Raw genomic sequence first — 115,343 nt, 5'->3', positions numbered from 1 at the left:
TCGAGGACACCTACCTGAACCTGATCGGAGCGACCCGATGATCGCCATGAGCCTGAGCCGCGGCCACGTGGAGTTGCTCCAGTTCCTGCGGGACCGCACGGCGGTGATCTTCACCTTCTTCTTCCCGGCGCTGCTCCTGCTGCTGTTCGGCACCATCTTCGGCAGCGAGTCGACCGAGTCCGGGGTGGCGGTCAGCCGGATCTTCACGGCCAGCATGATCGCCTACGGCATCCTGAACACGGCGTTCGTGACGATGGGGTCCGGGCTCGCGATGGATCGTGAGGACGGGACGCTCAAACGCCTCCGCGGCACACCGATGCCGGCTACCGCGTACCTGATCGGAAAGGGTCTTCTGGTTTTCGCTCTGAGCGTGGCCGAGGTCGCCTTCCTGATCCTGATGGGCGTCGTGGTGTTCGACATGCCGTTGCCGCCGGCCGATCACTGGCTGACGTTCGCGTGGATCTTCGTGCTCTCGGTGGTCGGCTGTTCGCTGCTCGGCATCGCGGTCAGCGGCCTGGTCAAGAACGCCCGCAACGCCGGCGCCATCCTGAACGTGCCGGTGGTGGCGCTGCAATTCGTCTCCGGTGTCTTCATCCACCCGATGAGCCAGCTCCCGGACTGGCTGGAGAAGGTCGCGTCGATCTTCCCGGTCCGCTGGATGGCGCAGGGCTTCCGTTACGTCTTCCTGCCCGACGAGGCGAAGGCCCAGGAGATCGGTGGCGAGTGGAACCTCGGCACGGTGGCCGTGGTGCTCGGTGTGTGGTGTGTGGTCGGATTGATCCTGTGCCTGGTGACGTTCCGGTGGAGCGGTCGCGACAAGTGAGCGAGTCGCAGTCCTCCTACTGGCTGTGGGAGTTGTTCTTCGGGGTCACCGTGGTGGCGGTCGGCGCCGCGGTGGTCATCGTGGACGGTTTCGAGCCCTGGCGGCGAGCGGTTGCGCTCGCCGCCATCGGCGCGATGCTCCTGCTGCATCTGCTCGTGGGCCGGCCGCTGATCGCCCGGGAGGCGGAGAACACGGCGGCGCTGCTGACCCTGCTCACCCAGCTGGTCCTCTTCGGGGTCGCGGTCTGGGCCGTGCCACTGTCCACCTGGCTGATGTTCGCGGTCATCCCGGTGATCTTCCAGATGGTGACGGTGCGGCTCGCGATCGCCCTGGTGGTGGTGGCCAACCTGATCCCGGTCGGGGTGGAGGCCTGGTACGACCCGGCGGACATCGGCATGGAGATCGTCATCGCGGCGATCTCCACCGGCGCCGGCATCTGCATCGGCCTCTGGATCCTCAAGACGCTGGAGGAGAGCGAGCAGCGGGCGACGCTCATCACCGATCTGGAGGCGAGCCGCGCCGAGGTGGCCCGGCTCTCCCACGAGGCGGGCGTCGCGGCCGAGCGGACCCGCCTGGCCGGCGAGATCCACGACACCCTCGCCCAGGGGTTCACCAGCATCATCACCCTGGTCCAGGCGGCCGACCCGGCGCTGCGTGACGAGCGGCTGGCACTTGCCGTGCGTACCGCACGGGAGAATCTCGCGGAATCCCGGGCCCTGGTCGCGGCCCTCTCACCGACCGCGTTGGCGTCCGCTTCCTTACCCGAGGCGGTACGCCGTAGCGCCGCCCGTTTCAGCGAGGAGGCGGGTGTGGCCGCATCCGTCCGTATCACCGGTGACGTCTACGATCTGCCGACTCGCACGGAGGTGGTGCTGCTGCGGGCGGCGCAGGAGGCCCTCACCAATGTGCGGCGGCACGCTCAGGCGCACGAGGCGGCGGTTCTGCTCGCCTACTCGCCGGCGGTGGTGCGGCTGGTGATCCGCGACGACGGATGTGGGATCAAGTCCGATATCTCTGAGGGTTTCGGGCTCTCCGGAATGCGGGCGCGCGCCGGCCAGGTCGACGGCACCCTGACCATCCGCAGCGACGCCGACACCGGCACCACTGTCGAACTGGAGATTCCCACGTGATCCGGATCCTGCTCGTCGATGATCACCCGGTGGTGCGGATGGGGCTGCGCGGCATGCTCGACGCTGAACCCGACCTGACCGTGGTCGGCGAGGCGTCCTCCGGCGCCGAGGGCTTCGACCAGGCTCTCGCCCTGACTCCGGACATCGTGCTGATGGACCTGCGGATGCCCGGCGGCGACGGCGTCGAGGCCACCGGCCGGATCCTGGCGGCTGTCCCGGGCGTGCGGGTGATGGTGCTGACCACCTACGAGTCGGACCGGGACATCCTGCGCGCCATCGAGGCCGGCGCGGCCGGATACCTGCTGAAGGACGCCTCCCCGAAGGAACTGGCCGACGCCGTCCGGGCGGCCGACCGCGGCGAGACGGTGCTGGCGCCGAGCGTGGCGTCGACACTGGTCCGGCAGGTGCGCAGCCCGGCCCCGCCGGCCCTGTCGGCACGTGAGACCGAGGTGCTCAAGCTGGTCGCCAGTGGTCTGACCAATGCCGACATCGGCAAGCGGCTGTTCATCAGCGAGGCCACCGTGAAGACGCATCTGCTGCGTGTCTTCAACAAACTGGATGTGGCCGACCGTACCGCGGCGGTCACCACCGCGATGCGGCACGGGCTGCTCGGCCCGTAAACCCGAAATCCTGTCATAAGCCGCTATCCGGGCGGATAGATTACCGACGGCGCAGCCTGTTCCCGCAGCTCACCGCGCCTTCTCGCCACCGGTAGTCGCTGAAGGAGACAGGACGCCATGCCTGCACGACCGGCCCACCAGGCACCTCCCCGACTGTGGGCTCCGGCCCGTTTCCGGGCGCTGGTCTCCGTCGTCGCCGCGGCCGCCGCCGGGCTCACCCCGGCCGCGGTGGTGCTGCTCCCGGCCACCCCGGCCTACGCCGACGCCGGTGACATCATCATCGAGTACGACCTCGAGGATCTCGAAGCAGGAACGTTCACCTTCGAGATCCGCCGGGTCGGGCCGACCACGACACCCTTCACGCTCGACTATGCGACCACCACCGTCCCCGGGGCGGCCCATGACGCGACGCCTGATGTCGACTTCACGGCGATCAGCGGCAGCACGGTCTTCAGTGCCAGCACCCGGGACGCGGTCAAACGGATCACGGTCTACGGCCTGACCGATACCAAGGACGAGAACACCGAGGTCTTCGGGCTGGCGCTGACCAACGTCACCGACCCGCTCAACAACCTGGCCGTCGCCACGATGAACGACGACGACCTGCCCCCGACCTACAGCTTCAGCGCCGCCGAGACGGTCGCCGAGAACATCGGCACCGTGACGACCACGGCGACCCTCAACTCGCTCTCCGACTTCCCCGTCACGATCCCCTACACGACCGCGAACGGGACCGCCGCCGCACCGGGTGACTACACCACCACCGCGGGGACACTGTCGTTCGCGCCGCTCGAAGACACCAAGACCATCACGGTGCCGGTCATCGACGACGCCCTGGACGAGCCGGACGAGACCTTCACCGTCGCCGCCAGCGGTACACCGACCGGCGCAACCCCGTCGGTGGCGTCGAAAACGGTGACGGTCACCGACAACGACACCCCGCCGGTCGTCTCCATCGCCACCGCCGGGTCGGTCCGGGAAGGCGACACGCTGAACTTCCCGGTCTCCCTGAACGTCGTGTCGGGCCAGAACGTCACGGTCGTCGCCGACACCGCGAACGGGACGGCCGTCGCGCCCGGAGACTTCGACGCGCTCTCCGCGCAGCTCGTCACCATTCCGGCCGGGCAGCTCAGCGTGAACGTGCCGGTGGTGACCAAGGTCGACGCCAACGATGAGAGCAGCAACCCGGAAGCACTTCAGGTCGCGCTGACCAACCCGACCGGGGCGACGCTGGGCACCACGCCGGCCACCGGCACGATCACCGACTCGGTCGCGACCGTCACGCCGGTCACCTCGGTCACCGAAGGCAACAGCGGCAGCCACAACCAGGTCTTCGACGTCACGCTCAGTGCCGCGCCGTCGGGGACCGTCGAGGTCGGCTACACGGTCACCGCCGGCACCGCCACCGCCGGGACCGACTTCGACGCGGTCGACGGGACGCTCACCTACGCGGCAGGGCAGACGGTCAAGCAGATCACCGTGCCGGTCCGGGGGGACACCCTCTACGAGGGCAACGAGACCTTCGACATCAACCTGACCAGCACCACCGTCGGCGGCGTCACGGGTGGGCTCGGCCCCCACTCGATCACCATCCCGGAAGACGACGCTGCGCCGACCGTCACCTCGGTGACCAGCGAATCCGTCGCCGAAGGCAGTGGCAACCACAACGTCACGTTCACCGCGACGCTCAGCAACGCCAGCCACGAGGCGGTCACCCTGGACGTGACCGCGCTCGGCGGGACCGCCGTCGACGTCGGCGCCGGGGTCGGCAGCGACGACTTCGACATCCTGGACACCAGTGTCGACGTCGCGGCCGGCGCGACCACCGCGACCTTCCGGGTGCAGGTCAACGGGGACGCCGTCTACGAGACCGACGAGCCCACGCCGGTCACGGCCACGGTCGCCGGCTCCGAGACCGGCGCCACCGTCGGCAGCAACGCCGCCGGCACCCTGACCATCACCAACGACGACGTGGTGCCGGTCGTGGTCTTCAACGACTTCGGCGGGAACGAGGGCAACACCACGCTGCCGGTCACCGCCACGGTCACCGGCACAGCCCAGGCGGCGATCAACTACACGATGTCGGCGGCGAACGGCACCGCGGAGGCCCTCGACTACACGACCAGCCTGGTCGATGGCGCCATCGACCCCGGCGAGACCACTCTGTCCGACCTCGGCACGGTGGAGTTGCGCGCCGACACGGTGGACGACGCCGCCGATGCCTTCCAGGTGACGATCACACCGGCCGGACTGGTCCCGAAGACCGCCAACGTGACGATCACCGACGACCCGCTGGACCTCCCACCGAAGATCGTGGGCACCACCACGCCGAACTCGGTCGCGGAGGACTCCGGGCCGGTGAACGTGCCGGTCGTGCTGAACTACGACGACACCTCGGCGGCCACCACCGAGAACGTGATCAGCGTCGATTACACCTCGACCCAGGGCACCGCGAAGCCGATCCTCGACTACGAGACGGCCTCGGCCTCCGGCACCCTGACCTTCACGCCCGGCCAGGCCGCTCCGAGCCTCGATATCGCCCTCGTCGATGACGAGTTCTTCGAGATCGACGAGACCTTCACGGTCACCCTCTCCAACGACGTCGGGGCCGACAGCCTGGAGGACGATGTCGCCACGGTGACGGTCACCGACGACGACGGGCCCGCACCCACCTACTCGGTGGCGCCCGTCGGATCGGTGACCGAGGGCGGCGCCGCCACCTTCCGGGTCACGATGGCCGCCCCGGCAGCCGTCGACACCAACTTCGTCGTGACCCACACCAACGGCAACGTCGCGGTGAGCGGGGCGGCCGCGGGCAGCGACTTCACCGCGCCCGGCTCGGCGACGGTGACCGTGCTCAAGGACGCGACCACTGTCGACTTCACCGTCCAGACCACCCAGGACACGGTCTACGAAGGAACCGAGACCGCCACCATTCAGGTCGACCCCGGCAACGGCGTGACCAGCGTGACCGGCAGCGCGGAGACGGCGACTCTGACGATCACCGACAACGACGCGATCCCCACCCTGACGCTGAACACCGGCTCACCCACCGAGGGCAACACGTTCGGCATCACCGGCACCCAGACCGGGGTCGCCGAACGGGACATGGCCTACACCGTGTCGGTGGCCGGCGACAGCTCGAACAGCGCCGACCCCACCGAGGGCGGTGACATCTCGGTGACCGGCACACCGGTCACCATCACCGGCGGCCAGACACCCACCGACCTGGCCCTGGACACGGTCACCGTCAACGGGGACCTCATCGACGAGAACGCCGAGGTCTTCGCCGCGACTGTCCGCAACACCACGGTCGGCGCGGACGCCGGAACGCGTTCCTACACCGTTCCGGACGCGGCCGCCAACATGTCGCCGGAACTGGTCTTCGGCTCGCCGGTCACGGTCGCCGAGGACACCGGCACGGCAGCGATCCCGGTGTCGAAAGACTGGAGCGCCCTGACCGGCAGCGGCAACACGGCCACCTCCACCGAGGTGACGATCACCGCGGTCGCCCAGACCGCCAACGGGTCGGCCACCGCGCCCGGCGACTACACCGCGACCACGGTGAGCCCGCTGACCTTCCAGCCCGGCGACAGCAGCAAGAACGTGGACGTGCCGATCCACATCGATCAGGTCTACGAGCTGACCGAGACCTTCACGCTCGGCCTTTCGCAGGCCGTCGGCGCCACCATCCCGGCGGCCAGCAGCACGGTCACGATCACCGACGACGACCAGGCGGCCCGGCCGTCGTTCTCGGTGGACGCGGCCACCGGGACCACAGTCACCGAGGGCGGGCTGGTCACCTACACGGTCAACCTCAGTGCCGCGTCGGTCAGCGACACCGACTTCGACATCACACTCACCGGCGGCAACGCCACCGGCGCCGACTTCACCACCCCGCCGACGACCGTGCAGATCGCCGCTGGGCAGACCAGCGCCCAGGTCCAGGTGCAGACCGCTGACGACAGCCTGTACGAGGGGGCGGAGACCCGTACCCTCGGCATCGCTCTCGCCTCCGGTGAGAACGACGTGACCGGAAGCACGCAGAACCGCACCCTCACGCTCAACGACAACGAGGCCGTGCCGACGATCGCGCTGGTCACCGACTCGGACGTGGAGGGCCAGTCGGTGACCGTGGCGGCCACGCCGGACGCGGTGGCCGAGCGGGCGATGACCTACACGCTGACCATCGCCGGTGACGTCGGCAACGGCGGGAACGCGGCCGAGAACACCGACTTCAACCATGCGCTGACGACGGTGACCGTGCCGGGCAACTCGGCGGCCGGGGCGCCGGTCACGCTCGGAACGATCAACCTGGACACCGACACGATCGACGAGGAGACGGAGACCATCAAGGTCACCGCCCACAACGACACGTATTCGGCCACCGACGTCTCCGGGTACTACACGATCGACGACGACCCGGCGGACACCGCTCCGACGATGAATCTGGGCAGCCCGGTCACGGTGGCCGAGGCCGGGACCAACGCGACGGTTCCGGTGACGCTCGACTTCACCGGCAGTTCGGCGACGACCACCGAGAAAGCGGTCTCGGCCGGCTACTCGACGACGCCGGGCACGGCCACCGCCGCCGCTGACTACACCGCGACCCCGGGCACCGTGACGTTCGTTGCGGGCAACAACACCGCCAACATCAGTGTGCCGATCAGCAGCGACACCCTGTTCGAGACGAACGAGGACTTCACGGTCGCGATCGCCAGCCCGGTGAACGCGACTCTGGGCACCGCGACGAACACGGTGACGATCACCGACGACGACTCGGCGGCGATTCCGGCGTTCACGGTGTCGGATCCGGTGACGGTGGCCGAGGACGGTGGGGTGTCGGCTCAGTTCACGGTGACGCTGGCGAGTGCGGCGGCGGACACGATCGACTTCGATGCGGCGATCGTGAACGGCACCACGACCACCGGCGGGACGACGAACCTCGGCAAGAACGACTACACCGCTCCGGCCGCGGACTTCACGATCGCCAAGGACGCGACGTCGACCACGGTCACGGTTCCGATCACCAACGACACCGCGTACGAGGGCACGGAGACGTTCGATCTCCAGATCTCCCTGGACTCGGCGGAGACGCTGGCCACCGGATCGATGGCCGCCCGGACCGTCACCATCACCGACGACGAGTCCGTGCCGACGTTGACGCTGGTCGGTGCCGAGGAGGCGGAGAACGCGTCGGTGGCGGTCACCGCCACCACGAGTGGTCTCGCCGAGCGGGCCATGAGTTACTCGCTGACTCTGGCCGGCGACGCGACGGTGTCCGGCAGCAACGCGGCCGAGTCCGCCGACTTCACCGACAGTGGTGTCGCCGGGACGGTCACCGCAGGGACGGCCTCCGGCTCCACTGTCACCCTCCGTTCGATTCCGTTGCTGGCCGACACGGTTGACGAGCCGGTCGAGACGATCAAGGTGACGGCGGCGAACACCACGTACAACACGACGCCGGCGGTGTCGGCGATGTACACCATCACCGACGACGTGGCGGACACCGCTCCGGCGGTGACGTTCGGGTCCGGGGTGACGGTCGCTGAGGCGGCGGGCAACGCGACGGTTCCGGTGACTCTCGACTACACCGGCAGTTCGGCGGCGACCACGGAATGGCCGGTCAGCGCCCAGTACGGCACCAACTCCGGCACTGCTTCGGCGGGCTCCGACTACACGGTCAGCTCGGGCACGGTGTCGTTCACGGCCGGCAACAACTCGTCGAGCTTCACCGTGCCTGTCGTCTCGGACAACCTGTTCGAGACGGACGAGCAGTTCGACGTCACGCTGACCACTCCGGTCAATGCGACTCTGGGCACCGCGACGAACACGGTGACGATCACCGACGACGACTCGGCCGCGATTCCGGCGTTCACCGTGTCGGATCCGGTGACGGTGGTCGAGGGGTCGGGGACGAACGCCGAGTTCACCGTGACACTGGCCAGCGCGGCCGCCGGGACCATCGACTTCGATGCGGCGATCGTGAACGGCACCACGACCACCGGCGGGACGACGAACCTCGGCAAGAACGACTACACCGCTCCGGCCGCGGACTTCACGATCGCCAAGGACGCGACGACGGCCACGGTGTCGATTCCGATCACCAACGACACGGCCTATGAGGGCACGGAGACGTTCGATCTCCAGGTCTCGCTGGATTCGGGAGAAACGCTGGCGACCGGGTCGATGGCTGCCCGGACCGTGACGATCACCGACGACGAGTCGGTGCCGACCTTGACGCTGGCCGGTGCCGAGGAGGCGGAGAACGCCTCGGTGGCAGTCACCGCCACCACGAGCGGTCTCGCCGAGCGGGAAATGTCCTACTCGCTGACTCTGGCCGGCGACGCGACGGCGTCCGGCAGCAACGCCGCCGAGTCCGCCGACTTCACCGACAGCGGCGTCGCCGGGACGGTCACGGCTGGGACCGCGTCCGGTTCCACGGTGACGTTGCGTTCGATCCCGTTGCTGGCCGACACGGTCGACGAGCCGGTCGAGACGATCAAGGTGACCGCGGCGAACACCACGTACAACACGACGCCGGCGGTCTCGGCGATGTACACGATCACCGACGACGTGGCGGACACCGCTCCGGCGATCACGTTCGGTGCGGGTGTGCCGGTGGCCGAGGGGTCCGGGCCGGCGACGGTCCCGGTCACGCTCGACTACACCGGCAGTTCGGCGGCGACCACGGAATGGCCGGTCAGCGCCGACTACGCGACGGTCGCGGGCACGGCGTCGGCCGGCGCCGACTACACGGTCAGTTCCGGCACGGTGTCGTTCACGGCGGGCAACAATTCGTCGAGCTTCACCGTGCCCGTCGTCTCGGACAACCTGTTCGAGACGAACGAGCAGTTCGACGTCACGCTCGCCAACCCGGTCAACGCGACCCTCGGCACCGCGACCAACACGGTGACGATCAACGACGACGACTCCGGTGCGATCCCCGGGTTCACCGTCTCCGACCCGGTGACCGTGGTCGAGGGGACGGCGACGAACGCGGTGTTCACCGTCACGCTCGGCAGCGCGGCAGCCGGGACCATCGACTTCGACGCGGCGATCGTCAACGGCACCACGACCGCCGGCGGGACGGCGAACCTCGGCAAGAACGACTACACCGCCCCGGCCGCCGACTTCACGATCGCCAAGGACCAGACCACGGCCACGGTGACCATCCCGATCACCAACGACACCGCCTACGAGGGCGCCGAGACGTTCGACGTCCAGATCTCCCTGGACTCGGGAGAGACGCTTGCTTCCGGGCCGCTGGTCGCCCGTACCGTCACCATCACTGACGACGAGTCCGTGCCCACCTTGACGTTGAGCGGCGCGGAAGCGGCGGAGAACGCCTCGGTGGCGGTCTCCGCCACCGTCAACGGTCTCGCCGAGCGGGACATGACGTATTCGCTGACCCTCGCCGGCGACGCCACCGTGAGCGGCAGCAACGCGGCCGAGCCGGCCGACTTCACGAACAACCCGTCGCCGACGACGGTGACCGGCGGCACCGCCTCCGGCGCCACGGTCGACCTGGGTTCGATCCCGCTGCTGGCCGACACGGTCGACGAGCCGGTCGAGACGATCAAGGCGACCGCGGCCAACACCACCTACACCAGCGCCGCGCCGGCCTCCGCCTTCTACACGATCACCGACGACGTCGCGGATCTGCCGCCGTCGGTGTCGGTCGGCCCGAAGACCGTGCCGGAGAGCATCGGCAACGCGGCCGTGCCGGTGACCCTGAGTTTCGGTGGCGGCAACGACGCCACCTCCTCCGAACAGGCGGTCTCGATCACCTCGCAGCTGGTGGCGGGCACCGCCGGCGCCGGCGACTACGGCAACCCGGCCGTGCAGACGATCGCGGCCGGCGCGACGACCGGCACCATCCCGGTGCCGATCGTCAACGACACGATCCTGGAGAGCGACGAGTCGTTCCAGCTGAAGGTCACCTCGGTGGGCCCGGCCGGCGCGACGATCGGGACCGACGCGGCCACCGTCACGATCACCGACGACGATGTGGCCACCACCAAACCGTCCTTCGACGTCGGCTCGGTGTCGGTGGGTGAGGGCGGCGGTTCGGCGACCTTCACGGTCACCCTCAGCGAGGCGGCCCGGGCCGACGTCGACCTGACCGTGGCCGCCAGCGACGGCAGCGCGACGGAGGCGACCGGCGGGATCGGCGGCGACGACTACGACAAGCCGGCCGGCACGCTGCGGATCGCGTCGGGCAGCCGGACCGGCACGTTCACCGTCCCGGTCCGTCAGGACACCGTCTACGAGAACGACGAGACGGCCCGGTTCACGGTCGCCCTCGCGCAGGGCGAGACCGACGCGATCGGGTCCGCCCGGGACGCCACCCTGTCGATCACCAACGACGACGCCCGCCCGGCCCTGTCGCTGTCCGCGTCGGCCGGCGGCGCCGAGGGCGAGATCACCTCGCTGACCGCCACCATCGACGGCGCGACCCAGCCGAGCGTCAACTACGGAAGCCTCGCGGTCAGCACCGGATCGACAGGCGACCCGGCCGAGACGTCCGACTTCAAACTGATCGGCGGCGACGTCGTGGTCCCCGGTGGGACCGCGCCTGGCACCCGAGCCGACGTCGCCGCGTTCCAGCTGCTCGACGACACGGTCGACGAAGCGGTCGAGAGCTTCGACGTCGCCCTCGGCACCCGCCGTGCCACCGTGCGGATCAACGACGACCCGGCCGACGCCGCGCCGACCGTGGCGATCGGCGACGAGTCGGTCCGGGAGAACGCGGAGAGCGCCGACCTCCAGGTGGCGCTGAACTTCACCGGCGGCACCACGGGCACCGAACGGAAGATCACCGTGCCCTGGCACACGATCGCCGGCACGGCCGAGGCCGGCGGCGATTTCGAGACCAGCAGCGGTACGGCCACCTTCGAACCCGGAACCGGAACCGTCACCGTGAAGGTGCCGATCGTCGGCGACACGGTGGGTGAGGAGGACGAGGAGTTCGTGGTGCGCCTGGACGCCCCGGCTCCGAACGACGTCAAGCTGGGCAAGGCCGACGGCACCGTCACGGTCGAAGACGACGACACCATCGTGAAACCGACCCTGAACGTCGCGTCCGCGGTGGTCACCGGCGAGCAGCGGGTCCGGCTCAGCGGGACCGCGGCCCCCGGCGCCAAGGTGGAGCTGCTGTCGGCCGCCAACGTCACCGGCACCGGCGGCTACAAGGTCGTGCTCAGCACCGAGGCCGACGACGACGGGAAGTTCAGCTTCAACCCCAACTTCACCCAGGGCTACCGCCTGTTCGTACGGGCGAACGCCCTGGTCTCGCCGGTCCGCACGGTGGAGGTGCGGCAGGATCCCACGATCACGACGGTCTCCAGCTCGGCCGGCGCGGCGACGATCACCGTCACCGGCGACCCGGACCGGGCCGGGCAGACCGTCCGGATCCAGCGCCTGACCAGCGGCGAATGGGACACCGTCGCCACCGGGAAGCTGACCGCGGCGGGCACGTTCGCCACCACCCAGCGTGGGCTGAGGTCGGGGCGGTCGGTCACGTACCGCGGGGTGATCTCGGCGTCCCCGGCCCTCGGCATCCTCGCCGGCAACTCGCCGGCCCGAACCGTCAAGGTCCGCTGACCGAAACGAAGGAAATCGACCGATGCGCACTCGACGGACCAGCGGTACGCCCGGAGAAGTCCCGTTCCGGCTGTGGGCGCCGGCCCGCTTCCGGGCCGCCCTCTCGATAGCCGCCGCGACCGCCACCGGGTTGCTCCCGGGGATCGCTGTCCTGCCCGGCGCCGCCCAGGCCGTCCCTTCGCCGTCGATCAGTGTCGGCAACGGGTTCGACGTGGCCGAAGGCGACAAGCTCAAGTACCACCTGACCCGCACCGCCCCGTTCGACGACCCGCTCACCGTCCACGTGAGCACCGTCGACGGGACCGCGACCGCGGGCGAGGACTACACCGCCCTGGTGGATTTCGAGGTGACCTTCGGGGCCGGCGAGGAGATGGCCCCGTTCGAGGTCGAGACGATCGCGGACGAAGTGGAGGAGACCTCGGAGTCGGTCTACGTGAACATCACCGACCCGGGCGGGCTGGACGTGAGCGGCAACATGGCCCCGATGAACATCGTCGACCCGGTGTTCACGGTCAACCCGGTCGGGGTCTTCATCGAGGAGGACGCCGACCAGACGCGGTACTTCGACGTGTCCCTCAATATCGGCTTCCAGCAGGGCGCCGAGGTCAAGTACTCGATCGTGGCCGACGGCGACACGGAGGGCAACGGCTTCCAGGACGTCGCCCCGACGACGCTCGTCTTCGATCCACTCGAGACGACCCCGACCACGCGCGCCGAGATGGTCCTGCCCGGCGACGACGTCCACCGGCACGGCTGGAACTTCACCTTCACCCTGACCGAGTTCAACCGGGGGCGGGCCGGGGGAATGGAGGGGCACGGCTTCGCCATCGGCGACGACGACGAGAGGCCGACAGTCGCCCCGGTCGCCGACGTGGAGGTGACCGAAGGGGACAACGGCGTCACGCAGGCGACCTTCACCGTGTCATTGAGCAACGTGACCATCGATCCGGTCACGCTGAACCTGAGCCAGGCCGGCGGCACGGCGGTCGAGACCCCGGGAACGATCGGTGGCTTCGACTTCGACCTCCCGGACAGCGTGACGATACCGGCCCTCGAACAGTCCGCGACCTTCACCGTCGATGTCACCGGCGACGAGGTCTTCGAGGAAGACGAGACCGCCGAGATCCTCATCGCACCGGCGGACGGCGACCCGGCCGTCAACGGCGTGAGCCGGACCGCGGCACTGAAGATCAACAACGATGACGACCCGCCGGCGATCACGTTCGACGGTTTCGAGCACTCCGAGGGGACCCAGGGAATCGGGGTCTGGTTCACCGTCAACGGCGAGGCTCAGGCGCCGCTCCCGTGGACCGCGACCTTCGCCGGCGCCTCCAACGACATCGTCCCGCTGGCGCCGACCGATCCGGCCGAGCCGGACGACTTCGACGCCTCGGCCCTGGACTTCTCCGGAACCCTCGAACCCGGCGACAACCAGATCGACCTGGGTGACGTCGACCTGGTCTTCGACGCCAAGGACGAGTTCGACGAGACGATGAAGGCGACCGTCCAACTCGGGGACGCCGATCCGGTCAGCGGCTTCGCCACCGTCTGGGACTTCCCCAACCAGGAGGAGGCCAAGCTCGTCACGCCGCTCGTAGCCGAGGCCGACGAGGGCGGACGGGTCACGATCCCGGTCAGCCTGGACTTCACCGACAACAACGCCACCGCCACCGAGAAGCCGATCACCCTCCAGTACGTGGTCAACACCGGCGAAGCCACCGACGGCGCCGACTACACCGCGCCCAGCGGAGACCTGACCATCATCTCGCCGGCCACCTCGTCGGACATCGTCATCGACACGCTGCCGGACAACCTCGTCGAGGGTGACGAGACCTTCTCGGTGACGGTGATCAACGCGGAGAACGCGCTGAACACCGCGCAGACGACGACCGTGACGATCCACGACCGGGTCCCCACCGTGAGCGTCGGGCCGGCCGCCGACGTCCCGGAGGGCCGGCCGCTCCGGTTCCCGATCACCCTCAGCGAGCAGTCTGCCTTCGACCAGACGATCATGGTGTCCACCGTCGCCGGCACCGCGCAGGACCCCTCGGACTACACCGGGCTGAACGCCTTCGAGGTGGTCATCCCGGCGGGGCAGACCACCGCGTACGCCGAGGTGCCCACCGTGGGGGACTTCGAGCTGGAACTCGAACCGGAGACCGTCGACCTCCAGATCGTGAACGCCGCCGGCGCGAACCCGGTGACGCCCACCGCCACCGGCCGGATCGTCGACCCGGTGATCCGGGTCGTCCCGTCCCCGGACGCCGTCATCACCGAAGGTGACAGCGGAACCCGGAACCAGCTCTTCGAGGTACGCCTCGACCCCGTGATGGACGCCCAGGTCACCCTCGACTACGAGGTGGTGGCGGGCAACGCCGTCGCCGGCGAGGACTTCGTGGCCCCGGCGCCCGGTCAGCTGGTCTTCGAGCCGGGCGACCGGGTCAAGCAGATCCAGGTGCCGATCCACGGCGACACGATCGACGAGGGCCCGGATCAGACCTTCACGATCCGGCTGCTCAACGTGGCCGGCGCCACCGCCCTCGCCGACCAGGGCGAGTTCACCTTCACCATCACCGACGACGACTCCGGCCCGCAGGGCCCGACGACGGTCAGCATCGACAACCCGGGTGTGGTGGCCGAGGGCCGTCCGCTGGTGTTCCCGCTGACCCTGAGCCGGCCCAGCGACGTGCCGGTCACCGTGCGGGTCTCCACCACCACCGGCACGGCCACCCCCGGCGACGACTACGTCCCGATGACCGACGCCGAGGTCACCTTCCAGCCCGGCGAGACCACGGCCGCCCTCGCCGTCACCACGAACAGCGACAACGTCTTCGAGTACGACAGCGAGACGGTGACCGTCGAGATCATCAACCCCGGACCGGTGGACCTCGGCACGGCCAGCGCCTACGGCAAGATCGCCGACCCCGGCCTGCGGATCGGCTCGCTGGCCATCGACGAGAACGGCAGCGGCGCCGTGACCGTCGACATGGCCCTCAACGTCCCGATGGACGAGCAGGTCCAGGCGAACTACGAGCTGCTGCTCGGCTCCGCGATCACCGGCAGCTTCACCCAGGTGTCCGCCGGCACGCTGACCTACCCGCCGGGCGCGACCACCAGCCAGATCACGGCCACGCTGCCCGGCGGCTACGACCTCACCGAACCGGGCCGGATGCTCAAGGTCCGGCTGAGCAATGTGGTCACCGCCACCGGGCTGCCGGTCGGTGGTGAGGGCGAGCACTCGACGATGCTCAGCGCGCCCGGTGACCCGGGCGTCACCCCGGTCCTCACCTCGGTGACCTCGTCTCCGCAGTTCGAGAGCGACGGCCAGACCCAGGTCGCCTTCACCGTGCAGCTGAGCAACCCGGTGAGCCAGCCGGTCACGCTCGACGTCTCGGCGATCGACGGCTCGGCCGTCCGGAACGGCGCCGGGCCGGGCACCCCCGACTTCGCGGTGCCCGACCAGGTGACCTTCCTGCCCGGCCAGAGCCAGGCCACGTTCCAGGTGACGGTCGTCGGCGACGACGTCTTCGAGCGGAACGAGGAGGCGCAGATCGTCGTCACCCCGCGGCCGGGCGATCCGCTGGTGACCGGCCCGTCCCAGCAGTCCACGCTGACCGTCTACGACGACGATGACGCCCCGACGGTGACCTTCGACGGGTTCGACCGGCCGGAAGGCCCCGGGAGTGTTCCGCTCGGATTCAGTGTCAGCGGCGTGGCACAGGACCCGATGCCGTGGTCGGCCACGGTCCAGGGCGGTTCGAACGACTCCCGCGATCCGGCCGAGGCCACCGACTTCGGCGGAAATCCCATCTACTCCGGCACCGTCGCGCCCGGCGCGACCCGGATCGACATGGGCACCCTGGAGCTCTGGCCGGATGCCGTGGACGAGTACGACGAGATGATCGAAGTGGCCGTCGAGGTGGACGGGCGGCCCTCGGTCCGCGGCTACGGCACGATCCGCGACGAGTGGTCGGAGATGCCGCCCCGGCTGCGTCTCCCGGACCGGATCTCGGTCGCCGAGGGACAGCCCGCGGACATCCCGGTGACGCTCGACTTCACCGTGGTGCCGGGCAACACGGCCACCCGGACCGAGAAGGTCATCTCGGCCGACTACCTGGCCGACGGCGGAGACGCCCAGCCCGGCCAGGACTACCACCCGGCCGGCGCCGGCGCGGTCACCATCGACCCGCCGGCCAACGGCACGACCATCTCGATCCCCACCGGCGCCAACCCCGAGGACGAGCCGGACGAGACCTTCAACGTGGGCCTGACCAACCTGCGCAACGCCGAGTTCACCGGCCCGCCGGCGATCGTGACGATCACCGAGAACTCGCCAGTGGTCAGCATCGCCAGCCCCGGCACGGTGCCCGAGGGCCGCCCGATGCGGTTCCCGCTGACCCTGAGCCGGCCCAGCGGCAACCCGGTCACCGTGCGGTTCACCACCACGAGCGGCACGGCCACCCCCGGCGCCGACTACATGCCGGTCACCGGCGGCGAGGTCACCTTCCAGCCCGGACAGACCACGGCGATCGCGTTCGTCACCACGAACCCGGACAACGATCTCGAACAGGACAGCGAGTCGGTGACGGTGGAGATCACCGACCCGGGCTTCGCCACTCTCGGGACGTCCAGCGCGTACGGCAAGATCGTCGACCCGATGCTGCGGATCGGATCGGTGGCGATCGACGAAGCCGTCAACCGGTCGGTGGCCGTCGACATGTTCCTCAGCGTCCAGCTCGACGCGGACGTGCGGGCCGACTACGAGCTCCTGTTCGGCGACGCGACGACCGGCCAGTTCACCACCCTGGGCACCGGCGTCCTGTCGTACATGCCGGGAGACACGAGCCGGCAGATCACCGCGCAGCTGCCGCCGGGCGTCAACAGCGTCAGCGGCCGGACGCTCAAGGTGCGGCTGTCCAACGTGGTCAACGGGGCCGGGCTGCCGGTCGGCGGTGAGGGCGAGCACGCGGCCCTGCTCGGCGGGCCGAGCGAGCCCGGAGGCACCGCCCCGGCCATCGCGTCGGTGAGCGTGTCGCCGCAGAGCGAGAGCGACGGGCCGGCCCAGGCCTGGGCCACGGTCCAGTTGACCGGGCCGGTGAGCCAGCCGGCGACTCTGGACGTCTCGGCCGTCGACGGTTCGGCCACCCGCGGCGACGCCGCGCCGGGCCGCAACGACTACAGCGTCCCGAACGTCGTGACGATCCCGGCCGGCGGCACCCAGGCCACCTTCCCGGTGACGATCAACGGCGACGACGTCTTCGAGAACGAGGAACAGGCGCAGATCGTCGTCACGCCGCGGCCCGGCGACCCGCTGGTGACCGGGCCCGCCCAGCAGTCCACGCTGATCATCTACAACGACGACGACGCGCCGACGGTGACCTTCGACGGCTTCGACCGGCCGGAAGGCACCGGGGGAGTCCCGGTCGGGTTCATCGTCACCGGCGTCGCGCAGGACCCGATGCCGTGGGAGGCCATCGTCCACGGCGCCTCCAGCGACTCCCGGGACCCGGCCGAGGACACCGACTTCACCGGCAATCTCACGCTCGCCGGGACTGTCGCGCCCGGCGCCGGCCGGATCGACCTGGGCACCGTCGACCTGCGGACGGACACCGCCGACGAACACGACGAGACGGTCGAGGCCTGGATCGTGGTGGGCGGAGGCAACGCGGTCACCGGTTACGGCACGATCCGCGACGACCCGACACAGATGCCGCCCCGGCTCCGGTTCCCGGAGAACGTCGTGGTGTCCGAAGGGGAGAACGCGGAACTGCCGATCACGGTGGACTTCGCCGCTGTGCCCGGCAACACCGCCACCACCACCGAGAAGGTCATCTGGTTCGACTACACCACGGTGGACGGCTCAGCGGTCTTCGACACCGACTTCACCGACCGCGGCAGTTCCAAGCCCCTCTACGCGCTCGACGGCACCGACGCGATCCTGATCCAGACCGTCGGCGACGACATCCCGGAGGGCGACGAATCGTTCACCGTGGCGCTCAGCAACGTCAGGAACGCCGAGTTCGCCGGGCCGCCGCCGACCGTCACGATCAAGGAGCCCGCGCCGACCCTGACGATCGGCACCGCTCCGCCTACCCTGGCCGGGCAGCCGCTCAGGTTCCCGGTGACCCTGAGCCGGCCGAGCCTGTCGCCGATCACCGTGCGGTATTCCACGATGACGACGATGGGCTCGGCGACACCCGGCGTCGACTACCAGCCGGTCACCGACGCCGCCCTGACCATCCCGGCCGGCGCCACGAGCGCCACCATCGTGGTTCAGACGATCTCCACCGGCCAGTACGACTTCGAGGGCCGCAGTCTCTACGTGCAGATCACCGATCCCGGCGGCGCCACCATCGACCAGACCTACGCGGGCGCTGAGATCTCCGATCCGGCGATCTGGGTGCACGCCGAAACGCCGATCGTCGAGGGTGGCCCCGGCACCCGTGACCAGTTCGTCGAGGTCCACCTGAGCGCCCCGATGGACGCACCGGTCGACGTCGACTACTCGCTGCTCGCGGACACCGCCGTCGCGGGTGTGGACTTCGACGCCGTATCCGGCCACCTGACGTTCGCGCCGGGCGACACGGTGAAGCAGATCCGGGTGCCGATCCGTGGCAACGACGCCCCGTCGAGCAGCAACAAGTCCTTCAAGGTCCGGCTGAGCAACGTGACGCACGCGGGTGGCGCCTCCGTTCACAACGAGGGTGAGTTCCCGGTCTGGATCGTCGAGGACGACAACCCGGCGACCGTCGACATCGTCTCGGTCAGCACGGCGACGCGCCCAGAGGGCGACAGCGTCGCCACGGTGCCGGTCACCGTCCAGCTCAGCGGCCCGGTTTCGCTGGACACCAAGCTGCTCGTGGGCTGGGCCGGCGGCACGGCGGTATCGGAGGGCGCCGGGGTCGGCGAGTCCGACTACAGCGTGCCTGCGGAGGTGACGGTCGCCGCCGGCCAGAGCACCGCGACGATCAACGTGACGGTCAACGGCGACTCCGTCTTCGAGAAGGACGAGGTCGTCGAGCTCCTCGTCGAGCCGGCGCCGAACGACGCGCTGATCGCCCATTCGGAGAACACCGGCGGGGTCACGCTGGTCAACGACGACGCGGCGCCGCGGGTCACCTTCGACGGGTTCGAGCAGTCCGAGGGCGCCGGCGGCGTCGGCGTCTGGTTCACCGTCACCGGCGACGCCCAGGACCCGATGCCGTGGACGGCCGTCGTCGAAGGTGGGTCCGACGGGCCCGGCGACCCGGCCGAGGCCACCGACTTCACCCGCGACAAGCTCACCCTCGCCGGGATCCTCGCCCCCGGCGGCGACCAGATCGACGTCGGCGACCTGGACTTCACCATGGACAGCGCCGACGAGTACGACGAGACGATCAAGGTCGCGGTCGACGTCCCAGGGCTCGGCACCACCACCGGCCAGGGCAAGATCCTCGACTGGCATACCCAGCTGCCACCCAAGGTGGTCGCGTCCGGGCCGGTGGCGGTCACCGAGGGCGGCACCGCCTCGGTGCCGGTCAACCTCGACTTCGCCGCGGTGCCGGGCAACACCGCCACCTCCACCGAGAAGCTGGTCACCGTCGACTACCACACCGCTGGTGGTACGGCCACCGCCGGCGCCGACTTCACCAGCACGTCGGGCACGCTCGTCTTCACGCCACCGGCCACGAAACAGACCATCGACGTGCCGGCCCTCGCCGACACGGACGTCGAGAACGACGAGACCCTGACGGTGAACCTGGCCAACCCGTCGAACGCGGAGATCGGCGGCGCTCCGGCCGTCGTCACGATCAGGGGCGCCGCCGCGGCCGCCTTCCACGTGACACCCGACGTGACCGTGACCGAGGGTGACGTCACCGCCGCCGAGTTCACCGTGACGCTGGACGGGCCTGCGGCCGGACCCGTCGACTTCACGGTCGGCGTCACCGACGGCACCGCCCGGTACGACGCGGCCGGTCCGGGCGGCAGGGACTACGGAACACCCATGCCGACCCTGACCATCCCGCAGGGCCAGACGTCCGCGACCCTCCGGGTCCCGATCGTCGACGACGAGGTCTTCGAGCGCCGGGAGGTTGCGACGGTCCAGGTCGGCCTGGCCCCGGGTGAGACCGATGCGGCGGGTACGACCCAGCACAGCACCCTGACCGTCGTCGACGACGAGACGATCCCGGCGCTCGCCCTGCTCCCGGCGAAGGCCACCGAGGGCAGTGCCGTCGACGTGACCGCGATCCCGTCCGGAGTGGCCCAGGACCCGATCGGCTACCTGCTCAGCTTCAACGGCGACACCGCACCCGGCGCCGACTCGGCCGAGGTGGACGACTACGCGTACAGCAGCGTCGCCGTTGATCTGCCGGCCGGAAGCACCGGGCCGGTCCTGCTCCGGTCGGTCCCGCTGGCGCCGGACACGATCGACGAGGGCACCGAGTCGTTCACGGTGACCGCCACGAACCAGACGTTCCCCGAGCAGGTGCCGGTCTCCGCCACCATGGGCATCCTGGACGACCCGGCCGACCTGCCGCCGTCGGCCACCGTGTTCCCGGCGAACGTCAGCGAGAGCGCCGGCTTCGCCGAGGTGCTGGTCCTGCTGGAGTACCTGGGCGCGAACGGCGCCGACCGGACCGAACAGCCGGTCACCCTCAACTACTCGGTGATGCCCGGCACCGCCGGCAGCGCCGACTTCGGCAACCCGATCAGCCCCAACCCGCTGGTCTTCACACCGGGCCAGAACTTCGCCACCATCCGGGTGCCGATCGTCAACGACCAGCGCATCGAGAACAACGAGAGCTTCCAGGTGCGGCTGACCGGGATCCTCCCGTGGGGCGGCGGGATCACCGGAGCCACCAGCGACGTCACCATCGCCGACGACGACCAGAACCTGCCGCGCCCGACCTTCACGGTCACCGGCGACATCACCGCCCGTGAGGACGGCGGGCCGGCCACCGCGACCGTCACGCTCAGCCAGGCGGCCCAGGGCGACGTGGACCTCACCGTCGAGACGGTGCCGGGCACGGCCACCCCGTCCGGGGCCGGCGACGGCGGAACCGACTTCACCCCGCCACCGGCCACCCTGCGGATCCCCGAGGGCAGCCTGACCGGGACGATCAGCATCCCGATCGGGCAGGACACCGTGTACGAGGGCGACGAGAACGCCCGGATCTCGGTCGCCCTGGCCCCGGGGGAGGCGGACGCCACCGGTACGGCCCAGCAGGGCACCCTCACCATCACCGACGACGAGGCCAAGCCCACCCTCACCCTGGACCCGACCGCCGCCACCGTGGCCGAGGGCGACACCGTCGAACTCTCCGGAACCGTGAAGGGAGTTGCACAGCGTGACTTCGAGTTCGACGCGGGGGCCGCGGCGGGCGCGGCGGCGACCGGGGACACCGCCGGCGACGACGACTTCGAGCTGACCCAGGCCAAGGTGACCGTGCCCGGCGGCACCGCGAGCGGATCCAAGGTCCGGGTCGGCGCGGTCCGCTTCGAGAACGACAGCATCGACGAGGACACCGAGACGGCGACGGTCTCGATCGGTGGCGCCACCCGTACCTTCAAGATCACTGACGACCCGGCCGACGTCGCGCCGTCCGTCTCGATCGACGACGTGTCGGTGTCGGAGGGCGACGGCACCGCCGAACTGACCGTCGAGCTCACCTTCACCGGCGGGACCACGGCCACCTCGCGGACCATCACGATCCCCTGGTCGACCGCCGACGGCACCGCCGACGCCGGCAAGGACTACACCAAATCCAGCGGTACGGCCCGGTTCGCACCGTCCACCACGACGGCCACCGTCACGGTGCCGATCCTCCAGGACACCCAGGACGAGACCGACCAGAGCTTCACGGTGAAGCTGGGCTCGGCGTCCCCGGCCGACGTCAAGGTCGCCACCGGCACCGCCACGGTCACCGTCCAGGACGACGACAAGCCGAAGGCGCCGACCCTGACACCGCCGGCCGGCACCACGAACGGCTCGGGCCGGATCACCATCTCCGGTACCGCCGGCGCCGGGGCGAAGGTCGAGCTGCTCAGCGCGCCGGGTGTCTCCGGCGGCACGTTCAAGGTGGTCAGCACCGTTCAGGCCGACGACGACGGCGCCTACACCTTCAAACCCAACCTCACCCAGGGCTGCCGGATGCAGACCCGCTCCGGCGGCCTCACTTCGCCGGTGCGCACCATCCAGCTCCGCCAGGACCCGGAGCTGACCGGGGTGTCGAGCGCCAAGGGCTCGGTCACCCTCACCGTCACCGGCAACCCGGACGAGCCCGGCCAGAAGGTCACCATCCAGGAGCAGGTGCGCGGCGGCTGGGACGAGGTGGACGACGGCAAGCTGAACGCGAGCGGCAAGTTCACCACCACGCTCAAGAATCTCAAGGCCGGCAACCACGTGTACCGGGCGGTGATCTCGGCGACGCCGGCCCTCGGCATCACCGCCGGGACCTCACCGGCCCGGCCGGTCAAAGTGAAATAGCAGGTGGTGGCGAAGGGCGGTCCGACCGGACCGCCCTTCCTTCGTTTCCGGGGCCGGAACGGTTCCGGGCGAGTAAGGTTCGCCGCTGGTCAGGGTGCCGTCGCGGGCCGGTCAGAGCCACGCGACCAGGCAGTTTCCCGGCTATGTGAAGGACTTTCTACCGAAAAACCCGTTCCGCCGCGAACGGTCCGATACGCCGGTTAGATTGCAGTTGGCGCCGCCTCACGCGGATCATCGCATCCCGTGTTTGCGCTGCTGAGAGCCGGTTTTCAGCCGGCACCCCGAACCGCCCTAGGTGCGGTACCCGAACAGGCAAACCCGTCGCGAGACGGGGACGCAAAGCCAGGGGCCTCCCCGCTGGAGGTAGCCCAGCCGCCGAAGGAGACAGGAAGAGAATGCGTCATCGACCCATCCAAACGGCGCCGCGAGAGCGGGTGCCGTTCACGCTCTGGGGACGGAAGCGGATCCGGACAGTGCTGGCGACGATTGCCGCCTCGGCCGCTGGTCTGATCCCGGTGGTCCTGGTCAGCTCCCCAGCCCACGCGAGCGTCGACTACCTCACCATCAGCGATGCCGGCGCCTGGGAAGGCTCCAAGGTCACCTTCACCCTGACCTACACCGGCACCGCCGCGGCCACCTTCCCGACCATCGCCACCGGCAGCTTGAGCTCCGCGTCCGGTGCGGCGACCCCGGTTCTGAACACCAACGACTACGACTCGGACCCGAGCCGGACGTCGATCACGTTCCCGGGAACCGCCGCGGGTGGCACGAACACGGCGACCATCACCGTGGACACCCTTCTCGACAACGACACGGCGGACGAGACGTTCGCGCTGATCGTGACGGATGCGCTGAGCAACACCAAGTCGGCCACCGGCACGATCTGGGCGGCCGCGTCGTACCCGACCTTCGCGCTCAGCCCGACGACCTCTACGGTGGCCGAGACGGCTACCAAGAACGCCTCGGGCACCGTCACCCAGAAGTCGGTCACCATCACCGCGACTCTGACACAACCGCTGGCGCACCCGGTCACCCTTCCGGTCAAGACGGTCGACGGCACCAGCGTGACCGTGCTGGAGCGGGCCACGTCGAGTGGTGGTGAGCTGCGCGACTACACGGCGCTGCCGTCCACCGCGACGATCACGATCCCGGAGTACACCTACACCGGCAGCATCACGGTCGATCTCTACGACGACGTGGTCGACGAGACCGACACGGACGGGCAGGCCTTTACCGTCGAGGACGCGGGTTCGTCGTCGCTGGCGATCCGGCCGACCAACGCCGGCGCCGGCGTGTCCACCATCACGATCACCGACGACGATGCGGCTCCGACGATCAACATCGGTGACGCGCCGGCGGCGGACGAGGGCAGTTACCTCAACTTCCCGCTCACCCTGTCCCACCCGTCTGATGCGGCGGTCGGTGCCGACTACGCGACTGCTGACGGCACGACCCGTGACGACTCCGTCGCCGCGACAAGTGCCGGATCCGACTACACCTCGGCCGGGCCGGCGCAGATCCTGATTCCCGCCTACGGCAAGAGCCGGTTGATTCCGATCGCGGCTCTGAACGACAACGCATTCGAGGGCGCGGAAAACGTCCGGGTGCTCATCACCAACCCATCGGGCACGACGCTGGGCACCAAGACCACAGGCGTCGGCATCATCAACGACACCGACTCCGGCCCGGCCATCACGCTGAGCACTCTGGCCGACCCGGCCAACGACACGGCTGTCAACACCGGCTATTCCTTCAAGGAAGGCGACAAGGACGAGGCGGTCCGCTACATCGCGGTTACGCTGCCGAACGGCACCGGTCCGTGGCAGGTGCCGATCAAGATCGACTATGCCTTCAAAGACGGCACCGCCACCAACGGTGTCGATTACAAGGGCACCGCCGGCAGCTTCACGGTCCCGGTCGGCGCGACCGCCGCGAGCTGGACGGGCTACAAGATCCCGGTGACCGTCGTCGGTGACACCACCAAGGAGCTCACCGAGGACTTCCAGGTTGTGCTCACCAGCTCGACGAAGACGATCACCGAGGGCAACACGACCATCAGTCTCACCGAGACCAACGAGACTGACGCGATCCCGACCTGGACCACCGGGGATGTCTCGGTCGTCGAGGGCAACACCGGCGTCACCACGGTCAAGGTTCCGGTCACACTCAGCGCGGTCGCCGCGTCCGACGTGACGTTCACCGCCGGCTTCACCACGCCTGGCAGCGCGACCGAGACCGGCGTGAACTCCGGCGACGAGGTCGGTAACAACGACTACGACCTGCCCGCCACCCGCACCGTCACGATCAAGGCGGGCGAGAAGGTCGGGTACCTCGAGATCCCGATCAACGCGGACACGGTCTACGAGCGGGATGAGGCGCTCAGCGTCGACTTCACCACGGCCAGCACCGCGGTCAGCAGCGCCACCTCGGCCGACGTGCTGCACAGCGCCCGGGTGACGATCACCAACGACGACGCCAAGCCGACGGTCACGCTGAACCAGATCTCCGGCACCGAGGGCGGTTCGCTGCGGGTCACCGGCACCCTGTCCGGGCTCTCGCAGTACCCGTACACGCTCGGCCTCGCGGTCGCCGGTGTCGGGGACAACCCGGCCACCCCGGCCACCGACTTCGAGCTGCCGTCCGGCTTCGCCACCACCGCGATCAGCATCGCCCGCGGTGCGACGGCGCTGCCCAACAGCGGCGTCTTCGGTGACATCTACCTGTCGCCGGACGACGTGGACGAGCCGGTCGAGGCCTTCACCGTGGCGGTGAAGGAGACCTCGCCGTCGCTCCAGGGCTTCACCGATGTCACCGGCACCTACCGGATCAACGACGATCCGGCCGACCTGCCGCCGGCGGCCTCGATCCGTGACGAGTCGATCGGTGAGTGGGAGGGCTCGGTCGACGTCCACGTCGACTTCGCCTTCGACGAGAACACCAAGAGCACCACGCAGACCGTCAACATCCCCTGGTGGACCGTCGACGGCAGCGCCAAGGCCGGCGAGGACTACAAGGCCACCAAGGGCACCCTGACCCTCAAGCCGGGCGACCTGACCGCCACGGTCAACGTCGAGGTTCTCAACGACAAGCTCAAGGAAGACAACGAGAACTTCTGGGTCAAGCTGGGCACCGCCACCCCGACCGGCGCCGCGGTCACCAAGGGCACCGGTGAGGTCACCATCAAGTCGGAGGACAAGGCCGACCCGGTCACCCCGACGCTGAGCGCGACAGGTCCGTCGAAGGGTGTCGGCCTGGCGAAGTTCGTCGGCACCGCCGCTCCGAACACGACTGTCGAGCTGTGGGGCGCCGCGCTCCCGGAGACCGACCCGAAGGCGTTCAAGTACCTCAGCGAGACGACCGCCGACGATGACGGTTACTTCGAGCTGGCGCCGAAGTCCCTCAACTCCGGCTGGGCGTTCGTCGCCCGGTCGCAGGAGATCAACTCGGCGGTCAAGACCGTCAAGGTGACGCAGCTGCCGTCCTTCTCGGCGAGTTCCTCGAAGAAGGGCAAGCTGAGCGTCTCGGTGGCGGGCAACCCGCGGATGGCCGACCAGGCCGTCTCGGTGCAGCGCTACACCGGCGGCAAGTGGGTGACCATCGGCAAGGGCACCACCACCGCCAGCGGCTGGAAGAGCACCATCAGCGTCAAGACGAAGTCCAAGGTCACGCTGCGGGCCTGGGTCGCCGGTGACGCGAGCATGGGTATCAACGGTGGGTACTCGGCTCAGAAGAAGGTCACCATCAAGTAAGTCCTGGTGATACGAGACGGGGGCGGCCGAGAGGCCGCCCCCGTTCCGTTGTCTGCGCCGGGTCAGTCGACCTCGGCGACGGCCTGGGCGAACTGTGCGGAATAGAGCCTGGCGTACGCCCCACCCGCCGCGATCAGCGAGTCGTGGGTGCCCTGCTCGACGATCGACCCGTTCTCCATCACCAGGATCACGTCGGCGTCGCGGATCGTGGAGAGCCGGTGCGCGATGACGAAGCTGGTCCGCCCGCTGCGCAGGGTGGCCATGGCCCGCTGGATCAGCACCTCGGTACGCGTGTCGACCGAGCTGGTCGCCTCGTCGAGGATGAGGATGCTGGGTTCGGCGAGGAACGCCCGGGCGATGGTGACCAGCTGCTTCTGCCCGGCGCTGACGTTAGACCCCTCCTCGTCGATCTTCGTGTCGTAGCCCTCGGGGAGCATCCGCACGAACCCGTCGACGTGAGCCGCCTCGGCCGCCGCGTGCACCGCCGCGACATCGGGGGAGTCCGCGCCGTACCCGATGTTGTCGGCGATGCTGCCGCCGAACAGCCAGGTGTCCTGCAACACCATGCCGATCTGCTCGCGCAGCTGCTCGCGAGGCATGGTGGCGATGTCCACCCCGTCGAGCGTGATCCGCCCGCCCGTCACGTCGTAGAACCGCATCAGCAGGTTGACCAGGGTGGTCTTGCCGGCGCCGGTGGGCCCGACGATGGCCACGGTCTGTCCCGGCTCGACGCTCAGGTTGAGGTTCTCGATCAGCGGCTTGTCCGGCAGGTACCGGAACGAAACGTCCTCGAACGCGATCCGCCCCTGCACAGCGGGCCTCTCTTTGAACGACGGGTCCGGGGACTGCTCGGGCGCGTCGAGCAGGGCGAACACCCGCTCGGCCGACGCCACCCCGGACTGCACCAGGTTCGCCATGCTGGCCACCTGGGTGAGCGGCTGGCTGAACTGGCGGGAGTACTGGATGAACGCCTGCACCTCGCCGAGACTCAGCGAGCCGGACGCCACCCGCAGGCCGCCGACCACCGCGACCAGCACATAGTTGACGTTGCCGATGAACATCATGGCCGGCTGGATCAGCCCGGAGACGAACTGGGCGCGGAAGCTCGACGCGTACAGCTTCTCGTTGTGCTCCTGGAACGTCGCCGCCGCCTCGCCCTGCCGGCCGAAGACCTTGACCAGGGTGTGCCCGGTGAACATCTCCTCGATGTGGCCGTTGAGCTGCCCGGTGGTCTTCCACTGGGCGACGAACTGCGGCTGCGACCGCTTGCCGATCACGGTGGTCAGCCAGATCGACACCGGAACCGTCACCAGCGCGATCAGCGCCAGCAGCGGGGAGATCCAGAACATCATCCCGAGCACCCCGACGATCATCAGCAGTGCCGTCACGAGCTGGGCGAACGTCTGCTGGAGGGTCTGCGCGATGTTGTCGGTGTCGTTGGTGGCGCGGCTCAGCACCTCACCGCGCGGCTGCTGGTCGAAGTAGGACAGCGGGAGCCGCCCCAGTTTCTCCTCCACCTGCTGCCGCAGGTCGTAGACGGCGGCCTGCACGGCGCGGGTGGTGAGCCGGCCCTGCAGCACGCCGAAGACCCAGGCGAACACGTAGACGATCGCCACCCAGCCGAGGACCTGACCCAGCCGGTCGAAGTCGATGCCCTGGCCGGGGACGAAGTCGACGCCGGAGAGCAGGTCGGCCTGGGTGTTCTGGCCGTCGGCGCGCAGGTACTCGATGACCTGGTCCTTGGTGGCGCCGGGTGGGAAGCCGGGCATCCGGCCGATCACCCCGCCGAAGATCACGTCGGTGGCGTGGCCGAGAAGGTACGGCCCGAGCACCGACAGGAACACACCGAGCGCACCGAAGGCCAGCGCGCCCCCGACGAACACCCGCTGTGGCTTGAGCAGCGCCAGCAGGCGCTTGGTGGAGCCCTTGAAGTCCTGGAGTTTCTCCGGCGGCCCACCGGCCATCATCATGCGGGCGGCGGGCGGCCCACCCGGAACGGGCCCACGACGTTGAGGCTGACTCATCGGGTGCTCGCCTCCTCGACCGTGAGCTGGGACAGGACGATCTCGCGGTATGTCGGGCTGGTCTCCATCAGTTCCTCGTGAGTGCCGGTGCCGACCACCTTGCCGTCGTCGAGCACGATGATCCGGTCGGCGTCGCGGATCGTGCTGACCCGCTGGGCCACGATCACCACCGTGGCGTCCGCGATGTGCTCGGTCAGGGCCGCCCGCAGCGCCGCGTCGGTGGCGTAGTCGAGAGCCGAGAACGAGTCGTCGAACAGGTAGATCTCCGGCCGGTGCACGAGCGTGCGGGCGATCGCCAGCCGCTGCCGCTGACCACCTGACACATTGGTGCCGCCCTGCGCGATCGGCGCGTCCAGCCGCCCCTCCATCGACTCGACGAACGGGCGGGCCTGAGCGATCTCCAGCGCCTCCCAGAGCTGTTCGTCGGTGGCGTCCGGGTTGCCGTAGCGCAGGTTGGACGCGATCGTGCCGGTGAACAGGTAGGGCCGCTGCGGGACCAGGCCGATCAGCCCGGACAGCAGCGCCGGGTCGATCTCCCGGACGTCCACCCCGTCGACCAGGACCTGGCCCTCGGTGGCGTCGAACAGCCGGGGGACCAGGTTGAGCAGGGTGGTCTTGCCACTGCCGGTGCTGCCGATGATCGCCGTCACCTCGTTCGGGCGCGCGGTCAGGCGTACCCCCGAAAGCACGCCTGCCTCAGCCCCCGGATAGCGGAAACCGACGTCGCGGAGCTCGAGCTCGCCGTGTCGCGACAGCGTCGTGACCGGCGCCGCCGGCGCCGCGACGCTGGACTCGGTGCCCAGCACCTCCTCGATCCGCTCGGCGCAGACCTCGGCGCGCGGCACCATCATGAACATGAAGGTCGCCATCATGATCGACATGAGGATCTGCATCAGGTAGCTGATGAACGCGGTCAGCTCGCCGACCTGCATGGCGTTGGTGTCGATCCGGTGGCCGCCGAACCAGAGCACCGCGACGCTGGAGATGTTCACGATCAGCATCACGGTCGGGAACATCAGCGCCATGATCTTGCCGACCCGCAGCGACACGTCGGTCAGCTCGTCGTTGGCGACGCCGTAGCGGGCCCGCTCGTGGTCGTCGCGGACGAACGCCCGGATCACCCGGATGCCGGTGATCTGCTCGCGCATCACCTGGTTGACCCGGTCCAGCCGCTCCTGCATGGACCGGAACAGCGGCCGCATCTTCGCGATGATCAGGGCGATCACGGTGACCAGGATCGGCACGATGACCAGCAGCAGCGAGGAGAGCGGCACGTCCTCCCGCATGGCCAGCACGATGCCGCCGACGCACATGATCGGCGCCGACACCATCAGCGTGAAGGTGAGCAGGACCAGCATCTGGATCTGCTGGACGTCGTTGGTGGTCCGGGTGATCAGTGAGGGCGCGCCGAACTGGCCGACCTCGCGGGCCGAGAAGCCCTGCACCCGGGTGAAGATGGAGGCGCGCAGGTCACGGCCGACGGCCATGGCGGTCCGGGCTCCGAAATACACCGCCACGCCCTGCGCGACGATCTGGAGCAGGGTGATGCCGAGCATGCCGGCGCCGACCCGCAGGACGTAGTCGGTGTCGCCTTTGACCACGCCGTTGTCGATGATGTCCGCGTTGAGCGCGGGCAGGTAGAGCGTCGCGATCGTCTGCAGGAACTGGAAGAGCACCACCAGGGTGATCTCCGTCCGGTACGGCCGCAGATGCACTTTCAATAGTTTGATCAGCACGCCTGTTCCGTCTCTCTGATGTGAATGCCGTCCAGCAGCAGCGAGGCCAGGTCCGCTCCGCTGAACGAGTCGGGCTCCCCGTACGGCCCGAAGGTGTTGGCGCCGCAGAACATCAGCAGCAGGTGAGCCGCCCGATCCGGGGTCACCCGGAGCCGGGCCGTGTCGGGCGCGAAGACGTCGGCGACGGCGGCGCCGATCTTCGCGCGGTTGGCGGCCATCCGGGCGACCGTCTCCGGATCCTGCTCGCCGACCATGATCAGCTTGCGGGCCGCGTGCATCAGGTGGGCCCGCTCCAGGAACCGCTTGTGCACCAGCTCGGCCGCGGCGATCACCCGCTCGCGCAGGGGCGCCGTGCGGTCGATCGCCGCCAGCGCGTCCAGGTCGGGTTGCGGGTCGAGCGCCTTGATCACCGAGCAGACCACGAGCTGGCTCTTGCTCTCGAAGACGCCGAAGATCGTGCCCTCGGCCACGCCGGCCGCGCTGGCGATCTGCCGGGTGCTCACCTCCAGTCCGTGCTCGTGCAGCAGCGGGATGGTCGCCTCGATGAGGGCGGCCCGCCGCTCCTCCGGAGCCATCGCGGGGACGCGTCTGCGTCGGTTCTCCATGGCGGCCACTCTAATGAGCGAGTACTCACTCAGCCAAACCGTTTACCGCGGTCGAACCGGAATCGGTGACGTGGCGTATGAAGGGAACGTGAGCCAAAAGAAGTCGTACCGCCGCGTCATCCGGCACCTGACCACGGGATTCGCCGCTGTTCTGGTGTTCCTGGCCCTGATCGTCCCGGACCAGATCTTCCGGCTGCCGCCCGGCAATTCGGTCTTCACTGCGCTCCTGCGGGTTCCGGTCGAGGCGCTGATCGCCGGAGCGCTCCTGCTTCTGCTGCCGCAACGGGGGCGCCTCGGCCGGTCCCGCCGCCTCATCGCCGGCGGGCTCGGACTGCTGCTCGGGCTGCTCACCGTGGTCAAGATGATCGACATCGGCTTCTTCGCGGTGCTGGCCCGCCGTTTCGACCCGGTCCTCGACTGGATCCTCGTCGACGACGCCTACAACTTCATGGTCGACTCGATCGGCGAAGCCGCCACCGTCGGCCTCTCCGCCGGGCTGGTGCTCGCCGCGATCGGCCTGGTCGCCGCGATGACCTGGGCGGTCCTGCGGCTCAGCGGCATCGCGCTGAACCACCGGGTCGCCGCCTGGCGCGGCATCGGCACCGTCGCCGCCGCCTGGATCGCGCTCACCCTGATGGGCACCCAGCTGATCGGCGGCATCCCGGTCGCCTCGCACACCGCCGCCGACCTGGCCGCGCACACCGCCCTCGCGCTGCCCAACGACCTCGCCGACCGCAAACGGTTCGCCGCCGAGGTGCAGGTCGACGCGTACCGGGACCGGCCCGACGACCAGATGCTGACCGCGCTGCGCGACAAGGACGTGATCATCTCGTTCATCGAGAGCTACGGCCGCGACGCCATCGAGAACCCGGCCTTCAACAGCGCCGTCCAGACCAGCCTCGCCGCCAACCAGCAGGCGCTCACCGCCAAGGGCTTCGCCGCCCGCAGCGGCTGGCTCACCTCGTCCACGTTCGGCGGCGGCAGCTGGCTCGCCCACTCGACGTTCCTGTCCGGACTCTGGATCGACAACGAACAGCGTTACCGCAGCCTGGTCTCCTCCGACCGGCTGACCCTCACCAGGGCATTCAAGAGCAGCGGACATCGTACGGTCGGAGTTGAGCCGGGCATCATCTTCGCCTGGCCGGAGGGCGCCTTCTACGGGTACGACCACATCTACGACTCACACACGCTCGGCTACAACGGTCCCGGGTTCAGCTGGTCCCCGATGCCCGACCAGTACGTGATGTCGGCCTTCCAGAAGCTCGAATACGGCCCTGCCGACCGCGGCCGGCTGCTCGCCGAGATCACTCTGACGTCCAGCCACACCCCGTGGGCGCCGGTGCCCAGCATGATCGGCTGGGACTCGATCGGCGACGGCAGCGTCTACGGGCCGATGGCGGCGAACGCCGAGGGGCCGACCAGCGTGTGGAAGGACGAGAACCGGATGCGCGCCGAGTACGCCCGCTCGATCGCCTACTCGATGGACAGCCTGCTCGGCCACATGGCGGAGTACGGCCGCGACGACCTGGTGATGGTCTTCCTCGGCGACCACCAGCCGGCCTCCGCCGTGGTGGGCACCCAGGCCACCCACGACGTGCCGATCACGATCGTCGCCAAGGACCCGGCAGTTCTCAACCGGATCGCCGGGTGGGGCTGGACCGACGGCCTCAAGCCCGACCCGGCCGCACCGGTGTGGCGGATGGACACCTTCCGGGACCGTTTCCTCGCGGCCTACGGCCCGGAAGGCGACCCGCACTGAGACGGGCTCAGCCCGGAATGACGTCGATGACCTGCCCGGCCGGGAGCCGCGGGGTCTTCGGCGGCGCCGAGTGCGCCGGATCCAGCGTGCCGAGACGCACCGCGAGATACGGGAACCCGACGTCCCCGAGCATCCGGCGCAACGTCTGCCTGGTGAACGGGATCTCCACCGGGCTGCTCAGCGGCAGGACGTTCACCGCCTGCTCGGTCGCGGCCAGCCACAGCGCGCTCAGCGCCTCCCCGGCCCGCAACCAGTCCGGCGCGCCGTCGCCCTCGCCGTAGAGCACCGCGTACACCGCCGCCTTGTCGTGCCCGTCCCCGGCGTCCAGGGTGCCCTTCGACTGGAAATCCCGCTCGGCGACAGTGGTCAGCGGCACCTCCTCGGGCAGCACCGACGCCGGGATGCCGGTGCCGTCGGGCCGGTCGCCGCCCACCCAGGTGGCGGTCTCCGCCGACAGCCGGTCGTCGTGCGCCTCGGCGTGCTGGGCCCGGTCGACCGCCACCGCCAGCGCCAGCACCTGGTCCCGGCCGAGCACGTGCAGCCGGGCGCCGTGCTCCTCGGTCACCTTCACCAGGTGCCGCAGGGTGTCCTCGGGGACCCGCTCGTCGGTCACGGTCCGCCGGTCGGTCCGCCGGACCTGAAGCATCTGGTAGTGCCGGGTGGCCTCCGGGCGGGCCGGGACCTGCTCGACCGTGCGGATCACCGCGAGCGGCTCGCCGGCCGGCCGGTCGACCTCGTGCCGCCAGCCCTCCGCATCCAGCGCCACCTGCGCGTGATGCAGTGCCGTCCCGCAGCTCAGCAGCAGCATCCGGCCCTCCGGGTCCTGCTCGCGGAGTTGCCGTTCGGCGACGCCGAACAGCTCCAGCCGGCCCTCCCGGACCACCCAGCGCCACGGCTGCGTGTTGTGGATCGACGGGGCGAACCGTGCCGCATCCGCCGCCTGGACAAGTGCGCGCTTGACCTCGTCGGAGTCGCTCATGTACCCATCGTGCGCCATCCGGGTGGCCACGGGTACGGTCTTCCGACCCTAGCGCCGTTACGCTTCTGCGATGTTCAGTGTCGACCTGACCGAAAATGCCCAGCTGCGACCGCTCGAACCGTGGCAGGCCGAGGAGTTCCTGGCCCACATGGACCGGGCCCGTGCCACCGTCGACCCGTGGATTCCGTGGGCCAGCGTCAGCACCGACCTGGCCAGCGCCACCGCGACCCTCCAGCGTTACGCCGACAACACGGCCAAGGACAAGCAGCGGCTCTTCGGCATCTGGCTGGACGGGGTGCTGGTCGGCGGCACCATGTTCGTCGCCTTCGACGCCAAGGTGGGCAACTGCGAGCTGGGCGTCTGGCTGGAGCCGGCGGGCACCGGCCACGGCCTGGTCACCAGGGCGGCCCGGGTGCTGATCGACTGGGCGTTCCGGACCCGGGGCCTGCACCGCGCCGAATGGCACTGCAACCCCGACAACACCGACAGTTCGGCGGTGGCCCGCCGGCTCGGGATGACCCGGGAGGCACGGCTGCGGGAGGCGTACCCCTGGAACGGAGTCCGCAACGACACCGAGATCTGGGCCGTCCTCGCCTCGGAATGGAAGTAGAACGGCCCGTCCTCTCCGGTTCAGGGTCGTAGCAGACCGGAATCGGTCAGGATCCGCCGTCCGTCGCCGGCGCGCACGAAATCGATGAACCCGGCCCCCGCCCCGGGCTTCACCAGCACCAGGCTCACCCGGCCGACCTCCACCGGCTCGGCGTTCAGGGTCACCGCGCGCGCCGCGAACGGATCGTCGGTGACGAAGACGTCCGCCGGTTCGCCGCCGGCGATGCGATCGGCCAGATTCGACCCTTCACCGTACGAGAGGACGACCTCGACGTTCGGATGGTTGACCTCGAACCCGTGCTCCACCTGGGCGAACGCCTCAGCCAGCGACTCGTCCACGGCGACCTTGAGCTCGATCAGCACACTCTGCGGCCCGCCGCCGTCGCCGGTCCCCGGCCCACGGCCGCTTCCGTCGCCCGCTCCGCTGCCCTCCCTCAGCCCTGCATTCGACGGCGCCGCCGGACCGGCCGCGTTCTCCTCTCCCGTGTCGTTCACGCCGGCGCAGCCCCCGGCGACCAGCACCCCGGCCAGCAGAACGGCGATGATTCCACGCATCGTTCCCCTCCGATCACAGATTTCGGATGTCGTCGTTACGACTCCCCAGCCGCCACCACCGGTTCCGGCCGTGTCCCCACCTGTCGGCGTTCCGACCACTTCCATGCGGCACTTCGGGAATGCGCAGATCGGTGCCGGGCGGCGAGCGGCAAATCGGCACAAAAAGTGCCACCGTTCCGGCGTTGCGTACGTCACATCCCCGACGTCATGCTGATGGCGTGCCGGAACGCATCACCGAAGTAACCGCACTGCTCGCCGAGGTCCTGGCGCCGCGTGCCCCGCTCACCGTGATCGTCGACGGCGGTGATCCCGGCGCCGCGGCCCAGTTCGCGTCCCGGCTCGCCGCCGCGTTCCCGGCCAACGCCCGCGCCTGGAACGTGGACGCCGTCCTCGGACTGATCGGCCCCGGTGGCGGCCTGTTCGACTCGGCGCTCAACGTCCTGGAACCGGCCACCGACCGCATCCTGGTGTACCTGCGCGGCGGCCCCCGCCACCGGTTCGCCGAGGGCGACGGCGAGGGCCGCGCCCAGGTCGTCATCGACCACCGCGACCCGGACTGGCCGGTGATCCGCCACCTGCACCCCGACCTGGCCCACATCGACAGGTGGTACCTCTCGGAGAGCCGGGCCTTCTTCGCCGCCCGGGCCGCCGACTGGGACACCAAGTTCGGCGACGACATGCCCCGCTACACCGAGGCGGTCCGGCTGGCCGGGGTGCGACCGGGTCACGTCGTCCTCGACGTGGGCTGCGGAACCGGCCGTGCCCTGCCCGCCCTGGCCGCCGCCGCGGGCCCGGCCGGCCGGGTGATCGGCCTGGACTTCACTCCCGGCATGCTCGCCGCCGCCCGCCGGGCCGGCCGCGACGAGTGCGCCACCCTGGTGCTGGCCGACGCCCGCCGGCTCCCGGTCGCCGACGCCACCGCCGACGTGATCTTCGCGGCCGGCCTGGTCCACCACCTGCCCGACCCGGAGGCCGGTCTGGCCGAACTCGCCCGCGCCACCCGCCCCGGCGGCATCCTGGCGATCTTCCACCCGACCGGCCGGGCCCAGCTGGCCGCCCGCCACGGCCGGACCCTGCGCCCCGGCGAGCCCCTGTCCGAAGAGCGCCTGGCCCCACTCCTGGCAGCCGCCGGCTGGACCCTGGACCACTACGAGGACATCCCCGACCGTTTCCTGGCCCGCGCCACCCGCCGCTGACCTGAGCCGGCCGCTGGGGTGAGGGTGACCGGCGGACTCGGCCCGGCGGTCGCGGTGCGGCCCGGACCCCGGCCTGCGTCGCGGGGCGCCGGCGGGACGGTCCACGTTCGGTGGGAGGGGTGGCCGTACCGAATCGGGGTGGGATGGGCATGGCGGCCGTGACATGGAAGGCTTGCCGGCATGGGCATGGTCAAGGTTGTCGGGTTGGTGTTGCATCCGCGCCGCGACTGCGGCGCCGCGATAGAGGCGATCACCGGCTGGGCCGCCGAGCGCGGGGTGACCGTTCTCGGTCTGCCCGATGAGGTGAGCCGGATCAGCGGTTGCACGGCGGAGGCGGTCGAGGCCGACGAGATGGTGGATCGGGCCGGCCTGCTGGTCAGTCTGGGTGGCGACGGCACGATGCTGCGCACGATGCGGCTGGTGGAGGGGCGCAAGACGCCGGTTCTCGGGGTGAATGTGGGGCGCCTCGGGTTCCTGGCCGAGGTGGATCTGCCGGGTCTCGGGGAGGCGTTGTCGGCGATCGACGACCACCGGTTCACCATCGAGTCGCGGACCGCGGTGCACACCACGCTGCCGGACGGGCGGGCGGTGTCGGCGTTCAACGACGTCGCCCTGGTCCGGGTGCCGGGGCACGGGCTGGCCGCGGTCGGGATCCGGCTGGAGGGTGACGGGTTCGTCAACTACGCGGCGGACGCGGTGATCGTGTCGACGCCGACCGGCTCGACGGCGTACAGCTTCTCGGCGGGCGGCCCGATCGTCTCGCCGAACGTGCAGGCGCTGATCGTGTCGGCGGCCGCGGCGCATTCGTCGTTCAACCGGTCGCTGGTGCTGGACACGTCGGAGCAGCTGGCGCTGGACGTGCTGCCGACGAGCGGGCGGCTGGCGATTGAGGTGGACGGGATCATCGAGGGTTATGCGGACGCCGGTTCCACCCTCGAGATCCACCCGGTGCCGAACGCGGCTCAGGTGATCCGTTTCGGGCGTACGTCGTTCTACGAGCGGGCCCGGCGCAAGCTGCGGGTGGAGGGCAGCGCGTCGGCGGTCGCCCTCGACCCCTCCGACGCGGTGGTCGTCGACAGTTTCGAGCGGCATCGTTACGAGGTGCAGATCAGTGGAGAGGTCATCGGAACCCTCGAGTACTCCATCAGAACCGGACAGATTGAGCTTCTGAACACCGAGATCGATCAGGCGTTCTCCGGCCGGGGACTGGCCGGCCGGCTGGCTTCCGCCGCGCTCGCCGACGCCCGGTCACGTGATCTCACGGTCATCGCCACCTGCCCGTACGTGGCGGGCTATCTCGAACGACATTCCGAGAGCTGAGGACAGTTCAATGGGCCAAGCCGCGATCCTCACGGTCGACGACGACCCGTCCGTCTCCCGCGCCATCGCACGTGACCTGCGCCGCCGGTACGCCGACAGGTACCGGGTGGTCCGGGCCTCCTCCGGCGACGAGGCCCTGGAGGTGCTGCGTGAGCTGAAACTGCGCGGCGGGCGGGTCGCGGTGATCCTCGCCGACTACCGGATGCCGCAGATGAACGGCATCGAGTTCCTGGAGCAGGCGATGGACCTGTTCCCGCACGCGCGGCGGGCGCTGCTCACCGCGTACGCCGACACCGACGCCGCGATCCAGGCGATCAACCTGGTCGACGTCGACCACTACCTGCTCAAGCCGTGGGATCCGCCGGAGGAGAAGCTGTACCCGGTGCTCGACTCGCTGCTGGACGCCTGGGAGGCGACAGGTGAGCAGGAGCTGCCGGACATCCGCCTGGTTGGGCACCGGTGGAGCGAGCCGTCCTTCCAGATCCGCGACTTCCTGGCCCGCAACCTGGTGCCGTACAAGTATTTCGGCGCCGACGAGCCGGAGGGCCGCCGCCTGCTGGAGGCGGCCGAGGCCGGGCCGGAGTCGGTGCCGCTGGTGGTGACGGCCGACGGGCGGGCGCTGTCCCGGCCGAGTGTGCAGGAGGTCGCCGAGGCCGCCGGGCTGTCCACCAACCCGGGCCGCGACTTCTACGACCTGATCATCGTGGGCGGTGGCCCGGCCGGGCTGGGCGCGGCCGTCTACGGCGGCTCGGAGGGCCTCAAGACGCTGCTGATCGAACGGCAGGCGGTCGGCGGGCAGGCCGGGCAGAGCTCCCGGATCGAGAACTATCTGGGCTTCCCGGACGGCATCTCCGGCGCCCAGCTCACCGACCGGGCCCGCCGGCAGGCCGACAAGTTCGCCGCCGAGACGATCAGCACCCGCGAGGTGGTCGGGCTGCGCACCGACGGGTCGGCCCGCACGCTCACCTTCGCCGACGGCGGCGAGGTCTCGGCGCACGCCATCCTGCTGGCCACCGGTGTGTCGTACCGTCCGCTGATCGCCGACGGGGTCGCCGACCTGACCGGGTCGGGGGTGTTCTACGGCTCGGCCGCCACCGAGGGGCCGGCCTGCGCCGGGACCGACGTCTACATCGTCGGCGGCGCCAATTCGGCCGGCCAGGCGGCGCTGTTCTTCTCGCGGTACGCCCGCCGCGTCACCCTGCTGGTCCGTGGCGACTCCCTCGAGTCGTCGATGTCGTACTACCTGATCCAGCAGCTCGCCCAGGTCGAGAACATCGAGGTCCGGACCCGTTGCGAGGTGATCGGCGCGCAGGGCGACGGCCACCTCCAGGCGATCACCATCTGCGACAGCAAGGACGGCACGAAGGCGACCGTCGAGTGCGGCTACCTGTTCGTGTTCATCGGGGCCGAGCCGCGTACCGACTGGCTCGGCGACACGGTGCTGCGCGACGGGAAGGGCTTCATCCGTACCGGAACCGATCTTCTGCTGAACGGGGAGCGCCCGCGGGGATGGGATCGGGACCGGGATCCGTTCTACTTGGAGAGCAGTGTCCCCGGCATCTTCGCGGCCGGCGACGTCCGGGCCAGTTCGGTGAAACGAGTGGCCTCGGCGGTCGGCGAGGGTGCGATGGCCGTCGCGCTGGTCCACCGATACCTGGAGGCTCAGTAACCATGTCCGACATGACCGACGAGATTCGTCTCGAACCCTGCGAGCCCGGCCGGCTCACCACCGGGGATCTGCGTTCGCTCTTCCTCTTCGCGAAACTCACCGACGAGCAGCTGACCTGGCTGGCCGAGCACGGCTGCACCATGCGGGTTCCCGGCGGCGGCCTGGTGCTGCGTGAGGGCGACCCCGCCGTCTCGTTCTTCGTGCTGCTCAGCGGCACGATCACGCTGACCCGGCGGGTCGGGCAGGACGAGGTCACCACCACCCGGACCGAGCAGCGCGGCGTCTACATGGGGGCGACCCAGGCGTACCTGCGGGAGGACGGGGTGCCCCGGACCTACCAGGCGTCGATGCGGGCGATCACCGACGCCGAGTTCTTCGTGCTGTCCGCCGACGACTTCGGCTCGCTCATGCGCGACTGGTTCCCGATGGCGATCCACCTGCTGGAGGGCCTGGCACTGGGGATGCGTAGCTCCCAGGCGGCGATCGGCGAGCGGCAGCGGCTGGCCGCGCTCGGCGCCCTGTCGGCCGGTCTCATGCACGAGCTGAACAATCCGGCCGCCGCCGCTGCCCGGGCGACGAGCGCGCTGCGCCAGCGGGTCGCCGCCATGCGGATGAAACTCGGCAAGCTGGCCGCCGGCAAGGTCGCCCCGGACCGGCTCGTGGCCCTGCTCGAATTGCAGGAGGAGGTCATCGAGCGGGCCGCGAAGGCGCCGGCGCTGACCGCCATGCAGACCGCCGACCTGGAGGACGAGCTCGGCGACTGGATGGACGACCGGAACATCACCAGCGGCTGGGACGTCGCCCCGGTCTTCGCGCAGGGCGGCATCGACACCGAGTGCCTCACCGAGCTGGAGTCCCGGCTCGGCTCCCCGGAGCTGCTGGACCAGGCGATCCACTGGATCGGGTACGCCCTGGAGACCGAGCAGCTGATGAGCGACATCGAGGACGCCACCGGCCGGGTGTCCAGCCTGGTGCACGCGGCCAAACAGTACTCACACGTGGACCGGGCCGCCCACCAGTGGATCGACGTGCACGTCGGTCTGGACAGCACCCTGGTCATGCTCGGTCACAAGATCGGCGACGGGGTGCGGGTGGTCAAGGAGTACGACCGCGACCTGCCCGAGATCCCGGCCCATCCGGCCGAGCTCAACCAGGTGTGGACCAACATCATCGACAACGCGGTCCAGGCCATGAACGGGGCCGGGACGCTGACGATCCGTACCTTCCGTGACGACGACCGGCTCGTGGTCTCGGTCGGCGACACCGGCCCCGGCATCACGCCCGAGGTGCGCAAACGTATCTTCGAGCCGTTCTTCACGACGAAGGCGGTGGGCGAGGGGACCGGGCTGGGCCTCGACATCTCCTACCGCATCGTGGTCAACGGGCACGGCGGCGACATCGAGGTCCGGTCGCAGCCGGGCGACACCAGGTTCCTGATCCGGTTGCCGTTCACCGAGCCGGCGTCAGCCTAGGCGATCCGGTTCACTCACCCGTTCCCTCGGCGGGCTGCTCCTGACCCGGCCCGGGCCCGGTGTCCTTGTCGGCGCCTGTCTCATCCTGCTCCGGCGCGCCGGTCTCGGCGGGGGTGGTCGCCGCCGGGCCCTCGGTCGTGGGGGCCGGCTCGGCCGGGGTGGTGGTGCCGGCCGGCCCGGTGGGCGCCGGGGCCTCGGTCGTCTCGGTGCCGGGCCCGTCCGACGGGACCACGGCCGGCTCCTGCTCCCGCTGGACGTCGTCGCTCTCCTCACCGGCGTTGTCGAACAGGATCGTCGGGCCACCGGTGTCGCGGCCACTGGTCACATCGGCGGCCGACCTTCCCGCGAACAGTTCCGCGGTGGTCAGCACACCCATGCCCAGCAGGAAGAACGCGCCGGTCACGAGGGCGACCCGTTTCCAGTGGATCCGCCGGTCGGGCGCCGCCTCATCGGCTTCCTCCTCGGCCCCGGCGGCCTTCCCGGGGTCCGCGGCCTCCACCGCGGGTGTGCCCACCGCGGCCGGGGCGATCACGAACGCCGACTGGAGCTGCCTGGTGCCGTGGTTGATCGATCGGTGGTAGATCTCCGTCCCGATCGAACTGATCAAGCTCGCCAGCGCGGCCCCGATCACCGTGCCGGCCACCCCGAGGAAGGAGCCGAGCACCGCCGCCGAGACGGCCGCGAGGGTGCCGGCGATGGTCTTCGGAACGTCGATGTTGGACCAGAAACGGCCCGCAGCCTGCTCAGACATATCCTCCTGATCCCTGCCCTCCGACCGCGCGCGAGGTCGCGCCCCTCGCGCGGTTCGTCGTGCGTCGTACTACGCGGATCAGGAAGCCTTTACCTCCACGGAGTTCGCTAAACCCGCCGACTCGGCCGCCACGTGCCGCCGGGTCAGCACCCGGGTCCGCAGGATGCCCGCGACACCCGCCGCGGCCACCAGGAACTGCACCGACATCGCGACCTTGAAGTCATCGATGTGATAGTCGTTACCGCCGCCGGTGCGGTAGTCGAGGATCAGCCCGATCAACTCGATCGTCACGAGCGACGCCACGAACCCGCCCACGTTGACCACACCCGTCGCGGTGCCCAGCCGGCTCGGCGGGTTGAAGCTGCGCGCGAAGTCGAACCCGATCATCGACCCCGGCCCGCCCAGGCCGAGCGCGATCACCAGTGCCACCAGCAGCGGCAGCGGCGCCCGCCCGGGCCAGGCGATCACCACGGCCCACGCGGTCATGTTGATCGCCACGATGCCCAGCACCAGCCACGACCGGCGCAGCGGATGCCGCTGGGTGAGCAGGCCCAGCACCGGCCCGGCCAGCATGCCGGTCACCACGAACACGGTCAGCAGCACACCCGCGGTGGCCCGGCTCAGCCCCTGCCCGGCGACCAGGAACGGCACACCCCACATCAGCGCGAACACCGTGCCGGTGAACTGGCTGGTGAAATGGGCCCACAGCCCCAGCCGGGTGCCCGGGTGCCGCCACGAGCTGCCCAGGTCGGTGCCGAGCTGTTGCCAGCTCACCGGGGCGCCGCTGATCCGACGCTCCGGCGTGTCCCGCAGGGTGGCGAGCGCCACGAGCGCCACGAACACCCCGATGCCGGCCATGCCGAGGAACGCGGTCGTCCAGCCCGGCCCGGCGAGCACGGCGGCCAGAGGCACGGCCGAGAGGATCTGCCCCGCCTGCCCCATCAGCCCGGTCAGCTGGGTGAGCACGGGAACCCGCTTGGCCGGGAACCAGTGCGGCACCAGGCGCAACACGCTGATGAACGTCATCGCGTCGCCCGCGCCGACCAGCACCCGGGCCAGGATCGCCCCGCCCATCCCGTCGGTGAACGCCATCAGCACCTGCCCGGACGCCATCACCACGGCCCCGGCCAGCACGAGCCGCAACGACCCGAACCGGTCCAGCAGCAGCCCCACCGGAATCTGCAATCCCGCGTAGACGAGCAACTGGAGAACGGCGAAGACGGCGAGCGCGCCGGCGCCCACCCCGAACCGCTCCTGGGCGTCGAGCCCGGCCACCCCGATCGAACTGCGGTGCAGCACCGCCACCGTGTACGCGGTCAGGCCGGCGGCCCACACCGCCCAGGGACGCAGGGCCATCAGACGCCTTCCGCAGCGGGGGTAACGTGCAACTACCACCCTTCTCCGTTACCCACACCCCCGGCAACGTGCGTCTTCTCACTTCGTAAGGTGCGTCTCCAGCCAGTTGAGGGTCTCCTGGAGGAAGTCGGCACGGGCGGCCCGGTGCAGCAGCTCGTGGCCCTCGCCGGGGAAGAGCAGGTAGCGGTGCGGGTGGTCGCGGGCGGCCAGGGCGGCGACCACCTGTTCGGCCTCGATCACCGGCACGTTGGTGTCGTTGGCGCCGTGCACCACCAGCAGCGGGGCGCGCAGCCTGTCGATCGAGTGGATCGGGGAGAGTTCGCGCAGCAGTTCGGCGTCGTGGACCGGGTGGCCGTACTTGCTGACCGCCGCGGACGCGATCCACGGCTCGGTGTGTTCGTAGAATGTTGAAAAGTCAGACATGCCGCAGATGTCAACGCCGACGTCGAACAACTCCGGGAACCGGGTCAGCGCGGCGAGCGTGAGGTAACCGCCGTAGGAGCGGCCCATCACACCGACCCGGCCGGCGATCCCAGCGTCGCGCAGATACGCCACGCAGGTCCTGACGTCCTCGATCGCGGCGTGCCGCAGCGCACCGTTGTCGGCGTCGACGAACGAGCGCCCGAACCCCGACGAACCGCGCACGTTGGCGGCGAAGACGGCGATGCCCCGGTCGGCCAGCGACTGGAAGAGCGGTCCGTGACCAGGACGTTCCTGTGCTTCCGGGCCGCCGTGCAGCCACACCACCACCGGATGCGGCCCGGCCGTCCGCGGCGTGAACAGCCATCCGGTCAGCGTCAGCCCGTCATGCGCCGGGAAGGCCCGCAGCTCGGGACAGATCGCCTCGGGCGCGGCCGGCTCCGCGGAGACCGCGCTGATCTCTCCGCTCCGCCACCGCCACACCCAGACACCGTGCGGCTGTCCCGGCCCTTCGGCGGTCAGCCCGAGCACCGACCCGTCGAAACTCCACACCAGGTCACCGGCGACCGCGCCGGGCAGCGGCGTGAGGACGACCGGGACGCGGTCGCCGTCGTGGTCCAGGCTGATCACCGCGACTTCCGATTCGCCACCCCGGACGTTCCACAACAACGCAGCGGTACGCCCATCGGCCGCCACCACGAAGTCCTCGATCTCCGGCTGAAGAGCGGGGATGGTCGCCGGCCCGGGAAGGGTGGGGGAGGTCGCCGAGCCGGGCAGGGCGGGGGCGGCCGGGGACTGGGCCAGCACCTCGACGGCGTCGCCGGCGATCCGGAGCAGGGCCGGGAACTCGCCGTCCTGGCTCAGGGCGTAGACGCAGCCGCCACCGGGACTGAAGACCGCCCGCTCGCCACGGGTGACCGGCTTCTCCGTGCCGAGGGCCAGGTCACGCAGCACGACCTGACGGGCGCCGCGGGGCCCGTACCGCAGAAGCGCGAAGCGTCCCGCCGGGTCCACGTCGAGAAGGGTGACCAGATCGCCCTCGGTGACCACCGTCCGCGTCCCGGCCGTGACGTCGATCAGCACGGCCGTGGTCAGGTTCTCGGTGAGGGCCAGCACCGGCCGCCCGGGCAGCCACCGCATGTTCTCCGCGGTGTCGGCGCCGAACCCGGCCACCTGGTGCAGGTCGGACCCGTCCGGCCGGACCAGCCACACCTCGTGCCGGGGCGCGCCGCCCGGGGCGAGCTGGCAGGCCAGCCAGCCGCCACCGGACGACCATCGGACCGCCGACACCGGCTCGGGACCGGTGTCGACACGGAAGGCCAGCTCGCTGCCGACCGGCTGCACCCAGACGGCCGGCACACCGCCGCGGTCGGAGACGTACGCCATGTGCCGCCCGTCCGGGGACAGCGCCGGCGACCAGTTGCCGGCGACCTCCGATCCGATCGGGCGCCACCCGGCGGGCAGCACGGTCACGTCGGTGCGATGAAGCTGGCCTTCCAAAGGGACCCCCTGTCTACAACTGCTGCAACCACATCTCCAGCAGCGCGAGCTGCCACAACTGGTTCGCCCCGAGCGTGGTGCGCGGGGTGTTCGGGTCGGCGAGGAGCGCGTCCACGTACTCCGGCCGGAACAGCGCCCGGTCCCGGGCCGCGGTCGCGTGCAAGGTGTCGCGGACCAGGTCGAGCACCGGGCCCTCCAGGTGCCGGATGCCGGGCACCGGGAAGTAGCCCTTCGGCCTGTCGATCACCTCGTCCGGGACGAGCCCGCGGGCCGCGTCCTTGAGCACTCCCTTGCCGTCGCGGGCCAGTTTCAGCTCGGGCGGGCAGGCCGCCGCGATCTCCACCAGCTCGTGATCCAGGAACGGTACGCGCGCCTCCAGCCCGAACGCCATAGTCATGTTGTCGACCCGTTTGACCGGGTCGTCGACGAGCATCACCTGCGAGTCGAGGCGCAGCGCGGCATCGACGGCGGTGGTGGCGCCGGGCCGGGCGAAGCTCTGCTCCACGAACTCCCGGCTGACATCGCCGTCCGGCAGCCACCCAGGGTTGAGCTGCCGGGCCAGATCGTGGTGCGACCGGTCGATGAACTCCTTGGCGTACGCCGTGACGGCCTGATCCCGGGGCACACCGGCGAGCGGCGGATACCAGCTGTAGCCGGCGAAGATCTCGTCCGCTCCTTGCCCAGATTGCACGACCTTGACCTGCTTCGCAACATCTTCGCTGAGCAGGTTGAAGGCTATGCAGTCGTGGCTCACCATCGGCTCGCTCATCGCCGCCACGGTCCGCTGCACCGCGGGCAGGAACCGGTCCTGACCGATCCTGATCTGGTGGTGCTCGGTGCCGAACTGCTTCGCGATCAGATCCGAGTACTCGAACTCGTCACCGCTCTCGCCACCACCGGAGTCGAACCCGATGCTGAACGTGGTGAGCCCGGTCTGCCCACGCTCGGCCAGCAGCGCCACGATGAAACTGGAGTCCAGCCCGCCGGACAGCAGCACCCCGACCGGCACGTCGGCCACCATCCGGCGCTCGACCGCCTGGCGCAGCTTCGCCCGTACCGCCGCGGTCCAATCGGTGGAGTCGAGAGTGCGCTCGAACCTGGCCTCCCAGTAGACGCGCTCGCTCGACGTGCCGTCGGCCCGGATCACCCGGACCGTGGCCGGCGGCAGTTTCCGCACCCCGGACAGGATGGTCCGCGGCGCCGGCACCACCGAGTGGAACGTCATGTAGTGGTGCAGCGCGACCTTGTCGATGCTCGTGTCCACCCCACCCGCCGCGAGCAGCGCCGGCAGCGTGGACGCGAACCGCAGCCGGCCGGGCGACTCGGCCAGGTACATCGGCTTGATCCCGAGCCGGTCCCGGGCCAGCGTGACCGTCCCGGTGTCGTGCTCGGCGACCGCGAACGCGAACATCCCGAGGAACCGGGTGACACAGTCGGCGCCCCAGCGGTGGTACGCCTTGAGGATCACCTCGGTGTCCGACGTCGAGAAGAACGTGTACCCGTACCCGATCAGCTCGTCGCGAAGCTGCTGATAGTTGTAGACGCAGCCGTTGAAGACCACGGTGAGCCCGAGCTTCTCGTCGGTCATCGGCTGGGCGCCGGCCTCCGACAGGTCGATGATCTTCAGGCGGCGGTGGCCGAAAGTGATCCGCCCACCGTCCCAGAGTCCGGCGCCGTCGGGGCCACGGGACTCGAGACAGGGCAGCATCCGCCGGATCGCCTCGGTGTCCGCCCGCCGGTCGCCGTAACAGATCTCTCCGGCGATCCCGCACATAAGAATCCTCCTTCTATCCGAGCAGCCAGGTGTCCTTCGAGCCGCCGCCGCGTGAGGAATTGACGATCATGCTGCCGGCCGGGGCGACCCGGGTCAGCGCGGCCGGCGCCACCACCGACTCGGCGCCGGTGAAGACGAACGCGCGCAGATCGACGTGCCGCGGGGCGAGCCGGTGCCCGTCGAAGACCGGATGGGTGGAGAGGTCGACCACCTCCTGGGCCACCCACCGGTGCGGGGCGGTCCGGATCTGCCGGCGCAGCGCGTCCAGCTCGTCGGCGGTCGCGTGCGGGCCGATCACGATCCGGTCGCCGCCGTAGCCGTCGACCGGCTTGCAGACCAGCTCGTCCAGGCGGCCCAGCACCTCCGCCCGCTGGTCCGGGATGCCGCACAGGTAGGTGGGCACGTCGGCGAGCAGCGGTTTCTCGTTCAGGTAGTACTCGATGAGGCGGGGCACGTAGGCGTACACCGCCTTGTCGTCGGCGATGCCGTTGCCCAGCGCGTTGGCCAGCACGATCGTGTCCGCGTGCAGCGCCGACACCAGGCTCGGGCCCAGCGGCATGCCGTCCGCGCCCGGTGAGTGGACCAGGCTGTCCTCGCCCATCCGCAGGTAGATGACGTCGACCACGTGCCGGTGGCCGTTCTTCAGCCGCCACACCCGGCCCTCGTCGACGAACAGCTCGGTGCTGCGGACCACCGGCACCTCCATCGCCTCGGCCAGCATCCGGTGCTCGAACCAGGCCGAGTCGTCCGGGCCCTGGCTGAGCACCACGAGCGCCGGATCGTCGGCGGCGGACGGGCCGGCCGCGTCCAGCAGGGCCCGCTTGAGCAGCTTCGGGGTGTCCTCGACCGAGATCAGCGCGGCCGGGCGGGGCAGCTCCGGCAGGACGCTCCAGGTCAGGCGGCGGTTCTGCATGGCGTAGGCGATCCCGGACGGCACTCGCAGGTTGTCCTCCAGCACGCACCACTTACCGGCGCCGTCCCGCACCAGGTCGACCCCGGCCACCTGGGTACGCACGGCGGGCCGGCTGATCAGGGCGCCGCTGGCCCGCAGCTCCGGGGACCCGTCGATCACCCAGTCCGGCACGATCCCGTCGGCCACCACCTGACGGTCGCCGTAGACGTCACCGAGGAACGCGTTCAGCGCCCGCACCCGCTGGACCAGGCCCTTGCGCAGGCCGGCCCAGTCGTCGGCGGGCACGATCCGGGGCACCAGGTCGAACGGGAACAGCCGGGTCGCCGCCTCGCCGGCGACACTGAACGTGATGCCGCGGGCCCGCTGCTCGTCGTCCCGGGCGTCCTCACGCTGCCGCAGGCCGGTCGCGCCGAGCGAGGTCAGCACCGGCAGGATCCCCGCGTACGACGGGGCGACCCGCCCGCCCGGGAACGCCTCGTCGCCGTCGGCCACGTACGCCTCGATCAGCGCCGGCGCCGGAGACCCGGCCGGACCGGACTCGGTGACGCCCCCGCGGGTGTCGGCCACCAGCAGGTCCACCACGTCGGACAGGCGCCCGCGCCGGGCCAGCGCCCGCCGCTGCCGGGCCGCCGAACTGCCCCGGCTCAGCGCCCGCAGGGTGAGATCGAACACCTGATCCCAGTCGCCGAGCTCCTCCAGCTGCGGGCGCAGCTCACCGACCAGGCGCTCCACCGCGACCGCGGCCGGCACCGGAACCGGCGACCGGGGCAGATCCAGCAGATCGCCCTCCAGCCCGGAGCGGGCGGCCCGCCACATCGCGGCCCGGTGCAGCGGCGGCCGAGACGCCGGCAGCGGCACACCGGCGCGGTGCTCGTCGCGGGCGCGCAGCACCAGAGCGCGGAAGAGCCCGGCCAGCAGGATCACCGTCTCGACGTCCGGGCTGGCGTCGGTCACCCGCAGCTCCACGGTGGGCACGTGCGCCGACGGCCGGACGTCGAAGTAGACCATCTTCGGATCACTGATCGTCCCGGACGCGATCAGGTCGCTGACCAGCGCCTCGTGCTCGGCGGCGGAGTGCAGCGGGCCGCTGTCGCCGGCGGTCGGCCAGCGCATCCACACCAGCGAGCGGACGCTGGCGTACCCGGAGTCCTCACCGAGCCAGTAGGGCGAGCTGGTGGAGAGCGCGAGCAGCACCGGCAGCACCGGGGCCACCCGCTGCGCCACCGCGACCGCCTCGTCCCGGTCCGGCACCCCGACGTGCACCTGGGTGCCGCAGATCAGCTGCTCCCGGACCAGCATCTGGTATTCGTGCAGCATCCGCTGGTAGCGCGACGTCGGCGTGACCGGCAGCGCGTCCAGATCGACCAGCGGCACGGTGCCCGCCGCGACCAGGCCCAGACCGAGCGACTCGGCCGTCCGGATCGCCTCCCGGCGCCGCTGCGCGACGCCGGTCCGCAGGTCGTCGAGGGTGCTGCTGACCGGCGTGTTGGTCTCCACCACCGATCGGTGCAGCTCCGCGGAGAAGTGTCCGGCGTCCAGCCGGTCCAGGATCTCCGGCGCCCGGGGTACGAGCTCCCGCGTCCCGAGGTCGACGACGTGCAGCTCCTCCTCCACGCCGAGGGTCAGGGCGGACCGGTCGGGGGTGCGGTGGTGTTCAGCCTGCAGTGACTCCGTCATGGGGACCGCCCTCGTGAATTCGCCATCAATCCGCCGTATCCGTCGGAGCTTCCCCATCGGATGTAGCCAATTCGTGACGTGCCCATTTCGTGCCACGGTCAAGCATGACGATCACGACACGGCCGACCGGGCGGTCAGACTGCTCCAGCTCACCGGTACTCTCCCCGGTGACGCCCGACACCCGGAGGTCAGGAAATGAGCAGCGTTGTCGTCATCACCGGATCGGCCGGTCTGATCGGATCAGAGGCGGTCCGGCATTTCGCCGGTCTCGGCATGGACGTGGTCGGGGTCGACAACGACATGCGCGGCTACTTCTTCGGCGCCGACGGATCCACCCAGTGGAACCTCCAGCGGCTGGTCAAGGAGGTCGGCGACCGCTACACGCACCACAGCGTGGACATCCGTGACCGCGACGGCCTGGACAAGCTGTTCGCCGGTCTCGGGTCGAACGTCGGCCTGGTCATCCACGCCGCCGCGCAGCCGAGCCACGACTGGGCCGCCCGCGAGCCGTTCACCGACTTCGACGTCAACGCGGTCGGCACGATCAACATGCTGGAGGCGACCCGGCGGCACGCCAAGGACGCCCCGTTCATCTTCACTTCGACCAACAAGGTGTACGGCGACACGCCGAACTCCCTGCCGCTGGTCGAGCTGGACACGCGCTGGGAACTGCCGGAAGACCACAAGTGGTACGGCGGCATCGACGAGACCATGTCGATCGACAGCAGCATGCACTCGGTCTTCGGCGCCTCGAAGGTGGCCGCCGACATCATGGTGCAGGAGTACGGCCGCTACTTCGACATGCCGACCGCGGTGTTCCGGGGTGGCACGCTGACCGGTCCCGGGCACTCGGCGGCCGAGCTGCACGGCTTCCTGGCCTACGTGATGCGCTGTGTGATGGAGCAGCGGACGTACAAGATCTTCGGCTACAAGGGCAAGATGGTCCGCGACGCCATCCACTCGCACGACCTGATCACCGCGTTCGAGGCGTTCCACCGGGCCCCGCGGGTCGCCGAGATCTACAACATGGGCGGCGGCCGGTTCTCCAACTGCTCGCACATCGAGGCCTTCAAGATCGCCTCGGAGATCACCGGCCTGGAGGCGCAGACCGAGTACGTCGACCAGAACCGGATGGGCGACCACCAGTGGTGGATCAGCGGCACCGGCCGGTTCGAGCAGCACTACCCGGACTGGAAGCTCACCTACGACGTGCCGGCCATCCTGCGCGAGATCTACGAGGCCAACCAGGAGCTGTGGAAGGCCTGATCGAATCCTGATTGGATTCGGCCCGATAGATTCAACGTCATGAGCGTCGGGTCGGGACGGGTGATCGCCGGGCGGTACCGGCTGGGTCGGATGCTGGGCCGCGGCGGGATGGGCGCGGTCTGGCAGGCCGAGGACACGCTGCTCGGCCGGGACGTGGCGCTCAAAGAGGTGTGGGGCCCCGGCCGGCCCTCCGATCCACAGGTGCGGCGGACCCTGCGGGAGGCACAGGCCGCGGCCCGCCTCCGGCACCCGTCCATCGTGACCGTCTACGACGTGGTCACCGACGACGGCGCCCCGTGGATCGTGATGGAGCTGGTCGAGGGCCGGTCCCTGGCCGAGACCATCGCCGAGCACGGCCTGCTCACCGAACGCCGGACCGCCGAGATCGGCCTGCACGTGCTCGACGCGCTCCGGGCCGCGCACCGGGAGGGCATCGCCCACCGCGACGTCAAACCGGCGAACATCCTCCTGGAGGAGGACCGGGTGGTGCTGACCGATTTCGGCATCGCCGCGATCGACGACGCGACCGCCCTCACCGCGACCGGCCAGATGGTCGGATCCCCCGCCTACCTTGCGCCGGAACGGATCAACGGCCAGCCCGCGACGGCGGCCGCCGACCTGTGGTCGCTCGGTGTGACGCTCTACACGGCGGTGACCGGCCGATCCCCGTTCCAGCGTGAGGACACCCAGGCCACGCTGGCCGCGATCCTGCACCACAGGCCGGAGACCCCACCGCACGCGGGCCGCCTGTGGCCGGTGATCAAGGGCCTGCTCGACAAGGACCCGGTCCGCCGCCTCGGCGCCGACCAGGCCCGCGAGCTGCTCGCCAACGTCACCTCCGATCCGGCCACCTCGGAGGCCGCGGCCAGACGGCGTCCCCGCTGGTGGCCGTTGCGTCAGACCCGCCCGGAGGACACACCGGACGGCTTGCCCGGCACCCTGGTGGCCCCGTCGCCGACGCTCGCCGCGCCCACCGCCCACCAGCCGGCTTCCGCCGGGGCACCCGATCCGGAGCCGATCACCGTCGCCGAACCGGCCGCGGGCATCCTTGGCTCCACTTCCTCGCCGACAGCGACCGAGGTGGTCGATCTCTCCTCTTCGACGGAGGTCGGCAACGCGGTCGGCAACGCGGCCGGCACTGCGGTCGGCAACGCGGTGGGCACTGCGGCCGGCACCGCTGGCGCTGCCTCGTCCGGCATTTCGGATTTGCCGGTTGTTTCGGGTGGGCCGGAGGTGGCTGCCGATGCCGAGGCGGACTCCTCGGCCGGCCCGGGCGCTGATGTCGCGACGGTCGTCGCTGCGGACTCCGGTGGTGAGCCGACGGTCGTCGCTGCGGACTCCGGTGGTGAGCCGGCGGTCGCCACGGAAGCGCCGGAGCCGGCCACCCTCCCCGTCCCGACGGTGGATCTGGGCAGCGCGATCGACGACACGACCGGGCTGGTGGTGGCCGATGCGGCCACGTTGCGCGATCCAGGGCCGGCGGGGGGTTCCCGGGGCCGCACCGTGACGCCGCTGCCCGCCCATCCCGGGGCGGCGAGCGCATCGCGCCGGTCCGGGAAGGTGCGGGTGTGGCCGGTCGCCGCGGTGGTGACCGGGGTGCTGCTCGCGGGCGGTTCGGTGCGCCTGTTCTGGCCCGACTCCGGGCCCGGCGGCGGTGAGCCGGCCGCGGCCGCCCCGAGCGGTGAGAGCGCGGCGCCCTCGGCTGCGGTGTCGGCGTCGGTGGTGGCGCAGCCCGCGAAACCGGTCAACCCGAACCTGGACGCCTGCCTGGTGGGCACCTGGCGGACGGTGTCGGAGCAGGTCGTCAATCACTTCGAGGGCGTCGACGCCGTGTTCACCAGCAAGGGCGGCCTGATCTTGCGGATCCGGGAGAACGGCGATGCTGTCGCGGACTACAGCAAGATGGCGCCGCTGACCGCGACGATCAATGGAAACCGCTACGTGGAGACGCTGCGGGGTGTCCGGAAGTCGCATCTGGAGACCCGTAACGGCAGCCTCTACGGTTCCGGGTTCTCCGGCGGTCCGACCTACAAGATGACGCGTAACGGGAAGAAGCAGTCGATCAAGCTCACCAACCCGACGACGTCGTACAAGTTGGCGTACTCCTGTTCGGAGAGCAGGTTCACGGTCTACGGCGACGACAATCACTCCACCGACATCTACGAGCGGGTCAGCCGTACCCCATGATCGGGGTTTTGGTCGGCGTTTTCGCACTTCCTGTGGGTTTTCTGTAAGGGGCGTTTACGTAATGACCCGTTAACCAAGATTCGGTACATTGCCGAAATGTCCGACTTGACGCAGTTTTTGCGCCGGGACTTGCCGGCGTCCATCGTCGTGTTCCTGATCGCCATCCCGTTGTCCCTCGGCATCGCCGCGGCCTCGGGTGCGCCACTACTCGCAGGATTGGTCGCCGCAGTGGTCGGCGGCATCGTTGCAGGCGCCCTAGGAGGCGCTCCATTACAGGTCAGCGGCCCCGCTGCCGGCCTCACCGTGATCGTCGCCGGCACCGTCGCCGACTTCGGTTTCGCCGGCACGGCGGCCATCGTCGCGGTCGCCGGCCTGGTTCAGATCGCACTCGGCGCCTCCCGCCTGGGCCGCGCCGCTCTCGCCCTGTCACCCGCCGTCGTGCACGGCATGCTCGCCGGGATCGGCCTGGTCATCGCACTCAGCCAGGTGCATGTGATGCTCGGCGGCGCACCGCAGAGCTCCGCCTGGCACAACCTGATCGACCTGCCCGGCCAACTGGTCGCCCACCACGGCACGGCCGCGATCCTCGGCGTGCTGACGGTCGCGATCCTGGTGCTCTGGCCGCGCCTGGTCCGCTGGTCGCTGCTGCCGGCCGCGCTGGTCGCGGTGGTGTCGATGACCGCCGTCGCCACCGCCATGAACGCCGACGTGGACCGCGTGGACCTGCCCGACGAACCCCTGTCCGGCCTGATCCGGCCGGCCTGGCCGGACGCGCCGCTGCGCGAGATCACCGTCGCGGTGCTGACCATCGCGATCGTCGCCAGTGTCGAGTCGCTGCTGTCCGCGGTGGCCGTGGACCGGCTGCACGACGGCCCGCGCGCCGACCTCAACCGGGAACTGGTCGGCCAGGGGGTCGCCAACACCGCGTCCGGGCTGCTCGGTGGCCTGCCGGTGACCGGCGTGATCGTGCGCAGCTCGACGAACGTGGCCGCCGGCGCCCGGACCCGCGCCTCAGCGATCATGCACGGCCTGTGGATCGCGGCGTTCGTGCTGTTCTTCGCCGACCTGCTGGAGACCATCCCGATGGCGGTGCTGGCGGCCGTGCTCATCGTCGTCGGTCTGCGGCTCGTCGACCTCGGTCAGATCCGCACCTACGCCCGGCACCGGGAACTGCCCACCTACCTGGTCACCGCGCTCGGCGTGGTCTTCACCGACCTGCTCACCGGCGTGGCCCTCGGCATGATCGTCGCAGCCGTGTTCATCCTGTGGCGGCTCACCCGCTCGGAGATCCGCCGGGTCGAACGTGCCCCCGGCGAGTGGCTGGTCACCATCAACGGCACCCTGTCGTTCGTCGAGTCGGCCCGGCTCAGCCGTGAGCTCGGGGCCCTGCCGTCGGGCGCGGACGTCGAGGTGGAACTGCACCTCGACTATCTCGACCACGGGGCGTTCGAGACGATCCGGGACTGGCGGTCCGGTTACGAGCGGGCCGGCGGCACGGTGACCGTACGCGAGGTGCACGATTCGTGGTTCCACCAGGCCACGTCGGGCCGGCTCGGCGACGGCAAGCGCACCCCGCGGCTGGTCGGCTCGTGGTCCCGCTGGCAGGACATGGACCAGCAGCGCCGCGGCGCGATGGCGGCCGGGATCGCCGAATTCGAACGGACGGTCGCCCCGATGGTCCGCCCGCACCTGGCCGACCTGGCCCGGGACGGGCAGAGCCCGCAGCAGCTCTTCATCACCTGCGCCGACTCCCGGGTGGTGCCCAACCTGATCACCGCGAGCGGGCCGGGCGACCTGTTCTGCGTCCGCAACATCGGCAACATCGTCCCGCCGCACAGCGCCGCCGACGATTCGGTGGGCGCAGCGGTCGAGTACGCGGTCGACATCCTCGGCGTCACCACGATCACCGTCTGCGGCCACTCCGGCTGTGGAGCGGTGCGCGCCCTGATGAACGGCGCCGCCCGCGAGGGTTCGGCGCTCGGCGGCTGGCTGGCCAACTCTGGTGTCCGGTTCAGCGACCCGGACGACGAGGAGCGCTGCTGCACCGGCAACGTGGTGCAGCAGCTCACCAACCTGCGGACGTATCCGGTGGTCCGGGCGGCCGAGGCGGCCGGCCGTCTCCGCCTGACCGGCATGTACTTCGACCTGGCCGAGGCCCGCATGTACGAGGTCGACCCGGTCCTCGGCGTCCGCCGCCCGGTAGCCGTCCAGCCCGCCGCCTGACCGAAATCCCGCGTGGTGACCTGCGGTCCGATCCGCGCCACAGGTCACCACGCGGCGTGTCACCACGCGGGTGGTCAGCGGGGGACGAACAGCAGGCGGTCGCGGAACTGGTCCAGCTTCGCCGGGGTGAGGCCTTCGCAGTAGACGACCAGCTCCTCCGGGCTGGTGAAACCGTCGTGCCGGTCGCGGGCCTCGACGATCCGGTCGGCCAGGGCCCGGTCGATGGTCAGGTAGCGGACCAGCCAGTCGGCCGGGACGTGGTTGACGTCGACCAGGCCGCCGTCGTCGTACTGGCGGCCGGGCAGGTCGGGGCGGCCGATCATCAGCTCGGTCGCCATCGCCGGCTGGCTGACCTGGAGCTGGCGGGACTCCTCGCGGCGGGCGGCCCGCCACTGCGCCGCGGCCAGGGCCGGGTCGACGCCGGTGCCGTGCTGCCAGGGCGACGGCGGGTACTGGGTCAGCAGGTGCTGGTGCCGCCGGGCCGCCTTGCGGTACCAGCGGTCCCGTACTTTCGCCTGCAAGGCCGCGACGTGGATGGTGCCGACGATCCACAGCATCAGCGAGACGATGGCGACCACGGCGTTCTCGTCGTCGGACTCGTAGCCCGCCGACGTGACCGACCGGGCCACCAGGAGCGCGGCGATCCCCGCGAAGTATCCGAACCCGAGCAGCGTGTGCAGCCTGGACCGCAGCTTCACACCGGCCAGGATGACCATGATCGGCGTGCCGTATCCGCAGGTGAACAGCGGAATCAGATACCACCACCCGGTCCGGGGCGGGGTTTCCTGGTGCCATCCGGGCGCGACGCGTGGATCGGGTTGCATTCCTCGACGGTAGGCCGCGGTTTCAAGCGGCCCGCAGGAAGGTGCCCAGTTCGGTGTCCTGCTCGGCGGTCATCGGCTCGCGCGGGATGTCGAAGGTCGCGCCGCCCCGGTGCCGCAGCACGTAGGCGTCGTCGGTGGCGCGGAACGAGACGAAGTCCGGCCAGGCGATCTCGGTGGTCGACCCGTCCGTGCGTGAGGCGTAGGACTCCTCGGTGAGGGTCCAGGTGCGCGGGGCCAGCCGGGAGTCCGGGACGCTGATCGCCCGCCGCCAGTGCCAGCCGGCTGTGGCCAGCGGCACCAGCGCCAGCACGGCCAGCGGGACGGCGAGGAGCAGGGAGTTTCCACTGAACTCGCCGCCGACGGCGAGCAACAGGGCGACCGCCAGGAGGGTGGCGCCGGCGATGGCGTACGGCTGTGCCTTGCGCTCCGCCCCGGCGGAGAGGACCCGGCGGAAGTAGGCACGGGTGCGGGCGTGGGTGAACTCGATGTGCACCGATGGATCGTACGAACGTGCCCGCGCCGTCCGTGGCGCGGGCACGTCCTGTCCGGTGTGGACTAGTTACGGGTGATGGTGAAGGTGGTGGTCGGGTTCTCGATGTCCCGGTAGTTGTTGCTGAGCTGCAGGTTGGTGAAGACCGCGTTACCGACCGCGGGTCCCTGACCGGCCTCCGGCATCGGGTTCGCCCAGACGGCGTAGCCCGACTTGGCGTCGAACTGGTCGCCGCTGCGCTGTGCGCCGGTGATCGACACGTTGGTGAAGACGGTGTCCTTCACCGGGAACTGCGGCTGGCCGCCCACGTAGTTGGTCTGGAACATGATGCCCGAGTACGTGGGATCGACGATGTCGACGTTGTTCACCCGGATGCCCTGGAACACCTTCGACGCCGAGAACACCCAGATCGCCGGGAACACCTGGCTGCCCCAGAAGTGGCCGCCGGCCCGGACGATCGAGATGTTCTCGAACACGGTCGGCGGGCTGGCACCGAAACCGTTCATCGGGTAACCGAAGTCCAGCGAGCTGATCGTGATGCCCGAGTAGACCAGGGTGTCCGCGATGTAGATGTTCTTGAACGTGTTGGCGTACCCGCCGTAGACCGCGACACCCGCGGCCCGCCAGGTCAGCGTGGTGGACAGGTTCGAGTAGACGTTGTTGATCTCGTCGGAGCCGCCGGCGTCGATGGCGGAGAACAGCGCGAAGCTGTCGTCACCGGTGGCCCGGGCGTCGTTGTTGTCGACCAGGTTGTCGGTGCTGCCGTTGGTCATGTTGACGCCGTCGGCGAACAGGTTCCGGATCCGCGAGTTGGTGATCTTCATGCGGTCGGTGTTGGCGCCCCAGTACAGGCACACCGTGTGTTCGGCCCAGATGTTGTCGATCGTGATGTCGGCGACGTTGGCGAGGTCGAACACCTTTCCGGGGCCGTCGATGCGGATCGTGTAGTTGCCGAAGAACGCGAAGTTCGCGAATGTCGAGCCGTTGGCGGTGGCGTCGGCCCGGAAACCGGCGTCCGTCTCCGACTGGGTGGACGGCGTGTAGAAGCGGGTGTACCAGGGCCCGGCCCCGACGACCTTCAGCGCCTTGCCGTACACCTGGAACTTGTTGGCGGTCTGGTAATCGCCGGCCGGGAGGTAGACGCCCACCTTGGAGGCGTCCTGGCGGGCGGCGTCCAGCGCGTTCTGCACCGACTGGTGGTCGAAACCGGCCGGCACGACGTACTTCGACGGGTCCGGGTTCGCGATCGGCGACACCTGCTCGGTGTTGATGAAGTCGATCGCGATGTTGCCCGAGTTGCCGGAGTCCTTCTGCAGCTTGATCGTGCTGCCCGCCGGGAACGATCCGGTCAGCATGACGTTCGCCTCGTCGTAGATGTGGCGCGCACCGGTGCCCGAGTTCTGCGGGTTGGTCTCGTTGCCGTACAGCCACGCGTACTTGGAGGTCAGCGGCAGGGACTTGTTGAAGGTCCCGTTGACGTAGACGCTGATCGAGCTGGTCGTGCCGTCCGGGATGGAGAACCGCGCGACCACCGTGTTTGTGGCGGCCCGGGTGGTCCACTGGACGTAGGCGCCGGTCTGGTTCAGCGTGACCGCCTTGCGGCCGGACGCCTCACCGGCGAGGTCGCCGACGATCCGGTTCGGTCCGACGACTGCCGCGCCGCCACCGGTCTGACCGTCCTCGGCCTCCAGCATGTCGTACGGCATGTTCGCGCCACGCCCCACGAAGAACGGCTTCTCACTGGTGTTGTTGCCCTGCTTGACCGGCAGTTCGTTGGGGTCGTTGGCGACCACGGTGCGAACCGTGTACTTGCCGTTGGCCGCGGTCCAGGTGCCGAGGCTGATCACCGGCGACGACGCGCCGGCGGCCAGGGTCCCGGTCCACGAGCCGGTGAACGTGCGCACCACGGTCGAGCCGTTCAGGATCGTCACGGTGACGCCGTGCGCGCCGCTGCCGCTGGCCGCGGTGCCCTGGTTCGTCAGGACCGCCGAGAAGGTGACCGTGTTGCCGGCCGCCGGGTTGCCGGGCGACCAGGAGACCGCCGACGCGACCAGGTCGGAGCTGCTGACCGGCGCGACGACCAGGTTGGCCGGGCTGTTGTAGGAGTTGTTGGCGTCGTTGGTCTCGATGACCGTGTTCGACTCGTCGACCTTGGCGCTGAGCGGGTAGTTGCCGGCGTCACGGGCCCCGATGTTCGCGGTGACCGTGGTGGACGCGCCGGCCGCGAGGGCGCCGACCGCGGCGGTGCCGACTTTGGCCGTACCCAGGTAGAGGTTGACGTCCGAGGCGGGTGAGGCCGCGGTGCCCGCGTTGCGGACGGTGGCGGACAGGGTGATCGCGTCGGTCTCGACAGGCGTCGCCGGAGAGGCGGTGAGAGCCGTGACGGTGAGGTCCGGGTTCGGCGCCGCGGTGCCGACGACCTGGAACTCCGCGACCTGGCCGCTGGGCGCGCCGGTGTTGGCGGTGAAGGAGAGCCGGACGTCCGCGGTGGTCGCGGTGACCGGCACGGTCACCGTGTTGCCGCTGGCCGGATTGAAGCTGTACGTGGCCGAGCCGACCAGCGTCGTGTAGGAGGCCGACGACTGCTCCCGTCCGAGGATCGAGAACGTCTGCTGGCGGGCGCCCCACTCGGTCGCCGGGTTCAGCTTGACGACCACCGACGTGACGGAGGCGTTGGCGCCCAGCTTCACCGTCAGGTTCGCCGGATACGCGCTGCCCTCCCAGTAGGTCGCGGTGTCGTTGTCGTTCGCGTTGGTGGCCACGAAGGTGTGGATCACCGACGACGCCTCGATCGGTTTGCCGACCGCGAGGTTGCCGCCCGGCTGCTGGGTGCCGGTGCGGGTGACCGTGTTGGAGGCGGCCGACTCGTTGCCGGCGGCGTCCCGGGCCTTGACGTAGTACGCCACGGTTGCCGAGTCGGGCTGGCTGTCGGTGTAGGTCAGACCGGTCACCGTCGTCTTCAGCGCGCCGTTGGCGTACACGTTGTAGCCGGTCACGCCGACGTTGTCGGTCGACGCGCCCCAGGCCAGCCGGATCTGCCCGCTCGCCGGGACGGTGTAGGACAGGGTGCCCGGCGTGGTCGGCGCCTGCGTGTCACCGGTCGCGCCGGTCCGGGTCACCGTGTTGCTGTTCGCCGAGACGTTGCCGGCCGCGTCCTTGGCCCGCACGTAGTACTGCACGGTCGCCGAGTCGGGCTGGTTGTCGGTGAAGGTCAGCACGTTGCCGGCCACCGAGCTGCGCAGCTGCCCGTTGGCGTAGACGTCGTAACCGGTCACGCCGACGTTGTCGGTCGACGCGTTCCAGGTGAGCCGGATCTGGCCGCTCGCCGGCTGGGTGTAGGCGAGGTTGCCGGGTGCGCTCGGCGCCTGGCTGTCCCCGCTGACCGGGCCGTAGATCTCCAGTTCGGACAGCTGGCCGGCCGGCCACGCGGTGTTGCCGGTGAAGTTCAGCCGCACGAACCGTGCGCTCGCGGCGGTGAAGTCGACGGTCACCGTGTTCCCGCTGGACGGGTTGAAGGAGTACCCGGCGCTCGCCTTCAGGTCGCTGAACGACGTGCCGTTGGTGCTGCCCTGGATGGACAGCGTCTGCGTGCGGGTGTTCCAGGCGGTGGCCGGCGGCAGCTTCAGGACCGCCTGGTTGACCTGGGTGGACGTGCCCAGGTCGACCTGCAGCCACTGCGGGAAGGCGTTGTTGTTGCTCTCCCAGTAGGTGTTGGCGTTGCCGTCACCGGCGTTGCCGGCCGGGTAGACGTCGGTGAAGCTGCTCGCGCTGAAGGTCTTTCCGGCCGCCAGGTTCGGGCCGGCGGCCTGTGCCGCGGGGGCGTGGACGAGCGCGGCGACCACGCTTGTCATCGCCACCGTGGCGAGGATTCTTCGTGACAATTTGGACATCGGGGGAGCGCACCTTTCTTCCGTGAGAGGTGGTGATCGCCGGCCGGGCGGCTTCGGTGGGTGCCGCCCGGCCGGACGCCTACTTCAGCCGCAGCCAGGCCGCGGTGTCCTGGGGAAGGAGATCGCCGTCGAGCGGGCCGCTGGCCAGCAGGACGGTCTGGTGTTCCGGCAGGGGGACGGGCCCGCCGGAGAGGTTGAGGACACAGGCGAAATCGGTTCCGCGGGTCCAGGCGAGCACCCCTTCGCCGCGGTCCAGCCAGGCGAATTCCCGATCCTTGAAAGTGCGCAGGCGGATCGCCGACCGGTAGAGCTCGAGCATCGAGCTGGGGTCGCCGGTCTGCGCCTGGACGGTCCGGTCCTTCCACTCGGCGGGCTGGGGCAGCCACGGCGCGCCGCTGGTGAAGTCGTAGGGCGGCTCGTCGCCGGACCACGGCAGCGGCACCCGGCAGCCGTCCCGGGTGTGGCCTCTCCGGGCGTACATCGGATCCTGAATTTGATCTTCAGGAATCGTCTCGTTCTCCCAGAGGCCCAGCTCCTCGCCCTGGTAGACGTAGGCCGAACCGGGCAGCGACAGAGTGAGCAGCGCGGCCGCGCGGGCCCGCCGGGTGCCGAGCTCCAGGTCGACCGGGGTGCCGTCCAGATTGTTCTCGAAGCTGAACGTGGTGTCGGCCCGGCCGTACCGGGTGACATGCCGGGTCACGTCGTGATTCGACAGGACCCAGGTGGGCGGCGCCCCGACGCGGTCGTGCGCGTCCAGGGTGCGTTCGATCGAAGAGCGCATGAGGTACGGGTCCCAAGCACACCCGAGCAGGTCGAAGTTGAACGCCGCGTGCAGCTCGTCCGGACGGAGGTAGTTGGTGAACCGCTCGACGTCGGGCATCCACACCTCGCCGATCAGCGCCCGTCCCTCGTACTCGTCGGCGATCCGCCGCCACGACCGGTAGACGTCGTGCACCGCGTCCAGGTCATGGAACGGGTGCGGCTCGCCCTCGACCACCTCGGGCAGTGCCGGGTCCTTGAAGAGCAGTGCGGCCGAGTCGATCCGGATGCCGTCGGCGCCCCGGTCGAACCAGAACCGCAGGATGCTCTCGAATTCGGCTTTCACCGCCGGGTGTTCCCAGTTCAGATCCGGTTGTTCCGGAGTGAACAGGTGCAGGTACCAGGTTTCCTCATCAACGCGGGTCCATGCCGTGCCGCCGAATTCACCGACCCAGTTTGTAGGCATATTTTGGCTTTTACGAAACCAAAAGTAATCCCGTTCATTTCCACCGGCCAGGGCGGCCTTGAACCACGGATGCTCACTGGAGATGTGGTTCGGGACGATGTCGATGATGATCCGGATGCCCGCCTCGTGCGCCTCGGCGATCAGCGCCTCCGCCTCGGACAGGTCACCGAAGACCGGGTCGATGTCGCGGAAGTCGGAGACGTCGTACCCGGCGTCGGCCATCGGCGACGGGTACCACGGACTCATCCAGATCGCGTCGACACCGAGATCCCGGAGGTGGCCGAGCCGCGCGCGGATGCCGGCGATGTCACCGACCCCGTCCCCGTCGCCGTCGGCGAAACTGCGCGGATAGACCTGGTAGATCACCGCGTCACGCCACCACTGATTCGTCATCCCGCTCATCCCTTGAGGCTGCCTGTGGTCAGGCCGGACATGATGTTGCGCTGGAAGATCAAGAAGATGATCACGGTCGGTACGGCCGCGATCACCGAGGCGGCGACCACCACGTTCTGCGGGGTGCCGGCGGCGAAGGCGTAGATGCCGACGCTGACCGTGCGGGTCTCCGGGTGCGGCATGACCAGCAGCGGCCAGAGGAAGTCCTTCCAGACCGCGGTCACCGCGAAGATCGACACCACGCCGAGGATCGGGCGGGACATCGGCAGGAGGATCGACCAGAGGGTACGCAGCGGCGACGCGCCGTCCATGAAGGCGGCCGACATGATCTCTTCCGGGATCGAGTCGAAGAACCGCTTGAGCAGGAAGATGTTGAACGCGTTGGCGACCATCGGCAGCCAGATCGCGAACGGCGAGTCGATCAGGCTGAGGTCCAGCACCGGCAGGCTGATCACCGTCTGGTACTGCGGGACGATCAGCACCATCGCCGGGATCATCAGGGTCGCCAGCATCGCGCCGAGGATCACGTTGCCGAAGGCCGGGCGGAGCTTGGAGAGGGCGTACGCCGCCGCGGTGTCCAGAACCAGCTGGAACAGCACCGCCCCGGCCGCGTAGTAGAACGTGTTGAACAGCAGCTTGCCGAGGGCGAGCTGGGTCCACGCGTCGGTGTAGTTGGTGAACTCCGGATCCCGCGGGAACAGGGTCGGCGGTGTCTGCGCGATCTCCTGGCCCGACTTGAGGGCGCCGGTGACCATCCAGTACAGCGGCCCGATGAAGATCAGGGTGAATGCCGTGACGACGATGCCGAGCAGCGCCCAGTAGAGGAACCGGCCGCGTCCGCGCTGGAGCTGAGCGTGCGAGATGAGGGTTCGAGACATGGTTTCTAGTCCTGTTTCGTGCTCAGCCGGAGATAGACGGCGGAGAAGGCGGCCAGCACCAGCAGCATGATCACGCCCAGGGCGGCGGCCCCGTTGAGATCGTTCTGGAAGAACCCGTGCTGGTAGATCAGGTAGGCGACCGAGGTGGCCGCGTCCTGCGTGCCGGCGCCGTTGGCCAGGATCAGCGGCTCGATGAAGAGCTGCATGGTCGCGACGATCTGCATCATCGCCAGCAGCGCCAGGATCAGCCGGGTCTGCGGGATCGTCACGTGCCAGATCCGCTTCCACAGGCCGGCGCCGTCGAGTTCGGCCGCCTCGTACAGATCACCCGGGATGTTCTGCAGCGCCGCCAGATAGATCAGCACCGCGCCGCCCATGTTCATCCATGTTGACGCGATCACCATTGACGGCATCGTCATGGTGGTTGACTGCATCCATTCCGAGGTCGGCAGGTGCAGGAACCTCAGGATCGCGTTGAAGAGCCCGGCTTCGCTCGGGTCGTACGCGTAGTACTTGAAGAGGTAGAGCGCCGACGCCGGGGGCAGCATGACCGGCAGGTAGACCAGGATCCGCAGGTAGCCCTTGGCGTGCCGGAACTCGTTGAGCAGGATCGCGACGAAGAACGGCGCCACGAAACCGAGGACCAGCGCGAGCCCGGTGAAGTAGAAGGTGTTCTTCCAGGCCACCCAGAAGCTCGGATCCTCGATGATCCGGATGTAGTTGTCCCAGCCCACCCAGGTGGTCACGCCGCGGCGGGTGCGCTGGAAGCTCATCACGATGCCGCGGATCATCGGGAACCACATGAAGAGGCCGAAGCAGAGGACCGCACCGATCAGGAAGGCGTGTCCGGTCAGGTTGTCCCGCAGTTTGCGGCTGGTCTTCGAGGAGGCCCCCGCCTCGGCTTTCACCGGGGCGGGGGCGGTGATGACGGCCATCCTCAGCTACCGGCCGCCAGCAGCTGGTTGACCTTTTCCTCGGCGGTCTTCAGCAGCGAGTCGACGCTCGCGTTCGGGTCGGTCAGGACACCCGACATCGCCGAGTCGAGGATCGCGTAGATCGCCTGGGCGTCCCGCGGCTCGCCGACGATCGGCAGCTGCTTCGCCTCGAAGAGCGCGAAGTTCTCGACCGGCACGTTCGCGTTCGCCTTGCGCAGGTCGAACTCCTGCTTCTGCGCCTCGGTGCCGTTCGCGAACAGCAGCGGCTGCGGCAGGCCGACCGGGTAGTTCTGCGGCTTGGCCCGCACGTAGTCGAACTGGCCCTTGCCCGGGGTGAGCTTCTGGTAGGCGATCCACTTCAGGCCCGCCTCGACCTGCTCCTTGGTGAGGTCCTTCTTGAAGAAGTAGCCCTCGCCACCGCCGAGCGTGCCCTTCGCCAGGTCGGTCTGACCCGGCAGCGGCGCGACCGCCCAGTCCTCGAACTTGCCCTTGAACTGGCTGACGATCGCCTGGGTGGTGTCCGGCGCGCCGATGAACATGCCGACCTTGCCGGCGGCGGCGTTGGTCAGCAGGTCGCCCCACTGCAGGAGCTGGCGGGCGCCCATCGAGTTGTCGCCGTACCGCATGTCCTTGAGGTTCTGCAGGACCTGCTTGCCCTCGGCGGTGTTGAAGGCGGCCTTCTTGCCGTCCTCGGAGAGGATCCGGCCGCCCTGCGAGTAGAGCAGCGAGGTGAAGTGCCAGCCACCGGTGTTCCCGGCGCTGTACTCCGAGTAGCCGGCCACGCTGCTGTCGGCGGCGGTGATCTTCTTGGCCGCCTCCCGCACCTCGGCCCAGGTCTTCGGCGGGTTGTTCGCGTCCAGACCGGCCTTCGCGAACAGGGTCTTGTTATAGACCAGACCCATCGAATAGTTCTTCACCGGTACGCCGTACAGCTTGCCGCCGTCGGTGAAGACCTCCTTCAGCGCCGGGTCGACGCTGTCCCAGGTCGGGACGGTGTCCTTGTTGACGTACTGGGTGATGTCCAGCGCCTGACCCGAGTCCAGCACCTGCTGGAGGTCGGTCATGTAGCCGTAGAAGACGTCGGTCGTCGTGCCACCGGCCAGCCGGGCGGTGAAGTCCGGCGGGTTGTTGCACTGCTGGCCGACGCTGATGCTCTTGATCACGATGTTCGGGTTCTCGGTCTGGAACGCCTTGACGTCGGCGTTCCAGTTGTCGAGCAGCTCCTTCTGGGCGGCGACCGGCTGGCAGTCGACCGTGATGGTGACCTTGCCGGCGGCGTCGGCCCCGCCGTCGTCGTCGCTCTTCGTGGAACACGCCGTCAGGCTGAGCCCGAGGCCGGCCACGAGCGCTAGCGCCGCAACCTTCCGGTACTGCGGTACGGACATCTGTCCATCCCTTCGGGAACGGGTTATCCATGGCCATCGCTGAATCGCGTTGTCGTCACTACGGTCAGGACTGTTTCCCGTAGTGAGTGGAGTCACTGTAACTACCGGGCCATGTTGCCGCAAGGTTTCGATCGTGCTTTGAAAAAACACGACTGCAGCTTGTTCGTTTGTGAGTTTGCCGGTTTTGGGCACAAAAAAGGCCGGCCCCTTTCGGGGCCGGCGACTGTTTGTCCGGTTTTACTTACCGGCAGGAGCCGTCAAATCTGCCGGTTTCACTTGCGGGCCTGGCCGGTTTCACTTGCGGGCCGGGCCGGTCGAGCCGCGGACCACCAGCTCCGGCTCGAAGAGCAGCTCGTCGGAGAACTCGCGGGCCTCGTCGATCTGGCTGACCAGCAGATCCACCGCGGCCTGGCCCATCGTCTCGATCGGCTGCCGGACCGTGGTCAGCGGCGGATCGGTGCAGGTCATGAACGCGGAGTCGTCGAACCCGACCACCGAGACGTCGGCCGGGACCGCCCTGCCGAGCCGGCGGGCCGCCCGGATCGCGCCCAGGGCGAGCACGTCGCTGGCGCAGATGATGCCGGTCACGCCGCGCTCCAGCAGCTTGGTCGCCGCGACCCGGGCGCCCTCCATGGAGAAGCTGGAACGCTCCACCTCGGCCTCGGTGTCGGCCGCCTGGATCATCGCGAGCAGCTTCCGGCGCGACGGGATGTGCCCCTCCGGCCCGAGCACCATGCCGATCCGCTCGTGCCCGAGCGAGCGCAGATGCCCATACGCCTGCTCGACCGCCACCGCGTCATCGGTCGACACCCGCGGGAAGCCGAGCTCGTCGACGCCGGCGTTGACCAGCACCACGGGCAGCCCGCGCTCGGTCAGCCGGAGGTAGTGCTCGTGCGAGGCGTCGGCCAGCGCATACGACCCGCCGGCGAAGATCACGCCGCTGACCTGGTGGTCCAGCAGCATCTCCACGTAATCGGACTCGGGCACGCCGCCGATCGTGCGGGCACACAGCGCCGGGGTGAACCCGCGCTGCGCCAGGGAACTCGTCACCACCTCGGCCAGCGCCGGGAAGATCGGGTTCTGCAGCTCGGGCAGCACCAGCCCGACGAGCCGGGCCCGCTCGCCGCGCAGTTTGGTCGGTCGCTCGTAGCCGAGCACGTCCAGCGCGGTGAGCACCGACGTGCGGGTGGCCTCCGAGACGCCGCTGCGCCCGTTGAGCACCCGGCTGACGGTCGCCTCGCTGACCCCGGCCTTCTTCGCCACCTCGGCAAGTCGTTTGGTCACCACGGAATCCTACGTCAGTTTATTGCAAAAACCGAACTGCTCTTGGTTGTCGCTTTGCGCTCGCTTGCGAAGGTGTGGCTGCGATCGACACCCCGGGGTGAGCATATTTCACGCGGCGTGGTGGCGGTCCGGGGCATGAATCGGTTAAGCCATCGCTCTGTGCGACGCCCGGCACGTCAGCGCTTCCAGCCGGTTTCATCTCCGGGCATGCTCGATGTCGATTCCCGGGCCGCCCCGATCGTCAGTGGGGTACGACAACCGATCCGAAGGAGAAGACCGTGCGCTACGTGATGATTCTGGTGGGCGACGAGTCGAAGTGGTTCGACCCCGAACTCGGCCCGGAGCTGATGGCGGAGGTCGGCGGCTGGTGGCAGAAGTGGTTCGAGGCCGGGAAGATCGTCCAGGGCGGCGCCGAACTCGGCCCGTCCAGCACGGCCAAGACGATCGGGGCGGGGCCGGGCGGCGCGCCTGAGGTCACCGACGGGCCGTATGTCGAACTCAAGGAGGTCGTCGGCGGGTTCATCCTGCTCGACGTCGACGACCTGGACGAGGCCGTCGCGGTCGCCTCCGGCTGGCCCGGGATCGCCGCCCTCGGCGACCGGGTCGAGCTGCGCCCGGAGATGGTTCGCTGACCTGCCGCCGGCCGATCAGCGTCCGGTCAGGTCGTTGAGGCGGCGGGCCAGCAGGTCGCGCTCGGCCGGGTCGGTGGCCAGGGCCAGCGCACGTCGTGTCGCCTCGGCGGCCTCCTCCGGGCGGCCGAGGCGGCGCAGCAGGTCGGCGCGGGTGGCGTGCCACAGCCGGTAGCCGTCCAGCCGCCCGGCCAGCTCGTCGACCTCGGCCAGCGCCACCTCCGGACCGGCCGTGAAACTCGTCGCCACCGCCCGGCCCAGCAGCACCACGGGTGTCGGCCGCAGTTCGGCCAGCAGGTCGTACAGGCGGTGGACCAGAAGCCAGTCGGTCCGCTCCCACGACGGGGCCAGCGCGTGCTGCGCCGCGATCGCCGCCTCCACCTGATACGGGCCCGGCCGGCCCAGCGCGGCGACCCGGCCCAGCCGCCGCAGGGCGGAGGCGATCAGCGGCCGGTTCCACGACGACCGGTCCTGATCCTCCAGCAGCACGATCCGCCCGGCCCGGTCGAACCGCGCCGCGGCCCGGGACTCGTGCAGCTCCAGCAGCGCCGCCAGCCCCAGCGCCTCCGGCGCGCCCGGCATCAGATCGGCCAGTTGCCGGGCCAGGTCCAGTCCCTCCCGCGCCAGCTCACGGCGCTTCACCGCCAGGTAGCCGTCGTTGTAGATCAGGTAGATGACGCTCAGTACGGACTCCAGACGCGCCTCGTACTCCTCGGGCGGGGGCGTCTCCACCCGTACCCGATGATCTCTAAGGTGTCGTTTGGCCCGCACCAGCCGCTGCGCGGCAGTGGCCTTGGGCAGCAGAAACGCCGCGCCCACGGTCTCCGCCGGCAGGCCGGCGACCGCGTGCAGGGTGAGCGCGACCCGCGACGCCTCCGGAAGCGCCGGATGACAGCAGGCGAAGATCAGCGCCAGCCGGTCGTCACCCGACGGCGGCCACTCCGGCCCCGGGGCGAGCTCTCCGGGAAGCCGGTCCGGCCCGGCCGAACTCCAGCCACCACCGGCCGGCGCCCGCGTCGGATCGGCGGCCAGCGTGGCCTCCTTGGCCCGGCCGTTCGAATCCCGGCGCAGCCGATCGACCGCCTTGCGCCACGCGGTCGTCACCAGCCATCCGGCGGGATTCCCGGGTACGCCGTCCGCCGTCCACCGCCGCAACGCTTCCGCGACCGCCTCCTGAAGCGCCTCCTCCGCCACGTCGAGATCGCCGAGCCGTCGCCCGAGCACCCCGAGCATCCCGGCCGCCTCCGCCCGCCAGACCCGCTCGACCGCCGCCCCGACCTCGTCCACCCCGCCATCCTCCCCGTCCCACCGGTCCGTCGCCGTCCGCCTCTCCGGTCCGCCGCCCGTCGGTCCGCCGCCCGTCGGTCCGCCGCCCGTCGGTCCGCCGCCCGTCGGTCCGCCGCCCGTCGGTCCGCCGCCCGTCGGTCCGCCGCCTGCCGGGCCGTGCGGGCAGCGGGCAGGATGGGGTCATGAGCGTGACTCCACTGTGGCTGCTGTTCCGGGAGGCCGGCGAGCCGGGTGCGAGCGAGGCCGTGGACCTGCTCGCCGGACGGCTCGCCGGGATCGGCGCCGATCCGGTGATCGAGGGGGTGGCGACCACCGGCGAGCGGCTGGAGATGCTGTCGCTGATGCCGCTCGCGTACCGTCCCCGGCTCCTGGCCCGCCTCGACGAGCGATCACGCGGCGCCGCCCGGCGACTGACCACCCGCTGGTGGCGCGACGGCGAGTGGGCCGCCGAGGCCCGGCCGGACGACCCGTGGCACGCCGTCCGGGCCCTGGTGGCCGCGTTCGACCGGGACCCCGCGAACGTCGGGCCGATCGCCGTGGCGTTCGCGGCCACCGACCCCGACGGCCGCCGGCGTGAGCGGGCGATCGCCGAGATGGCCCGGCGGCGGCGCCCGGAACACCTGGCGGTCCTGGCGCTGCGCTGCGACGACTGGGTGCCGTCGGTGCGGGCGGCGGCCGGCACGGCGCTCTCGGTGATCCTGCGCGAACGCCCGGAACATCAACTGCGGGTGGCGCTGCCGATGGCGGCCCACCTCGTCGGCCGGCGTCGCGGCGGACTGGCGCTGTGGACCATCGAGCGGATGGTCCAGGACGACTTCGAGCGGTACGCCCCGATCCTGCTGGGCGACCCGAACCGGAACGGCCGGCGCCTGGCCTACACCGTGGGCCGGAAACAGGGCCGCTGGAACTACGCCGATCTGCTCGGTTTCGCCACCCGGGAACCCGACGCGGTGGTCCGGCTGGACGCGGCCCGCATCGTCACCGCCGAAGCGGTCACCCGGCAGGATGCCCGGGCGCTGCGGGAACTCGCCGGGGCGAGGTTCGTGGCGGTCCGGTCGCTCGCCCTGGTCGCGCTCGGCGAGCTCGGCCACGACGACGAGGCCGTCACCGCCCTGACCGATCCGGCCCCACTGATCAGGGCCTTCGCGCGCAGCCGGACGGCCGATCCGGCAGGCCGCTACCGCCTGTTCCTCGCCTCCGATCCGGGCCCCGAGGCGATCCTCGGCCTCGCCGAGATGGGCGACCGCCGGGACGCGCGGCTGCTCGGCCCGTTCCTCGGGCATCCGGCACACCGTCTCCGGGCGGCCGCCGTACGAGGACTGGCGCTGCTCGACTCCGTGCCGGTCGACGAGACGGTTCCGCTGCTCACCGACCCGCACCCGGATGTCGTCCGGGAAGCGTCGATCGCGCTGCGCGTCTACCGCCGCCGGCTGCCCGCGGAACTGCCGTGGACGCTGCTCGCCGACCCGCGGCCGGAGGTCCGGCTCGCCGGGTTCCGGCTGCTGGCGGCCCGTGACCCGCTCGTCCGGCTGGCGGCGGCCCTGACGCTCACCGCCGACCCGGACCCGATGCTGGCCCATCGGGGCCGCACGACGGCGCTCAACCTCAACCTCAACCTCGCCCCCGCCGGCGCACCCGGGGACGCCTGGTCCGCCGTCGACCGCGAGCGGGTGGCGGCCCTGCCCGTGCTCCTGGAGCAGGCCCGCCCGCATCTCGGCCGGCATCATGACCGCCTTTGCGCCCTTCTCGCGGAGTGGCCGGTCTGACCGTGGCGCCGCAGTATGGGGCGAAACCGGCAATTGTGCCAGGATCGGGGAAAACGCCTCGCGGCTGTCGGACGGGATGGGATGTTTTGCGGAGGCCGGTAGAGAGGGGTCGCTGTCACCATGTCCGACTGGGATCAGAATGACGGCTGGTCGTCGACGGATCAGCAGGACTGGTCGTCGGGAAACGGTCAGAGCGACTGGTCCGCGCAGGACCGGCAGCGGGACTCGGTGCACCGGCTCGCCAACGTGAGCAACGACATGGCCGCGGCGACCGAGGCGGCGGTCCGTGCGGCCGAGACCGCGGTCCAGGTGATCCAGCGGCTGGAGGCCAGCAGCACCGAGATCGGCAAGGTGGTCCAGCTGATCGCGACGATCGCCAAGCAGACCAACCTGCTCGCCCTGAACGCGACCATCGAGGCGGCCCGGGCCGGTGAGGCGGGCCGGGGCTTCGCCGTCGTCGCCAGCGAAGTCAAGGACCTGGCGAACGAGACGGCCACCGCGACCAGCGAGATCGGCACCCAGGTCGGCGGGATCCGGGCCGACACCCAGAACGCGGTCTCCGCGATCGAGGAGATGCAGGGGCTGATCGAGGAACTGGACCGCTGCCAGAAGGTGATCAGCGGGATCGTGGTGGAGCAGCAGGCCGGCTGAGGAGTGGGGGAGACTGGGCGCCATGGCTCGCAGATCCCCCAAGCCCCGGCCCGCCTCTTCCGTGTGCCCGTGCGGGCGTGGCCCGTACCAGAGCTGCTGTGGCCCTCTGCACGACGGCAAAGCCGCAGCCGGCCCGGAATCGTTGATGCGCTCGCGTTTCAGCGCGTATGCGCTGGACAAAAGTGACTACGTCCTGCGGACCTGGCATCCGGAGACCCGCCCGGCCTCGGTCGAGGCCGACCCGTCGCTGCGCTGGACGCGCCTGGAGGTGCTGGCGCACAGCGGCGGTGGCGTCTTCGACGCCGAGGGGATCGTCGAGTTCCGGGCACATTTCAGCGACGGCGGCCGGCCCGGAGTGATGGCGGAGAAGAGCCGGTTCACGCGGCACGACGGCCGTTGGGTGTACTGGGGGCCGTTGTGATGCGCTGGAAGGGGAGGTGGGTTCGTCATGTCGGCAGAGCGGCCGCTTGAGGACGGCATCGTCAGAAACTTCAAGGTCAATCTCTCGTACGGGGCGTATCTGCGCCTGGACGACATCCTGGGCGCGCAGCACCCGGTCAGCGTGCCCGAGCACCATGACGAGCTGCTGTTCATCGTTCAGCACCAGACGTCCGAGCTGTGGCTGAAACTGATGGTTCACGAGCTGCGGGCGGTCCGCGAGCACCTGGCGACGGATGACCTGCGGCCGGCGCTCAAGGGCCTGGCCCGGGTCAAGCACATCCAGCGCACCCTGACCGAGCAGTGGTCGGTGCTGGCCACCCTGACCCCGACGGAGTATGCGGAGTTCCGCTCCTTCCTCGGCACGTCCTCGGGGTTCCAGTCGTTCCAGTACCGGGCGATCGAGTTCCTGCTCGGCAACAAGAACCGGGACATGCTCCAGGTCTTCGACGATCAGCCGGGCGCGCGGGCGCTGCTCGAGGACACCCTGGCCACGCCGAGCGTCTACGACGAGTTCCTGCACTTCCTGGCCCGGCGCGGGCATCCGGTGCCACAGGCGATCCTGGACCGGGACGTCACCGCGGCGTACGAATACCACGCCGAGCTGGTGCCGGTCTTCCAGGAGATCTACGAGAAGGCGGAACAGAACTGGGACGTCTACGAGGCCTGTGAGGAGCTCGTCGACCTGGAGGAGAACTTCCAGTTGTGGCGGTTCCGGCACCTCAAGACGGTCGAGCGGACGATCGGCTTCAAACGCGGCACCGGCGGCTCCAGCGGGGTCTCCTTCCTGCGGGCGGCGCTCGATCTGACATTCTTCCCCGAGCTGTACGCCGTCCGGACCGAGATCGGGGTGCCCCGTTGACCCAGGACCTGCCCGCCCGCGCCGCCGCCCTGGACGCGGCCGATCCGCTCGCGGAGTTCCGGGACCGGTTCATCACCCCGCCGCCGGCCGAGCTGCTCTCCTACCTCGACGGAAACTCGCTCGGCCGCCCCTTGGAGGCGACCGCCCAGCTGGTCGACTCGTTCATCCGTGAGCAGTGGGGCGGCCGGCTGATCCGCGGGTGGGACGAGGGCTGGCTGGAGTGGCCGCTCACCCTCGGCGACCGGCTCGGGTCGGTCGCGCTCGGCGCCGCCCCCGGGCAGACCGTGATCGCCGACTCGACGACGGTGCTGATCTACAAGCTGGCGCGGGCCGCGGTCGACGCCCGTCCCGGCCGCCGGACCGTCGTGCTCGACACCGACAACTTCCCCACCGATCGGTACGTTCTGGAGGGCATCGCCGCCGAGCGGGGACTGCGCCTGGTGTGGGTCGAGACCGACCCGGCCGCCGGGATCACCCCGGAGCAGGTCGCCGAGGTGGTCGGCGACGACACCGCCCTGGTGCTGTTCAGCCACGTCGCCTACCGGTCGGGCTGGCTCGCCGACGTCGCCGCGATCAACCGGATCGCGCACGCGGCCGGGGCGCTGACCATGTGGGACCTGTGCCATTCGGCCGGCTCGGTGCCCGTCGAGCTGGACGAGTGGGGGGTCGACCTGGCGGTCGGCTGTACCTACAAGTACCTGAACGGCGGCCCCGGCGCGCCGGCCTTCGCCTACCTGCGCAGCGAGCTCCAGGGTGAGCTGCGGCAGCCGATCCAGGGGTGGATGGGGCATCGGGCGGCGTTCGAGATGGGCCCCGGCTACGAGCCCGCCACCGGGATCCGGGCGCTGCTCAGCGGCACGCCGCCGATCCTGGCGATGGTGCCGTTGCAGGCCAACCTGGACATGCTGGAGTCGGCCGGGATCGCCGCCGTGCGGGCCAAGTCGCTGCTGCTGACCGGCTATGTGCTGGACCTCGCCGACGAGTGGCTCGCGCCGTACGGGGTGGCCGTCGCCGGCCCGCGGGAGCCGGCGCAGCGGGGCGGGCACGTGACACTGCGGCGCGACGGGTTCAAGGAGTTCCTGGAGCCGTTGTGGGACAGCGGGGTGATCCCGGACTACCGGCGGCCGGACGGTCTGCGGATCGGGCCGGCGCCGCTGAGCACCAGTTTCGGCGAGGTGTGCCAGGGGCTGACGGTCCTGCGCGAGCTGCTGGAGAAGAACAGCCGGTGAGCACGGAATCATCACCCGGCTCCCAGTGCACGGATGACACGTCGCCGGCGGCGAACTGCTGTGGTGGTAGCGGTGCGGGATGCGCGCTGTCAGCCCTGAAACGATCGGCCGGCCCGCGCCCGACGGTGACCGTCGCCGAGGAGACCCCGATCCCGTCGCCGCCGGCCGGCCGGGTGCGGTGGCTGCTGGCCGACTCGGTCTGGTGGGGTGGCCGGCTGCGGACCGGTGCCGCCCTGCGGGTCGCGCCGGACGGGCTGGTCCGGCCGGTTCCGGCGGAGCTGGCGCCGGGCGGGGCCGACACCAGCCGGTTCCCGGGGACGCTGCTGCCGGGACTGGTCGACGCGCATGTGCACTCGGCGCTCGTCGGCCTGGACACGGTCCGGGCCGGGGGGATCGCCGAGGTGTGGGATCTCGGCGGGGTGCCGGCCACCGTCGCCGAGCTCGCCCGGCGGGGCGGTTCGGAACTGCCGCGGATTCGCTATGCCGGACCGTTCCTGATCGCTCCGGGCGGCTATCCCAGCGACCGGTCGTGGGCGCCGGCCGGCAGTTGGCGGGAGATCGGCAGCGCGGAGGACGCGGGTTCCGCGGTCGCCGAGGTGCGGGCGGCGGGCGCGAGCCTGATCAAGGTGACCGCGCACGCCGATGGTCCGCAGCTTCCGCTTCCGGTGTTGACGGCGCTGGTCACGGCGGCCCACGCGGCCGAGTTGCCGGTCGTCGTGCACGCCGAGGGGCCGGGGACCGTCGCGGCGGCGCTCGCGGCGGGCGCCGACGTGCTGGCGCACACCCCGTGGACCGAGCGGATCGACGACACGTTGCTGGCAGCCTGCGCGACGAGCATGCGGTGGATCAGCACGCTGGACATCCACGGCTGGGGTGAGCCCGGCGATCCGGCTCGCGAGGTCGCCGTCGACAACCTGAGGCGGTTCGTCGGGCACGGCGGAACCGTCCGCTACGGGACCGACCTGGGCAACGGGCCGCTCCCGCCCGGCGTCAACGTCCGGGAGATCCGCCTGCTCCAGTCGGCCGGGCTGACGCCTGACGAGGTTCTGATCGCGATGACCGAGACCGGCGGCTCCACGGTGTCCTGGATCGAGACCGGTCTCGACCTGACCCCGGACGGCTTCGCCGACATCCTGGCCACCACCCGGGTCCTCGACGCCGCCTAGCCGCCAGCCGCGCGTGGTGACGTGTGGTGTGGTTTGAGCCGTATGTCACCACGCGGGGTGGGTCAGAGGGTGACGGCGGATCCGGTGGTGGCGCTTTCGCGGGCCGCGTCCAGGACCTCCATGGCGCGGACCGAGTCCCACGGGTCGACCGGGAGCGGGCCCTCACCGAGCACGGCCGCGGCCACCGCCGGGTAGAACGTGTCCCACCGGCCGCGACAGCTCTCCACCGGCGCCCCGGTGGCGCCGCGGAACAGGTGGCCCCAGCGGTGTTCCGGCTCGACGCCCCAGCGGTCGCCGAGACGGGCCGGCGACTTGCCGGCCTTCAGCAGGGTCTCCTGGTAGTCGAGCTCGGGCGAGATGAACGTCCCGGCGGTGCCGGTCACCCGGAAACGCGGGCCCGGCCCGGCCTGGCGCCACGAACCCCACAGGTGCGACTCGACGCCACCGGTGTGGTGCAGGGCCATGAACCAGTCGTCGTCGAGACCGCCGTCCGGGCCGTGCACCTCCGCATACACCCGATCGGCCGGGCCGTGCAGCTGGAGCGCCTGGTCGACCAGGTGCGAGCCGAAGTCGAGCAGGGTGCCACCGCCGGCGGCGCCGGGAACCCGCTCAGGGGCCCACCGCTCCATCCGGGACTCGAAGCGCCGGATCTCGCCGAGCGACCCCTTCTCGATCAGCTTGCGGATGGTCAGCAGGTCGGAGTCCCACCGCCGGTTCTGGTAGACGGTGAGCAGCACCCCGGCCTCCTCGGCCGTGGTGACGAGCTTGCGGGCGGCGTCGGCGTCGGGCGCGAACGGCTTGTCCACCACGACCGCGAGCCCGGCCTCGATCGCCTCGACCGCGAGGGCGGCGTGGGTGGCGGCGGGGGTGGAGATGGCCACCGCCTGAACACCGTCGGCGGCGAGCGCGGCGATCGAGTCATACGTCTCGACGCCCGGCAGTTGCTCGGCGACCTGGGCCCGGCGCTCGGGCGACGTGGTGACCACGCCGGCGAACTCGATGTTTGCCGCGGACGCGATCAGCGGCGCATGGAACACCCGGCCGCCGGTGCCGTAGCCGACCAGCCCGAACCTAACCCGTTCGATCATGTCCGGAAGTTTTACACATCGGTTGCCGGCCTGTTGCCACTGATTTCCCCGGTGACGTGTGATGCGCAAGACATCACTGAGCGTACGGCTTGATTTTGCGGCCGCAACGTGTGCGGATCGCGCACATCTGCGGCTTGATCTAGCGAAAGGGCAGGTGCCGCGCCTGTCGGATGGATGACGACGACGGCCGATCGGGGCGCCCGGCATGAACAATTGCGGGATGGAACCCGCGCAGAAGGACCGGACGCCCTTTTCCGACATCGATGGTCTATCTGACCAGATGTCGGAAATCGTGCTCGACGCCATCGCCGAGATGGCCCGGCATCCGGAGATCCTGCGGGTCCGCCGGACCGCTGTCGACATGCTGCGCCCGGCGCCCGGTCAGCGGCTGCTCGACGCCGGCTCCGGCAGCGGCGAGGTGGCCCGCCTGCTGGCCGCCCGGGTCGGCGGCACGGGTGAGGTCCTGGCCGTGGACCACTCGTCGGCGGTGACGGCGGCCGCGGTGGGCCGGCACGACGGCAGCAACGTGCGCTACCTGACCGGTGATGTGGCCGCGCTCGACATGCCCGGCGACAGCGTCGACGGGGTGTGGTGCGAGCGGGTGCTCCAGCACGTCGACGACGCCGACGCCACGATCGGCGAGTTGCTCCGGGTGACCCGATCGGGCGGCCGGATCTGCCTGATCGACACCGACTGGGGTTCGCTGGCCTTCGACGGCATGCCCGGTGGTCTCGGCGCGGTGGTGATGGCCCACGTGAACGGGCACTTCACCCCGAGACAGTTCGACATGGGGCGCACACTGCGGCGCCGGCTGGTGGCGGCCGGTCTGCGAGACGTCGTGGCGACGCCGGTGACCTGCCTGTTCACCAGCCCGGACTCGGCCGCCGTGATCCTTCCGATGGTCAACCCGCGGGTGCCCGAGGCGGCCTGGGCGACCCCGCCCGGCCTGCGCGACGAGTGGCTCGCCTGCGTCGACGCGGCCGGGCAGAGCGGCACCTTCCTGGCGGTCCTGACGATCTGGGTGGCGGCCGGCACCAAACCCTGAAGGCCGGCGCCAAACCCTGAAGGCCGCCACCAAAAAACCCTGAAGGCCGCCACCAAACCCTGAAGTCAGACCGGCTGCATGCGGTGCAGCAGGCGGTCCAGGGGCATGCTGGCGAAACTGATCCGGACGTCACTGGAGGCGTACGGCAGCCAGAACCGCCCGTCGTGCACGAGCCCGCCGCAGGAGTAGAGCACGTTCGGCACGTACCCCTCCCGCTCGATCTCGTCCGGATCGATCAGGCCCTGTGGCAGGTCGGCGACCACCCGCGAGGGATCGTCCAGGTCGAGGAGCATCGCCCCGATGGCGTACCGGCGCATCGGCCCGACGCCGTGGGTGAGCACCAGCCATCCGGCCTCGGTCTCGATCGGCGAGCCGCAGTTGCCGACCTGGATCAGATCCCAGCCCCGGTGCGGCACGAGGATCGGCCCGACGTGCTGCCACCGGTGCTGCTCGTCGCGCACGCTGAGGCCCAGGGTCTCGCCGTCGGAGCGGCACAGCGCGTACTTCTTGCCGTTGATGTACCGCGGGAACATGCCCATGCCCTTGTTGCGGGCGGCCGGCCCGTGCAGCGTGGTGACCTCGAAGTGCCGCAGGTCCCGGGTGAAGATCACCCGGCCGGCGATGTTGAACCCGTCGTAGGCGGTGTACGTGGCCTGGTACGCCATCCGCCCGTCCGGGTCGAGCACCTGCACGAAACGGGCGTCCTCCATGCCCCGTGACTCGGTCGGGGTGGACGGCCACAGCACCCGCTGGTGCATCGGGACGGTGGCCGGGAAGGTGACCGCGTAGTCGGATCCGACGATGCGCCGGATCGCCTCCAGCGCGGTCGGTGTGGTGGGCCGGGCCAGCAGTTCGTTCGGCAGGTGCCCGAGGATCTCCTCGAACTCGTGGTCGTCGTAGCGTTCCGGGAGCGCCGAGAGCACGTACGCCGATGCCTCGTTGTCGATCTCCTCCTCGGCCAGCGCCGCGCAGAGCTGGTGCCGCATGTGTTTGGCGCCGACGCGCTGGCCGATCATCAGCGGCCCGTCGCGGTCCTCCATCCGGATCGCCGCGCCGGGCCCGAGGATGGCGCTGCAGAATCCGATCGAGGAGATGTGCCCCTCACCGATCTGACGCAGGCTGATCGCCACCCGCAGCTCGCCGGGGAGCAGTTCGCTCTGGTCCGGGTGCGGCACCATCGACGGGTTGCAGAGGGCGGCGGCCTCGACCGAGAACTCGTGGCTGAAGTACGCGCCGATCAGCGTGCGTGCAGCCGGCGACAGCTCGATCTCGGTCGGCACCCGGTGCTGGACCACCTCGTAGTGGTGCTGGAACACGCCGAGGATGTCGTGGTGCCGCCCGGCGAAGCGGTTGAGCACGTCGTCGAGCAGCGTGTTGATGTCGCCCTCGTCGAGTTGCAGGATCCGCTCGATCAGGCTGGACGCGCGGTTGTGGATGGCGTGCGCGTCCTCACCGGGGACGAAGAGTTTGATCACGACGCGCCGGCCGTCCGGCGCCATGGTGATGTTGTGACGGGTGATGTCGGTGGTGTTCACCGTTGCTGTCACGCTAGGCCGCCTGAGGGTCGGGTCGCGCTCCGGCTCGTCAGCGTGCGCGCATGCTGCAGCGTCGAGACGAGCGCGAGGGTGGATTCGGCTCCTTGGTTCAGATTAGGACCATTGACCGTCAATCCGTCATAACATCCGCCAGTCTCAGCGTCGTACATCACCGTTCCGGTGTCGTTGTCCCCGAAGAACCAGGCGATGGCCTGGAAGAGCGGCGCGTCCCAGTGGTCGTCGCCGGTGACCGCGGAGGCTGTGGCGCAGGCGTCCGCGGTGGCCGCCGCCTCGATCGGCTGCTGGTCGAACCGGTGTTTCGGCACGCCCGGCCGCCAGCCGCCGACCGGGACCGTGGAGAGGTGGCCCTGCTCCTCCTGCATCCGGCAGAGCCAGGCCAGCATCCGCAGCCCGTCGGTGAGCAGGCCCTCGTCGCCGAGCAGGTCCCCGGCGGCGATCACCACCTCGGCCACCGACGGGTTGGCGTAGGTGAGCTCGGGTTCCGGCCACACCCACTCCGGGTCCGGGCCGGGCGTCCCGATCACGGTGGCGGCATCGCCGAGCAGCTCCGCGACGACCTGGTCGTACGGCCCGGCGCGCAGCACCTCGGCCGCGCCCAGTCCGGCGAACGCCATCGCCCGCGGCCAGGCCGACCGGCAGCGCAGGCCCTGCCGGAACGCGTTCATCGCCTCCCGCCGGATCCACGGGGACGGTCCGCGGACGGCGGCCGTGCCCAGCCCCCACATGGCCCGGCCCCACCAGTCGCCGAGCGACGGCTCGTCGGTCCACCGGCGTTCCCAGCTCATCCGGTTGCGGAAGGCGCCGTCCGGTCCCTGCGCGTGGGTGAGGAACGCCAGGTAGCGCTCGGCGTGCCGGACGAGCTCGGGCCAGGGCCGGGGTTCGCGGGCGGCGACGAGCAGGCCACGCGACACGTCGTCGACGCAGTAGCCATGCTCGCGCCGGGCCATCGCGTTGCGGGCGTGCTCGAGCAGCCCGGTGTCGTCGGAGAGCCGGAACACGTGGTCCCAGCGGGGTTCGGGCATGTCACGCAGCTGGATGGGCGGCGGGATCAGCCGCAGGGTCTGCGCCATGCCTAGGCGGGGATCGTCGCGGCCGCGAGCGGCCGGCGGTCGTTGATCAGGCGGGCGGCCAGCGACTGGTACCGCGCGGCCACCGCGGGCCAGCGCAGGGTGGGGCCGCCGGCCAGGCCGGTCAGGCGCCCGGGGAGTCCCGGCTCGGCGAGCACCCGGCGGACGGCGATCGCCATCGCCTCCGGATCCTGATGGGGTACGAGCAGGCCCGGCCCGTCCGCGAGCAGCTCCACCGCGTGCGGGAACTCGGTCGCGACCACCGGCACCCCGGCGCCGACCGCCTCGATCAGGACGCCTGAGGTGACCTGCTCGGTGGAGTCGTACGGCAGCACCACCGCGTCCGCCGACCGGATCAGCCGGGACAGCTCCGCCGGTTCGAGGTAGACGTCCGCCCAGCGCACGCAGTCGTCGACGGCCAGGTCGGCGGCGAGTTCCTTGAGCGAGTAACGGTAGACGTCGCCCTGCTGTTCGAGCACCTTGGGATGGGTACGCCCGGCGACCGTGTACACCGGCCGGGGCGCCAGGTCCTGGAGGAACGCGAGGGAGCGCAGCGCCCACTCGATGCCCTTGCCCGGCCCGAGCAGCCCCCAGGTGAGCAGGTGCGGACGGTCGTTGCCGCCGCGCGGTGTGCCGGTGTGGCTGCCGGCGCCGTGCGGGATCACCGTGATCTTGCGGGGGTTCACGTCGTAGTGGGAGGTGAGCCGCTGCCGGGCGGTGTCGGTCATGGTCACCACGGCGTCGGCGGCCGCGGCGATCTGCTCCAGGACGGCTCGTTGCAGCGGGTCGGGGTGGGTGAGGACGGTGTGCAGGACCACGATGGACGGGATCCGCAGCGCGCGCAGGACCGGCAGCACCTCGGCGCCCGCGTCACCGGGGTAGATGCCGTACTCGTGCTGGATGATCGCGGTGTCGAAACGGTTCAGCGTGGTGGCGGCGGCCACCCAGCCGCCGGGGCGGTCGGTGTTCCACGTGTGCACGACCCGCGGCGCGGCCCGGTCGAGCGCGATCCCACCACTGGTGTTGTCGCCGGCGAGCAGCCGTACCACGCCCGATCCGCCGGCCCCGCCGGTCAGATGTGTGGCGAGAGCCGCATTGAATGTCGCCAAACCGCATTGAGTGGGGGGATAAGTGCTCAAAAACCCGTATGTCGCGGGCATGACTGGGCCTTTCTCCTCGGCCGGGCTGCCTACCCGCAGCACGGACTCAGCGCGCGCGGGCACGGTGCCGTACACCGCGGGTGAGCGGCGTAAACACGGTCCACAAATATGGTCCGTTTAACACGCAATTCACATTGCGACGTTAACAAGATCTAGCTAATCAACTGATGATTTTTCGGTAAATCGCCACGTACTCGTCGACCATCCGTTCCGCCGAGAAGCGTTCCCGGGCACGTGTGGAGCACGCGGCCCGGTCGATGTCCGCGATCCCTTGCAGTGCGGCAACTGCGTCGTCCACCGAGTCGACCAGGCGTCCCGTGACACCTTCGTCGACAACCTCAGGCATTGACCCTTTTCGGTACGCGACGACTGGTGTTCCGCAGGCCATCGACTCGACGACGGAGAGCCCGAACGGCTCGGCGAACCGGATCGGGTGCAACAGTGCGGCGCCCGATCCGAGAATGGCGCCTCGTTCGTCCGGGCCGACCGAACCGAGATAGACGACCCGGTCGCCGTCGATCAGGGGTTCCACCCGTTCGGCGAAATAGTCGCGATCCTGCACGATCCCGCACATCACCAGCCGCCGCCCGGCCCGGCGGGCGATCTCGATGGCGATGTCGGTGCCCTTGTCCGGGTGGATCCGGCCGAACAGGATCAGGTCGTCGCCGCCGTCGGCGTGGAACGGCAGGCCGGCCAGGTCCACCCCGTGGTGCACGGTGGCCAGATAGTCGAGATCGGGGGAGCGGTCGCTGTCCGAGATCGACACGAAGTGCGACCGGGCCCGCCGGTACGCCGGAAGGATGTTGCGCCCCGAGAAGCCGTGCACGGTGGTCAGCATCGTGGTGCGGCAGTGCGCCGAGAAGGCCAGCGGCAGCCAGTCCAGGTGATTGTGGATCAGGTCGAACTCGCCGGACCGCTCCAGCGCGTGGCTGACGTGGATCGCCTCCCAGACCCGGCCGTCGATCTCGTCGCTCTCCTCGTAGCCGGTCGGGACCACGCCGTCGAGCGCGGCCTTGGTGACCGAGTCGAGGGTCGCGAAGAGCGTCACGTCGATCCCGCGCTCGGCGAGCCCCTCGGCGATCAGGCTGGTGATCAGCTCCCAGGGGCCGTAGTGCAGCGGCGGTGTGCGCCACGCGATCGGCCCCAGGAGCGCGACCTTCATGACAAATGCCAAAAGTCGGACTTAAGCACATGATCAGTATGCCGTCGCCGACTCCCGCCGGTTAGAACTTGCGTTAGGTTACGAAAATGGGCGCTGATACGTGGTGGAAGACAGCCGTCGTGTACCAGATCTACCCGCGCAGTTTCGCGGACTCCGACGGCGACGGCATGGGTGACCTGCGCGGCGTCATCAACCACCTCGACCACCTGGCCGAGCTCGGCGTGGACGTGCTCTGGCTGTCCCCGGTCTACCCGTCCCCGCAGGACGACAACGGCTACGACATCAGCGACTACCAGGACATCGAGCCGCTCTTCGGTGACCTGGAGACCTTCGACGAACTGCTGGCCGGGGCCCACGCCCGGAATATGAAGATCATCATGGACCTGGTGGTGAACCACAGCTCCGACGAGCACCAGTGGTTCCTGGAGAGCCGGTCGGCGAAGGACCACCCGAAACGGGACTGGTACTGGTGGCGGCCGGCCCGCCCCGGCATGCAACCGGGCACCCCGGGGGCCGAGCCCACCAACTGGGGCTCGGTGTTCGGCGGCTCGTCCTGGGAGTACGACGAGAGCACCGGCGAGTACTACCTGCACCTGTTCTCCAGGAAGCAGCCCGACCTCAACTGGGAGAACCCCGAGGTCAGGCAGGCCGTCTACACGATGATGCGCTGGTGGCTGGACCGGGGCGTGGACGGCTTCCGGATGGACGTCATCAACATGATCTCCAAGGACCTGGCCCTGCCGGACGGGCGGCTGAACGCCGGATCCGCCTACGCCGACGGTTCCGCCGCGTTCATCGGCGGCCCCCGCCTGCACGAGTTCCTCCAGGAGATGCACCGGGAGGTCTTCGAAGGGCGCGAGGGTCTGCTGACCGTCGGCGAGATGCCCGGCGTCACCGTCGACGAGGCGATCCTGCACACCGACCCGGACCGGCACGAAGTCGACATGGTCTTCCAGTTCGACCACGTGTGGGTGGACCGCGGGCCCGACCCGTGGCGGCTCGTCCCGCTCCAGCTCACCCAGCTCAAGGCGATCCTCGGGCGGTGGCAGGCCGGGCTCGCCGACGCCGGGTGGAACAGCCTCTACTGGAACAACCACGACCAGCCGCGGGTCGTCTCCCGGTACGGCGACGACAGCCCCGCCCACCGGGCCGCCTCGGCGAAGATGCTCGGCACCGTTCTGCACCTGCATCGCGGCACGCCCTACGTCTACCAGGGCGAAGAGCTCGGCATGACGAACTACCCGTTCGGCGGGATCGGTGACTTCCGGGACATCGAGGCGCTCGGCCAGTACCGGCAGGCGGTCGAGCTCGAAGGCCGTACCCCCGAAGAGGTTTTGACGGTCTTGCGGGCCCGCGGCCGGGACAATGCCCGGACGCCGATGCAATGGGACGACTCGCCGAACGGCGGTTTCTCCACCGGGACGCCGTGGCTGCCGGTCAATCCGAACCACCGGGAGATCAACGCCAGGGCGCAGCGCTCCGATCCGGATTCGGTCTTCCACTACTACCGGCGGCTCATCGAGCTGCGGAAGACCGAACCGGCGGTCGCCCTCGGCGACTTCACCATGTTGCTGCCGGACGACGAGCGGTTGTACGCCTTCACCCGCCGCCTCGGAAGCACCGAACTGCTGGTGATCGGCAACTTCTCCGGTGTCGAGGCGCACGCCGGGATCGACGGCTGGGACGACGCCGAGCTGGTGATCAACAACCTGGACGAGCCGCCGAAGGACCTGACCATGGCCCCTTGGCAGGTGGTCGTCTACCGTCGCTCGATCTGACGCGTCACCGGTTGGCCTGGCTCGTCATCGCCTGGTCTGGCTCATCATCGCTCCGAGCGCGGCCAGGGTGATCCGCCGTCCGGCCAGCCGGCTGGCGCCCATCATGATCCGGTTGCGGGCGCCGGTGATCAGGCTGGGCGGCGTGTTGCGCCGGTCCAGCGCCTTGATCGCCAGGTCGACGACGGTGTCGGCGCGCATCCGTGCCGTGCCGCCGTCGGCGCCCTGGCCGGCCACGTCGAAGAACTCGGTCTCGGTGGCGCCCGGTGACAGCGCCATCACGGTCAGCCCGGTGCCGCGCGACTCGGCCCAGAGCGCCTCGGTGAAGTTGAGGACGAACGCCTTGGTCGCCGCGTAGACCGCGAGCGTCGGGCCCGGCTGGTAACCGGCGATGCTCGCCACGTTGACCAGCACGCCGCCGCCGTGCGCCCGGAGCGGCTCGATGAACGCCCTGGTGATCTCGGTCAGCGTGGTCACATTGAGGGTGATCTCGTCGGTGACCCGCTGCGGGTCGGCCTCGTGGAACAGCCCGTGCGTGCCGAACCCGGCGTTGTTGATCAGGCTGGTCACGGTGATGCCGCGCTCGGCCACCGCGGCGGCGAGCTTCGTGCCCGCGCCCGGCTGGGCCAGGTCCATGCCGATCGTCGTGACGGTCACGCCCGTCGCGCCGGTCAGCTCGGCGGTCAGCGCGTCCAGCCGGTCGGTGCGCCTGGCGACGAGCACCAGGTTCGAACCGCGGGCGGCCAGGCGGCGGGCGAAGAGCGCGCCGAGCCCGGAACTCGCGCCGGTGATCAGGGTGGTCTGGTTACGAAAGTCGACGGCCATGTTGTCACGCTATGCCGATGTGGCACTCAGTGTCAATCGGGCACGGCATGTTAGGGTGGTGGCATGTCGTCGCTCTGGTCCCGGACCCGCAACGCCGTCTACGGCGAGATCACCAGGACCGCGATGGAGCTCTTCCTCACCCGCGGCTTCGACGCCACCACCATCGACGACATCGCCGCCGCCGCGGGCATCTCACGGCGCTCGTTCTTCCGCTACTTCGGCACCAAGGAGGACGTGGTCCTCGGCGACCTCATCGCCAGCGGTGATCTCATCCGCCAGGCTCTGGAGGCCCGGCCCAACAGTGAGGACGCGTGGACCGCGCTCTGCAACGCGCTGCACACCGTCAAGGACACCGCCTACGACGACGAGACCATGCTGAAGATCTTCCGGATGGTTCACGAGACACCCTCGCTGCGTGCCCGCAGCATCGAGAAACACCTTCAATGGCAGGCGTTGCTCACCCCCGAGGTCCGGCGGCGGCTGGGCGCAGATCCAGAAAACCCTCTTGATGTACGGGCAGACGCCCTCGTCGCCACCGTCATCACCTGCCTGGACGTGGCCGGAGAGGCCTGGACCCGAGCCGCCGGAAGCGTCCCCCTCGAGTCGTTGTTCGACGCCGCCGCCGCCGCGGTCCGCCCACACCCCTGACCACCCCAGCGCCTGGCGCGCCGTCGTCGCGCGCCGTGGCGCCGCGATCGAGATTTGGGCGGCGGGCGGCGGGCGGCGCGTGAGGTGGCCGCCCGTGTGGTCGGGCGCGCTGGCTCGTGTCCTGGGCTACGGGCGGAGGCTGCCGGGGGAGACGCCGAAGGTCCGTTTGAAAGCCCGGCCGAAGGCGGCCTCCGACTGGTACCCGAAACGGCGCGCCACCGCGGAGAGCGGCTCGGTGGTCGCGTGCAGGTGGGTGCGGGCGGACTGCATCCGCCAGTCGGCGAGGTAGCGCATGGCCGGTTCGCCGACGAGCGCCGTGAACCGTTCGGCGAAGGCGGAACGGGACATCCCAGCCTCGCGGGCCAGCGACACCAGGCTCCAGTCCCGGCCGGGCGCGCGGTGGATCGCGGCCAGCGCCCGGCCGACGTGCTCGTCCCGGAGCGCCGCCAGCCACCCTTGCCGGGCCTCCGGCGCGCCGGCCAGCCACGCCCGGATCGCCTGGATCACCAGCACGTCAGCGAGCCGGGTAAGCACCGTCTCGCCGCCGGGGCGCAACTCCTGGGCCTCCCGGGCGATCAGGCGAAGCGTGCTGTTCAGCCAGCCGGCGTCGTCGGCGTCCCACCCGTCCATGTGCAGGACCGGCGGCAGTTGCCGGGCCAGCCGGTCGCCGGCCGCGTTGTCGAACCGCAGCACCCCGTAGGTGACCTGGGTCAACTCACCGCCGCCGCCGTGTCGCAGCAACTCGTAGCAATCGCTGAGCATCTCGACGGGCAGTTCGAACAGCGGGTCGGCGGGCACGTCCGGCCCACTGCGGAACACGTGCGGGGTGCCGTGCGGCAGCAGAGTGAGGCTGCCGGCCGCCAGATGTATCGGGTCGCTCCCGTCGATCTCCAGACGACAGGAGCCGGCGGTCACCACGACCAGGGCGAGGCAGTCGTCCAGTTCGGGAACGGCGATTCCCCAGGGCGCGGTGAGGTCGGTGCGGCAGTACAGCGTGCCGCTGAGCCTCAGCTGATGCAGTGCTTCGCCGAGTGGATCGGTCATCACCAGATCATTGCAGAGAATCCTCAGCTGTGGACGATCTGCATGGTGCTACGGACTTTGAATGATTGAACGTCCGCCGCTATGCCGCAACCATGGAATCAGTCGACATGACGGCGGTGCCGGATCCCCGGTTCGCCGACGTGTTGATCGCTATCGCTCAACACGTCGATTCGTCAACAACGTCCATATGGACCGGGCGACGTGTCGACGGGACTTCGTCAACGTGTCAACGCGTCAATGTGTTGGCCGTCAACACGATCTGGGGGAACGCATGATTCTCGTGACTGGGGCCAGCGGCAAGACCGGGCGTCGCGTCATCGATCGGCTCACCGAAGCCGGTCACGTCCACCGGGCCGTCGGGCGCAGCAGTGTGCCACCGTTCGCGTGGGAACGGCCGGAGACCTGGTCCGCTGTGCTGGCCGGGGCGCGTGCGGCGTACATCGTGCATCCGGAACTGGCGGCGACCGGAGCGCCTGCGGTGATCGAGGAGTTCGCCGCGGCCGCCGCGGCCGCCGGTGTGGAACGCCTGGTCCTGCTCTCCGGCCGAGGCGAGACGAACGCCGAACTCGCCGAGCGCGCCGTGCAGAACTCCGGCCTGGCACACACCGTGGTGCGGGCGAGCTGGTTCGCGCAGAACTTCACCGAAGGGCTGCTCCACCCGGCGGCCGGTGGCGGGGCCTTCGCGCTGCCGGCCGGGACGGTCCGTGAACCGGTCGTCGACGCTGACGACATCGCCGACGTGGTCACGGCCGCGCTCACCGATTCCCGGCACGACGGGCGGCTCTACGACGTGACGGGGACGCGGTCGTTCACCTTCGACGAGATGGCCGCGGAGATCAGCCGGGCGGCCGGGCGGCCGGTCCAGTACGCGCCGGTGGGGCTCGACGACTTCCGGGAACTGCTGATCCCGCATGTCGGGCCGGATCAGGCGGAGATGTTCGTCCAGCTGTGTGCCGAGGTCTTCGACGGCCGCAACGAGAAGCCCGGCGAGGGAGTGCAGGAAGCGCTCGGCCGGGAGCCGCGAGACTTCACCGCGTTCTGCCAGGCGGCTGCCGCGACCGGCGTGTGGTCCTGGTGACGGCCCGGCCGGCCGGCACCGGCCAGGAGACAGCCCAGGCCGGCACCGGCCAGGAGGCAACCCAGGCCGGCGCCGGCCAGGAGACAGCCCAGGCAGACGCCCATTCTGATGGCCACCAGGGTTCGGTTCGGGTGGCGGAGCCGGATGGTGGTGAGCAGTATGCGGCCCAGGCGCCGGGGAAAGCGGGTGTGGGGCGGATCGTGCTGGCGGTGTCCGGGCTGGTCATCGTCCTGATCGGCGGGGCGAGCATGTTTGCGCCTGTGTGGTTTCGGGAGGTGAACGGCATCCGGATGGGGCCTGACGTCGCACTGCTCAGCGAGACGCGGGCGGCCGGTGCGCTTCTGCTCGCGGCGGGGGTGACCGTGCTGATCGGCGCCTTTGTGCCCCGGCTTGCACGGACGTCCGCGGTTGTCGGGGCGGTCGGCTACCTCGTGACTGCGCTGGCCCGGCTGGTGAGCCTGGCCGCGGACGGTTCGCCGGGCAGCGGGCTGCTCTTCGCCGCGGTGGTCGAGTTGGCGCTCGGCCTGGCCTGTGCCGCCCTGCTCCGTGCGCCCCGCCCGGCCGCCGTGACCTGACGTAGAGAGGCCGGCTCGGGCAGCCCGCACCGGTCGCCGTGGACTGCCCACATCGGTCACCGTGGGCAGTCCACGCTGCTCAATGCGGGCACGGCCCGCGCAGGCAAGAACAAGCCGCCGCCGCTGCCGCTGCTGTGGGGAAGCGTCCGGGCTGCTGCGGAAAAGGTGCCCGGACTGCTTGGGGGGAGCGTTCGGACTGCTTGGGGGAAGCGTCCGGAACCCGCTCGGCGTTGGGTGCGATTTCGACCCGGATCCGGGGTATTCGGGGATGCATGTCGAGTCATGTGGTGCGTGGGCATCGGGTTTCGGCCTGGTGGGGGCTGGCCGGGTTCGGGGTGGCGGTGGCCGTGGCCGCTCTGCTCGGCGGGCTCGGGGTGGCCGGGACCGCCGGCGAGTATCAGAGTCTGGAGCAGCCCGCGTGGGCGCCTCCGTCGGCGGTGTTCGGGCCGGTCTGGACGGTGCTCTACATGATGATCGCGGTCAGTGGCTGGCTGGTCTGGCGGCGTACCGGGTGGTCGGCGGCGCTCAACTGGTATGCCGCCCAACTGGTGTTGAACGCGATCTGGACTCCGATCTTCTTCGGGTTCGGGCAATACGGGCTCGCGCTGGTCGACATCGTGGTTCTCTGGGTGCTGATCGGTGTCACGGTGTGGAAGTTCCGGCCGGTCTCCCGGGCTGCGGCTGGGCTGCTGCTGCCGTATTGGGCGTGGGTCACGTTCGCGACCGCTCTGAACTTCGCGATCTGGTTGATGAACAAATAATCTGAACTTTTTTCACAGAACTCCCCACCTGTCCCGGCGGTAACCGGCAGGGTGGCTTGTGGTCGCCGGCGCATCCGAAATGACCCTTATGCCGGTGGCTGGGGAGTTCATATGCGCCGCTCACGGCCCACCGCACGTCTTGTCGCTCTGCTTCCGGCGCTCACCGTCGTGATCACCGGATCCGGTGCCGTCATGCAGTCGCCCGTCGTCCCCACCCGGACCACCGGGCCCGATCCGGTCCTGCAGACCTTCGGCCTGACGGAATCCAGGATGCGGCTGACCTCGGAGTCCCAAACCAAGGACCAGAACGCGGCGGCACGAAGCACCGAAGGCCGGGCTGCGCGGGCGCCCCGGACAGCCGAACTCGCCCGCCGGTCCACCGCGCCGTTCAGCCTGGTCGGCGTCACCTGGGCGGATCCGCATTCCGCACCGCAGGGCGCCATCGAGGTACGGACGAGGCGCCTCGGCACCACCACCTGGTCCTCGTGGCGGCTCCTGGAGACCGACAACCCGGACGCCTCAGCCGGCGGCCCCGGCGTGCGCGGCAGCAGTGACCCGCTCTGGGTGGGCCCGTCCGACGGCGTCCAGGCCCGGATGATCGCCACAGGCGAAGCCGCACTGCCGGCCGGACTTCGAGTGGACCTGATCAACCCGGACGCCCCCGAGACCGACACCCCCCAGGCCATGACACCGGTGGCCCAGGAGACGCGGCAAGAAAAGGCCCAGGAGGAGCGGCACGAAAAGGCTCAAGAGAAGCGGCACCGAAAGGCCCAGGAGAAGAGGTACGAAAAGGCCCAGGAGAAGCCGAAAGGGACCGGCGACGCCCCGGTGGTCCTCCCGGTCCGCCCGGTTCCCCGGCTGGTGACCAGATCCGCGTGGGGCGCCGACGAGAAGATAGTGAAGGAGCCCCCCGAGTACACCGGCGCCGTGCACATCGTCTTCGTGCACCACACCGCGACCGGCAACGGCTACGACTGCGCCGACTCGGCGAGCATCGTCCGCGGCATCGAGCGGTTCCACGTGAAGAGCAAGGGCTGGAACGACATCGGCTACAACTTCCTGGTCGACAAGTGCGGGCGGATCTTCGAGGGCCGCGGCGGCGGGGTGCACCGGTCGGTTCTGGGCGCGCACACGCTCGGTTTCAACGCGAACGCCAGCGCCGTCGCGGTGATCGGTGACTACCGGTCGACGGCGATCCCGGCGGCGGCCCGTGCGTCGGTGGCGCAGCTGGCCGCGTACAAGCTGGGGGCTTGGAGCAATCCGCCCCTGGGCAAGGTGGGCCTGGTCTCCGGCGGCAGCGACAGGTTCCCGGCCGGCCGGACCGCGCTGCTGAACCGGATCGCCGGCCACCGCGACACCGGCCGCACCGAGTGTCCCGGCAACGCGCTGTATGCGCAGCTTCCGGCGATCCGGGCGTCGGCCGGCGCGGCGCCCGCCGGGTTGCGATACCGCAAGGTCAACGGCGCTTCGGCGTACGGCGGGAAGTTCTACACGAAGGGCCCGGCCGGACCGGCGTGGGACCTGACCACGCCGACCCGGATGATGGACCGTTTCGAAGTGTGGGTCGACGGCCGGTTGTCGGCGGCGGCGCCGAGCGGCCACCGGCAGGTGGCGGTGCAGCTGGAACCGGGCGAGCACAAGGTGACGGTCCGGGCTGTGCACCTGTCCGGCAAGGTGGCCACCACCAGCGCCGAGGTGATCGTGGATCCGGTGGCGCCCGAGTTCAGCGAACCGCCGCTGGTGGCGCTGCGGGAGGGCACGGTCGGTGCGACGGCGCCGGTGCGGGTCGGCTGGGCGGCGACCGACACCTCGGGCCTCAAGTCGGTACGGGTGACCGGCGCCGACACCACGAGCCTGTCCGGTGGCACCCGGCAGCACACCGCCACGGCCCGGCTCGGGGATCCGGCGACCTGGGCGGTCACGGCCACCGATCGTGCCGGGAACTCGTCGAGCGATTCGGTCACCCGTACTCCCGTGCTGTTGACGGAGGCCGAGGCGACCCGGACCGGGACCTGGCGGGCAGTGCGTGACCAGGGGTTTCTCGGCGGCGAAGCCGTCGCCGGAGCAGCCGCCGGCGCGTCGTTGAGCTGGACTTTCACCGGAAGTTCGGCGGCCGTCGTGGCGAGCCGGACGGCCACTTCGGGGCGGGTGCGGATCTACCTCGACGAGGAGTTCCAGGGCATCGTCGACCTGCGGTCGGAGAGCGCGGGGAACGGGCGCGCGGTGTGGACGCGGTCGTGGCGCACCAGTGGCACGCACACCGTGCGGGTGCAGGCCGAAGGCACGTCGGGCCGGCCGTCGGTGGTGCTGGACGGCCTGGTCTACCTGCGCTGACCGGCGAAGGTCAGGACCACTTTACCGCGGCCGTGCCGGGACTCGACCGCCGCGTGCGCCGCCACCACCTCCTCGAACGGGTAGGCGCGCACCGGCATCACCACCGTCCCGGCCGCGGCCAGCGCGATCACCCCGGCCAGCCGCTCCGGCGAACGCCCGGCCCGGACCACCGAGGCGCCGTGCTCGGCGGCCGCCTTGTCGTCGACGATCGTGCCGATCCGCTCCGGCGCGATCCCCAGCGCGATCGACTGCGCGATCGCCTCGCCTCCGGCGGCATCAAGAGCGACGGTCGGTTTCAGACCGCTTCCGGTCACCGCTTCGATCAATTCGCTGCCGTACGGGACACCGACCGCCCCCAACTGCCGGAGGTAATCGTGGTTGCCGGCGCTCGCCGTGCCGATCACGGTCGCCCCCGCGAGCCGCGCCAACTGGATGGCGATCGTGCCGACACTGCCCGCGCCGGCGTGCACCAGCAGCACGTCACCACTGGTCACGCCCAGTTCGAGCAGGGCGCCGCTGGCCGTCTGGGAGGCCGCGACCAGGCCCGCCGCGGTCGGGAAGTCGAGGCTGCCCGGTTTGGCGACCACGTTCGCGGCCGGGACCGTCAGCAGCTCGGCCACGCCGTTCAGCATCGTCGAGCCGAGCACCTCGTCGCCGGGCGCCAGCGAGTCGACACCCTCGCCGACGGCTTCGACCACTCCGGCGTACTCCTGCCCGCTCTGTTGTGGGAATTTCGCCTGGACCCACGGCATCGTGCCGCGCCGCACGGCCACGTCGAACGGCTGGACGCCGGCGGCCCGCACCCGGACCAGCACCTCACCCGGGCCCGGCACCGGATCCGGCAGTTCCGCGATCCGGAGCACCGCGGGCGGCCCGTACTCATCGAAGACAGCAGCTCTCATGGGCGAAGTCTGCAAGCTGAATGAAGGTTGAGGTCAAGCGTTCTGCACGCGCGCTGCACTCGGGATGGCGCACGCTCGGCGCATGACGACACCTGATCTCGCCACCAGGCTCTTCGACGCCCTCATCGGCGCCACCGAGCTCTTCACCGTTCAGCTCGGGCGCGAGCTCGGCCTCTACACCGCGTTGCGGGCCGGGCCACACGACCCGGCCGGGCTCGCCAAGGCCACCGGCATCGACGAGCGCTACGCCCGCGAATGGCTGGAACAACAGGCTGCCGCCGGATTCCTGACCGTGGACGACGGGGTGTTCACGCTCCCGCCCGGAACCGCCGCGGTGCTGCTCGACGAGGACGGGCCGGACTACGCGGGCGCGGCCGCCGAGTTCGCGCTCGGCGCGGCCCTGCTCACCCCGGCCGTGATCGGCGCGTTCCGGACCGGGGCCGGGGTGCCGTACTCGGAATACCGGCACATCCGGCACGGCATCGCCGGCTTCAACCGGCCGATGTTCACCCACCTGCTCACCGGGGAGTGGCTGCCCGCGGTGCCGGCGATCGACGAGCGGCTGCGCGCCCAGCCCGGCGCCGCCGTCCTCGACCTCGGCTGCGGCATGGGTCACTCGTCGGTGGCGATGGCCCGCGCCTACCCGGCGATCAGCGTCCGCGGCGTTGACCTCGACGAGGACTCGATCACCGAGGCGCGCCGGGTCGCGGCTGAAGCAGGTGTCGCCGACCGGGTCAACTTCACCACCGGTGACGCGGCTGCGGCCGGCGGCGCCTACGACCTGATCACGATCTTCGAGGCCCTGCACGACATGGGCGACCCGGTCGGGGTGCTGCGCAACGCCCGCGGCCTGCTCGCCGACGGCGGCAGCGTCCTGGTCGCCGACGAGCGGGTGTCCGACGAGTTCATCGCGCCGGCCGGCGAGGTGGAGCGCCTCCAGTACGCGTTCAGCGTCCTGCACTGCCTGCCGGCCACCCGCGCCGAGAACCCCGTGATCGCCAACGGGACCGTGCTGCGGGCACCCACCCTGCTCGGCTGGGCGCGCGAGGCCGGCTTCACCGAGCCCGAGGTCCTTCCCGTCGAGAACGACTTCTGGCGCTTCTACCGTCTGCGCTGAACTCATTGAGGCTTCGGCACAGCCACCTCAGCTTGAGAAGGGCAGCCCGCAGACGGATGACGTCTCCTCGCCGGCGACGCCTCCCCACGGCTCGTCCCGGCTCGTCCCGGCTCGTCCCGGCTCGTCCCGGCTTGTCGTCCCGGCTCGTCGTTCCCGGCTCGTCGTCCGAGGCTCGTCGCTCGTCGCTCGTCGCTCGTCGATCTTGCACGGTTCTTCACCCTCGCGCCGATCTTGCAGCCCTTTCCACGCCCCGACGGGAAGAACCGTGCAAGGTCTCCCCGGCGCAGTAGACCTTGCAGCTTTCTTCCCGTCGGGGCGTGAACTCGACTTTCGTACTTTTTGGTTCCCCTTCGCCGCACGCGGTGTTCCGGCGTCGGCGAGGCCCGTCATCCCGCATCTCATCCACCGGCTGGCGCAGGCCTCAACGGCGCACCGCAAGATCTACTTTCGCGTGGGTGCCGTACCGGGTGCGGTCTCCTTGGGGTTGCGCGGCCGGGCTCGTGGAGGTTGCTGCGACGACGGGAGCACACGTTGGCGTTACGTGTGCCGACGTCTTCGCTGGAACGTGGATGAACGCACGCGATCGGCCCAGCGCGTGCGCCTACCTTTGTCGGGGCGACGATGAGCGATCACGATCAGCCAACGTGTGCGCTGACCACCGCCATCGCCGGAACAGGGAACGCGGACGAGTCCTCGCCGGCGGATCCTGCCGCAGCGATGGATCTTGCGTCACTGTCGGCCGGCATGCAGTCGCAATACTGCCGGGGCTGAAGTCCGCGACCGGTGTGATCTGCGGAGGCGGGGCCGGGCAGTGGTTCACAAAGTGCGAAAGTCGAGCGTGAAGAACCGTGCAAGATCGCTGCGAAGCTGGAGAACCGTGCAAGATCTACCAGGCCAGCCGGGGCCGAATCCTCTGCAACCACGACATTCCAGCCCGGTGTCCCGGTCGCCTGCGTGACCGGTGCGACAGTCCGAAGAAAGGGAAGGCCGGCCGGGCGCGAAATCATCGGCATGGCAGAGGAATTGACCGCGGATACCGCGAAAGCCTTGACGAGCCTTCCAATACCGGTCCTTTCGGCGGTCCGGCCCCGCTGTCTACGTCGACATCTTCGCCAGGTCTTTCGACGATCCGGTGTCGCCGTCTGTCCGGTCCCTGATTCCGGGTTGCGTCGGCCCCAGGGGACGGCCCTACCGTCGTTCTCGTGCTGGTGAGATTGCTGGGACCTTTCGAGGTGGACGGCGAGGACGGTCCGATCGTCCTCGCCGGCGCCTCCCAGCGCGTCATCCTGGCCGCCCTCGCCCTCAGCGCCGGCCGGCCCGTCGCCCTGTCTGCGCTGGTCGACGCCCTGTGGCCGGAGTCGCCACCGGCGTCGGCCCGCAACAGTCTCCAGTCACACGTGGCCCGCCTGCGTTCCCGCCTGGCCGCCCCGGGCCGGATCACCCTCGTCCCGGCCGGCTACTGCCTCGACCTGCCCCGCTCCCACGTCGACGCCCTCCACCTCGAAGATCTCGCCCGCGATCCGTCCGGTGCCGCCGAGGCGGTCACGCTGTGGCGCGGTGATCCGCTGCCAGAGTTCCCCGGCGAGCCGTTCCGGTCCGCCGCCGCCCGCCTGACCAGCCTGTACCGGACGGTGCTGGTCCACCACGCCACGTCTCTCGACGCTGTCTCGGCCGTCACCGCGCTCCAGCCGGCGGCTGACGTGGACCCCTGTTGGGAGGACGGCGCGGTCGCCCTCGCCACAGCGCTGACCGCCGCCGGCCGCCGGGGCGACGCCTTGGAGGTGTTGCGCCGGCACTCCGACGCGGTCATCGACCGCCTGGGCCTGGACCCTTCCGCCCGAGTGCGCCAGACCCAGCTGACGATCCTCCGCCCACCCCTCCCCGATTCCACGCCGCCAGCCATCCCCCTTCCCGCTGCCGTGCCGCCGTCCGGGCCGCCGGCCATCTTCCCTCCCGTTGCCGCGTCGTCGTCCGCGCCGCCGGCTGGCCCCCTTTCCGCTGCCGCGCCGTCGTCCGCGCCTCCGGCCATGCCCCTTCCTGCTGCCGCGTCGTCGTCCGTGCCTCCGGCCGGCCCCCTTTCTGCTGCCGGGCCTTCGGCCGCCCCTGCGGCGCCGGTCGCGCCTTTCTCCGATCGCACGGTGGCGGTCGGGCCTCTGCCTGCCTCCGTTCCGCCGGCCACGGCTCTGCCAGCGCCCGTGCTGCCGTATGCGCCTCTGCCCGCCTCTGCGGTGCCGGTCGTGCCTTTCTTCGACCGCACAGCGCCCGTCGTGCCCTTGCCCGGCCTCGTGACGTCGCCCGCGGCCCTCGCCGGCCCGTCACCTCGCGCCGCCGCCGGCTCGGGTGTGCCGCTGCGGTTCTCCTCGTTTCTCGGGCGGGCCGAGGAGCAGCAACGGCTCGCGGCTCTGCTGGCCGTGCCGGGCCTGGTCAGCGTCGTCGGGCCGGGCGGGGTGGGTAAGACGCGGCTGGTGGCGGAGACGGTCCGGGCGGCGGCCGGGGTCGCCTGGGTGGATGCCGCCGGGGTTCGTGAAGAGGACCTGGTCGAGGCGCTCGCCGTCGGTGTGGGTGCCCGCGTCACGCCGAATGACGACCCGTTCACGGTGATCGCCGCGGCGGCCGCCCGGCACCGGATAGTGGTGCTGGACAACTGTGAGCACGTGCTCGCGACGGCGGCCGGGCTGGCGGCGGCGCTGCGCGGCGTCCGGCTGGTGGTCACCAGCCAGGAGAGTCTCCGGGTGGATGGCGAGCAGGTGCTCCGGCTCGGGCCGTTGAGTGTCGATTCGGGCCGGCGGCTGTTCTGCGAACGGGCCGGTGCGCCGCAGTCGGAGATGGTCGGCGAGATCGTCGACCGACTCGACCTGCTGCCGCTGGCGATCGAACTCGCCGCGACCCAGGCGGCGGCGCTCGGGGTGGCCGAGTTGCACGCCCGCCTCGACGACCGGCTCGACCTGCTGAACCGAGGTAGTCGCGGCGCCGACCCCCGGCACCGGACGCTGCGGGCCGTCGTGGCGTGGTCGTTCGGCCTGCTCGACGAGCCGTCGGCCGGCCTGCTGCGAAGACTGGCCGTCTTCGCCGGAACATTCACGGTTGCCGCAGCTGAGGCAGTAGCCGCAGCCGAAGTCGCCGGCGCCGGAGCGGTTGCGGGGGCGGGTGGTGTCGGAGGGGTGGCTGATCTGCCACGGGCGCAGGTCGCGGCGCTGCTGGCCGGGCTGGTGGATCGGTCGCTCGTGGTTCGGGACGGCCCTGGGCGGTTCCGGCTGTTGGAGACCGTTCGGGCGTACGCGTCGGAGAATCCGGGCGCTGACCGGGCGGTGACCGAGGCGCGGCACGCCGAGGCGATGACCGCCGCCGCAGTCGATCTCGACAGGCGGATGCGTGGGCCGGATCAGGCCGCCGCGGTGCGGGAGTTCGACGGTCTGCTGCCCGACCTGCGGCTCGCGTTCGCGCGGGGCAGGCCGGCCGTCCGGGTGCGGCTGGCCGCCGCCATGTACCGCTACGGCTACCGCTGCCAGCAGTACGAGGTGCTGGCCTGGGGCCGCGCCGCCCTGGCCGGCCCGCCGCACCCGGACGCGTTCGCCGCCGCGGCCACCCACGCCTGGGGCCGTGGCGACCTGGCCGAGGCCCGTGACCTGGCCGGGCGGGCCGAGCCACCCGGGGCGCCCGCGCACGAGGTGCTCGGTGATGTGGCCCTGGTGGCGTGCGAGGCGGAGACGGCGCTCGCGCACTACCGGGCGATGGGCGGCGACCCGGTGCACCGGGTGTCCGGGCTGGTCGGGGAGGCGCTGGTGCTGGCCTGGTCGGGGCGGGTGACGGAGGCGACAGCAGCGGCCGGTGAGGCGGTGGTGCTGGCCGACGCGACGGGCAATCCGAGCGCGCGGGCCGAGGCGCGGTATGGGCTGGGCGAGGCGCTCGGCGACACCGACCCGGTGCGGGCGCTGGCGTTGCTGGCCGAGGCGGTCGAGTTGGCCGTGCCGGTGGACGACAGGCTGTTCCAGGCGGCGGCCGGGACGGCGGCGGTGGCGGTGCGCAGCCGGCACGGCGAGCCGGGTCCGGCGCTGGCCGAGTTCCGGGAGGTGCTGCGCCTGTGGCGGCGGGCCGGCAACGACACCCTGCACACGGCCGCGCTGCGTAATCTGCTGGTGCTGCTGGCCCGGGTCGGTGCGGACGAGGCGGCGGCCCAGCTGGACGGGGCGCTCCCGGAGGCCGCGATGTACCCGGCGGAGGCGGCCCGGCTGCGGCGCGCCCGGGAGGCGGTGGCCGAGCGGCTCGGCCCGGAGCGGGTGGCCGCTCTCCGCAGGCACGGTGAGCTGCTCGGACCGGCCCGGGCGACCGAGGCGGCGGCCCGAGCCATCGACGTGGCGCTCGCCCAGGGGTGTGGTTGACAGGCCGCTCGTCGCGCGGGTCGATACGGTAAGCGGGTGTCTCAGATCCCGTGGTGGGGACTGCCCCTGGTGGCGGTCGTGTTCGCACTCGCCGGTGCCGCGGCGGCGCATTTCGTCTTCACCCGTAACAACGCCCTGCTGACCCGGGCCCGCCGTGACCGGCAGTGGTATGACGAGCGCAAGGAGGCCTACATCCGGCTGCTTGCCGCGTTCGAGCACGCCACACACCGGCTGCGGACGAGTTTCGACGCCGGTGAGAAACCGCCGGCGGCGCTCGTCTACGTGGACCAGGTCAGCCCGGCGCTGATGCCGGTTCGCCTGCTGGCTTCCGGGCCGGTGCGGAGCGCGGCGCTGGCCGTACACCTGCAATTGGAGCGTTTGCACGGTGAGATGAATCCGGCCGGGGTGATCGGGGTGCAGCCGCAGACCCACTTCCGGGAGTTGCTGGCGCAGGTGCCGTTGGTGATGCAGCAGTTCGAGGCGGCGATCCGGGACGAGCTGGGGATCGTGGAGACGCCGCCGAAGGCGTCGCTGAACGGGCGGGCCAAACTGCGTGGTACGTCCGAGCTCACTGATCAGAACTGAGACGCCCTCTTTCTGCAAACGTTTGCATCGGGCACTATCGAGGCCGTGACCGATCAACTCGCACCCGATCCCGTGTCCGCCGCCATCGCTGAGAGCGGGCTCGTCGCCGTCCTGCGCGCGCCGACCGCCGACGGTTTCTCCGCGGTGGCCGACGTCCTGGTCGCCGCCGGTGTCACCGCGCTGGAGGTGACCCTGACCTCGAAGGGCGCGCTGGAGGCGATCTCCGGCCTGCGGCGGCAGCTGCCCGACACCGTGGTGATCGGCGCGGGCACCATCCTCACCGAGGAGGACGCGAAGGCGGCCGTCGGCGCAGGCGCCACGTTCCTGGTGTCGCCGGTCGGGGGTCTCGGCCCGCAGCCGGTGCCGTACTACCCGGGCGCGTTCAGCCCTTCCGAGGTGTTTGCGGCGCACCGGGCCGGCGCCCCGCTGATCAAGCTGTTCCCGGCCGGCGGGCTCGGCCCCGGGTACCTCAAGGATCTGCGCGGACCGCTGCCGGACGTGAAGATCATGCCGACCGGCGGCATCGGCCTGGACGACATCGCGAAATGGCTGAGCGCCGGCGCGGTCGCGGTGGGTGTCGGCGGGCCGCTGATCGGCGACGCCGCCACCGGTGGCAGCCTCACCGCCCTGGCCGCCCGGGCCCGGCACGCGGCCGACGCCGTGGCCTACGCCCGCTCATGACCGGCCTGCTCACCCTCGGCGAGGCGATGGGGATCTTCGTCGCCGACGGCATCGGCCCCCTCGACCGGGCCCGCGGTTTCACCCTGGGCGTCGCCGGGGCGGAGAGCAACGTGGCGATCGGCGTGGCCCGGCTCGGCGGGGCCGCGACCTGGCTGGGCCGGCTCGGCCCGGACGCGACAGGCGCGCTGATCGCGGCCCGGATGCGCGCCGCGGGCGTACGCGTCCTGGCCGTCCCCGACGAGGCGCACACCGGCCTGATGATCCGCTACCAGCGGTCGAGCCGGTTCATCCAGGCCGACTACCACCGGGCCGGCAGCGCGGGCTCCCGCCTGACCCCGGCCGACGTGCCCCGCGCGGAGATCACCGCGGCCGGGATCGTGCACGTCACGGGCATCACCCCGGCGCTGAGCGACACCTGCCGGGCGGCGGTGTTCCACGCTGTCGAGGAGGCCCGCGCGGCCGGGGTGCCGGTGTCGGTGGACGTCAACTACCGGGGCAAGCTGTGGTCGGTGTACGACGCCGCCCCGGTGCTGCGTGACCTGGTGTCCCGAGCCGACGTGGTGTTCGCCTCCCCGGAGGAGGCGGCCCTGTTCGTGGACCCCGACGACCCGGCCGACGGTTTGGCGAAACTGGGCCCGGCCGAGGTGATCGTGAAGGACGGGGCGCGGGGCTGTGTGGCCCTGATCGACGGGGAACGGCACGCGGTCCCGGCGCTGACGGTGACCGCGGTCGACACAGTCGGGGCCGGGGACGCGTTCGTGGCCGGTTATCTGGCCGACCGGCTGGCCGGGGCGGACGCGGACCGGCGACTGCGCACGGCGATCGCGGCCGGCGCGTTCGCGGTCACCGTCCCGGGTGATTGTGAGGGCCTGCCCGACCGCGCTGAGCTGGGCGCACTCTCCGGCGGCGACATCGTCCGCTGAATCGTGGGTTAGGTCGCGGAAGGAGCGGGTACCGGTTTCACAACGGCGAATTCATCGATCTGAGGAGGCCGTTATGCAACCGACGCCGTTCACACCGTGGACGTGGCGGGAGCCGTCGCCGCTGGGCAGTGACCCGGTGACCGCGGAAGCCGCCGAGGAGTACGGGACGACCGGCGTGGACCTGGTCGGCTACAAGGTCGAGGCCACCGATGGGCACATCGGCTCGATCGACAAGGCCAGCTACGACGTGGGCAGCTCGTTCCTGGTGGTCGACACCGGGCCGTGGATCTTCGGGTCGAAGGTTCTCCTTCCGGCCGGCACGGTCCAGACGTTCGACCACGACGAGCGGAAGGTGTACGTGGACCGTACGAAGGAGCAGATCAAGAGCTCTCCGGAGTACGACAAGGAGACCTTCGAGACGCCGGAGTACCGGGAGCAGGTCGGCGACTACTACACAGGTAGTTACCGCGACTACCCTCGCTGATCCTCGCCTGAAACCGCCGCCCCGCCCGTAACCCCCACGGGCGGGGCGGCGTGCGTGTCCAGGTAGTCCGACAGCCGGGCCGACCCGGTGAGCATGGCCCGCCCGCGTGCGGTGAGCCGCTGCCGCCACTGCGCGATCGAGGCGGCCAGCGGCCCGGGGCCACCGGCGGCGCGGACCTGTTCGATCACTGTGGCGATGTGCCCGAGCAGGTAGCCGCCCCGACGCAGCAGATGGGCCAGCTCGGCGTCCCGGACGTCGTCGGGGGAGTAGACCCGGGCGGTGCGTGACCGGGCTGGCGCCAGAATCCCGGCCCGCTCCCATTTGCGCAGCGTGGCCGGGGTGACCCCGAGCCGGTGGGCGAGCGTCCCGACGGAGACCGGCCGGTCCGGGAGATGACCCGGCGCCGGCGTCTCGACCAGGGCGGCGGCGACCGCGGTCACGGTGTCCCGGTCGCGGCGCAACTGCACGTGGGCGGCGTCGATCACGGCGAGCGCGGCGTCCAGATCGGCACGGAGCACCGCTCGCATGATCTCGCCGGCGGCCGGGTAGCCGTACCCCGGAAGAAGCCCGAGATAGGCGGCGAGCGCGCCGGCATGGTCGTCGGTGTAGATCCGGTAGCCGCTCGCCGTGCGCCCGGCCGGCGGGATCACCCCGGCCTCCTCGTAGTTGCGCACCGCCTGCGCGGACAGCCCGTGCGCCCGCGCCAGATCCACCGGCCGGTGAACCCCGTTTTGAGACTTCAGCAGGATCTCCCCAGTTCGCTTCACCGAAAGCTTCAACCGCAGGTTCAACGATACGGTTGAGGTCATGGCTTTCGACACCGAGCTGCGATCCCTGATCTCCGCGCGCCGCCCGCTCCTGTTCGGCCTGGGCGAGCCCTACCACGGCGAACCTGCCTTCGCCGGCCTCCGCAACCGGATCCTCGAGACCCTGGCCGGCGAGGGCTTCCGCTCGATCGCGATCGAGTCGGACCGGGCCGCCGCGCTCGCCGTCGACGACTACGTGCAGAGCCGCACCGACGACCTCGACCTGGCCACCGGCATCAGCCACGGCTGGGGCGCCCACCCGGCCACCCGCGATCTGATCGACTGGCTGCGCGCCCACAACGCGGCCCGCCCCGCGGCGGAACGCATCACGTTCCACGGCTTCGACGCCCCGACCGAGATCGAAGCCGCCCCGAGCCCCGCCTCCTACCTGCGGAGACTCCGCGACTACCTGGGCGTCGAGGCGCCCGGGATCGACGACCTGGCCGGCGACGACAGCCGCTGGACGGCCCCGGAGATCATGTATGACGCGACGCGATCGCCCGGCCGGTCACCGGAGGCTGCCGCGCTGCGAGGACTCGCGGAGGATTTAAATTCCATTTTGTACGGCCACGCGCCCCGCCTCGTCCAGGAGACCTCCCCGCGCGCCTGGCGACACGCGAAGGTGCTGGCGTCGACGGCGATCGGGCTGCTCACGTACCACGCGGCGATGGCTGCCCCGGGCACCCAGTCGGAGCGGGTCGCCGGCCTGCTCCAGGCCCGGGACGCGCTGATGGCCCAGAACCTGCTCGACATCGTGGCCACCGAGCGGGACCGTGGCCCGGTCCTGGTCGCCGCGCACAACACGCACCTCCAGCGCGGCCCGAGCCGGTGGGAGACCCACTGGGAGGGGGTCGACTACGCGGCCGAGTGGTCCGGGGCCGGGGCGATCGTGTCCACCCTGCTCGGCGACCGCTACGTGTTCGTGGCCGGCAGCCTCGGCGCCAGCGCGCAGGTCGGCCTGGACGCGCTGCAGCCGGGCACCTATGAGGAACGGCTCGGCCCGGAAACCGGCGTCTTCCCGCCTCCGGCCGGTGATGACCTGCGGGAACGCACCCACGAGTTACTCGGGCACTTCGCGCTGGAGGCCGGGATCGTGACTGCCTCCGACGCGATCCTGCACATCGGGTACGGGCCGGGCGCTGCCGTGGCCGCACGGATCAGTGGCCTGCCGGGCGTGACCGAGACCCGCATCGACTCCGGTTCCGACATGCCGCCGTACACCTGGGGTGATCGTTTCTTCTTCGCCGGCGAGGACCGGATGCGCCCGTTCGCGACGATCGTCGGGCACGACATCCCGGACTTCGACGAGCGGTCCGCGCTCTCCGCCGACGGCCGGCACCGCCTCAACATCGAGGTCGGCCGGGACGAGTTCCGCAACCTGTTCGGCTACGGCCCGGAGGAGTTCGCCGCCCACCAGGAGAAGATCGACTTCGCCGAGCCGGACCGGCTCCTGCCGCACCCGGCCTACGCGGTGCAGGGCTGGGCCTGCGTGGTGAACCCCGGCCCGGCCACCGCCGACGAGGTGACCCGCTTGCTGGACCGGGCCCGCAAACGGTCGGCGGCCCGGCAGCGGTGAGCTGACCGGATCGTTCCGGTGCCGGGCGTGATGGTGTCTTCTGCGCCCGGCGCCGGCGGCGTTGGATCGAGGTATGACAAACGCACTCGTCGTGATCGACGTCCAGGAGTCCTTCCGTGCCCGTCCGCTCTGGGCGACGACCGACAACCCCGACGTGGCCAAGAAGGTGGGTCAGCTCGTGGACGCCGCCCGCGCCGCCGGTGACCAGGTGATCTGGGTGGTCCACTCGGAACCCGGAACCGGCGGTGTCTTCGACCCGGCCAGCGGATACGTGCGGGTGATGGCGGAGCTGTCCCCGGCCGCCGACGAGCCGCTGCTGACCAAGACCGTGCACAACGCGTTCACCACGACCAACCTTCAGCACCTGCTCACGGTGGCCGGGGTCCGCTCGATCACGGTGTGCGGGCTACGGACCGAACAGTGCGTGGAGACCACCGCCCGGGTCGCCTCCGACCTGGGTTATGAGGTGACGTTCGCGATCGACGCGACCGCCACCAACCCGATCCCGCACCCGTCCGCCCCGGCCGGCCAGACCGTCGAGGAGTTGCTGGCCGATCCCCGTACGCTGTCAGCGGCGGACGTGTCGGCCCGCACCGTCTACGCCTTGTCCGGCCGCTTCGCCACGATAAAGACAGTCACCGAGATCATCGGCAACTGACCGCCCCGCCGCCCGCCCCCTTCCGTCGGTCTTGTGGATTTCACCAGATCGGGACGAGCTGTCTGGAGGTTGACCGGATCGTGAGCCGGGTGCTGTTCGTGCTGACGCCGCAGGTGCACCTGCTCGACCTCGCCGGCCCGGCGCAGGTGTTCTCCACCGCGCCGGGCTACCGGCTGCACTACGTGGCCGAGGCGTCGCCGGTGCCGACCTGGCAGGGCGTCCCGCTCTGCGCCGAACTGGAGTGGCCCACCCTGGACCCCGGCGACCTGCTGCTGGTCCCGGGCTGGCGCAGTGGCTACGGCTTCTTCACCCCGGCCACTCTGGACCGGATCGCCGCCCACCACGCCGCCGGCGGCACCGTGGCCAGCGTCTGTGCCGGCGCGGACGCTCTGGGCCGGGCCGGTCTGCTCGACGGCCGCCGCTGCACCACCCACCACGACCTGCAGGACGCGTTCGCCCGCCGGTTCCCGAAGGCGACGGTGACCCGTGACGTTCTCTACGTCTGTGACGACCGGGTGGTCACGTCGGCCGGCATCGCCAGCGGCATCGACCTGGCCCTGCACCTGGTCGCCCAGCGGCACGGCCCGGCGACCGCGGCCCGGGTGGCCCGGGAGATGGTCGTCTACGCCCGCCGCAACGGCGACGAACAGCAGAACAGCGCCATGCTCCGGCACCGCGCCCACCTCAGTGACGTGGTGCACCGGGTACAGGACCGGATTGACGCGGACTTCGCCGCGCCACTGCCGCTGGCCGACCTGGCCGCCGGCGCCGGAGTCAGCGAACGCACCCTGACCAGGCTGTTCAGCGCCGCGACCGGCCGCACCCCGCTCCGCTACCAGCAGCTGCTGCGGGTCGAGCGAGCCGAATACCTGATCGGCCACGGCTCGACCACCGAGTCCGCCGCCCGAACCGTCGGTTTCACCGACGCCCGGATGCTCCGCCGCCTACGCTCCCGCTGACCCGGCGCCGCCCAAGACCGCGAGCCGTCGCCCACAGCGGTTCTGGACGGGCGATTCCCGTGTTGGGCGACGGCCGATGCCGCCCGGAGGCCGTCGGCCGTCGCTGGGCGCGGTTATGCGGGGGTGATTCCCCTGTTGGGCGACGGCTGGGTCGGTCTGGAGACCGTCAGCCGTCGCTCAGCGCGGGAATCGCCCCCGCATAACCGCTGTGGGCGACGGCTCGCGGTCTTGGGCCGCATTCGGCCCGGCGCGTGCGCACGATCCGGACCGGCGACTGCCCGTTCCGGAATGGCACGTGACTCTGCGTAGGTCGTACAAAATAAACGGCCGGGCCCGTCTGGCACCGGGCCCGGCCGTTTTAATGGTGGTTCGCGCTCACGCGGGGGGATAGCGATGGGGGGTCGCTCCGCGGAACAGCGAACCGATTACTTGTAGGTCACATTGGCGGTGGTGAACTTGCAATTCGTGCCGTCACCACCGGTGCTGGCCTTGTAGGTGGCGACCTTGGTGGGTTCGGCGCCGGTCTTGTTGCCCTTGTAGGTGACGCAGATCGAGATCTTCTTGCTGCTGTCGCCGATGATCGTGATCCCGGAGAACGTGGCGGTGTCGCCGAAGTTCGAGTTGATCCCGACCAGGCTCGAGCCCGGGGCGGTGACCTCGATGTTCTTCAGGACGACGGCCCGCTTGTACTGGGTGGAGCAGTTGCCGCAGGAGCGGTAGAGCTTGCCGAAGTCGCTGACCGCGAACCCGCTGATGGTGAGCGTGCCGCCGCCGTTGTGCTGGAACACCTTGTCGTCGGCGCCCTTCGCGCCACCGCCGGTGACCGTGTACTTGGCGCTGGAGCCGCCCTTGAAGGTGGCCGCGTCCTCGCCGACGTTCTCCCACCACACGTTGGAGATGGTGCAGGAGCCGAGGCAGTGCACGCCGTCCGCGGCCGGGGAGCCGATGATGACGTTCTTCAGGGTCGCGCCGTCGGCCAGGGTGAACATCGGGTCCTGGCCCTCGTCCTGGTCGTCGGTGCCGAGCGCGCCGCTGCCGACGTAGCGCTTGAGGCCGCCGTCGAGGGTGCCGGAGACCGCCTTGGTCGCGGTCAGTTTCACCGTGCCGGTCGCGGACGGCCAGGTCGCGGCGGAAGCGCCCTGCGTGTAGACGACTGCGCCGAGGCCCAGTCCGAGCGCGGTGATCGCCACTACTCCGGCACGCCACCGCTTCCGCAGATTCTTGAACACGATCGGCCTTTCCAAGGGGGGATATCGGGGGAACGGGATAAATGCTGACCCCCATTACCAACCCCTGTCAACTCGCTTAATCAATAAATTAACCGGCGAATTGAAAATGGATGGAGAAATGCATTCCACTGATTAAGTGTGCGCCTGCGGCGGAAAGGTTGCCTGTAATTTTGGGCTACCGTCCGGTCACGGAACGTCGATATCGAAATCGTCGGCGACGTCACCGACCGGCACCACCCGGACCTCGTTCGCACGCAGGTAGTCGCGGGCGCCCCGGTCCCCGGTCGCGGACGCCGACACCCCGGCCCAGTGGTCGCGGCCGAGCAGCACCGGATGGCCGCGCCGTTCGCCGTAGCCGCCCATCACCAGGGCGGCGGGATCGGCGTGGGCCAGGATCCGGCGGACCGCCTCGGCCGACACCCCGGGCATGTCGACCAGCAGCACCACGGCCGCCGTCGCGCCGGTGCCGGCCAGCGCGGCCAGCCCGGTCCGCAGCGACGAGCCCATCCCGGTCGCCCAGTCCGGGTTGACCACGGTGGCCGGCAGGTCCGGCGCGGCGGCCCGCACCTCGTCGGCGGCCGCGCCGAGCACCACCGTCACCGATCCGCAACCCGCCTCGTGCAGCGTGGCCGCGGCCCGCTGCACGAGGAGCCGGCCCTGGTACGGGACCAGCGCCTTCGGCATGCCATAGCGCCGGCCCGCCCCGGCCGCCAGCACCAGCCCCGCGGTGGTCACCGTGACCGCTCCGGACCCCGGCCGGCGGACTGCGGCAGCGCCAGGCCCCGGACCGCGGCGAGCGGCAGCGCCGTCCGAGGGTGGTACGCGGTGCGCCACAGCCCGCCGTGCGCCGCCGCGACCGCCTCGTCCTCCCAGGCGGCCGGCGCCGCCGAACGCGGCTTGCGGATCTGGTGCACCAGCAGCAGCGCCATCAGCCGGCTCGCCGTCTCCGGCTCGAAGATCTCCACGTCGAACAGATGAGCGCCGGCATAGGCGGCGGCGAGCAGACGGTTGCTGATCACTGATCGGGTACGCGTAGGCGGCGCCACCGCGAAGCTGACCACCCCGTCGCGCCGGGTGAGCGTGGACCGCCACCGGTGGATGCGCTTGGCCAGCGCGTAGTTCGGCCCCTGCTGCGGGACGAGACTGTCGTTGATCCCGGGCGCCGCGTCGTGCACGTAGTTGGGGCGCAGCAGCCGGCCCCCGGACACGACGGCTCCCACTCTGGCCCGGCCCGAGCGGGCGGAGTATCGCGCACGGGAGTGGGTGACCGCCGCTGCCGGGGTCGCGTAGACGTCGGTCGGCGTGGCCAGGAACGCCAGCGCCGTGTCGTGTCGGTGCTGCCGCAGGTGCGTGCCGAGCGCGTCGACGGCCGCGGCGAGCAGCGGGTACGCGCCACCCGGGGCGTACACGTAGTTGCCCAGGATCAGCCGCCCGTCGAAGCCGAGCACCCACTGCGCCACCGCGCCGAGGTCACCGAGCAGGTCGGCGCCGGGGGTCGGGCCGCCGGCCGGGGCGAGCAGCCGCCCGGCCGTCACCTTCTGCTGCACCCGCTGCCACAGGTCCTCCCGGGGCAGGTCGAGGGCGAGGACCGTGCCGCCCCAGCCGAGGAACGACGCGACCGGTCCCATCTCGGTGCCGGCCCCGGCCGCGACCAGGGTCTGATCGCTGAGGTCGAGCCAGCCCGGCGACCCGGCGACCTCACGGACCGCATCGGCACACGACTCCTCGATCACCCCGCCGGCCACCCAGGCGTCCAGCCGGCGCAGCAGGGCGTCACCGCGCAGCAGCTCGCCCCGGTACGGCAGGACGACCTCGGTCTCCGGTCGCGCGTCGCCCTTGACCTCGACCGTCTCCAGGGGACGTTCCGGCGCCGCCAGCAGGGCCTGGGCCAGGGTGAACTCGCCGTCGTCGCGCCGGAACCGGATCCGGGCCTGCACCGAGGCCAGCCCGGCGTCGGCGATCACGTAACCGGCCCGGCCGTCGTCGGCGAGGCCGGCCTCCACCAGGGCTTTGAAGTGGCGCAGGTAGCCGCGCCGCCAGTCGGTCTCGCGCTCGGCGGCCGCCGCGGCGGCCGGGTCCACGCTGCGCAGGGCGTCGGCGACCACGGTCCGGCCGAACGCCGTGCTGGAACGTCGTCCGGTGTCGTCGGAGGGGAAGTTGATCAGGGGGGCGGTGTGATCCACCGGGCCAGTATCACTGCCTCCTACCAGAGGAGGAGAAGCCCTCCTTCGTCCGGCCGTCGATGCGGCCCCCGGACGGACGATTCCGGCGCCGGGACGGGCGAACGTAAGCCCATGACCACCATCGATTCGCTCACCGCGGGAAGCCTGCCCGCCCTGCGCAGCCCGGCCCGCTGGAACCGGCCGTTGCTCTGGCTGACCGCCGCGTCGGCGGTGCTGGCCGTCGTCTCCCTGGGCGGGATCCTCTTCGACGACCGGATCCTCACCGGCGTCCCGATCTGGCTCAAGCCGTTCAAGTTCGCCGTCTCGTTCGTGTTCTACGCCTGGACCCTGGCCTGGATCCTGGCGATCCTGCCCCGCCGCAGCCGTGTCGCCGAACGGGCCGGCGTCGTCATCCTCGGTGTGGCGGTCGTCGAGCTGGCGATCATCGTGACCCAGGTGATCCGCGGGACGACCAGCCACTACAACGTGAGCACGCCGCTCAACGAGACGCTCTGGAACCTCATGGGCCCGTCGATCATGGTGCTCTTCTTCGCGCAGGTGGTGATCGCGGTGGTCGCGCTGCGGCAGCGGATCCCGGACCGGCCGGCCGCGTTCGCGATCCGTCTCGGCCTGGGCATCTCGCTGCTCGGCATGGCGATCGCGTTCATCATGACCTCGCAGGTGACCGACAGCGGGCTGATCGGGGCGCACTCGGTCGGCGTACCCGACGGCGGGCCGTCGATGCCGGTCACCGGATGGAGCACCACCGGCGGCGATCTGCGGATCAGCCATTTCGTCGGGCTGCACGCGTTGCAGGCGATTCCGCTGCTCGCCTTCGGCCTCGCCCGGTGGACCCGCTTCGCCGACACGGTACGGGCCCGGCTTGTGCTGATCGGCGGGAGCGCGTACGCCGTACTCGTGCTGCTTCTGACCTGGCAGGCGCTGCGTGCGCAACCGCTGCTGAAACCGGACGGGCTCACCCTCGCCGCGTTCGCCGCCGTGGCGGCCGTGACCGCCGTCGCGAGCACCGCCGCGATCCGGAGCCGGGCGTGACCGAGACCCTGTTCGATCTGACGTTCCTGCTGGCCGCGCCCTTCTGGGCGCTGATGATCCTGCTGCCGAAATGGTCGTGGACCACCCGGATCGTGCGCAGCCCGCTGATCGTTCTGCCGATCGTGGCCATCTACGCGGCGCTGATCGTCCCGGACTTCGGAGACGTCTGGGCGAGTGTGTCGAACCCGACCCTGGACGGGGTGGCCGAGTTGCTCGGCGCCCCGGCCGGGGCGGCCGCCGGATGGGCCCACATGATCGCCTTCGACCTGTTCGTCGGCCGCTGGTCCTACCTGGACAGCCGGGAACGGGGGATCCCGGTGCTGCTGATGGCCCCGATCCTGTTCCTCACCATCATGCTCGGGCCGCTCGGGCTGGCCGCCTACCTCGCCGTGCGACCCCGCTGGCCCGAACGCCTAGGCTGACCGCTATGAGCTGGGCGAGCCGCCTCTTCAACGCGCGGGAGACGCTTCCGCGGATGATTCTGCTCATCCTCAGCGGGGTGGCGTACCTGCTGGTGGTCTGCGGCACCCAGACGCCGCCGACCGGGCCGCAGTGGGTGCTCGCGGTGCTGGCGTTCGCGTCCGGGTTGCTGCTGCACCGGCGGCAGCCGATCAACCTGCTGGTGCAGACCGTGCTGTTCGGGATCGCGCTGGCCGTCCTCGAGGACTCGACCATCAACCAGGTCGGCACCGCGTGGGCGCTGGGGGAGCTGGCCTTCTGGGCGCCCCGGTTCGTGTGGGTCGTCGCCGGCGCCGGGCTGGTCACCGTGGTCTATCTGATTCTCGGCCTGCCCGGTTCGGGGGTCAGCGTGACCGAGGCGATGGTCGGGCTCGGCACGAGCCTGGGGCTGCCGATCCTGCTCGGCGTGGTCGGCCGGACCACCCACGAGCTCGGCCTCCAGGCCACCCGCCGGGCCGAGTCGGAGCAGCGTGCGGCCCGTGCCGACGAGCGCGCCGCGATCGCCCGGGAGTTGCACGACGTGGTCGCCCACCACATCGCCTCGGTGGTGCTGCGGGTCGGTGTGGCCCGGCACGTCCTTCCGGACCTCGACCCGAAGGTGACCGCCGTCTTCGACGACGTTCACCGGACGGGGACGGAGGCGTTGAGCGATCTGCGGCAGTTGGTTGCGGTTCTCCGAGACCCGGATGGGGTACGCGGGGACGCCGCCCTGACCGCGATCGAACCGTCCGCCCTGCCCGCCGCGCTGGCCGGCGCCGTGGAGAAGGCCCGCCTGGCCGGGGTGATCGTGGAGGCGGAGATCGACCCGGCGATCGGCTCGCTGGACGCGGTGCGCGGCCTGGCCGTGCTCCGCCTCACCCAGGAGGCGCTGACGAACGTGGCCAAGCACGCCGGCCCGGCCGCCACGGCCGCGTTGCGGGTGGCCCGGTCCGGTTCCGATGTGGAGTGGGCGGTGCGTGACGACGGTGGCGCGCCGGCCGGCCCGCGGGACGTCCCGCTGGGCGGCGGTCACGGGATCACCGGCATGCGGGAGCGGGTCGAGGTGCTGGGCGGGACCCTCACCGCCGGCCCGGAGGGGAAGGGATGGCGTGTGAGCACGGTGCTGCCGGGATGATCCGGGTGCTGCTCGTGGACGACCAGCAGCTGATCCGGGCCGGGTTGCGGATGCTCTGCGACGCCGAGCCCGGCATGGAGGTGGTCGGTGAGGCGGGGGACGGACGGGCCGCGGTCGAGCTGGCCGCCCGGCTGCTGCCCGACGTGATCGTGATGGACCTGCGGATGCCCGGTGTCGACGGGATCACCGCGACCAGCCGGATCGTCGCGGCCCGGCCGTCGGCCCGGGTGCTGGTGCTCACCACGTTCGGCGACGACGACCACCTCTACCCGGCGCTCCAGTCCGGCGCGTGCGGGTTCCTGCTCAAGGACGCGCCGCCGGAGGAGTTGCTGCACGGCATCCGGCAGGCGGCGACCGGGGAGAGCCCGTTCAGTCAGGACGTGCTGCGCCGGCTGGTCCGCCGCGCGGTCGACGCCCGGCCCGAGCCCCGCGGCCGGGTCGACGGCCTGACCGCCCGTGAGCAGGAGGTGCTCGGGCTGGTCGGCGAGGGATTGAGCAACACCGAGATCGCCGAGCGGATGCACATCGGCGTGACCACGGTGAAGACCCACATCACCGCACTGATGACCAAGACCGGGAGCCCCAATCGGGTACGCCTGGCCCTGCTCGCTCATCAGACCTGACTTCTCAACGCTTCTCTCAAGGCGGGCGCCCGGCGACGCTTTTCTCAAGGCGGGCGCCCGGCGACCGATCACCCCGGGCATGCGTAAGTGGATCGCCGCGGCGGTGGCCGCCTCCGTCATCGTGTCCCCGGTACCGGCGCACGCTGCCGCCGAGGAGCCGACCGGCCGTTACATCGTCACGTTGCGGGATGGCGCGCCCGACCTGCTCGCCGGCCGTCTGCTGCGTGAGTTCCGCAGTTTCCGCGGCTACGTCACCGAGCTGACCGCCACCCAGGCGCGCCGGCTGGCCGCCGACCCGGCGGTCCGGCACGTCGAGGCGGACCGCAAGGTCGCGCTCACCGGCACCCAGAAGAACCCGGCCTGGGGCCTGGACCGCATCGACCAGCGTGGGAAGTCGCTCTCCAAGACCTACCGGCCGTCCGCCGACGGTGACTCGGTGCACGCCTACGTCATCGACACCGGCATCCGGACCACCCACAAGCAGTTCGGCGGGCGGGCCGTCTCCGGCTACGACTTCGTCGGCGACGACTCGAACGCCGACGACTGCAACGGCCACGGCACGCACGTCGCCGGCACGATCGGCGGATCCACGTACGGGGTGGCCAAGAAGGTGAAGCTGGTCGGGGTCCGGGTGCTGGACTGCGACGGCGAGGGCTACATCTCGCACATCGTCGACGGCATCGATTGGGTGACCCAGAACGCCGACCTGCCGGCGGTGGCCAACATGAGCCTGGGCGGCGGCTACAGCCCGGCGCTCGACTGGGCCGTCGAGGAGTCGATCGCGGCCGGCATCACCTACGTGGTGGCGGCCGGCAACGAGGACACCGACGCGCGGCTGAGCAGCCCGGCGGACGTGCCGGAGGCGATCACCGTCGCGGCGTCCGACAGCAAGGACCGGCGTGCGTCGTTCTCCAACTACGGAGGCGGGGTGGATCTCTTCGCACCGGGCGTCGGCATCAAGTCGTCGGTTTCCACCAGCGACACCGCGACAGCCAAATACAGCGGTACGTCGATGGCGTCACCGCACGTGGCCGGGGCGGCCGCGCTGCTCCTGGACGCCAACCCGGCCCTGACTCCGGCGCAGGTGCAGGCCAAGCTGATCGCGAACGCGACGAAGGGCAAGGTCACCGACCGCGCCGGCACACCGAACCGGCTCCTGTTCGTGCCGGCGCCGCCCAAGGCCCCGGTGATCGCGACCGGCCAGACCCCGCAGGCCGGGGTGGGCGTGCCCTACTCGACGAAGCTGGCGCTGACCGCCGGCCGCCGGGGCAGCTGGAAGCTCGACTCCGGCGCCCTTCCGGCGGGTCTCTCGCTCTCCTCGTCCGGGGTGATCTCCGGCACGCCCGAGGTGGCGGGCCGGTACACGGTGACCGTCCGGTTCACCGACTACGTGCCGCAGGCGGTGACGAAGCGGGTGGTGATCCCGGTGGCCGCCGACCTGCCGGTGATCCAGACCGAGGTGCTGCCCGACCTGATCAACGATGTCGAGTTCGAGCAGCAGTTCGAACTCGCCGACAGCCGCGACGGCGTCTGGACGCTGGAGTCCGGTGAGTTGCCGGCCGGGCTGAGCCTGTCGATGGACGGCCTGCTGAGCGGCCTGTCGACCAGCCCGGCGGGCGCCACCTACACCTTCACCATCCGGTTCACCGATGTGTGGCACCAGGCGGCCAGCCGGACGTACACGCTGACCGCACGCTGACGCCGCTTCATCGACGCGTGCACCAGTCGCACACGCTGACGCCGCTTCACGGACGTGGCACCAGTCGCACACGCTGACGCCGTTTCACCGACGTGGCGCCAGGCGTACCCGCTGACGCCGTGAATACGCCGTCGCCCTCACCAGTCGAGGGCGGCGGCGTATTTCTGTGCGACGGCGGTGGACTCCGGCAGATCGCTCTCCAGCACCGGAAGGCCCGGCCGGACCACGATGGCGCCCAGCTCGACCAGCAGTTGACGCAGCAGCGTCTCGGCGGCGGTGGCCTGTGGAGCGACGCCGGCGGTGACCACCGGGACGGCCAGCTTGCCGGCCAGGGCCTGCGCCGGGAGCTGGTCGAGCAGCACCTTGAGCACGCCGGTGTAGCTGCCCTTGTAGGTGGGGGTGGCGACGACCAGCAGGTTGGCCTCGCTGATCACGGCGACGGCGGCCCGGGTGGCCTCGTCGCCGGGGGTGAGCAGGCCGGCGCCGAGCGAGCCGACCTCGACGACGTGCGGCTGCGGGGAGCCGAGCTGCTCGGCGATGGCCTCGCCGACCGCAACGGCCAGCGTCGACGTCCTGGATCCGGCCCGGGGGTTGCCGGACACCACCACAATTCCCGTCATGTCGGTGCGACCTCTCTGGAGTGCCGGCCGAGGACCCGGCGCGTGAGCCATATCCTAGTTAGCCGATAGGGAATTGTCATCACGGAGGATATGATGCCTGCCACTGCCTATCTAACTGATAGGAAATGTATCCTTGCCCCACCCACCGTGAAGGAGTAAGCCGTGTCCGCTCTCGCTGTCGCCCACCCGCACGCCACGTACCCTCGCCCGGTCCTGCTACGGCCGGTGCCCGATCCGCCGCCGGAGCAGCAAGTGGACGATGACCAGGCCCCCGTCACCCTGACGATCAGCATCGCGGGCGGGGCCGGTGGCCGGGAGCGGGTCCTCGCCGCGCTGCGTGAGCTGGTGGACGCGGCCGGTGCGGCCACCGCGGTCGAGCTGGACGGCGTGTCCGCGGTGCCGGCGGCCGGCGGTGCCGCAGAGATCCGTCTCGACCCGCGGGCGCGTACCGCGTTCCGTGGCGGCCGGCTGCTCGAGCTCAGCCGCCTGGAGTACGACCTGCTCCTGTTTCTGGCCCGGCACCCGCGTCAGGTGTTCAGCCGTTCGCAGCTGCTCACCCACGTCTGGGGGCACCGGCACACCACCAACCGCACGGTCGACGTGCACGTCAGCCGCCTGCGGACCAAACTCGACGACCCGGAGCTGATCACCACGGTGTACGGCCTCGGCTACCGGCTCGCCGACGACGCCCCGATCGTCGTCGTCGAGCGGTAAGCAGGCCGTTCACGTGTGTCGATGTAGCCGTCGCGCCGGCCGGTGACCCGAGGTCACCGGCCGGTTGCGTTTCATCCGGCTTCATCCCGAACGGGTAATAGGTTCGCGATATGCAAGGGTTGTTTCTGCTGTTCAGAGCCTTGTTGATCGCCGTTCGGTGATCGTTCACACGTCTTGCCAGTTGATAGAGAGATTTAAATACTTGCGAGCACGCGGTACGTCGGATCGGGCGTACCGGCCCCTACCCGTTCCCCCTGGGAGGAATCGTGCTCAACCCGAAGCTTCGCCGACCGATCGTCGGCCTTGCCGTGGGCATCCTCGTCGGAAGCGGACTCGCCGCCACCCCCGCCGCGGCCGCTCCGATCGCTGACCCGACCGCCCTCGCCAACACCCTCGACGCCCGGCTCGGCGCCCGTGACGCCGGCTCCTACATCGACTCCGCCGGCCGCCTCGTCGTCAACGTGACCGACGCCGCGACCGCCGCCGAGGTGAAGGCCACCGGCGCCACCGCGCGCTACGTCGCCCGCAGCGGGGCCACGCTGGCCGCCGCCGACGAGAGCCTCAAGGTCAACCTGAAGACCCCGGGCACCGCGTTCGCCGTCGACCCGGTCACCAACCAGGTCGTCGTCTCGGTGGACGAGAGCATCACCGGCGCCAAGCTCGCCGCGGTCGAGGCGACCGTCGCCAAGCTCGGTGACGCCGCCCGCATCGAGAGCGTCCCCGGCAAGCTCAGCCTCCGCATCTCCGGTGGCGACGCGATCTACGCGCCCAGCGGCGGCCGTTGCTCGCTCGGCTTCAACGTCCGCAACAGCGCCGGCACGAACTACTTCCTGACCGCCGGCCACTGCACCAACATCTCGTCGACCTGGACCAACGGCTCGGTCACGCTCGGCACCCGGGCCGGCTCCAGCTTCCCGGGCAACGACTACGGCATCGTCCGCTACACCAACACGACGATCACCAAGACCGGCGGCGTCGGCACCTCGGTCGACATCACCTCGGCGGCCACCCCGGCCGTCGGCGCGACCGTCACCCGCCGTGGCTCCACCACCGGCACCCGCTCCGGCCGGGTCACCGCGCTCAACAGCACGGTGAACTACGCCGAGGGCTCGGTCTCCGGCCTGATCCGCACCACCGTCTGCGCCGAGCCCGGCGACAGCGGCGGCTCGCTCTACTCCGGCACCACCGCGCACGGCCTGACCTCGGGCGGCAGTGGCAACTGCACCAGCGGTGGCGTCACCTACTTCCAGCCGGTCGTCGAGGCCTTGAGCGTGTACGGCGTCTCGGTCTTCTGACACACACCTGCGGCCCGGCGGTGACGCCCACTCCGTGAGCTCTCCGAACAGGGCCGGGCCGATACGGACACCCGCCCCCGATCCACTTGATCGGGGGCGGGTGTCGTGTATCACAATCGATGAATGACCACAGTGAACAACAGCCGCAAGGTGCACCGGGGTGCCAAGGCGCCGGGCTGTCCCGTCCGGGTCGGCGACGACGGCGTCTGGCACATCCAGGACTACGCCACCGCACGGCAGTTCCTGCGGCACACCGACACCCGGCAGGCCGGTCTCGGCATCGAGAACGCGCTGCGCCACCAGCACCGGATGCGGCTCCCGATGCTCTACCGGGACGGGCCGGAACACCGCGAACAGCGGCGCCAGACCGCCCGCTACTTCACCCCGAAACGGGTCGAATCGGCCTATCAGGACCTCATGCACCGGCTCGCCGACCAGCAGTGCGAGGTGCTGCGCCGGCGTGGGGCGGCCGACCTGTCGGCGCTCTCCTTCCAGCTCGCCGTCGCGGTCGCCGCCGAAGTGGTCGGACTCACCGAGAGCGGACCCGGGATGCCCCAGCGGCTCGACAGGTTCTTCGCCATCCCCGACCCGGACGCGCGCGGGCTGTCGGCGGTCCGGCAGAAGGCGTTCAACAACTTCGTCCTGCTGTCGTTCCTCTGGCGGGACGTCCGCCCGGCCGTCGCCGCCCGCCGCCGCAACCGCCGCGACGACCTGATCTCGCACCTGATCGACGAGGGATGCAGCCTGCCCGAGATCTTCGGCGAGTGCGTCACGTTCGCGGCCGCCGGCATGGTCACCACCCGCGAGTTCATCACCGTCGCGGCCTGGCACCTGCTCACCGACGAGACGCTGCGCACGCAGTACACCACCGGCGACGCGGCCGGCCGGGTCGCCGTCCTGCACGAGATCCTGCGGCTCGAACCCGTCGTGGGCGACCTGCTCCGATGGACCACCGCCGACGTCGCGCTCGGTGACGTGGCCATCCCGTCCGGCGCCCGCGTCGAGGTGGGAGTGGCCGCGGCCAACCTGGACCCGGCCGAGGCCGGCGGCCAGCCCGGCGCGGTCTGCCCCGGCCGCCCGGTCGGTCCGGGCCTCTCCTTCGGCGACGGCGCACACAAGTGCCCGGGCGCCCACATCGCGATCCAGGAGGCCGACATCTTCCTCGGCAAGTTGTTCGCGATGCCCGGCCTCCGAATGATCCAGGAACCCACCGTGACGATCCGCCCCGACATAGCCTCCTACGAGATAAAGGGCCTGATCCTCGCCGCCTAGCCCCTCCGCAACCCACCCCACCCCACCCCGGCTCCCGACCAGGACCGCCGAGCCCACGAGCCGTCGCTGACCATGGGAATGCGGGCGTTTTGACCGTGGTGGGGACTGTCAAGAAAACGGTGTAACTCGATGTTGGTGAAGGTCAGTTGCGGCCTGCGGTGAGGCGTCCTTCGAAAGCGAGGTCGAAGGCGTTGAG

At 70.5% G+C, this 115,343-nt stretch carries 79 protein-coding genes and 1 riboswitch (1 of these 80 running past the window's edge); of the genes, 47 read left to right on the top strand and 32 right to left on the bottom strand.

The features are described from left to right. The 7 genes from AB0E94_RS13580 to AB0E94_RS13550 all read left to right on the top strand — a co-directional run. Window positions 1-41 carry the 3' portion of an ABC transporter ATP-binding protein gene (locus tag AB0E94_RS13580; protein ID WP_360325975.1) on the top strand. It extends 796 nt beyond the left edge of the window, so 41 of the gene's 837 nt are visible here — the last part of the coding sequence; its start codon lies beyond the left edge, outside the window; it ends in the stop codon at window positions 39-41. Window positions 42-46: 5 nt separating this feature from the next. Further along, window positions 47-823: an ABC transporter permease gene (locus tag AB0E94_RS13575; RefSeq protein WP_360325974.1), complete on the top strand. Its 777-nt coding sequence runs from the start codon at window positions 47-49 to the stop codon at window positions 821-823. Further along, window positions 820-1,953 (top strand): sensor histidine kinase, encoded by a 1,134-nt coding sequence (locus AB0E94_RS13570; RefSeq protein ID WP_360325973.1) that lies wholly within the window; start codon window positions 820-822, stop codon window positions 1,951-1,953. The genes AB0E94_RS13575 and AB0E94_RS13570 overlap by 4 nt, the downstream gene beginning before the upstream one ends. Next, a complete protein-coding gene (locus tag AB0E94_RS13565; protein WP_360325971.1) occupies window positions 1,950-2,573 on the top strand; it encodes a response regulator transcription factor in 624 nt (207 codons plus the stop codon). Before AB0E94_RS13570 ends, AB0E94_RS13565 begins: the two co-directional genes overlap by 4 nt. A gap of 117 nt (window positions 2,574-2,690) precedes the next feature. Continuing rightward, window positions 2,691-12,179, top strand: a complete 9,489-nt coding sequence (locus AB0E94_RS13560) for a Calx-beta domain-containing protein (RefSeq protein WP_360325969.1) — start codon at window positions 2,691-2,693, stop codon at window positions 12,177-12,179. A gap of 22 nt (window positions 12,180-12,201) precedes the next feature. Further along, window positions 12,202-22,647, top strand: coding sequence for a Calx-beta domain-containing protein (locus tag AB0E94_RS13555; RefSeq protein WP_360325967.1), 10,446 nt, complete (start codon window positions 12,202-12,204; stop codon window positions 22,645-22,647). Between the two features lie 301 nt (window positions 22,648-22,948). Then, window positions 22,949-23,027: riboswitch (cyclic di-GMP riboswitch) on the top strand. Window positions 23,028-23,120: 93 nt separating this feature from the next. Then, complete coding sequence (locus tag AB0E94_RS13550) at window positions 23,121-26,396, top strand: Calx-beta domain-containing protein (protein ID WP_360325965.1); 3,276 nt, start codon at window positions 23,121-23,123, stop codon at window positions 26,394-26,396. A 62-nt stretch (window positions 26,397-26,458) separates the two neighbouring features. Here AB0E94_RS13550 and AB0E94_RS13545 read toward each other — a convergent pair whose 3' ends face one another. The 3 genes from AB0E94_RS13545 to AB0E94_RS13535 are packed head-to-tail and all read right to left on the bottom strand — an operon-like array spanning window position 26,459 to window position 30,761. Beyond that, window positions 26,459-28,363: an ABC transporter ATP-binding protein gene (locus AB0E94_RS13545; protein WP_360326103.1), complete on the bottom strand. Its 1,905-nt coding sequence runs from the start codon at window positions 28,361-28,363 to the stop codon at window positions 26,459-26,461. A gap of 53 nt (window positions 28,364-28,416) precedes the next feature. Further along, complete coding sequence (locus AB0E94_RS13540; RefSeq protein WP_360325963.1) at window positions 28,417-30,156, bottom strand: ABC transporter ATP-binding protein; 1,740 nt, start codon at window positions 30,154-30,156, stop codon at window positions 28,417-28,419. After that, entirely contained in the window at window positions 30,150-30,761 is a 612-nt protein-coding gene (locus AB0E94_RS13535) for a TetR/AcrR family transcriptional regulator (protein WP_360325961.1), read from the bottom strand. The genes AB0E94_RS13540 and AB0E94_RS13535 overlap by 7 nt, the downstream gene beginning before the upstream one ends. Window positions 30,762-30,849: 88 nt before the next feature. Between AB0E94_RS13535 and AB0E94_RS13530 the strand changes: the two genes are divergently transcribed. Continuing rightward, window positions 30,850-32,520, top strand: coding sequence for a sulfatase (locus AB0E94_RS13530; protein WP_360325959.1), 1,671 nt, complete (start codon window positions 30,850-30,852; stop codon window positions 32,518-32,520). A gap of 7 nt (window positions 32,521-32,527) precedes the next feature. On the opposite strand, the gene AB0E94_RS13525 is transcribed toward AB0E94_RS13530, so the two are convergent. After that, window positions 32,528-33,499 carry a nitroreductase gene (locus AB0E94_RS13525; protein WP_360325957.1) on the bottom strand — a complete coding sequence of 324 codons (972 nt, stop codon included), beginning with the start codon at window positions 33,497-33,499 and terminating at the stop codon, window positions 32,528-32,530. Between the two features lie 70 nt (window positions 33,500-33,569). Between AB0E94_RS13525 and AB0E94_RS13520 the strand changes: the two genes are divergently transcribed. Next, a complete protein-coding gene (locus tag AB0E94_RS13520) occupies window positions 33,570-34,109 on the top strand; it encodes a GNAT family protein (RefSeq protein ID WP_360325955.1) in 540 nt (179 codons plus the stop codon). 20 nt (window positions 34,110-34,129) lie between these two features. Here the strand turns inward: AB0E94_RS13520 and AB0E94_RS13515 are convergent, their stop codons facing one another. Continuing rightward, complete coding sequence (locus tag AB0E94_RS13515) at window positions 34,130-34,663, bottom strand: substrate-binding domain-containing protein (protein ID WP_360325953.1); 534 nt, start codon at window positions 34,661-34,663, stop codon at window positions 34,130-34,132. A 218-nt stretch (window positions 34,664-34,881) separates the two neighbouring features. Between AB0E94_RS13515 and AB0E94_RS13510 the strand changes: the two genes are divergently transcribed. The 4 genes from AB0E94_RS13510 to AB0E94_RS13495 all read left to right on the top strand — a co-directional run bounded on the left by AB0E94_RS13510 (window position 34,882) and on the right by AB0E94_RS13495 (window position 40,320). Beyond that, window positions 34,882-35,859, top strand: a complete 978-nt coding sequence (locus AB0E94_RS13510; RefSeq protein WP_360325951.1) for a class I SAM-dependent methyltransferase — start codon at window positions 34,882-34,884, stop codon at window positions 35,857-35,859. 180 nt (window positions 35,860-36,039) lie between these two features. After that, window positions 36,040-37,179, top strand: coding sequence for an NAD(+)/NADH kinase (locus tag AB0E94_RS13505; RefSeq protein WP_360325949.1), 1,140 nt, complete (start codon window positions 36,040-36,042; stop codon window positions 37,177-37,179). Window positions 37,180-37,189: 10 nt separating this feature from the next. Then, entirely contained in the window at window positions 37,190-38,848 is a 1,659-nt protein-coding gene (locus AB0E94_RS13500; RefSeq protein WP_360325947.1) for an FAD-dependent oxidoreductase, read from the top strand. A 2-nt stretch (window positions 38,849-38,850) separates the two neighbouring features. Next, on the top strand, window positions 38,851-40,320 hold the full coding sequence (locus tag AB0E94_RS13495; protein ID WP_360325945.1) for an ATP-binding protein: 1,470 nt from the start codon (window positions 38,851-38,853) through the stop codon (window positions 40,318-40,320). Between the two features lie 10 nt (window positions 40,321-40,330). On the opposite strand, the gene AB0E94_RS13490 is transcribed toward AB0E94_RS13495, so the two are convergent. The 5 genes from AB0E94_RS13490 to AB0E94_RS13470 form a co-directional block, all read right to left on the bottom strand. Beyond that, window positions 40,331-41,071: a hypothetical protein gene (locus tag AB0E94_RS13490; protein WP_360325944.1), complete on the bottom strand. Its 741-nt coding sequence runs from the start codon at window positions 41,069-41,071 to the stop codon at window positions 40,331-40,333. 78 nt (window positions 41,072-41,149) lie between these two features. Further along, window positions 41,150-42,427 (bottom strand): MFS transporter, encoded by a 1,278-nt coding sequence (locus AB0E94_RS13485; protein WP_360325943.1) that lies wholly within the window; start codon window positions 42,425-42,427, stop codon window positions 41,150-41,152. A 78-nt stretch (window positions 42,428-42,505) separates the two neighbouring features. Further along, window positions 42,506-44,320 (bottom strand): S9 family peptidase, encoded by a 1,815-nt coding sequence (locus AB0E94_RS13480; protein WP_360325941.1) that lies wholly within the window; start codon window positions 44,318-44,320, stop codon window positions 42,506-42,508. Between the two features lie 40 nt (window positions 44,321-44,360). After that, a complete protein-coding gene (locus tag AB0E94_RS13475) occupies window positions 44,361-46,121 on the bottom strand; it encodes an N-acetylglutaminylglutamine amidotransferase (protein WP_360325940.1) in 1,761 nt (586 codons plus the stop codon). 13 nt (window positions 46,122-46,134) lie between these two features. After that, window positions 46,135-48,711 (bottom strand): carboxylate--amine ligase/circularly permuted type 2 ATP-grasp protein, encoded by a 2,577-nt coding sequence (locus tag AB0E94_RS13470; protein ID WP_360325938.1) that lies wholly within the window; start codon window positions 48,709-48,711, stop codon window positions 46,135-46,137. 195 nt (window positions 48,712-48,906) lie between these two features. Between AB0E94_RS13470 and AB0E94_RS13465 the strand changes: the two genes are divergently transcribed. The 3 genes from AB0E94_RS13465 to AB0E94_RS13455 all read left to right on the top strand — a co-directional run bounded on the left by AB0E94_RS13465 (window position 48,907) and on the right by AB0E94_RS13455 (window position 54,387). Next, window positions 48,907-49,977, top strand: a complete 1,071-nt coding sequence (locus tag AB0E94_RS13465) for an NAD-dependent epimerase/dehydratase family protein (RefSeq protein WP_360325936.1) — start codon at window positions 48,907-48,909, stop codon at window positions 49,975-49,977. A 39-nt stretch (window positions 49,978-50,016) separates the two neighbouring features. Continuing rightward, the gene (locus AB0E94_RS13460) at window positions 50,017-52,164 is read left to right on the top strand and encodes a protein kinase (RefSeq protein WP_360325935.1); all 2,148 of its coding nucleotides are present in this window, start codon (window positions 50,017-50,019) and stop codon (window positions 52,162-52,164) included. A gap of 96 nt (window positions 52,165-52,260) precedes the next feature. Beyond that, a complete protein-coding gene (locus tag AB0E94_RS13455; RefSeq protein ID WP_360325934.1) occupies window positions 52,261-54,387 on the top strand; it encodes a bifunctional SulP family inorganic anion transporter/carbonic anhydrase in 2,127 nt (708 codons plus the stop codon). 74 nt (window positions 54,388-54,461) lie between these two features. Here AB0E94_RS13455 and AB0E94_RS13450 read toward each other — a convergent pair whose 3' ends face one another. The 8 genes from AB0E94_RS13450 to AB0E94_RS13415 all read right to left on the bottom strand — a co-directional run bounded on the left by AB0E94_RS13450 (window position 54,462) and on the right by AB0E94_RS13415 (window position 65,691). Next, window positions 54,462-55,211, bottom strand: a complete 750-nt coding sequence (locus tag AB0E94_RS13450) for a helix-hairpin-helix domain-containing protein (RefSeq protein WP_360325932.1) — start codon at window positions 55,209-55,211, stop codon at window positions 54,462-54,464. Between the two features lie 22 nt (window positions 55,212-55,233). Then, window positions 55,234-55,704 (bottom strand): YcxB family protein, encoded by a 471-nt coding sequence (locus tag AB0E94_RS13445; RefSeq protein WP_360325930.1) that lies wholly within the window; start codon window positions 55,702-55,704, stop codon window positions 55,234-55,236. A 62-nt stretch (window positions 55,705-55,766) separates the two neighbouring features. Then, entirely contained in the window at window positions 55,767-59,591 is a 3,825-nt protein-coding gene (locus AB0E94_RS13440; protein WP_360325928.1) for a discoidin domain-containing protein, read from the bottom strand. Between the two features lie 79 nt (window positions 59,592-59,670). After that, window positions 59,671-61,209: a glycoside hydrolase family 13 protein gene (locus tag AB0E94_RS13435; protein ID WP_360325926.1), complete on the bottom strand. Its 1,539-nt coding sequence runs from the start codon at window positions 61,207-61,209 to the stop codon at window positions 59,671-59,673. Window positions 61,210-61,214: 5 nt separating this feature from the next. Beyond that, window positions 61,215-62,087, bottom strand: a complete 873-nt coding sequence (locus AB0E94_RS13430) for a carbohydrate ABC transporter permease (RefSeq protein ID WP_360325924.1) — start codon at window positions 62,085-62,087, stop codon at window positions 61,215-61,217. 5 nt (window positions 62,088-62,092) lie between these two features. After that, entirely contained in the window at window positions 62,093-63,022 is a 930-nt protein-coding gene (locus AB0E94_RS13425; protein WP_360325922.1) for a sugar ABC transporter permease, read from the bottom strand. A gap of 2 nt (window positions 63,023-63,024) precedes the next feature. Then, window positions 63,025-64,407 (bottom strand): sugar ABC transporter substrate-binding protein, encoded by a 1,383-nt coding sequence (locus tag AB0E94_RS13420; protein ID WP_360325920.1) that lies wholly within the window; start codon window positions 64,405-64,407, stop codon window positions 63,025-63,027. Between the two features lie 294 nt (window positions 64,408-64,701). Then, window positions 64,702-65,691 (bottom strand): LacI family DNA-binding transcriptional regulator, encoded by a 990-nt coding sequence (locus tag AB0E94_RS13415; RefSeq protein ID WP_360325918.1) that lies wholly within the window; start codon window positions 65,689-65,691, stop codon window positions 64,702-64,704. A gap of 278 nt (window positions 65,692-65,969) precedes the next feature. Here AB0E94_RS13415 and AB0E94_RS13410 point away from each other — a divergent pair, with 278 nt between their 5' ends. Continuing rightward, window positions 65,970-66,323: a YciI family protein gene (locus AB0E94_RS13410; RefSeq protein WP_360325916.1), complete on the top strand. Its 354-nt coding sequence runs from the start codon at window positions 65,970-65,972 to the stop codon at window positions 66,321-66,323. 15 nt (window positions 66,324-66,338) lie between these two features. Here AB0E94_RS13410 and AB0E94_RS13405 read toward each other — a convergent pair whose 3' ends face one another. Then, on the bottom strand, window positions 66,339-67,607 hold the full coding sequence (locus tag AB0E94_RS13405; RefSeq protein WP_360325915.1) for a DUF6596 domain-containing protein: 1,269 nt from the start codon (window positions 67,605-67,607) through the stop codon (window positions 66,339-66,341). A gap of 182 nt (window positions 67,608-67,789) precedes the next feature. On the opposite strand from AB0E94_RS13405, the gene AB0E94_RS13400 reads away from it, so the two are divergent. The 6 genes from AB0E94_RS13400 to AB0E94_RS13375 all read left to right on the top strand — a co-directional run bounded on the left by AB0E94_RS13400 (window position 67,790) and on the right by AB0E94_RS13375 (window position 73,719). Next, a complete protein-coding gene (locus tag AB0E94_RS13400) occupies window positions 67,790-69,373 on the top strand; it encodes a hypothetical protein (RefSeq protein WP_360325913.1) in 1,584 nt (527 codons plus the stop codon). A 120-nt stretch (window positions 69,374-69,493) separates the two neighbouring features. Further along, window positions 69,494-70,024, top strand: coding sequence for a methyl-accepting chemotaxis protein (locus tag AB0E94_RS13395; protein ID WP_360325911.1), 531 nt, complete (start codon window positions 69,494-69,496; stop codon window positions 70,022-70,024). A 145-nt stretch (window positions 70,025-70,169) separates the two neighbouring features. Next, the gene (locus AB0E94_RS13390; protein ID WP_360325910.1) at window positions 70,170-70,445 is read left to right on the top strand and encodes a YchJ family metal-binding protein; all 276 of its coding nucleotides are present in this window, start codon (window positions 70,170-70,172) and stop codon (window positions 70,443-70,445) included. A 27-nt stretch (window positions 70,446-70,472) separates the two neighbouring features. Next, on the top strand, window positions 70,473-71,324 hold the full coding sequence (kynA, locus tag AB0E94_RS13385; protein ID WP_360325909.1) for a tryptophan 2,3-dioxygenase: 852 nt from the start codon (window positions 70,473-70,475) through the stop codon (window positions 71,322-71,324). Beyond that, window positions 71,321-72,553, top strand: a complete 1,233-nt coding sequence (kynU, locus tag AB0E94_RS13380) for a kynureninase (RefSeq protein WP_360325908.1) — start codon at window positions 71,321-71,323, stop codon at window positions 72,551-72,553. The genes kynA and kynU overlap by 4 nt, the downstream gene beginning before the upstream one ends. 125 nt (window positions 72,554-72,678) lie before the next feature. Then, window positions 72,679-73,719 carry an amidohydrolase gene (locus tag AB0E94_RS13375; protein ID WP_360325906.1) on the top strand — a complete coding sequence of 347 codons (1,041 nt, stop codon included), beginning with the start codon at window positions 72,679-72,681 and terminating at the stop codon, window positions 73,717-73,719. A gap of 62 nt (window positions 73,720-73,781) precedes the next feature. On the opposite strand, the gene AB0E94_RS13370 is transcribed toward AB0E94_RS13375, so the two are convergent. After that, on the bottom strand, window positions 73,782-74,807 hold the full coding sequence (locus tag AB0E94_RS13370; RefSeq protein ID WP_360325904.1) for a Gfo/Idh/MocA family oxidoreductase: 1,026 nt from the start codon (window positions 74,805-74,807) through the stop codon (window positions 73,782-73,784). A gap of 280 nt (window positions 74,808-75,087) precedes the next feature. Between AB0E94_RS13370 and AB0E94_RS13365 the strand changes: the two genes are divergently transcribed. Continuing rightward, on the top strand, window positions 75,088-75,852 hold the full coding sequence (locus tag AB0E94_RS13365; protein ID WP_360325902.1) for a methyltransferase domain-containing protein: 765 nt from the start codon (window positions 75,088-75,090) through the stop codon (window positions 75,850-75,852). Between the two features lie 65 nt (window positions 75,853-75,917). Here the strand turns inward: AB0E94_RS13365 and AB0E94_RS13360 are convergent, their stop codons facing one another. The 4 genes from AB0E94_RS13360 to AB0E94_RS13345 all read right to left on the bottom strand — a co-directional run bounded on the left by AB0E94_RS13360 (window position 75,918) and on the right by AB0E94_RS13345 (window position 80,797). Then, on the bottom strand, window positions 75,918-77,399 hold the full coding sequence (locus AB0E94_RS13360) for a glycoside hydrolase family 130 protein (protein ID WP_360325901.1): 1,482 nt from the start codon (window positions 77,397-77,399) through the stop codon (window positions 75,918-75,920). Further along, the gene (locus AB0E94_RS13355) at window positions 77,396-78,478 is read right to left on the bottom strand and encodes a glycosyltransferase (protein WP_360325900.1); all 1,083 of its coding nucleotides are present in this window, start codon (window positions 78,476-78,478) and stop codon (window positions 77,396-77,398) included. The genes AB0E94_RS13360 and AB0E94_RS13355 overlap by 4 nt, the downstream gene beginning before the upstream one ends. 2 nt (window positions 78,479-78,480) lie before the next feature. Then, entirely contained in the window at window positions 78,481-79,635 is a 1,155-nt protein-coding gene (locus tag AB0E94_RS13350) for a glycosyltransferase (protein WP_360325898.1), read from the bottom strand. 160 nt (window positions 79,636-79,795) lie between these two features. After that, the gene (locus AB0E94_RS13345; RefSeq protein WP_360325897.1) at window positions 79,796-80,797 is read right to left on the bottom strand and encodes a glycosyltransferase family 4 protein; all 1,002 of its coding nucleotides are present in this window, start codon (window positions 80,795-80,797) and stop codon (window positions 79,796-79,798) included. Window positions 80,798-80,883: 86 nt separating this feature from the next. On the opposite strand from AB0E94_RS13345, the gene AB0E94_RS13340 reads away from it, so the two are divergent. Continuing rightward, window positions 80,884-82,575: an alpha,alpha-phosphotrehalase gene (locus AB0E94_RS13340; RefSeq protein ID WP_360325895.1), complete on the top strand. Its 1,692-nt coding sequence runs from the start codon at window positions 80,884-80,886 to the stop codon at window positions 82,573-82,575. A 24-nt stretch (window positions 82,576-82,599) separates the two neighbouring features. On the opposite strand, the gene AB0E94_RS13335 is transcribed toward AB0E94_RS13340, so the two are convergent. Further along, window positions 82,600-83,397, bottom strand: a complete 798-nt coding sequence (locus AB0E94_RS13335) for an SDR family oxidoreductase (RefSeq protein ID WP_360325894.1) — start codon at window positions 83,395-83,397, stop codon at window positions 82,600-82,602. A gap of 63 nt (window positions 83,398-83,460) precedes the next feature. On the opposite strand from AB0E94_RS13335, the gene AB0E94_RS13330 reads away from it, so the two are divergent. Next, window positions 83,461-84,045 (top strand): TetR family transcriptional regulator, encoded by a 585-nt coding sequence (locus AB0E94_RS13330; protein WP_360325892.1) that lies wholly within the window; start codon window positions 83,461-83,463, stop codon window positions 84,043-84,045. A gap of 126 nt (window positions 84,046-84,171) precedes the next feature. Here the strand turns inward: AB0E94_RS13330 and AB0E94_RS13325 are convergent, their stop codons facing one another. After that, on the bottom strand, window positions 84,172-85,089 hold the full coding sequence (locus tag AB0E94_RS13325; protein ID WP_360325890.1) for an AraC family transcriptional regulator: 918 nt from the start codon (window positions 85,087-85,089) through the stop codon (window positions 84,172-84,174). Between the two features lie 271 nt (window positions 85,090-85,360). Here AB0E94_RS13325 and AB0E94_RS13320 point away from each other — a divergent pair, with 271 nt between their 5' ends. The 4 genes from AB0E94_RS13320 to AB0E94_RS13305 all read left to right on the top strand — a co-directional run bounded on the left by AB0E94_RS13320 (window position 85,361) and on the right by AB0E94_RS13305 (window position 89,837). Beyond that, the gene (locus AB0E94_RS13320) at window positions 85,361-86,167 is read left to right on the top strand and encodes an NmrA family NAD(P)-binding protein (protein ID WP_360325889.1); all 807 of its coding nucleotides are present in this window, start codon (window positions 85,361-85,363) and stop codon (window positions 86,165-86,167) included. Beyond that, window positions 86,164-86,742 carry a DUF4345 domain-containing protein gene (locus AB0E94_RS13315; protein WP_360325887.1) on the top strand — a complete coding sequence of 193 codons (579 nt, stop codon included), beginning with the start codon at window positions 86,164-86,166 and terminating at the stop codon, window positions 86,740-86,742. The genes AB0E94_RS13320 and AB0E94_RS13315 overlap by 4 nt, the downstream gene beginning before the upstream one ends. A 272-nt stretch (window positions 86,743-87,014) precedes the next feature. Continuing rightward, window positions 87,015-87,503 carry a TspO/MBR family protein gene (locus AB0E94_RS13310; RefSeq protein ID WP_360325885.1) on the top strand — a complete coding sequence of 163 codons (489 nt, stop codon included), beginning with the start codon at window positions 87,015-87,017 and terminating at the stop codon, window positions 87,501-87,503. 111 nt (window positions 87,504-87,614) lie between these two features. Next, window positions 87,615-89,837 carry an N-acetylmuramoyl-L-alanine amidase gene (locus AB0E94_RS13305; protein WP_360325884.1) on the top strand — a complete coding sequence of 741 codons (2,223 nt, stop codon included), beginning with the start codon at window positions 87,615-87,617 and terminating at the stop codon, window positions 89,835-89,837. Here AB0E94_RS13305 and AB0E94_RS13300 read toward each other — a convergent pair. Continuing rightward, window positions 89,825-90,739 (bottom strand): NADP-dependent oxidoreductase, encoded by a 915-nt coding sequence (locus AB0E94_RS13300; protein ID WP_360325883.1) that lies wholly within the window; start codon window positions 90,737-90,739, stop codon window positions 89,825-89,827. The genes AB0E94_RS13305 and AB0E94_RS13300 overlap by 13 nt on opposite strands. Before the next feature lie 82 nt (window positions 90,740-90,821). On the opposite strand from AB0E94_RS13300, the gene AB0E94_RS13295 reads away from it, so the two are divergent. The 6 genes from AB0E94_RS13295 (at window position 90,822) to AB0E94_RS13270 (ending at window position 98,908) form a co-directional block, all read left to right on the top strand. Then, a complete protein-coding gene (locus tag AB0E94_RS13295; protein WP_360325881.1) occupies window positions 90,822-91,856 on the top strand; it encodes a methyltransferase domain-containing protein in 1,035 nt (344 codons plus the stop codon). Window positions 91,857-93,058: 1,202 nt separating this feature from the next. Then, a complete protein-coding gene (locus AB0E94_RS13290; RefSeq protein ID WP_360325880.1) occupies window positions 93,059-96,235 on the top strand; it encodes a BTAD domain-containing putative transcriptional regulator in 3,177 nt (1,058 codons plus the stop codon). Window positions 96,236-96,271: 36 nt separating this feature from the next. Further along, window positions 96,272-96,820: a hypothetical protein gene (locus AB0E94_RS13285; protein ID WP_360325878.1), complete on the top strand. Its 549-nt coding sequence runs from the start codon at window positions 96,272-96,274 to the stop codon at window positions 96,818-96,820. 45 nt (window positions 96,821-96,865) lie between these two features. Next, entirely contained in the window at window positions 96,866-97,501 is a 636-nt protein-coding gene (locus tag AB0E94_RS13280; RefSeq protein ID WP_360325876.1) for a bifunctional 4-hydroxy-2-oxoglutarate aldolase/2-dehydro-3-deoxy-phosphogluconate aldolase, read from the top strand. After that, window positions 97,498-98,424 carry a sugar kinase gene (locus tag AB0E94_RS13275; RefSeq protein ID WP_360325875.1) on the top strand — a complete coding sequence of 309 codons (927 nt, stop codon included), beginning with the start codon at window positions 97,498-97,500 and terminating at the stop codon, window positions 98,422-98,424. The genes AB0E94_RS13280 and AB0E94_RS13275 overlap by 4 nt, the downstream gene beginning before the upstream one ends. A gap of 73 nt (window positions 98,425-98,497) precedes the next feature. Continuing rightward, entirely contained in the window at window positions 98,498-98,908 is a 411-nt protein-coding gene (locus AB0E94_RS13270; RefSeq protein ID WP_360325873.1) for a PRC-barrel domain-containing protein, read from the top strand. Here AB0E94_RS13270 and AB0E94_RS13265 read toward each other — a convergent pair. Next, window positions 98,896-99,657, bottom strand: a complete 762-nt coding sequence (locus tag AB0E94_RS13265; RefSeq protein ID WP_360326101.1) for a MerR family transcriptional regulator — start codon at window positions 99,655-99,657, stop codon at window positions 98,896-98,898. The two genes, AB0E94_RS13270 and AB0E94_RS13265, sit on opposite strands and share 13 nt — an antisense overlap. Window positions 99,658-99,715: 58 nt before the next feature. Between AB0E94_RS13265 and AB0E94_RS13260 the strand changes: the two genes are divergently transcribed. The 3 genes from AB0E94_RS13260 (at window position 99,716) to AB0E94_RS13250 (ending at window position 102,907) form a co-directional block, all read left to right on the top strand. Then, window positions 99,716-101,290: a DUF6194 family protein gene (locus tag AB0E94_RS13260; RefSeq protein ID WP_360325871.1), complete on the top strand. Its 1,575-nt coding sequence runs from the start codon at window positions 99,716-99,718 to the stop codon at window positions 101,288-101,290. A gap of 73 nt (window positions 101,291-101,363) precedes the next feature. After that, the gene (locus AB0E94_RS13255; RefSeq protein ID WP_360325870.1) at window positions 101,364-101,948 is read left to right on the top strand and encodes an isochorismatase family protein; all 585 of its coding nucleotides are present in this window, start codon (window positions 101,364-101,366) and stop codon (window positions 101,946-101,948) included. Window positions 101,949-102,028: 80 nt separating this feature from the next. Then, the gene (locus AB0E94_RS13250) at window positions 102,029-102,907 is read left to right on the top strand and encodes a DJ-1/PfpI family protein (RefSeq protein WP_360325868.1); all 879 of its coding nucleotides are present in this window, start codon (window positions 102,029-102,031) and stop codon (window positions 102,905-102,907) included. Window positions 102,908-103,332: 425 nt separating this feature from the next. Here AB0E94_RS13250 and AB0E94_RS13245 read toward each other — a convergent pair whose 3' ends face one another. The 3 genes from AB0E94_RS13245 to AB0E94_RS13235 form a co-directional block, all read right to left on the bottom strand. Further along, the gene (locus AB0E94_RS13245) at window positions 103,333-104,136 is read right to left on the bottom strand and encodes a pectate lyase (protein WP_360325867.1); all 804 of its coding nucleotides are present in this window, start codon (window positions 104,134-104,136) and stop codon (window positions 103,333-103,335) included. A gap of 186 nt (window positions 104,137-104,322) precedes the next feature. After that, window positions 104,323-104,871: a nucleotidyltransferase family protein gene (locus AB0E94_RS13240; RefSeq protein ID WP_360325865.1), complete on the bottom strand. Its 549-nt coding sequence runs from the start codon at window positions 104,869-104,871 to the stop codon at window positions 104,323-104,325. After that, window positions 104,868-106,319, bottom strand: a complete 1,452-nt coding sequence (locus AB0E94_RS13235) for a hypothetical protein (protein WP_360325863.1) — start codon at window positions 106,317-106,319, stop codon at window positions 104,868-104,870. The genes AB0E94_RS13240 and AB0E94_RS13235 overlap by 4 nt, the downstream gene beginning before the upstream one ends. Window positions 106,320-106,430: 111 nt before the next feature. On the opposite strand from AB0E94_RS13235, the gene AB0E94_RS13230 reads away from it, so the two are divergent. The 5 genes from AB0E94_RS13230 (at window position 106,431) to AB0E94_RS13210 (ending at window position 111,246) form a co-directional block, all read left to right on the top strand. Then, the gene (locus AB0E94_RS13230; RefSeq protein ID WP_360325861.1) at window positions 106,431-107,351 is read left to right on the top strand and encodes a hypothetical protein; all 921 of its coding nucleotides are present in this window, start codon (window positions 106,431-106,433) and stop codon (window positions 107,349-107,351) included. Further along, window positions 107,348-107,773 carry an ABA4-like family protein gene (locus AB0E94_RS13225; protein WP_360325859.1) on the top strand — a complete coding sequence of 142 codons (426 nt, stop codon included), beginning with the start codon at window positions 107,348-107,350 and terminating at the stop codon, window positions 107,771-107,773. Before AB0E94_RS13230 ends, AB0E94_RS13225 begins: the two co-directional genes overlap by 4 nt. Before the next feature lie 5 nt (window positions 107,774-107,778). Beyond that, window positions 107,779-108,924: a histidine kinase gene (locus AB0E94_RS13220; RefSeq protein ID WP_360325857.1), complete on the top strand. Its 1,146-nt coding sequence runs from the start codon at window positions 107,779-107,781 to the stop codon at window positions 108,922-108,924. Next, a complete protein-coding gene (locus AB0E94_RS13215; protein ID WP_360325856.1) occupies window positions 108,921-109,547 on the top strand; it encodes a response regulator transcription factor in 627 nt (208 codons plus the stop codon). Before AB0E94_RS13220 ends, AB0E94_RS13215 begins: the two co-directional genes overlap by 4 nt. A gap of 79 nt (window positions 109,548-109,626) precedes the next feature. Beyond that, complete coding sequence (locus AB0E94_RS13210; protein ID WP_360325854.1) at window positions 109,627-111,246, top strand: S8 family serine peptidase; 1,620 nt, start codon at window positions 109,627-109,629, stop codon at window positions 111,244-111,246. A 137-nt stretch (window positions 111,247-111,383) separates the two neighbouring features. Here the strand turns inward: AB0E94_RS13210 and AB0E94_RS13205 are convergent, their stop codons facing one another. Further along, entirely contained in the window at window positions 111,384-111,866 is a 483-nt protein-coding gene (locus AB0E94_RS13205; protein WP_360325852.1) for an NAD(P)H-dependent oxidoreductase, read from the bottom strand. 162 nt (window positions 111,867-112,028) lie between these two features. Between AB0E94_RS13205 and AB0E94_RS13200 the strand changes: the two genes are divergently transcribed. The 3 genes from AB0E94_RS13200 to AB0E94_RS13190 all read left to right on the top strand — a co-directional run bounded on the left by AB0E94_RS13200 (window position 112,029) and on the right by AB0E94_RS13190 (window position 115,147). Continuing rightward, window positions 112,029-112,580: a winged helix-turn-helix domain-containing protein gene (locus AB0E94_RS13200; RefSeq protein WP_360325851.1), complete on the top strand. Its 552-nt coding sequence runs from the start codon at window positions 112,029-112,031 to the stop codon at window positions 112,578-112,580. A gap of 266 nt (window positions 112,581-112,846) precedes the next feature. Then, window positions 112,847-113,875, top strand: coding sequence for a S1 family peptidase (locus tag AB0E94_RS13195; RefSeq protein WP_360325849.1), 1,029 nt, complete (start codon window positions 112,847-112,849; stop codon window positions 113,873-113,875). A gap of 123 nt (window positions 113,876-113,998) precedes the next feature. Beyond that, window positions 113,999-115,147 carry a cytochrome P450 gene (locus tag AB0E94_RS13190; protein ID WP_360325847.1) on the top strand — a complete coding sequence of 383 codons (1,149 nt, stop codon included), beginning with the start codon at window positions 113,999-114,001 and terminating at the stop codon, window positions 115,145-115,147. Window positions 115,148-115,343: the final 196 nt, after the last annotated feature.

It is taken from the genome of Actinoplanes sp. NPDC026670 (assembly GCF_040638175.1).
Classification (GTDB): domain Bacteria; phylum Actinomycetota; class Actinomycetes; order Mycobacteriales; family Micromonosporaceae; genus Actinoplanes.
The sequence above is the reverse complement of the archived record's forward strand: the minus strand, read 5'-3'. Positions and strand labels throughout refer to the sequence as shown.

Excerpts from the sequence above, each read along its gene's own strand:
- AB0E94_RS13575 (WP_360325974.1), top strand. The coding sequence starts at position 47 with ATGAGCCTGAGCCGCGGCCACGTGGAGTTGCTCCAGTTCCTGCGGGAC.
- AB0E94_RS13560 (WP_360325969.1), top strand. The coding sequence starts at position 2,691 with ATGCCTGCACGACCGGCCCACCAGGCACCTCCCCGACTGTGGGCTCCG.
- AB0E94_RS13555 (WP_360325967.1), top strand. The coding sequence starts at position 12,202 with ATGCGCACTCGACGGACCAGCGGTACGCCCGGAGAAGTCCCGTTCCGG.
- AB0E94_RS13545 (WP_360326103.1), bottom strand. The coding sequence starts at position 28,363 with ATGATGGCCGGTGGGCCGCCGGAGAAACTCCAGGACTTCAAGGGCTCC.
- AB0E94_RS13535 (WP_360325961.1), bottom strand. The coding sequence starts at position 30,761 with ATGGAGAACCGACGCAGACGCGTCCCCGCGATGGCTCCGGAGGAGCGG.
- AB0E94_RS13525 (WP_360325957.1), bottom strand. The coding sequence starts at position 33,499 with ATGAGCGACTCCGACGAGGTCAAGCGCGCACTTGTCCAGGCGGCGGAT.
- AB0E94_RS13520 (WP_360325955.1), top strand. The coding sequence starts at position 33,570 with ATGTTCAGTGTCGACCTGACCGAAAATGCCCAGCTGCGACCGCTCGAA.
- AB0E94_RS13515 (WP_360325953.1), bottom strand. The coding sequence starts at position 34,663 with ATGCGTGGAATCATCGCCGTTCTGCTGGCCGGGGTGCTGGTCGCCGGG.
- AB0E94_RS13505 (WP_360325949.1), top strand. The coding sequence starts at position 36,040 with ATGGGCATGGTCAAGGTTGTCGGGTTGGTGTTGCATCCGCGCCGCGAC.
- AB0E94_RS13500 (WP_360325947.1), top strand. The coding sequence starts at position 37,190 with ATGGGCCAAGCCGCGATCCTCACGGTCGACGACGACCCGTCCGTCTCC.
- AB0E94_RS13495 (WP_360325945.1), top strand. The coding sequence starts at position 38,851 with ATGTCCGACATGACCGACGAGATTCGTCTCGAACCCTGCGAGCCCGGC.
- AB0E94_RS13490 (WP_360325944.1), bottom strand. The coding sequence starts at position 41,071 with ATGTCTGAGCAGGCTGCGGGCCGTTTCTGGTCCAACATCGACGTTCCG.
- AB0E94_RS13485 (WP_360325943.1), bottom strand. The coding sequence starts at position 42,427 with ATGGCCCTGCGTCCCTGGGCGGTGTGGGCCGCCGGCCTGACCGCGTAC.
- AB0E94_RS13475 (WP_360325940.1), bottom strand. The coding sequence starts at position 46,121 with ATGTGCGGGATCGCCGGAGAGATCTGTTACGGCGACCGGCGGGCGGAC.
- AB0E94_RS13470 (WP_360325938.1), bottom strand. The coding sequence starts at position 48,711 with ATGACGGAGTCACTGCAGGCTGAACACCACCGCACCCCCGACCGGTCC.
- AB0E94_RS13465 (WP_360325936.1), top strand. The coding sequence starts at position 48,907 with ATGAGCAGCGTTGTCGTCATCACCGGATCGGCCGGTCTGATCGGATCA.
- AB0E94_RS13460 (WP_360325935.1), top strand. The coding sequence starts at position 50,017 with ATGAGCGTCGGGTCGGGACGGGTGATCGCCGGGCGGTACCGGCTGGGT.
- AB0E94_RS13455 (WP_360325934.1), top strand. The coding sequence starts at position 52,261 with ATGTCCGACTTGACGCAGTTTTTGCGCCGGGACTTGCCGGCGTCCATC.
- AB0E94_RS13450 (WP_360325932.1), bottom strand. The coding sequence starts at position 55,211 with ATGCAACCCGATCCACGCGTCGCGCCCGGATGGCACCAGGAAACCCCG.
- AB0E94_RS13440 (WP_360325928.1), bottom strand. The coding sequence starts at position 59,591 with ATGTCCAAATTGTCACGAAGAATCCTCGCCACGGTGGCGATGACAAGC.
- AB0E94_RS13435 (WP_360325926.1), bottom strand. The coding sequence starts at position 61,209 with ATGACGAATCAGTGGTGGCGTGACGCGGTGATCTACCAGGTCTATCCG.
- AB0E94_RS13430 (WP_360325924.1), bottom strand. The coding sequence starts at position 62,087 with ATGTCTCGAACCCTCATCTCGCACGCTCAGCTCCAGCGCGGACGCGGC.
- AB0E94_RS13425 (WP_360325922.1), bottom strand. The coding sequence starts at position 63,022 with ATGGCCGTCATCACCGCCCCCGCCCCGGTGAAAGCCGAGGCGGGGGCC.
- AB0E94_RS13420 (WP_360325920.1), bottom strand. The coding sequence starts at position 64,407 with ATGTCCGTACCGCAGTACCGGAAGGTTGCGGCGCTAGCGCTCGTGGCC.
- AB0E94_RS13400 (WP_360325913.1), top strand. The coding sequence starts at position 67,790 with ATGAGCGTGACTCCACTGTGGCTGCTGTTCCGGGAGGCCGGCGAGCCG.
- AB0E94_RS13395 (WP_360325911.1), top strand. The coding sequence starts at position 69,494 with ATGTCCGACTGGGATCAGAATGACGGCTGGTCGTCGACGGATCAGCAG.
- AB0E94_RS13390 (WP_360325910.1), top strand. The coding sequence starts at position 70,170 with ATGCGCTCGCGTTTCAGCGCGTATGCGCTGGACAAAAGTGACTACGTC.
- kynA (WP_360325909.1), top strand. The coding sequence starts at position 70,473 with ATGTCGGCAGAGCGGCCGCTTGAGGACGGCATCGTCAGAAACTTCAAG.
- AB0E94_RS13370 (WP_360325904.1), bottom strand. The coding sequence starts at position 74,807 with ATGATCGAACGGGTTAGGTTCGGGCTGGTCGGCTACGGCACCGGCGGC.
- AB0E94_RS13365 (WP_360325902.1), top strand. The coding sequence starts at position 75,088 with ATGTCGGAAATCGTGCTCGACGCCATCGCCGAGATGGCCCGGCATCCG.
- AB0E94_RS13355 (WP_360325900.1), bottom strand. The coding sequence starts at position 78,478 with ATGGCGCAGACCCTGCGGCTGATCCCGCCGCCCATCCAGCTGCGTGAC.
- AB0E94_RS13350 (WP_360325898.1), bottom strand. The coding sequence starts at position 79,635 with ATGCCCGCGACATACGGGTTTTTGAGCACTTATCCCCCCACTCAATGC.
- AB0E94_RS13345 (WP_360325897.1), bottom strand. The coding sequence starts at position 80,797 with ATGAAGGTCGCGCTCCTGGGGCCGATCGCGTGGCGCACACCGCCGCTG.
- AB0E94_RS13340 (WP_360325895.1), top strand. The coding sequence starts at position 80,884 with ATGGGCGCTGATACGTGGTGGAAGACAGCCGTCGTGTACCAGATCTAC.
- AB0E94_RS13335 (WP_360325894.1), bottom strand. The coding sequence starts at position 83,397 with ATGGCCGTCGACTTTCGTAACCAGACCACCCTGATCACCGGCGCGAGT.
- AB0E94_RS13330 (WP_360325892.1), top strand. The coding sequence starts at position 83,461 with ATGTCGTCGCTCTGGTCCCGGACCCGCAACGCCGTCTACGGCGAGATC.
- AB0E94_RS13325 (WP_360325890.1), bottom strand. The coding sequence starts at position 85,089 with ATGACCGATCCACTCGGCGAAGCACTGCATCAGCTGAGGCTCAGCGGC.
- AB0E94_RS13320 (WP_360325889.1), top strand. The coding sequence starts at position 85,361 with ATGATTCTCGTGACTGGGGCCAGCGGCAAGACCGGGCGTCGCGTCATC.
- AB0E94_RS13310 (WP_360325885.1), top strand. The coding sequence starts at position 87,015 with ATGTCGAGTCATGTGGTGCGTGGGCATCGGGTTTCGGCCTGGTGGGGG.
- AB0E94_RS13305 (WP_360325884.1), top strand. The coding sequence starts at position 87,615 with ATGCGCCGCTCACGGCCCACCGCACGTCTTGTCGCTCTGCTTCCGGCG.
- AB0E94_RS13300 (WP_360325883.1), bottom strand. The coding sequence starts at position 90,739 with ATGAGAGCTGCTGTCTTCGATGAGTACGGGCCGCCCGCGGTGCTCCGG.
- AB0E94_RS13295 (WP_360325881.1), top strand. The coding sequence starts at position 90,822 with ATGACGACACCTGATCTCGCCACCAGGCTCTTCGACGCCCTCATCGGC.
- AB0E94_RS13275 (WP_360325875.1), top strand. The coding sequence starts at position 97,498 with ATGACCGGCCTGCTCACCCTCGGCGAGGCGATGGGGATCTTCGTCGCC.
- AB0E94_RS13270 (WP_360325873.1), top strand. The coding sequence starts at position 98,498 with ATGCAACCGACGCCGTTCACACCGTGGACGTGGCGGGAGCCGTCGCCG.
- AB0E94_RS13260 (WP_360325871.1), top strand. The coding sequence starts at position 99,716 with ATGGCTTTCGACACCGAGCTGCGATCCCTGATCTCCGCGCGCCGCCCG.
- AB0E94_RS13255 (WP_360325870.1), top strand. The coding sequence starts at position 101,364 with ATGACAAACGCACTCGTCGTGATCGACGTCCAGGAGTCCTTCCGTGCC.
- AB0E94_RS13230 (WP_360325861.1), top strand. The coding sequence starts at position 106,431 with ATGACCACCATCGATTCGCTCACCGCGGGAAGCCTGCCCGCCCTGCGC.
- AB0E94_RS13220 (WP_360325857.1), top strand. The coding sequence starts at position 107,779 with ATGAGCTGGGCGAGCCGCCTCTTCAACGCGCGGGAGACGCTTCCGCGG.
- AB0E94_RS13215 (WP_360325856.1), top strand. The coding sequence starts at position 108,921 with ATGATCCGGGTGCTGCTCGTGGACGACCAGCAGCTGATCCGGGCCGGG.
- AB0E94_RS13210 (WP_360325854.1), top strand. The coding sequence starts at position 109,627 with ATGCGTAAGTGGATCGCCGCGGCGGTGGCCGCCTCCGTCATCGTGTCC.
- AB0E94_RS13205 (WP_360325852.1), bottom strand. The coding sequence starts at position 111,866 with ATGACGGGAATTGTGGTGGTGTCCGGCAACCCCCGGGCCGGATCCAGG.
- AB0E94_RS13190 (WP_360325847.1), top strand. The coding sequence starts at position 113,999 with ATGACCACAGTGAACAACAGCCGCAAGGTGCACCGGGGTGCCAAGGCG.